The sequence below is a fragment of the Lysinibacillus sp. 2017 genome (assembly GCF_003073375.1).
In the GTDB taxonomy this organism is placed as follows: domain Bacteria; phylum Bacillota; class Bacilli; order Bacillales_A; family Planococcaceae; genus Solibacillus.
In genome coordinates this window covers 173015-288357 of the sequence record NZ_CP029002.1, presented here as the reverse complement: position 1 = coordinate 288357, position 115343 = coordinate 173015, and the positions used below count along the sequence as shown (strand labels likewise).

Sequence of the window (115343 nt, the reverse complement as noted above, 5' to 3'; positions counted from 1 at the left end):
TCGAACGTTTAGTTCGCTATGCAAAAATTGACACACAATCAGATTTCAATTCAAATACAACCCCTTCAACAATGAAGCAATTTGATCTTTTAAACGTATTAAAAGACGAATTAGCTGAAGTTGGTTTAACGGAGATTACGTTAGATGAAAACGGCTACCTTTTCGCAACACTTGAATCAAATACAGACAAGACCGTGCCAACAATCGGCTTTTTAGCACACGTTGATACAACAACAGATTACACAGGCACGAATGTTCAGCCACAACGTATCGATAACTATGACGGCGAAGCCATTACTCTTAAAAACGGCTTAATCATGGCACCAGACTACTTCCCGAACTTAAAAAATTATGTTGGCCAAACATTAATTACGACTGACGGTAATACACTACTTGGTGCAGACGACAAAGCGGGTATTGCAGAAATTATGACAGCAATGGAGTTCTTAGTGAATAATCCTTCGATTAAACACGGAAAAATCCGCGTAGCCTTCACACCAGATGAAGAAATCGGCCGTGGTCCACATAAATTCGACGTGGAAAAATTCGGTGCAGATTACGCCTACACAATGGATGGCGGTCCACTTGGTGAATTACAATTTGAAAGCTTCAATGCTGCCGGTGTTAAAGTCACAACTCGTGGCACAAACATCCACCCAGGTTCTGCAAAAGATAAAATGGTGAACTCAATTACAACGGCGATCGCGTTCCAAAACGAAATGCCTAAAGATGCTGTACCAGAAAAAACAGATGGCTACGAAGGCTTCATCCACTTAATGCATTTTGACGGTGGCATCGAAGAAACAACCATGTCATACATTATCCGTGACCATGACCGCGCAAAATTCGAAGAGAAAAAAGCATTCATGGCAAAAGTCGGAAAAGACATGCAAGCAAAATATGGTGAGGATGCGATTACTGTTCAAATCGATGACCAATATTACAACATGGGCGAAAAAATCCAACCCGTTATGGAAATCGTGGATATCGTAAAAGAGGCATTCACAAAATTCGATATTACACCAATTGTTGAACCAATCCGTGGTGGTACAGATGGTTCTCAACTTTCTTACATGGGCTTACCAACACCAAACATCTTCGCTGGTGGCGAAAACATGCATGGTAAATTCGAATTCGTATCAGGCGAAACGATGGAAAAAGCAACAGAAGTGATCATCGAGATGGTTCAACTTTTCGAACAACGTAACTAACATCAAAAGCGCTAAAATTATTTTTCCGGAGTGATTCCATTCACTCCGTTTTTTTATAAAATAATATCAGAATATTCTTTTAACTAAGGGGATGCGCAATGAAGGAGATTTGTATTGGTATTTTAGCCGCACTTTTTTTCGCGGTTACCTTCGTTTTAAATCATTCAATGGAATTAGAAGGTGGCAGCTGGCTTTGGAGTTCTTCTCTTCGTTACTTCTTTATGTTGCCCTTTTTGATCATCATCGTGGCAATGCGTGGAAAAGGCGGCTTTCGTAATATGGCAAATGAAATGAAGGCTAAACCTTATTTATGGTTACTTTGGAGCTTCGTTGGCTTCGTATTATTTTATGCACCGTTAACATTTGCAGCAGCATTTGGGCCGGGTTGGCTTGTTTCTGGCACTTGGCAATTTACGATTGTAGCAGGAGTACTCCTTGCGCCTTTATTCATAACAGTCATTGCAGGAAAACCGGTACGCGCGAAAGTCCCACTCATTTCACTCGCGATTTCAGGCATTATTTTAGTCGGTATTTTACTCATTCAAATTCCACAAGCGAAGAGCGTTTCTACAGGAAGTTTGTTGCTTGGTATTTTACCGGTTGCCGTTGCTGCATTTGCCTATCCACTTGGCAATCGAAAAATAATGGAAGTTTGCGGTGGGCGCGTCGATCCATTTCAACGTGTTCTTGGAATGACCATCGCCTCCCTACCTGTTTGGATACTACTTGCAATTTATGCCTTAGTGACTGTCGGACTACCATCAACAAACCAACTATTTCAGTCACTACTTGTTGCGGTGTCTTCCGGTGTTATCGCAACAACACTCTTTTTTATCGCAACTGACCGCGTACGAACAGATCAAGGTAAACTTGCAGCAGTCGAAGCAACACAGTCAACTGAAGTATTATTTGCGATGATCGGTGAAATGATTTTATTAAATGTCGCTTTACCACAACCAATGGCATTAGTCGGGCTAGGCATCATCATCATTGGCATGTTATTACATAGCCATCACACCAGTTTAATGAGTAAAAAACTAAAGGTTTCGTCTACATAATCATGAGACGAAACCTTTTCATAGCATAAAAACACCCGCATCTCAGTTAGATACGGGTAGCAGTCCTTCCAAAAAGGAAGAAAAACTTGGAAGAAAAATATAAAGGGTGAAAAACTTGTTGTCTGACCTACAAGTCAAATTTACATTCTAAATGAGGGGGTTTAGAACGCCGTGTGAGCTAACAAACTCCTGGAGAAAAGGTTGTTAAGCTCCCCTTACTTGTACTGAATTACAAATAAGCTCTTACTACGAATTAAATGATAATGATTATCGCTATCATTGTCAATAACTTTCCAAAAAATTTATGAATTTTTTAGTGCCCGTCGATACATGAATTGTTTCCATTGAAAATGAATAAAGCAGCCGACACAAAACCCTAATATCGCTACAAATGAAGCGACTGCGACCATAATTGTAAAGGGATAATAAATAGCTGGACTATCAAGGACGAATCCGATTAACCCACCAGCTAAGCAAATGCATGCTATGGTAGCATTAAATTTTTGTTGCTGTACATCTTCTGGAATATAAGCATTCATATCTTTTTTCAAAAATAATTTTGCAAAACGCATAATGGGATTAAAGCCAGTGAAAATTCCTAATAGATTTGCAACAAGTGGTATTGCTAAAATCCAGTAATGCCCTGTAATCCACGTTAAAGTGACGGAAATAAAAATCGTCCATTGATTCACACGTACAAGTGGACGCGGAACGGAAATCGGATTTGCCATACTAAAACCAACCTTTCTTATCTGTTTTGTTCATTTTAGCGTTTTTCCACTCGTTTGCATAGAGAAATGTTATAGTTAAGGTACACAATTATTTTTATAGAAAAGGTGATCGTAATGCCTGCACTTTCATATGATCAAGTTCGTCAATTAAATTCCTATAGTATTTTTACGGAAGAACCAGAGCGTCCATTATTTACGCTCGCGAATTTGCATAAAGATTTTTATTTAACCGATTTTCGCAATTTAATGATGGGTGTCACAAACGCTGCAACGGAAGCAGCGGCGATTTCCCATTTTGGTCGTCGTTACGGCATGTTCGTAGCGATGCAGTTTTATATGCTAACAACATACGATGAAATTTGGGATGGTAGACCGGAGGATATTCGTTTTGCCATTATTCAAGAGTTTGGAATCCACACGCTTGGCATGTATATTAATCCGAATGATTTCCGCTATGTAGAAGATGATGAACGCGAGCGAGTCATGACGGATATTTTATATAAAACGTCTGTCGTTATTACACAATTACGGAAAACGACGTCGATTTCTCCACTTACTCTATGGGAAAATATTTTCGGCTATATGCTATGGCATTATCATACATTGCTCGAAAATCCAGCATTTGCTGACCGCGCATTTGAAGATTTGGAGATGCTCGAAAATAAAAATGTGTGGCGCTATTTCTCGGATAAATCGTTGTTTTTAAATTATACGGGTGGGAAAAGTCCTTCTGCACTAATTAATCAACCTGTTCGTAAGAGTTGCTGTTTCTCGAAGGATATTCCAGGGTTAATGCCTTGTGGTTTTTGTCCGATTAAATAGCGTTTAATTGAATATAGGATTGATAAGGTGCTTACAGTAGTAGGCGCCTTTTTTATATGGAGAATCATTTTTATAAGGTTAGTAAAGCTACTGTCAGAATGCTTTATTCTTCTAATAAAGTTGAAATCGGTGTAGTCATTTGGCAGGCGGAGCACACATTCACAAAGCCTCTTTGCAAGAGTCTTTCGCAAATGTTCTTTGTGCTGTGTGTAAGGCCTGCCAATACAAGGTGTATCTCTTCAAATTTTTTTAAAAACGGAAAGGCGCTGTGCTAACGCAAGGCGCCTATCTTTTTATATGGAGAATTCCCTTTATAAGGTTAGTAAAGCTACTGTCAAAGTATTTCTTATGTCTAATATAGAGATTATTCGGTGTACCAGTTGAGCGGGCTAAGCACAAAGTCACCTAGATCCGTTGCACGTATCTATGCGACTTTTCTTCGTGCTTTGTGTAAGGCCCGCCCATATAAAGTGTGTCTTTTCATACTTTTTTAATACAGTAAGGCGCTGTGCTAACGCAAGGCGCTGGTTTTCTTATATCAGGATTCCTTTTATAAAAAGCTACTGTCTAAGTAATTCTTTTTTAATAAAGATACAATTTTGGTGTATCGTTTGAGCGGGCTAAGCACAAAGTCACCTAGATCCGTTGCACGTATCTATGCGACTTTTCTTCGTGCTTTGTGTAAGGCCCGCCCATATAAAGTGTGTCTTTTCATACTTTTTTAATACAGTAAGGCGCTATGCTAACGCAAGGCGCCGGTATTCCTAAAGGTGAATCATTTTTATACGGTTTGAAAAGATATTGTTGAGGTAATCCTTTCTTATAATAAAGTAGAAATCGGTGTAGTCATTTGGCAGGCGGAGCACACATTCACAAAGCCTCTTTGCAAGAGACTCTGTAAATGTTCTTTGTGCTGTGTGTAAAGCCCGCCCATACAAGGTGTATCTAAATTTTTTAAAGACGGAAAGGCGCTGTGCTAACGCAAGGCGCCTGTTTTCTCACCAAATCTAATGGATTCACTTTATTACAAGAATGGCGCCTTTGCTTGCAACAGCGCCTTACCTTTTTTAAAGACATTCAATGGACCATGCTGTGATTGGCAGGCCTAGTCCAAGGCGCAAAGAAGAGTCGTACAGATATGTGCAACATATCTTTGCGACTCTGGGCGCCCAGCCTGCCAAAACTCGATACACTTTCATAAACCCTATATTAAAAAACGACTAGCTCTGACAATCCCTTTTCTTCACCAAATGTAATGGATTGCTTTATTAAACAAACGGCGCCTTTGCTTGCAACAGCGCCTTACCTTTTTTTAAGACATTCAATGGACCATACTGTGATTGGCAGGCCTAGTCCAAGGCGCAAAGAAGAGTCGTACAGATATGTGCAACATATCTTTGCGACTCTGGGCGCCCAGCCCGCCAAAACTCGATACACTTTCATAAACCCTATATTAAAAAACGACTAACTCTGACAATCCCTTTTCTTCACCAAATGTAATGGATTGCTTTATTAAACAAACGGCGCCTTTGCTTGCAACAGCGCCTTACCTTTTTTAAAGACATTCAATGGACCATACTGTGATTGGCAGGCCTAGTCCAAGGCGCAAAGAAGAGTCGTACAGATATGTGCAACATATCTTTGCGACTCTGGGCGCCCAGCCTGCCAAAACTCAATACACTTTCATAAACCCTATATTAAAAACGACTAACTCTGACAATCCCTTTTCCCCACCTATAAAAACGTACACAACTAAAAAAACGATGCCACACTTATATGTGCAACATCGTTTGTATGTTATTTACTGGCCATATTCTTCAATGTCATGGCAACTACTTTGGCGCCGTCGATTAAAGCCTTTTGATCGAATGTCATTTTTGGATGATGTAAGCCAGGAGCTAAATTCGCCCCTACACCAATCATCGCTGCTTTTAGATTTGGATTTTTAATCGTATAGAAATGGAAGTCGTCACTACCTGCTGTCACAACAGCTGGTGCTAAATACGATTTGCCTAAAGATTCAACAATGGAACGTCCTGCGACTTGAAGTGCTTCTTTTGACACTTCTGCACCTGGTGTAATATCGACCCATTGCCAAGCAACCTCGATTTCAAACATATCTCCAATTTGCTTTAACCCTTTATCAATCACTTGTTGTACTTGCATAAGTACATCATTTTTTTGCGCACGTACATCAATTGAAAAGCTTGCATTACCTGGAATAATATTAACGCTCCCTCCATCTGCAACGATTTTCGTTAGTTTCGCTGAGTACACGTCAAATGGATTAATGTAAATATTTTTTAACATTTGTTGAATGGCTACAACAACATCAATTGCATTATTTCCTTGATGTGGACGCGCACCATGTGCATCAACACCAGTTAGGGTTCCCGATAAAAATGCGGCGGCACCATGGTATATGGCTGGTGCAATTTTGCCAAGTGGTAGTTCTTCGATAGGACGTAAATGTACGCCGTATAAGTGTGTTACTTCTTGCATAACCCCACGTTCAATCATTGAGAGCGCACCGCCACCCGTTTCTTCTGCCGGTTGGAAAATAAAGCGAATACGCTTATTTAATTCCTGATCTTTTAATGCAACAAGCGCTCCTAAAACCATGGACATGTTTGCGTCATGACCACATGAATGATTCGCTTGCATGACGCCGTCTACTTCTTGCCACAATGCATCTATATCCGCACGTACCGCAATGACTTCTTTCCCCTCGCCTATTTCCGCTACAAGCCCTGTTATTCCTTCAAAACGTGAATAACGAACTTGCAGACTATCTAAAATTTGAGCTAATTTTTCTGTTGTATTTACTTCTTTCCAGCTCACTTCTGGATTCGCATGAAAATGATGGAACCATTCATAAACCATTTCTTCCATTGATTTAACCACTAGCATGTAACGCACCTCGACTATTTTTTGATACTTATAGTATACAGTATAAATGAATCTTTCATCATAATAGTTGCCCAAAACAAAAGCGACATAAGCTCTAATGATTCGATTAGAGTTACGCCGCTTCCAACATTATACAATTCATCCTCATTCTCCTTATAAGCTTGAAAAGAAACCTTCTGGATATTGAGTACGCTGTTCTACTTCTTGCGTTTCCAATTGCTCCAACATTTCAAACTCTACCTCTTCATCCAATAAATACGTTGCCATCGTCGATTTTAAAATTGATGTCATTTGCATCCCTCCTTAATATTCAGAATTTTTAATTATTTTTATAATACAAGGATTTTAAATTAGATGCAATGTATATATATCACTTATGCATAAAAGATATATAACTCATCTCATTTTTAGAACAATATAAAAAGACGAAAAACGTTCCGTTAAGAAGTTTTCCGTCTTTTACATAATCAATTAAGAAATGGCCACTTTTGAGTCATTACTTTTGTCTTTTGTCATCAATTGGAATACGAACATCCCCGCAAATACGATTATACCAAGTGTATCTGAAAGTGACTCTGGGTAAATCATTGCTAAACCAGCACCAATTAATACTAAGCGCTCGATCCAGTTTACTCGACGGTACCAGAAGCCGATAACCCCTGCACCAATCGCAAGCATACCCAAAATTGCCGTAAAGACTACCCATATAATTTGCCCAATTGTTACGTCAATCATCAGTAACGCTGGCGAGAATACAATCATATAAGGAATAATGAATGCCGCAATCGCTAACTTCGCTGAGTTAACACCTGTCCGAATCGGGTCTCCGCCTGAAATACCAGAGGCAGCAAATGCAGCGAGCGCAACTGGTGGCGTTATATCTGCAATAATCCCGAAATAGAATACGAAGAAGTGTGCAGATAATACAACGATAATCGGTGCTGCACTTGCTGCTACATCTGGTGCAAGTAACGCTATAATCGCTGGTGCCGCAATTGTTGACGTAATAACATAGTTTGCTGTTGTCGGTGCGCCCATTCCTAAAATAAGCGATGCAATCATTACGAAGAATAATGTAATAATGATGCTACCACCTGCTAGTTTAACTAAGCTATTCGCTAATGATAAACCTAAACCAGTTTTAACAACTACCCCTACGATAATACCAGCACATGCAGTTGCTGCAGCTACCGCTAATGCTGAACGTGCGCCTTCTACCATCGAATCAATAATTTCTTTGAAACCAAATTTTACATCTGGATTGATAATCCCAACAATAATACACGCTAAAATACCATAAAGCGCTGAGTGAATAACCGGTACACCCATCATCATGATTACGATGATTAAAACAATTGGAATTAATAAATAAATCTTTTTAAATACCTGTGAACGATCTGGCATTTCTTCATCCGTTAAACCACGTAGGCCTAAACGTTTTGCTTCAAAATGCGTCATAATCCAAATTCCTGTAAAGTACAGTAAAGCTGGAATTGCAGCAGCTTTGGCGATATCCCAATATGTAATACCGCGTCCAATGAATTCTACCATTAAAAAGGCTGCCGCACCCATGATTGGTGGCATTAACTGACCACCTGTTGATGCTGCTGCTTCTACTGCCCCAGCGAAGTTTTTATTGTAACCAAGTCGTTTCATCATTGGTATCGTATAAGATCCTGAAGTAACTACATTCGCTACTGAACTTCCTGAGATTGTTCCTTGTAAGGCAGACGAGAAAATTGCTACTTTCGCAGGTCCACCGACTAACTTACCTGCGATTGAAATTGCTAAATCATTGAAATATTCCCCAACACCTGTTTTAACAAGGAATGCTCCAAATAATAGGAATGCAAAGATAAATGTTGACGATACTGCTAAAGGCGTTCCTAAAATACCATCCGTTGAGAAGTACATTAAATTCACAATACTATCTAAACTTTGACCACGGTGTGCCATAAAGTCTGGCATGTAAGGACCAAAGAATGCGTAAAGTAAAAATACCCCAGCAATAATCGCAATTGGTAAACCTACCGCACGACGCGCTGCTTCTAGAACTAGAATAATTGCGAGGAGTCCAACAAAAAAGTCTAATGTTTCTAATTTCCCTAAACTTTGAACTAAACGATCATAATTAAGTACCCAATAACTTCCTACAAAAATTGCAATAACCGCTAAAATATAATCATAAAATGGAATCGATCTTTTCGAAACTTTACGGGCTGCTGGGAATAATAAAAATACGAAAGTCAGAGCAAACCCTAAGTGGACTGTTCGTTGAATTTGAGCTGGAAATTGTCCAAAAATTGCTGTATACATTTGAAATAATGTAAATGCTAGTAACCCAAAGTAAATGACATATTTCATGAAGTTTTGCGGGTTACGTTGATTTGATTCAATATCAAATTTCTCTAAAAGTTCCTGTTGCTGTTCTTGTGTCAGAGTTTCATGCAATTCTTCCACATTCACTGTTTCCTTTTTTTCAGTCATCCAATTCGACCCCTTTCATTTTGTCGTAGAGCGACATTTTTTCTACCTTTACTACATACGATTTTCCTCGTATTAAATGCTCTTTTAACGGGAGGATTTTCCCCTTATGGTGAAGTTCCAATTTATAATCGACATCACCTATATGTAACACAAAATCTTTTAATTTCGCATTGTCATAACGCAACGTATATACACCATTTTCATAGTGTAGTGTTTGTCCTTCTTCCGCGTAACTAGGCATACCTATCGCCACGTCCGAATATTCCATTGCTAACAATTGAAATTCATTTGATGGAAGCACTTGATAACTCTCTTTTACATCCGTTAAATGAATCGAATGTGTAAAGATGATTTGAAAATTCGGCTCTTTTTTTAACGGTGAGAAATACAATGTTGGTTTTTCTACTCTCGTCTCCGTAAAGGTTATGCTACGTTCTAACGGAATAAAACAAACGAGAACACCTAATAACACAAGGATCACAACAAACCACTTTTTCATACGATCCCCCGTTTAAAATCAAACTTTTGGCTACCTATATGCTACCCTTCATATACAGAAAAGGCCTCTGAAGCATTTTGCAACAGAGGCCTTCGCTTTTTGTTACTACTTCACTTCGTCAAAGTACTTTTGTGCACCCGGGTGTACATCAATACCAATGCCATCTAAGCCTGTCTCAGCTTTAATGAATGCACCTTTTGCGTGGCCGATTTTGTCTGTGTTGTCATAGATTGCTTTTGTCATGGCATACACTAAATCTTCTGGAAGGTCTTTCTTAACTGCTAACATCGCACCTACTGATACTGCTGGAACATCTGATTCTAAACCATATGTGCCTGATGGAATTTTATCTACAGCATAGTAAGGATATTTCGCGATTAACTCAGCAGCTTTGTCTGCTTCAACCGGCACGATGTATACGCCATTTGTTGCATTTAAAGCTTCTACAGCACCAGTTGGATATCCAGCCGTAATGAAGGCTGCATCGATTTGACCTGATTGAATACCATCAGTAGATTCACCGAAGTCTAAATTTTGTGCTTTAATATCATCCATTGTTAAACCGTGAATTTCTAATAATTGTTCCGCGTTTGCGTAAGTACCAGAACCTGGTGCACCTACAGAAACTCTTTTACCTTTTAAATCAGCAAATGATTTAATACCTGAATCTGCTAATGTTACTAATTGAATTGTTTCTGGATATAACGCACCTAACGCTACAACAGAATCCATTTTTTGACCTTCAAACATTAACGTACCTTGTGTTGCATAATAGGCGATATCTGTTTGAACGAAGGCTACTTCCCCTTCACCTGCTGCTAATGCAGTCATATTGGCTGCAGAAGCTTGTGAAACTTCTGCTGTTGTTTTAACTCCAGTATCAGTTGTAATTAAATCTGCAAATGTTCCGCCTAATGGATAGTAAGTACCTTGAGTTCCCCCTGTTAAAATACTTAAGAACTTAACATCACCAAAATCAGCTGTTGCTTCAGAACCTGAATCTTTATCAGTCGTAGTCGTTGTACCTCCGTCAGAAGATGTTGATGAATCATCATCGCTACCACAAGCCGCTAAAACTAGCATTAATGCACTAATAAGTAATACAAAAAGCATATTCTTAGTTTTGAACATAAAATTTCCCCCTTTATACTTCAGTATGGATTTATTTTACATGTATAAATATTCTAAAGTCAATTAATATTATATTTTATATAAAATTAAAAAAGAATAATATTCTATTAAAATCAAAAATACACTATAAAAAACAACTAATATCTAGTTTACAATAAAAGGTAATTTAAATGAACTTTTACAATATATCTTATAATGCAAAGAAGTGTATGAAAATACTTTTTCGATATATTAATATCCTTTATTATTTTAAACAAAATAAAAAACTGCGTCGAAGTTACGACACAGTTTTATTTGATGACACCACACGCAATTCTCGCACCTGAATTTCCTGATGGATCTGTTTTATAATCATCTGCTTTTTCATGAATAATAACTGAACTGCCATCTTCATCGAAAATTGAATTTTCCTCACCTTTTTTCAAGGTGAAATCCGCCGTAATAAAATTCAGCTGTACTTCCCCTTCTTGGTCAACTGTAATATTCGGTAAATCTCCAGCATGTGGTCCTAAAGGATTTTCAATCCCATGCTGCTTATGTGTAGGATTAAAATGAGCCTTAGCCGATTCAAAACTCGGCGCTTCACATTTACCAACCTCATGGATATGAATACCATGTACACCAGGAGATAAACTATTGGCAATCATCGATAATTCCAAGCCTTTCTCCATTTCTTTAAATGTAACTTCCCCAATTAGTTCTTCATTCGTATCATATAAAAGTGCCTTAGCAGTTAACGCTTCCGGTGCATTGACTGGAACCGCCTCTTTTTGAAATAAACTGCATCCACTTAGCAATAAACCAAAAGCTATTACATAAATTATTCGCATTGTTTTCCTCCTCGTCATTAGTATTTCCAACGAGGGGGTGAAATTATTCAACAAAAAAACCGCCCAGTAAAAACTGAGCGGATGACCTAACTCGTATTAGTTTAAAATTTTAATCGTTACCGTGCGACGACCCCAATTGTTTGCACCTGCTTCGTCAGAAATAAAGACATCAATTCGATTTCCTTTAATCGCGCCTCCCGTATCTGCGGCAATTGCCTCACCATAGCCATCTACCCAAACTTTTGTACCTAGTGGAATAACACTTGGATCAACTGCGATCACTTTTGAATTAGGATTGGCACGTAAATTTGTGCCATTCGCTGTAACACCCGAACATCCGTTACAATTTGCTGTATAAGCTGTCGCTTCTACTGTCATCGTGCGTGCAACATTACTTGGCGCACTTTGAGCTTGTGTCGATTGTACTGGTGTAACTGACGCTACTGTTGGAGTGCTAGTTGCTTGTTGTTTTTGTGATGCAACTTGTGTTTTCGCTTGTGTTGCCACTGTTACTCCCTTTAATGGACCTGACACCGATAATTTCTCACCTGCATAAATCAAATCTGAATTCAATCCATTCCATGCCTGTAATTGCGCTACTGTTACACCATGTGCAGCGGCAATTTTAAATAATGAATCTCCTGATTCAATGATATAAACTTTACCATTTGAACTCACTTCTAATGTTTCGTTTGCATAGATTAAATCGCTTGTTAAATGGTTTACTTCCATTAAAGATTCTATTGTCGTATCAAATTGCTGACTAATTGTGTAAAGTGAATCCCCTGGTTGGATTGTATATTCCTCTGCTGATGCGCTATTTGTCGCAACAAATGCCCCTGCAGTTAATGATAATGCTGTTGTAAATGCTAAAATCTTTTTGTTTTTCAATTTCTATTTCCTCCGATTTCTACTAAATCAAATCTATTGGACGCAATCAAATCGACACCTTTTTAAACTCTGTTCCCACTTTACCGCACCTATATTGCAGTTTCGTGACAGCTCCATGTGGTATACATTACAAGCTCATTGCAAAATTTATGGATAATTATTGTATTTATCCAATTGATTTTATTAAAAAGCATCATTTTAAGCGGTAATATACCATTTCGAATTAAATATAATGGAAAATAGGTTTCGCATTCATTACAATAAGTCAAAATGCTGAATGAATATTAATATAAGCGGTCGATATAAAAGGAAAGGAGGCGATAATAATGGAAATTAATGCTATGATGTCCGCTCAACTTGCATCGCTTCAACAGACATTGCAAATGAGTATTTTAGACAGAGCAATGAATACTGGCGCAGCAGGAGTGGTTGAAATGATGGAACAATTACCTGAACAACAAGCCGCACCAGCCGCCCACCCTTACAAAGGACAAGTAATTGACATCCAAGCGTAAAACGAAAAGACGCTCACATGAAAATGTGAACGTCTTTTTCTAATGAGTTATAGGATTTTATGTCTTCTAATAAAGTGGTATTTAGCGAGTCCCTTTTAAAAGGTTAGTTAAGCTATTTTCAATCTGAATGGTTCTTCTAATTTAGAGTTGATTCAAGCGTAGTCATTTGGCGGGTTCTTCGCACGCAAGCCGCACAGCCATGTTGCACATGACTGTGCGACTCGCCTTTGTGCTTCGTGAAAGACCCGCCAATACTTGGTGTATCCATGTTCCCTTTACTTGTATTCACGTGTTGGCGCTATGCGGGGCAAGGCGCCAGTTGGTTTATTAGGCAAATCTTTTTATAAAATCAGGGAAATCACAGTGAATTCATCCTTTATTAAAGCGGTTATTCAGGCATAGTCATTTGGCAGGTTCTTCGCACGCAAGCCGCACAGCCATGTTGCACATGTCTGTACGACTCGCCTTTGTGCTTCGTGAAAGACCTGCCAATATAAGGTGTTCCATTTTCCTTTTACTTATATTCACGTACTGGCGCTTACAGTGGTAGGCGCCAGTCTTTTTATTAGGCGAATCCTTTTATAAGTAGGTATTAGCATAGTGAATCCATCCTTTGTTATAGGAGTATTCGGGTGTTTCGTTTGGGCGGGCGCAGCACACATTCACAAAGCCTCTTACGGTCTTCTAATGAAGAGGTTATTCAGGTGTAGTCATTTTTGGCAGGTTCTTCGCACGCAAGCCGCACAGCCATGTTGCACATGTCTGTACGACTCGCCTTTGTGCTTCGTGAAAGACCTGCCAATATAAGGTGTATCCATTTTCCTTTTACTTATATTCACGTGCTGGCGCTTACAGTGGTGGGCGCCAGTCTTTTTATTAGGCGAATCTTTTTATAAAATAAGTAAAATCACAGTGTATTTATTTAACATCTAAACACTGTGAACTCATTTATCTAGAGTTTTAGTAGATAAGGCGATCCTGCCATTATAGAAAATGAAGGCATTGACAACTATTGAACCCTATCCGTATATTCATCCCTTTATAAAAAGAGAATCTGTGGCAGTCCCTTTCTCACTTAATTCAACGGACTCCTTTAAAAGTAAACGGCGCCTTTGCTCGCCAACAGCGCCGCCCCTGAATACATGTAAAAGTAGAATGGATTACACTTTGATTTGGCTGGCCTAGCCCAAGGCGCAAAGAAGAGTCGTACAGATATGTGCAACATATCTTTGCGACTCTGGGCGCCCAGCCTGACAATACACGATACACTTTAATTACATCTCTATTAGAAAATGATTAAGCTCTGACAATCCCTTCGACCACCAAATTCAAAGACTCGCTTTAAAGAAAAACGGCGCCTTTGCTCGTCAATAGCGCCGCCCCTGAATATATGCAAAGGCATAATGGATTACACTTTGATTTGGCAGGCCTAGCATACCGCAACAGTATCAGTGGTAGGGACACGTACCACGTGACCCTGCTGCTGATATGCGGTCGCCTGCCAAAACCCGATACACTTTCATAACCTCTCTATTAGAAAATGATTAAGCTCTGACAATCCCTTCAACCCACAAAATTCAACGGACTCGCTTTATAGAAAAACGGCGCCTTTGCTCGTCAACAGCGCCGCCCCTGAATACATGCAAAAGTAGAATGGATTAGCCTATGATTTGGCAGGCCTAGCCCAAGACGCAAAGAAGAATCGTACAGATATGTGCAACATATCTTTGCGACTCTGGGCGCCCAGCACGCCATAACAAGAAAAACTTTCGTAACATCTTAATTAGAAGATGCCTAGCCCTGACTGTCACTCATAGTTTTACAGGTAATTTCCATGTAAAACTTTTATTAAATTTTTTAAAAGTCCAATTTTCGGGTATAACAATACGTACAATGAAGATAATCTAATAAAAGGAGTGATTTTTATCGGAATCCATACATTTTTTACAAGCTTAAATGACCTCGAACGGATCATCCGTTGCCCAGGACGCTTTAAATATGAGGAACATAACGTAGCCGCCCATTCATGGAAGGTTTCGCAATACGCCATGTTTTTCGCAACACTTGAAGAACATGCTGGTAGTACTATTGATTGGAAGTCTTTATATGAAAAAACCATCAACCATGACTTTGCAGAAGTATTTATCGGTGACATTAAAACACCTGTCAAACATGCTAGCGTTGAACTCAAGCAAATGCTTTCACATGTTGAAGAAAAAATGATGGAAAAGTTTATTATTGAAGAAATACCCGCTGATTTACAAGATGTCTTTTTTGACCGTATGAAGGAAGGTAAGGATGGCACATTGGAAGGCAGGCTCCTAGAATTTGCCGATAAGCTCGATCAATTTTATGAATCCTTTTCAGAACTAAAACGTGGGAATACCGATAAGGAATTTGTATATATGTATGAAACAGCACTTTCAAAGTTACTTTTGATCAACTTACCGGTCAGCGTTGATTATTTCCGTAACGAAATTTTATCCGATGTTGTCGCAGAAAAGACAGTCATCGATGTTGCCGAACTAACAGCACATATTTTACAACAACTAAAAGAATAAACGAAAAGGCTTCCTAATAATGAGGAAGGCTTTTTTATTTTGCGCTTTTCTGTAACGAAATCATTTTCCAAGGTACTATAAAGTAAAGGTCGAAATGGAGGAGGAGGTCAGTTGGACACTTTAGCTCAAATTTTTCGTGAAGTACAACCGAAATTATATACTTTCTTCTATATAAAAACGTCCAATTTCGCCATCGCCGAAGATTTGACGCAAGATGTCTTAAAGGTGAAAGTAAGGAAGCATTTCTACAAACCGTGAAGGAAATTCAAATACGATTAAACGCAGATAAATTGATCTATGACAATACATTTATAACAAGGGATGCTCAATTTGATAATCGAGACGGCAAAAAAGAGGGTTATGCACCGATTTATTATGAACGAAAATATACAGTACAATTTACACCCAACAAAGAAGTTACATTGGAGGATATTTATTAATTTCATTTCAAATTAGTTGACTTTTTTCTTCAAACAAGCTTTGTTGCACTTAGCAGAAAGTTGTTATATTATAACGATAAGGCTACGTTGTACGTACGAATATTAAGTTTTAACCTTTATACTTATATAGGGAGTTTTACATCGAATTTGGAATGACGGGCCCGAGCTCTTTTGACCTTGGGATAGGCAGGAAAAATTTTGCGAACACCCACTTTGAGGAGTGGTGGTTTAAAACTTACTATAATAACTACGGCAATGTGGCTTATTACATAAAGCGCATACCAGCAATGGTTTATGGGCACTCTCACAATTTTTGTGAGAGTGTTTTTTTGTGTCTGAAATCTTAGTTGGTGTTAAATTGGCAAAATTAGTTTTAATTTAAATTTATTTATGCCACAATTTGTAATAACAATTACATTGGAGGGATGATTTTTGCAGAAAGTTTTTTGTATTGGTGAATTATTAATTGATTTTTTTACAACAGCTCAACAGCAATCATTAATAGAAGCTATGACTTTCGAAAAACAGGCTGGAGGTGCGCCTGCAAATGTGGCTGCTACCATTGCAAAATTAGGCGGAGAAGCGTATTTTTGTGGAAAGGTTGGCGACGATGCATTTGGCCACTTTTTAAAGCAAACGTTACAACAAATGGGTGTACATACAGATCAGCTCATTTTCGATCTAACATCATCGACAACATTAGCATTCGTTTCAAGACAGGCTGACGGAGAACGCGATTTTATTTTTAATCGTGGCGCAGATAAACTACTTCGCCTGGAAGAAATTAATTTGCCGCAAATGAAGCAGATGGATATCATTCATTTTGGCTCAGCAACTGCTCTTTTAAGAGACCCATTTTGCACAACCTATGAACAGCTTTTACAAGAATCACTTCTTCAAAATCAATTTATTTCATTCGATCCAAATTACCGCGCAATCCTTTGGGAAAATAACGCTGAGGTGTTTGTTCAAAAATGCCAGCCGTTTATACAGGCTGCTCATTTTATTAAAATGAGCGATGAGGAATTGCTGTTATTTGCACAAACAGAGAATTTTGACGAGGCCATTCGATTCTTTTCAAAATTTCAGCAGAAAGTAATTGCCATTACACGTGGCGCTGCTGGTACTGTTTTAATTTACAACGGTCAGCCGACGTCGATTCCATCCGTTGTTGTCAATGCAATTGATACTACAGGTGCAGGTGATGCATTTGTTGGCGCTGTTTTATATCAGCTAGCTGCACTTCCTGAGAATATGATTTCATTCAATGAATGGGTCTCCATTATTGAATTTGCGAATCGAGTTGGCGCAAAAGTATGCGAAAAAGTAGGTGCAATCGAGTCACTCCCTACATTAGAGCAACTACAATAACTAAAAGGCGTGAACCATTGAGTCTATGTCAATAGTTCACGCCCGGTTTTTAACTTAATGATTTATTCTTATACCACTTTCACCGCCACTACATCATAATCCCGCCATCTACATGAAGCACGTGTCCTGTAATATAACTCGCTTCATCTGACGCTAAAAATAAGTAGGCATTTGCTACATCATCCGGACTGCCAATTCGCTGCATGCTTGTAATAGTTTGTACGAGTCCTGAAATTTCACTCGGCACAGATTCAACCATTTCTGTTGCTATGAACCCTGGTGCCACTGCATTGACCGTAATCCCTTTTCGTCCTAGCTCTTTTGCCCAAGTTTTTGTCATGCCAATAATAGCTGCTTTTGTTGCGGTATAGTTTGTCTGTCCAAAATTTCCACGTTCGGCACTGACCGAAGACGTACTAATAATTCTTCCGCACTTTTGCTCGATCAAATAGGGTGTCACTGCCTGCGTACAATAAAATACACCGTTCAAATTAATTTGTACGACTTTTTCAAAATCTTCCTCAGTCATCTTCAATAACGTCGCATCACGCGTAATGCCTGCATTATTAATTAAAATATCGATTTTACCGAACTTTTCAAAAACATCCGCGGCCATTTGTTTTACTTGCTGTAATTTCGATACATCCACTTCAAAAAAAGCGACATGCTCGCCAAAAGAGGCAGCCACTTTTCCCCCAGCTTCTTTGTCATAATCAACAATGGCAATTTTCGCCCCTTCAGCCACAAAACGTTTTACCGCAGCCAGTCCAATCCCACTCGCCCCACCTGTAATAATCGCTACCTTGTTTTCTAAACGCATTATTCTCTACTCCTTTACAGTTAAACCATCGATTTATATACAATATTTTAACATTAAATAGAAAATACTGGCATTCACTTTGAATTATAAGAACTCGGTGTACCCACATGCTTTTCGAATATAAATTAAAAGCCCTCTAATATCTCACTAAAATCATGCATAAAAACCTGTATAGAAACACTATCAAAAGGTTTCTTTCAAGTATTTTGCAAACGCAACCAATGGCTATAAACCCCATTATGAAGCGTTTTCATGAATTTTCATTCACTTTTTATTTAAGTTTAATTCTTTACTAAATTTTCTGACTATTGTATAATCATAAAAAGGAGCTGATACAAAATGATAAACTACACTTACTTAACAACGGATGAAAATGATGTATCTTACTTATACGAAGATGACAGTGATTTCTTCGATTTAGACAGTTTTGATGACAATGACATTTAGTTAAAGGAGTTTATAGGAAAAATGGAATCCAGTAAATCGATAAAGGATGTGGCAAAACGCTAAACACGATTGCCACATCCTTTTTTTGTGCCTATTTTACATATTGTACGAGCCAATCTTTATCGTCTTTTTTCATCGAAAGTCCTACAAAACCTTGTTTTAAAAGTTTTTGCTGTCCTTCTGTATCATTCATTGGGACGAATTTTTCCTCAGACCATTTTTTTACTTCTTGTTGTAATGACTTCATAAAGACATAGCGTAATTTCCCACCGTATTTTAACTTTAAATTTACGACATACATTCCTTGTGAAAACTTATCTTTTAAGCTGGCAATATTACCTGGCATGACCGTTGCACAAACAATAGAAAACATCGTTGAATCGATTTGCTGCATGATGATATCGGCCATAGTACGCTGCAGACCAAATCCACGGAAATCGGGATGCACATTTGAAATTTCTTGGTATAACACTTTTTTTAGCTCTTCTTCTGTTGTTAGTCCGATATCATAGCCTAAATGTTCCTCATTAATTTCCGGTTCTAACAAAGCACGGAATGCGATTAATTTTCCTTCGATAAAAACGCCAATCATCACACCATTACCGTTTAAAATAAAACTCAATTCTTCTTCATCAAGTGGCTGCAAGGTTGCTTTATTTTCTAATGCATTCACAACCTCCAGTTGCAATGTCTTGAGCTGAGGGATATGGGTTTCATTAAGTACGTAAACTTCATACGGCGTATTCCCTAAAAATCCAGAAGTAATCATTTAATGCACCACACATTGTTCACGTGTTAACTCAGCTAAAATTGCTTCGTCCACATCAACACCGAGGCCTGGGCGTTCTGTTAACTGAATAAATGGTACATCATAATGAAGGTTTCCGATGTCTTTAGAAAATTTAAGTGGTCCTGTTAGTTCTACACTTGTGAATGATTTGTTGGAGAATGCTACATGGAAACCAGCAGCTGAACCAACAGAAGATTCAACCATTGAACCGATTTGACATTCCATACCGGCCATTTCTGCCATATGTGCTAACTTCATTGCAGGGTAAATACCACCGCACTTCATCAGTTTAATATTCACTTTATCCGCTGCACGTTTTGCGATAATTTCACGCATTTCACGCACACCACGTAAGCCTTCATCAATCATGACAGGAATCGATGTTTTTGCTTTAATTTCTACCATCCCGTCAATATCATCTGCACGAACAGGTTGCTCTAGCCAATCAATGTTTAACTGTTCTAATGCACGTACTGCCTGCATCGTTGTTGAACTGTTTACCCAGCCTTGGTTTACATCTACGCGAATGGCGATTTTGTTTCCAACACGTTCGCGCACCGCTTGAATACGTGCCACATCACTTTGAACGTCACGACCGACCTTCATTTTAAATGAGTTATAGCCCATATCAACGCGCTCTGCTGCCTCATTGGCCATTTTTTCTGGCGTCCCTATACTTAATACATGGGTAATCGGGAATTTCTCGTGGTAGCGACCACCTGTTAATTGGTATGCAGGTACGCCTAATTTTTTTCCAACAACATCAAAGCATGCAATATCAATCGCGGCTTTTGCAGCAGGTGCGCTATAAATAAGTGCATCCATTTTTGAGTGGATTTTTTCAAAGTTCATTGGATTTTCACCAATCATCGCTGGTGCTAATGTATGTTTTAATACGGCATATGTGCCTTCTAATGTTTCTCCGGTTACATGCTCATCTGGAACTGCTTCACCCCAGCCAATAAGTCCGCACGCTGTCGTCATTTTCACGATAATCGACGGCATATTCGGATATGTCCCATAACTGACGATAAACGGTTCAATTAATGGTAATTCGATATTAAATAATTCAATGGATTTAATCTGTAGCATATTAGTTCCTCCTATTTTATAACGGACGTTCAATCGTAAAATGTTCCCCAATTTTTGCGTAATCATTACCTGCTAAACGACTGATTGGCGCTAACGCATTTGGATCAATTCGACCATCCTTATAAATACTTTCTTCTATATGATAATACTTTACTTTCGCAATGATAAGGTCACAACCTGGATTTTCATTATTTCCTCCAAGTTCAAGTACTGTTTCAAGTTCACATTCAAAACGCACTTTCGCTTCTTTCACACCTGGCACACCAATTTTCATACTTTCTACTAATGTTAAGCTAGCGCGTTCCACTTCGCTTTCCTCTGGAGGTAAATTTGCAGCTGTTTCATTTACTTTCTCAACATTTTCCGTATCGACAATATGCACAACAAATTGCTTGTTGGCCCGAATATTTCGCGCTGTATCTTTCATTTGCCCTTTCTTTCGCTGAATACTTACTGAAATCATCGGCGGATTGGATGACACAATATTAAAGAAGCTAAACGGCGCTGCATTGACATCACCCTCTTCGGACATCGATGTAATGAAAGCAATTGGTCTTGGAATAATCGACCCAATCAAAAATTTATAATTTTCTCGTTCAGATAACTGCTGTGGATCAATTTGTTGCATAAGTACCCCTCCTTTTTCTATCATTATTTTGACTTTATAGAATACTGAACACCCCGTCAAACAAAACTTCAATTTACCGTTTCGTTTATCCAAGCATATTTATTCACACAAAAAAACGGATGATTTCTCGTAAAAAACACACGGATCGCCCTAAAATTATTTGAATTTTATTCCTATTTAGAACAATCTAAACGAAAAAATATTTCTATGTTAATCATTATTTGCTATCGAAATTACAAAATAACCATTTTATTTAAACTGTTATAAACAGTTGCGTCTTTTTTACTGAGCTTCATAAATTCAGAACCGTTTTTTGCTTAATCCCCTTAAAAACATTGAATTCCCAATGCATAAAGCTTTTTAAGCATTAATCATCGTGTACTAATAACTGTTATATTATTGCTGAAATAGTATTAACACGATAATAGAAAAAGAGAAAAATAAAAAGATTTTACGTAAAAAATAGAATATTTTATTATTCAAGTAGAATATTTTATTGTTTTCACAATAAATTAAAATCCCTATCATTTTATTGTTATATACTAAAAATTTTCTCAGAAAAATCACAAAAAACCTTGCTGTGACAGCGTTTTCAACGGATTTATCTATGATAAAAATCAAACTTCAAGTAGGATTTTTTGTCTCAGAGAAAGAAATATATGTTTTTTCGACATAACTTATTTTCGAAATTTCACTTGCATAACATAATAAATTGATGTTAAGTTATTGTCATAGGCGTTCATAGTTTTGACACATCTACTTGAGAGAGAAAATTATCGTATCGTCGATAATTATACTGTGTGAGGGGGAAATATTATGAAAAAGAATCGTTGGCTAATCGCCGCATCCGCTATTGCTATCCACCTTTCAATCGGTGGTGCTTATGCATACAGCGTGTATAAAAATCCAATTGCAACAGAGCTTGGATGGGAAACTTCACAAATTACAATAGCCTTTACTATTATGATGGGCTTAGCAGGTTTTTCTGCAGCATTATTCGGCAGTACAGTTGAAAAGTTAGGACCTCGAAAAGCAGCAATGGTTGCAGCCGTATTATTCGGTTTAGGTCAAGGTGGCGCAGGGGTTGCCATCGCAATGGATTCAGTCGTTTTATATTGGTTAACATATGGATTACTCAGCGGTCTTGGGATGGGGATTGGTTATATCGCTCCTGTTTCAACACTTGTTAAATGGTTCCCAAATCGTCGTGGGTTAGCGACAGGGATGGCCGTTCTTGGCTTTGGTTCAGGGGCATTAATTACTGCACCTGTTGCCGCAAGATTAATGGAAAATGTCGGAATTGATAATACGTACTTTATTTTAGGAATTAGCTACTTCGTATTAATGATTCTTGGTGCACTTTATATCGCACCACCTAAACCAGGTGATGTGGAAGAAGCAGTCTCATCAAGCAAAGTAAAGACACAAGAAATCGCACAAATGTCAGCACGTGAAGCGGTTCGCACAAAACAATTTTGGATGCTTTGGGCTATACATCTTATTAATGTTACTTCTGGTTTAATGATGATTTCAGTTGCTTCACCAATGGCCCAAGAAGTTGTAGGTTTATCGGTTGCAGGTGCTGCAGCAATGGTCGGCTTAATGGGCCTATTTAATGGTGGTGGTCGTCTTATTTGGGCAGCTGCATCCGATTACATTGGACGCTCAAATGTATTCGTTATTTTCTTTACGATTCAATTAATTGCCTTTTTAACACTACCATTTACAACAAACGTCATCATCTTCCAACTATTTATTTTCTTAGTTGTTAGTTGCTATGGTGGAGGATTCTCAAACTTACCAGCGTTTGCGAGTGATTTATTCGGTACGAAACAACTTGGCGTAATTCACGGGTACTTATTAACAACTTGGTCACTTGGTGGTATTTTCGGTCCAATTATCGTTTCAACAATTCATGAAGCGACAAATAGCTACACTCCAGTGTTCTATGTATTCAGCTTCTTAATTGCGATTTCGTTCTGTATTTCATTATTACTTCGTTCAACAGTGAACAAAATGAAAAAACAAAACGTACACAATCAAGAAAAAACAAAGCAATCGGGAGATCATGCAACACCGGTTCATTCATAAGGGGTTCTTATAGAAAGCAAGCTATGTTAAAGGGGCATAGCTTGCTTTTTTGTTCGTGTCTATGGTGATTTTTCTATCCTATACAAAAATAAACTCTATTATTCTTATTTTCCATAATGATACAATCGGATGAAAGAGCGCTTTTTTTCAGGGGGAAAATAGATGAATCGACAACATGCTGGGGTTATTTTTGGTGGCATTTTCTTATTAGTAATTGCAATGGGCATTAGTCGCTTTGCATTTACGCCGATCTTACCATTTATGCGCATTGATGAAAACTTAAGCTTCACGCAAGGTGGCCTACTTGCCTCGAGTAACTATATTGGTTACTTTCTTGGTGCATTGGGCGCCGGTTTTATTTTTACTTCGAAAAAGGCATTTCTTCTTATTAATGTACTTATAAACATTACATCCATTTTTTTAATGGGTATCATTGATTCTTATAGCATTTGGATATTATTACGCTTTCTTGCAGGTTTAACAGGTGGCTTTATTTTCGTGTTAACGTCGAGTATTGTCATGGATTACTTAGCCGCGCATTTATTAACGCGTTTTGGTGGATACGTTTTTAGTGGCATCGGACTTGGTATCGCGATTTCTGGACTTGTCGTTCCTTATTTTGAACTGCGTTATGCGTGGCAAGGGACGTGGCTTGGACTTAGCCTTATCTCACTTTTTTTCTTTTTTACAACGCTTTTTCTTTGGCGTACTATTCAAGTACACAACAGTGACAAAATACCAAAAACTGCTGATACGACTATTTGGCGTGGCTTTATGCCGTGGCTCATCATTGCGTACGGTTTAGAAGGACTTGGCTATATCATAACTGGTACCTTTTTAGTCGATATTATTTACAATATTGAAGCATTGCGCGATTTTGCTGGATATAGTTGGGTGTTTGTCGGCTTGGCTGCCCTCCCTTCTGCACCTTTATGGATGAGACTCATGTCACGATTTTCGACGATTTCGATGATGACGCTCGCCTACACACTTCAAATTTTCGGTATTTTACTACCGGTATTCTCGCAAAGTATTTGGAGTGTCCTTTTATCCGCATGCTTGTTTGGCTTTACATTTGTTGGACTCGTTACGATGTCCACAAGCTATGGACGCCAGCTATTTCCGAAGCAAAGTGCCTCTATTGTCTCTATGCTGACAACATTTTATGCGCTTGGACAAATTATTGGGCCGATTATTGCCAGTCGCTTAGAAACACATTTTGCGTCATTTAAAGCCCCTCTTCTTTTTGCAGGAAGTACCGTTACCATAGCACTCGTTATTTTACTATTTGGCTATTCCTATAACAAAAGAAGCACTGCCCATGCAGTAAAAGAGGCTGTTCAATAATTTTAAAATCACGTCACCCTCAAAAAGTGGCGTGATTTTTTTATGTTACACATGCTTTAATGCTACGATAGTCATAACGATTCAGAGATAAAGGAGCTTACGGTTCTTATGGAAGAAAAATATTATTCTATTGGTGAGGTCGCAAAACTGACGAATATTTCAATTCAAACATTACGCTATTACGATCAAATAAGTCTATTCAAGCCTTCACATGTCGATCCAAAAACCAATTATCGCTATTATAAAGAATCTCAACTTTATTATTTAGATATTATTAAATCACTCAAATTCCTTGGTACCTCTTTAGATAAAATTAAAGCTGCGCAACAATTTACCCCTTCTGAGTTGCTCGACTTTTTACAGCAGCAAGAAGATGTCATCGAAGCGCGTATTAATCAGCTTTATCATATTCAACAAACTTTATTTAAAACGAAAAAACAAATGGAAGAACAACTTGCGATTAATGTGATGGACACGGTATACACTAAATATGAAGAAGAAGTTCGTATTTTATCGATTAAAACAAGGGAGCTTACCCCCTACTATATTCCAAATACATATTACAGCTCCTTAATGAAAACATTAGAAATTGAAAATAGCTTTTTAAGTAACCGTTATGGCTGCATTTATCCATTGAAAGAATACGCTACACTATACGATTTGAATTATAGTCATATTTTCACCCCACTTTTAACAGATCGCTATATTACGCACCTAACACCTGACATGGAAGTACAGACGATTCCTGCTGGACGCTACGTTTGCATTGCGTTTATTTTTGAGCGAGATTCATATTTTTTACAGTATCAAAAGCTTCAGCATTATATAGAAGAAAATCAGTTACATGCCGAGCCAGTCGTTTATGAAATTTTTATGCCACAAAATTATTCACCTAATGAAGACGATGAATTCATCGTAGAATTAAAGGTGCAACTACTTTAGCCACTTTATGACAATAATAATTTGGTAAATGCATTGACTCTATAGTTACTATAGGGTTTATGTTAGAGAGTACATGTATAATTTATTTTCTAACGTACAAGATTGAGGGGAAATTCAATAATGAGAGACTATAAAGTAACATTAAGCTTACTGTTACTAAACTTATTCATTGCATTTTTAGGCATCGGGTTAGTTATTCCCGTATTACCAACATTAATGAATGAATTACAAATTAATGGTAAAGTTGTTGGTTATTTGACCGCGGCATTTGCTATTGCACAATTAATCGTTTCACCAATTGCTGGTAAAGCTGTTGATAAATATGGACGAAAAATTATGATTGTCCTTGGATTATTCATATTCGGTTTTTCTGAACTATTATTTGGTTTGGGAAAAACGATTGAAGTGTTATTTATTTCTCGTATTCTAGGTGGGATTAGTGCCGCGTTTATTATGCCTGCTGTTACCGCATTTATCGCAGATATTACAACGATGGAAACTCGTCCAAAAGCACTTGGCTATATGAGTGCTGCCATTAGTACAGGGTTCATCATCGGACCTGGTATTGGTGGTTTCTTAGCGGAATTTGGTACACGTGTCCCCTTCTATTTTGCAGGGGCACTTGGTATTACAGCAGCAATTTTATCGATACTTTTACTACGTGAACCTGAGCGTAGCGAAGAAAATGCAGAAAATGCACCTAAACAACAATCTGGCTTTAAGCGAGTTTTTGAACCGATGTATTTCATTGCTTTTATTTTGATTTTTGTCGGATCATTCGGGTTAGCGGCATTCGAATCATTCTTTAGTTTATTTGTTGATCACAAATTCGGATTTACACCAAAAGATATTGCAATTGTCATTACAGGTAGTGCGATTATCGGTGCGCTTGCACAAGTTTTATTATTTGACCGTCTTGCACAAAAATGGGGCGAGATTAAATTGATTCGTTACTGTTTAGCCTTATCAGCCATTTTAGTATTTTTAATGACATATGTTAATGCCTATTTTTCAATTTTACTCGTGACTTGTCTCGTATTCATCGGCTTTGACCTATTCCGCCCTGCAGTTACAAGCTATCTATCAAAAATTGCGGGAAATGAACAAGGCTTTGTTGGTGGGATGAACTCAATGTTTACAAGTTTAGCGAATATTTTAGGTCCAATTATTGGCGGTATTCTATTTGATATCGATGTAAATTACCCCTATTATTTTGCTACTATTGTGTTAGTATTTGGTGTTCTGTTAACATTAATTTGGAAGAAGCCAGCGACGATTTAATTTTCGTTGTTCCTTCTTACTGTATTTTGATATTCCTGTTTTAAAAGTTACAAAGGGCTTTATTATAAGGAGGATTTCATCATGACAACAAAATCACAGCTGTTAATCGAACAAACGGAAAAATTCGGTGCGCATAATTATCATCCGCTGCCGATTGTTATCGAAAAAGCTGAAGGGGTATGGGTAACAGATCCTGAGGGAAATCGCTATATGGATATGCTTTCAGCGTATTCAGCGCTAAACCAAGGGCATCGTCATCCAAAAATTATTCAAGCATTAAAAGATCAAGCAGACTTAGTTACACTTACATCTCGTGCATTTCATAGCGCGACGTTAGGTGAATGGTATGAAAAATTAAGCAAGTTAACTGGGAAAAACATGGTGTTACCGATGAATACGGGTGCGGAAGCGGTTGAAACAGCCATTAAAACAGCTCGTCGTTGGGGCTATGAAGTAAAAGGCATTCCAGCAGATCAGGCGAAAATTATCGGCTGTAACGGCAATTTCCACGGTCGTACGATGGGCGCAGTTTCCCTATCGTCGGAAAGTGAATATAAGCGCGGATTTGGTCCTATGCTCCCCGGCTTCGAGTTAATTCCTTACGGGGATATTGACGCGTTAAAAGCAGCGATTACACCAAATACAGCCGCATTCATCGTTGAACCGATTCAAGGTGAAGCAGGTATCATTATCCCACCAGAGGGCTTTTTAAAAGCAGCGTATGCGCTTTGTAAGGAGAACAATGTATTATTTATGGCCGATGAGATTCAAACAGGTCTTTCACGTACAGGAAAGCTGTTTGCGTATGAATGGGAAGGTATTACACCGGACGTTTTAATCTTAGGGAAAGCACTTGGTGGCGGAGTATTCCCAATTTCTGCGGTTGTAGCCAATGACGATATTCTTGGCGTGTTCAACCCAGGTTCACACGGTTCAACATTTGGTGGTAACCCGATGGCATGTGCTGTGTCAATCGCTGCATTAGATGTATTAGAAGAAGAAAATTTAACAGCTCGTTCATTAGAGCTTGGGCAATATTTCAAAGAGCAACTCGCTTCTATCGATCACCCAGCCATTAAAGAAGTTCGCGGCCGCGGATTATTTATTGGACTTGAATTACATGAAGCCGCTCGTCCATATTGCGAAAAATTAGCTGAGCGTAAACTTTTATGTAAGGAAACACATGATACAGTTATTCGCTTTGCCCCACCTTTAATTATTTCACAAGAAGATTTAGACTGGGCTATTGAGCAAATTAAAGCTGTATTTGAAAACTAAAGAATGGTAAACTCACCTTTCGCCCTTTTAGCGAAGCGGTGAGTTTTTCTATTTCCTTTTGAAAGGACTGGTGGATATGAAATCACTATATATTACAGGCTACCGCGCACATGAGCTTGGAATTTTTAACGATACGCATCCTGGGGTAGCCATCATTAAAAAAGCACTTGAAAATCAACTGCGTGTGCTAATCGAGGACGGTTTAGAATGGATCGTCATTAGTGGACAGCAAGGCGTTGAAACATGGGCAGCACAAGTAGTCATTGAACTAAAAACCGACTACCCCGAAATAAAATATTCCATCATCACGCCATTTTTAGAACAAGAAAAAAATTGGAATGAGCATAAACAGGCAACGTACATGCATATAGTAAGTAATGCAGATTTCGTTACAAGTGTGACAAAACGTCCATACGAAGCACCTTGGCAATTTATCGAAAAAGATAAGTTCATCATTGATAATACAGATGGTACGCTACTCGTTTACGATGAAGAAAATGAAGGCTCACCAAAATATGTCCATCGCCTTATACAAAAATACCAGGAACAGCATGATGACTACTTACTTTTAACGATTAACGCCTATGATTTACAAACAATTGCAGAAGAAATGCAAAGAGGCGAAGATTGGTAATCTAATTATTTAATTTTCAGACTAATTTTTGATTTTTTGGTATAATAAATGCAGAAGCACTAAAATTTACATTAAATGGAGGACAATCTATGAATCAAATCACAATGATAGAAGAAGAGACACCAATAAACGTCGAGCATCATACGTATAAACGCGAATGTCGTTATACGCGCGGTATTCACATTCCATTTGCAGATATGGAAAAAATCTTAAACGGGATGAATGAAGACGCACTAGCTTATTTTGAATTCCACAATATTGCAAAAGAAATTAAACAAGGTACCCTTCTAAATGGCTATTCTGGCTTTGCTGCTATTATTGCAGATTACTATAAGCGCGAAAAAGACATTGAAATTTTAGAACTGACAAACGGTCGCGACTTTTATGTAAAAATCATTTAATACTAATAAGAGGTGACAAAACAATTGAATACCGACTCTAGCAACGTCTAATTCATCGTCAGGAACTCGATGGGTTAGACGTTGTTTATTTTTAGATGAATAAGAGCATAGAACTTTTGAAAAAAGTCATCATTTGGAGCAAAAAGTGTTTCCTTAATAAATTTTTAATTTTCTGTTGACTTATTAATTGATAAAGATTATCATTATCAATGTAAGTCAGTCATCTTAGTTATTAACAATCTTTCGAAACCGTTCCCCCCAGTTCTGGTTCGAGACTTAATTAATTACTTTATTCATATTAAAAAGACATATTTCGTGCAAAATAGGACGAGATGGTGTACTTTCTATGCAGAGATGGAAACTATCTTTTCCCTTCTGCTGAAAAAATGGCAAATCCACTCACACGGTTTGCCATTTTTTCATATCTATTTGGGTATACATATATATAGAAGGAGTGATTTAAATGGAATTTCGTATTGAAAAAGACACATTAGGTGAAGTACGCGTACCTGTAGATAAAATTTGGGGTGCTCAAACACAACGTAGTAAAGATAACTTTAAAATTGGGACGGAGCATATGCCAATTGAAGTAATTCGTGCACTGGCTACTTTGAAAAAATCTGCTGCTCTTGCCAACCAATCTTTAGGCAAGCTATCTGACGTAAAAACACAAGTAATCGTTCAAGCGGCAGATGAAATTATCGCAGGTAAATGGGACGACCACTTCCCTCTTGTCGTTTGGCAAACAGGTAGTGGTACGCAAACAAATATGAACGTCAATGAAACAATTGCTCATTTAGCAAACGACAAATTAAAAGCAATGGGCTCTGATGAAAAAGTGCATCCAAACGATGATGTTAACAAATCACAAAGTTCAAACGATACTTTCCCAACTGCCCTTCATATCGCAGCTGTAGAGAGCGTTGAAAATTACCTAATGCCTCGCTTAAAACTTTTACAAGCGACATTAAAAGAAAAAGCAATGGCCTTTAACGACATCATTAAAATCGGTCGTACACATTTACAAGATGCAACACCACTAACACTTGGTCAAGAAATTAGCGGCTGGCATCATATGCTTCTAAAATGTGAAAAAATAATTATGGTGAACACACAATTCATGAAAGAACTTGCGATTGGTGGTACAGCTGTAGGTACTGGTATTAATGCCCATCCCGAATTCGGTGCACGCACAGCTGCAGAAATAAGTAAATTTACAGGAAAAGATTTCACTACAGCTGAAAATAAATTCCATGCATTAACAAGCCATGACGAAATTGTAGCTGCGCATGGTGCATTAAAAGCATTAGCTGCTGACTTAATGAAAATTGCCAATGACGTTCGCTGGTTAGCAAGTGGTCCGCGCTCTGGTATTGGTGAAATTAGAATTCCAGAAAATGAACCAGGCTCATCAATCATGCCAGGAAAAGTCAACCCAACACAAAGTGAAGCGATGACAATGGTCGCAACACAAGTAATGGGGAACGACGCAACAATCGCATTCGCAGCATCACAAGGGAATTTCGAATTAAATGTATTCAAGCCTGTGATCATTTACAACTTCCTACAATCTGCTCGCTTACTTGCAGATGTTATGAAATCATTCAATGATAACTGCGCAGTTGGTATTGAGCCAAATATGGACGTATTAGATGCAAACTTAAAAAATTCACTAATGCTTGTCACTGCCCTAAACCCATATATCGGCTATGAAAATGCTGCGAAAATCGCAAAAACTGCACATAAACAAGGCACAACATTAAAAGAAGCAGCGATTCAATCGGGCCTATTAACAGAAGAAGAATTCGACCGTTATGTCGATCCAAAAACAATGATCTATCCAAACGCTGAATAAAATTAAAAACACAACCTCCTAAAGGTTTAGAGACTCCCCTATTTAAGGTAAGTTACTAAAAAGCAGGAAGGTTGTGTTTTTTTATGAAGAAAATCGAAATTATGAAAGATGGCTACGAAATCGTTGTAGCTATTCCTCAAAGTGAAACACCAACGGATTGGCCTTTTATTGAAGCGGATGCCTACTATAAGGATTTTGATGCGTATCGCGTTTTGATTTTAGCGGACTCAGAGGAAAAAGCGGTGGCGATGGCGACAAAGGAGTTATTGACGAATCACCCATTTGAGCAAGTCGTGAAGAAATATTAAGGTTTCCATAATTTTTATAAAGGCACGTCTCCTTTTCATCTGGAGGCGTCCTTTTCGTTACAAAAACAAACTTTTATATGCATCCATTAGTGAGTCACCATAAAAATATACCAAGATTGCTGCAATGGCGATGGAAGGTCCGAACGGCATCGGTGCTTTTCTCCCCCGCTTGCAAATTACTAACAAAATCCCACCGACTATCATTCCAATTACGGATGCGAAAAATAACGTCACTACTGTATGAACTGTGCCAAGGACAAATCCAATCAACAAAAATAATTTGATATCTCCCCCGCCCATTCCTCCTTTTGATATAATGCCAATTACTAATAATAGTGAAAACCCAATAATAGCCCCTAGTACACTATCCCACCAAGGGGTAAGTGGTGATAGAATTCTTCCAATCACGAGCAGTGGAAAGAAAAACAACAATATTCTATTCGGAATGAGCATGTACGCCATATCCGATACATTAATAATGACTAATAATGAAATGAAAAGGAGCGCTACAAGTAACTCCCATGAGTACCCGACTTTCCATGTTGCAAAGGCAAATAAAAAGGCTGTAACCAGCTCTATGAAAGGATACGCTATGGATATTTTCACACCGCATATCCGACATTTTCCACGCAGCATTATATAAGAAATGACAGGAATTAAATCAAGTGACGTTAAGCGACGATTACAGTTTATACAATGCGAAGGTGGTGTGATCAGTGATTGTCTTTGTGGAATTCTTAATCCAACGACATTATAAAAAGAGCCTAATATCAATCCAATGATTCCAGCAAAGACCACAATAACACTATCCATAAAACCTCCCCCTTCTACTGTAAACGTTCTCCAATTGATACGATTGTTCCTGCACCTCTCGAAAACTGCTATTTTGAACAAAAAAAATCGCCCATTTCAACAAAATGAATTGTTAAAATAGACGATTTATTATTTTTCCTACTCCACATGCATTGGATCTTTTCGTTTCGGTCCAATCATATTGAATAAAATATTTAAGACAATAGCCGTTACCGAACCAGCTACAATCCCATTTGACGTTAAAATAGAAATGGCTTCTGGCATGTTTTTGAATAAATCTGGAACTACCGCAACGCCGACACCTAAACCGACACCAATTGCTGCAACCATCGCGTTTTCCATTGATTTTGCAATTTCTGGTGCTAGCATGCGAATACCTTGCGTGATTACCATACCGAACATCGCTAACATCGCCGCACCAAGTACTGGTGTTGGGATGATTGTTGTAATGGCTGCTAATTTTGGTAAGAAGCCAAGTGAGACAAGCATACCACCTGTGATGAAGATGACTTTGCGGTCACGAACACCAGACATTTGGATAAGTCCTACGTTTTGCGAGAATGTTGTGTAAGGGAATGCGTTGAAAATACCACCAATAACTGAGGCTAAACCTTCCGCACGGTACCCTCTTGCTAAGTCTTTTGAAGTTAAATCTTTTTTACAAATATCACTTAATGCATAATATACACCTGTTGATTCTACTAGTGAAACCATTGCCACAAGCGTCATTGTTAAAATCGCTGAAGCGTTGAATGTTGGTGTTGCTAAGTAGAATGGTTGCATAATATGTAGCCAAGAAGCATCCATTACGGGCGTGAAATCTACTTTACCCATGAATACGCCGGCAATTGTACCAACGACCATACCTAGTAAAATCGCAATAGCACGAACGAAGCCAACTGTAAAACGGTAAATAACTAAAATAACAAGTAGTGTAAGGAATGCTAATGCTACATTTGAACCAGATGCAAAGTCTTCAGCACCTTGACCGCCACCCATGTTGTTAATCGCTACTGGGATTAAGCTAATTCCGATGATTGTTACAACCGAACCTGTGACAACAGGTGGGAAGAACGGAATTAATTTACCGAATAAACCGCCGATAATGACGATAATTAAACCTGATACAATAATCGAACCGTAAATGTCACCTAAACCGCCCTTTGTACCAATCGCAATAATTGGGCTTACGGCTGTGAATGTACACCCTAATACTACAGGTAAGCCGATTCCGATAGCTTTCCCCTTCCAAGCTTGGAACAGTGTTGCTAAACCACACATAAAAATATCAATGGCTACTAAATACGTCATTTGTGCAGAATCAAAACCAAGCGCACCACCAATAATTAATGGTACTAAAATAGCTCCTGCATACATCGCTAGTAGATGCTGAATACCAAGCATCGTCGCTTTTGTGTTATTCATAAAAAAGTTTTCCTCCAATTTATGTGCACTCTTAGATGAGTAAATTTACATGAGTTGAGCTTAACTACCTTTTTAATAGCGGAAAAATTTCTTACGTACTTTTGTAGCTTATTTTTAGTCGAAAAATTCTACTTTACCGTTTGCTAATGATTTAATATTTGCTAATGATTCAATGCGTAATCCTTGCTCACGTAAAATTTTCCCACCGTCTTGGAAACCTTTTTCAATGACAATTCCAGCACCTACGATTGTTGCACCAGCTTGTTTTGCAATATCCACCAAACCTTTTAATGCTTCCCCATTTGCTAAGAAATCGTCAATGATTACGATATTATCATCCGCTGATAGGAATTTATTTGAAACGGAAATTTCATTTGTTTCATTTTTTGTAAATGAATGAACGCTTGATGTATACAGATTATCTGTTAATGTTAGTGATTTGCGTTTACGTGCAAATACAACAGGCGCGCCAAGTGTTAACCCTAAAAATGTTGCTGGTGCGATACCAGATGATTCAATTGTTAATACTTTTGTAATGACTTCATCTGAAAAACGATTTGCAAATTCATCCCCAATTGCTTTCATTAACATAGGATCAATTTGATGATTTAAAAACGAATCTACTTTAAGTACTACGTCTGATAGTACTTGACCTTCTTGCTCAATTTTTTCTCTTAAAAGTTCCATAATTTAAGAGTCCTCCTTTTATTTAAATTAAAATGGTTTACTTCTCTATAAACAAAAAACCCGAAAGCCTAGTCTCCACCAACAATGAGTGGAGCAAGTCTTTCGAGTGTGAATTCAAAAGTAATAACAAATGGTCAGTTCAAATATAAAAATAATTGGACAAATCATTAGTTAAACTTGCTTCACTCATAGTCGATTTATTTACGGTAAATCGGTAGAAACTTGCAAGCCTTATTCCTGCTATTATACGAGTAAAGTTATTTGATTTAAGTCTGTGAATGTCACAATTATAATCATGTAAATCCCGAATTGCAATAACCACCGAATAATAAAATTATTCTTATTTTTCGGAAATTTGATCAAAATGGTTACTTTTTCTTCAATAATGTTCGGATTTTACATGTTTTTTAGTAAATTATCTTTAAATTTTTGGAAGATTAATCCGTCTTTTTAAAATAGCTCATGTTCGCTATTCACAAATAACTCATCTATTACTTGTACTAATTGCGGTAATAACCTTGCTTGTGGATGATATTTCATTGTCTCTTCTACTATACTTCTATAATACCATTCTTGCTTTTCCTTCGGTGCATTGAATTTTGTCCAAAGTGAATCGCCGAATTGGTTAATTTCTACAATAATCGATCTCAAATTATAAATTTTTTCTGCTAGTAAGATGGCCAGTTCATCTTCTGACTTTTCCCCGATACGCGCGATGACCTCTTCTTTTCGTAATTGCCATTCATACGTTTTCGGTAATTCTGTTGCAGATTTAACAAGTAGCAATACGTTCTGTCCAAATAATTCTTCGATCTCCTGTTCAGTCGCAATGCCGTCCTCTAATAGATCATGGAGTAATCCGGCTGTCACGATTGCTTCATGATAACCTTCACTTTTTAAAATTCGTGCAACACCAAATAAATGAGCTGCATATGGAATTTGCATGACAGTTCTGTGTTTACCTTCATATCTTTGCGCAATAAATTGTGTAGCTTGGTCTACTAAATTCATTTTCGATTCCCCTCTTTCATTATATCATTTTAGTGGTAGTTAATTGGAAAGCAATAGGCTAGAATATATGAAATTATTACGAAAAAAAAAGCAAAACCTCCATATTAGAGATTTTGCTTAAGTTCTTATTTATGTGTTAAATCACAATCGATCAATGGGACAATTTTCGTTTTATGTTTTAGCTTATAGCCAATCCATAACGCGGCGAATAATGGCAAGCCGATGTAGGAAACAACAACCCCGTACCAGTCGATTGTATCACCCGTAAAGGCCATGTAGTTTTGCCCTAACACGACAATCATACATAACGCAAAGGCGAATAACGGACCGAATGGGAAGAATTTCGATACATAGGGTAAATCACTTAATGAATTACCTTGTAATACATACGCACGACGGAATCGGTAGTGACTAATCGCAATTCCTAACCATGCGATGAAGCCTGACATACCAGATGCGTTTAATAACCAAATATAAACGACACCGTCTCCGAAAAATGAAGCTAAGAACGATAAACAACCAACTGCTAGCGTCGCAAGTAATGCATAAATTGGCACACCGCGCGTATTTATTTTTGAAAATAGTTTTGGCGCTTTTCCTTCAACTGCTAATTGGAATAACATACGGCTTGCCGCATAAAGTCCAGAGTTTCCTGCAGAAAGCATTGCTGTTAAAATAATCGCATTCATAACTGAAGCAGCAAAGGCCAAACCTAAGTTTTCAAACACTATTGTAAATGGACTTGTTGCAACACTCTCTGAAAGTAAGCGACTATCTGTATAAGGAATTAATAAACTAATCACACCAATTGCTAAAATATAAAATAAGATAATACGCCAGAACACTGATTTTACAGCTTTTGGAATACTTTTTGCTGGGTCATCTGTTTCACCAGCCGTAATCCCTAGCATTTCTGTACCTTGGAATGAGAATCCAGCTGCTAAGAAAATTCCGAACATCGCCATAAAGCCACCATTAAATGGAGCATCACCTTTGAAAAGGTTTGTGAATCCTACTGGCGCATTGCCTCCTAAAATACCAAAAATCATTAAGAAGCTGACAATGATGAAAATAATCACTGTTACCACTTTAATCATTGCAAACCAATATTCACTTTCACCATAAGCTTTTACAGAGAGCATATTAAAGGTTAATACAATGACGATAAAGACAATCGTCCAAATAAATGACGAACTATTTGGGAACCAATATTTCATAATTAATGAAACAGCGGCCATTTCTGCGGCAATCGTAATTGCCCAGTTATACCAGTAGTTCCAGCCAAGTGCAAAGCCTAAAGCAGGATCTACAAATTTTGTCGCATACGTACTAAACGAACCAGACGTTGGCATGAATGCAGCCATTTCTCCGAGAGACGTCATTAAGAAGTACACCATGATACCGATTAATGCATAAGCAAGAATCGCTCCACCAGGACCCGCTTGCGCAATCGCTCCTCCTGATGCTAAAAATAACCCTGTACCGATTGTTCCGCCTAGCGAAATCATCGTAACGTGACGACTTTTTAGCCCTCTTTTCAGTTGATTTTTATTTCCGAGCTGGTCTACTTTTATTTCACTCATGATAATTCTCCTTTGATTTTCCGTTGATGAGGTGTATAAATTGAAAAACCGTCACAAGTTTTGCGACGGTTATTTAAACACCCCATCAAACTCGAAAGATAGCTCAACACATGCTCACACATGTGACAGTTCTGTTCCTTATCGAAAACAGCCCCAGCATTATTTTAAGATGAGTAAAATAACACTTCGGCAACCATTCCTTTCATATAGCTTCACTGATGCTCTCCATCTCTGCTATATTACTTTTAATGTTTGCGACCTCTACCTCATTTAGCATGAGGTAATTACCTATTAAATTAAATAACGATTAAAATTCTAACATAACATTTTTTTGATAGCAACGACTCGAAACTATTCAGTTTTTTGAGACTATTCATTTAATTCCAGATATTTGATACAATGGAGTTACTTGATCAAAAGGAGAATAATGATGGATCCTGAACAACGTACTTACCAAAACAAAAAGTTATCATCGAACCAATCCATGTTATTATTTATCCTCGCGATTTTCTTATTCGCGACAACCCTTCGAACGCCCTTAACCGTCGTAGGACCAATTATTTCATTTATTCGTGAGGGACTAGGAATTTCGAATGTCCTAGCCGGCTTTTTAACAACGATTCCACTACTTGCCTTTGCGGTCGTTTCGCCATTTTCTGCGCGAATAGCTCGTAAATTTGGGATGGAATGGACACTTTTTTATTCAGTTATCTTACTTTGTATTGGCGTTATTTTACGTTCACTTGGGGCAACTTCCACACTCGTATTGGGGACGGTATTAATTGGCGTCGCGATTGCATTTGGTAACGTACTCATTCCAAGTTATTTTAAATTGAAGTTTCCTTTACATATTGGACTTTTAACTGGTATTTATACAGTATCGATGAATATCTCAGCTGGACTTGCTGCTGGATTTAGTCATCCAATTGCAACGAGCACCAATTGGCAAGTCGCACTCGGCTTTTCCATAATTTTAGGCTTGTTAACCTTACTTATTTGGGTTGTTATTTTACGTGATAAAAAAGTAGAGATGCAGTTTGCAAGTAAAAGTGCACCAAAAAAGAAAATGTGGAAATCCCCACTCGCTTGGGCGATTGCCGCAACGATGGGCTTACAATCCTTACTATTTTATTGTTCAAGTGCATGGCTACCCGATATTTTTATCGCACAAGGATTAGACGCACAATTGGCCGGATGGATGGGCTCAATTATGCAGCTTGCGCAAATTCCGATGACGTTTTTAATTCCGATACTTGCAGGTAAGCTCACTTCACAACGTCCGATTGTCGTGTTCTTTACAATTTTCTACATCCTCGGTTTTGTTGGTGTATTCATGGAATGGACAAGTCTAGCTGTTCTTTGGATGATTTGCTTAGGCTTTGCAGGTGGGGCTTCATTTGGACTTGTTCTGATGTTCTTTACACTTCGTACGGAAACGGCTTTTGAAGCAGCGGAGCTTTCTGGGTTTGCCCAATCGATCGGCTATTTAGTTGCTGCGATTGGCCCTGTATTATTTGGCTATTTACATGACGTTACGGGAAGTTGGAGCCTGCCCGCACTTCTATTTATTATCGTTTCGATTTTGTTATTTTTTGCGTCCTTCACAAGTGCAAAAAATCGCTACGTTTAATACAAACATATGTACCCTTTTATGTTATACTGGAGCTAGTAAATTAAAGGAGTACAGGAAAGTTGCGTAAAAAGAGAAGACGAAATAAGAAAAAACGACCGATTTTCACATTATGGATGATCATTCTAGCTGGAGCAGCTGGCTTTTATGTAAGTGAAACGCTTGAAGGTATCGGGATTGGCATTGTTCTATATTTCGTATTGTATATAGCATTTAAAATTTGGTTGAAATCTCGTAAAACCGCAAAGCTTCGTAAATCTGGGATTCGTGACGTCGATAAGATGACGGGCGAAGATTTCGAACGTTTTTTGGGAGAGCTATTTAAACACCGTGGATTTAAAGTAAGCTATACGGCGACTAGTGGCGATTACGGTGCAGATTTAATTTTAAAAGATGGTGAGGACGTAATTGCTGTGCAGGCAAAACGTTATTCAAGTACAGTCGGTGTAAAAGCAGTCCAAGAAATTATTGGTGCTGTTAAAATGTATGGTGCGACCGAAGCTTGGGTCGTGACGAATAGCCATTTTACCCGTCAAGCCGAAAAGCTCGCAGATATTAATGATGTGTACTTAATCGACCGCGAAGAATTAATTGATCTGATGTTAAATAAAAGATAGGGGCTATCTCGTAAGGATTTTGCTTACGAGGTACCCCTTTTTTAATACGGCTTCGGTTGATAAAAGTAATTTGGTTTTTCCGTTTTGTTTGGTATTTGCTTATGATAAATGCTCGTCGTTGCTGGCGACATTGGTGGAATGAGCCATGTCCAGTTGCCTGTTACTTGACGATCTTTTTGCTGTTCTTGTTGTTCAAATAACTGAAATTGCTGTGCTGCTGTATGATGATCGACAATGCTGACACCCGCTTCTTTATATGAATGTAAAACGGCAATATTCAGCTCGACAAGCGCGCGGTCCTTCCATAATGACGCATTCAGTGATGTATCTAGTCCAATGATTTCCGCCACTTTCGGTAAACAATTGTAACGATGCGTATCCGCTAAATTACGCGCACCAATTTCTGTTCCCATATACCACCCATTAAATGGCGTCGCTTGAAAATCGATACCCGCAATATTAAAACGCATACTCGAAATAATCGGCACCGCATACCACTGCATTTGCAAGCTAGAAAAGTCATAGATAGGATGTGTAATTTTCACTTCTAACACATCACATATTGGAATTTCAAAAAACTGTGGCGCTCGGTCATCTACTTGAATAACGAGCGGAAGCACATCAAAATTCGTATGAGCCCCCTGCCAACCAAGCTCCTCACAAACTTTCGTAAATGCAATGGAATCTGAATCTCCGATTACACCGCCTTCTGTTTCATAACCTGCATAACGAATAAGCTGGTGATTCCAAATACGAACACGCTCATGAGCAAACACCGAAATGACTGGACGAATTTTACCGCCATTTGTCGCATAGCGAATATGATCTAATAATCGTTCAAAAATCTCCTTTTCATCAAGCACTTGGCGAAAGTCCATCACATGCAGGCTATTCCAAAATAAGCGCCCAATGCATTTATTGCTGTTGCGCCATGCAACCCGCGCACCATGTACTAGCTCCTCTGTCGTTAGCGAAAATGATGGTTGTTCTGCTTCGACGAGCCTTTGTTCAAGCCATTGTTCTGTTTGGTTTGTTTCACATTTATATAAAATCAAAAATTCATGTAATTCTTGTTTATTCATCGATGTAGCCTCCCTACAAACTTCATTGTGGAGCGTTTTATAAAGAAACTCAACGAAACGGGGATCGATTAAAACATGTATTTTTCATATATGACTAAAAGTGTTCAAATTCATGATCGAGAAACCATAGTTTAAAAGAGCCACTGCTATATGTAGAAAGCTTCTCATACGTTTTGATAAATGCTTGTTGAAGCGTTTGCTGTGCTTGCATTTCATTTTGAACCATAGGTAAAATCTTGACGTACAGTGGATTTCTATGGCTTATGATTAACTGTAGAAATGCTTGTTTATCACCATTCAAACTACGAGAAATCAGTTGTTGTCTCCCATTTCAAATCCTCCTTTATGGAAAAACTGTTGTCTAGACTTTATACTAATAAAAAAATCTCAATCGAGGTGATTCGATGCTAGGTACTATACTGTTATTTGTCTTCATGCTTTCGCCGCTAATTGTTTCGATCATTTTAATGATAACAACACGAAAAGATAGTCAGAAAATGTTTTATATGAAATACATAGGATTAGGGATTGGCTTTTTTAATACGCTCCTACTTACTGTATCATTTAGTGACAATGAAAATGGAATGGCTATTTTTACATTTGCCTTTTATACATTTATTATTTTTCCTATTAACGCGATTCTATTTTTCATTTGCCTACTTGTTGATTTATCAGCAACCCGTAACGAAGCTGAAGAAAAGGAATTTTTAATCCAAACAGACAAAAAAGAGTAGCCAAAGAATTTTAACATCCTTGGCTACTCCTTTTTAACGTAAATGAACAAACCTCGAAACCATTGTCGTCATAAATACATACAAACCAGACTTCACCGTCTGCTGTCCGCGCGTATCACCAACCCTTTACTTTCATGTCCTCATGCTGGACACGATTCCACATAGTTGCTGGCGAAACTAAATGACCACTCACAGTAGGCTGCCACCTTTCACAACGACTTGACCGGCTTTAATGACCGTATCTGTATGATTCATGCCGTAAAAATATTGTAGTTGCTTGTAATTTGGCACGTTAAAAATTAACACATCGGCTTTTTTACCTTTTTCTAATGTACCGATTTCATTGCCACGATTAATCGCATATGCGGCGTTAATGGTCGTTGCACATAGTACTTCTTCCATCGTCATGCCCATATTCATACAGGCTAAATTTTGTACGAATGGTAAGCTGATGGTTGGGGAAGAGCCAGGGTTAAAGTCTGTTGAAATGGCAACCGGTACGCCGCTATCAACCATTAAACGACCTCTTGCATAAGGTGCACGTAAGAAGAAGGCTGTTCCTGGTAAAAGCACTGCGATCGTTCCCGCTTTTGCCATCGCTTGAATCCCCTCATCAGAAGCTACTAGTAAATGCTCCGCTGAAATTGCACCCACTTCCGCTGCTAATTCCGCGCCTTCATATGGTTCAATTTCATCAGCATGAATTTTCGGTGTTAGACCGTGAGCTTTACCCGCTTCTAAAATAAGGCGTGATTGCGCTGGTGTGAAGACACCTTTTTCACAAAATACATCGTTAAATTCAGCAAGACCGAGTTCTGCAACTTTTGGAATCATTTCTTCAATTAAGATTTTAACGAACGCATCTTCATCGCCTTTATAATCTTTCGGAACCGCATGGGCACCCATGAATGTTGAAACAATGTCCACCATGTGCGTCTGTTGTAGTTTTTTTGCCACTTCAAGCTGCTTTAATTCCGTCTCTAAGTCCAAACCGTAGCCAGATTTTGCCTCGACCGTTGTAATACCGTAACGCAGGAAATCATTTAAATGGTTAAAGGTTTTATCATATAATTCATCAAAACTCGCTTCTCGCGTTTTTGTCGTCGTATAATGAATGCCACCACCAGCATTCATGATTTCCATATACGATTTGCCAGCTAGTCGCATGTTTAATTCATGCTCCCGCGTACCCCCGTGCACTAAATGCGTATGGCAATCCACTAAACCTGGCATGACAATTTTACCAGTCGCATCAATCACTTCTGCATCTTTAACTAAGTGCGGAAACGCTGCTTCTATTTCTTCAAATGGTGCAATCATTACGATGCGCTCATTTTCTACTAACACACTTACCCCAGTCATAACGCCAAGCTCGCTCATTTGCTCACGGCGACGAGGCCCCTTTTTGTCACTTGCTAAAGTTATTACTTCGTTTGCATGATTAATTAAAATAGCCAGAGTTCATCATCCTTTTAGCATCGGCATATTAACGCCTTTTTCTTTTGCTGTACGAATTGCGATATCATATCCTGCATCTGCGTGGCGAACAACACCCATTCCTGGATCTGCTATTAATACGCGGTTAATTTTATCTGCAGCAAGTTGTGTACCATCTGCAACTAATACTTGACCAGCGTGTTGCGAGTAGCCCATTCCTACACCACCACCGTGATGAATACTTACCCAACTCGCGCCACCTGCAGTGTTTACTAATGCATTTAGTAATGGCCAGTCTGAAACTGCATCCGAACCATCCATCATAGCTTCTGTTTCACGGTTTGGTGAAGCAACTGAACCTGAATCTAAATGATCACGTCCGAATACGATTGGTGCTTTTAACTCACCACTTGCGACCATTTCATTTACGCGTAGTGCGAAGCGGTGACGGTCCCCGTAACCTAACCAGCAAATACGCGCTGGTAAGCCTTGCCACTTCACCATTTTTTGTGCCATGTCGATCCAGTTTACTAAACCAGCGTCTTCTGCGAACATTTCTTTTGCGAGTGCATCTGTTTTGTAAATATCTTCTGGATCACCAGATAGTGCTGCCCAGCGGAATGGTCCTTTCCCTTCACAGAATAATGGACGGATATATGCTGGTACGAAACCCGGGAAGTCAAAGGAATTTTCTACACCCATTTCCTTTGCAAAAGCGCGGATGTTATTCCCGTAATCAAACGTTTCTGCTCCCGCTTCTTGGAATTCAAGCATTGTACGTACGTGGTCTGCCATCGTTTCTTTTGCACGACGCTCATATGTTTTCACGTCTGTTTTACGTAAATTTAATGCCTCTTCTAATGACATCCCATTTGGTACATATCCGTTAATTGGATCATGTGCTGACGTTTGGTCTGTTACAAAATCAGGTGTAATTCCGCGGTTTAAAAGCTCGCGATTCACATCTGCGCAGTTACCTACTAAACCAATAGAAGCAGGTGTTTTCTCTGCCGTTAATTTGTTTACGAGCGCCACTGCTTCATCCACTGTTTCTACAAGGTAATCGCAGTATCCTTCTTTGATTTTACGTTCAATACGTGTACGATCCACTTCAACAACTAAGATAACGGCACCTGCCATTTTTCCTGCTAACGGTTGAGCGCCACTCATTCCACCCATACCACCCGTTAAAATCCAACGACCGCGTAAGTCAGGTGAACCAAATTTCTTTTTCCCTGCTTCCACAAAACTTAAATAGGTCCCTTGTAAAATACCTTGTGCGCCTATATAAATCCATGAACCCGCTGTCATTTGACCGTACATCATTAAGTTGCGTTCTTCTAATTCATAGAAGTGATCCCAGTTCGCCCAGCCTGGTACTAAGTTTGAGTTGGCAATGAGTACGCGCGGTGCGTTTTCATGCGTTTTGAATACGGCTACAGGTTTCCCTGATTGCACAAGCATCGTTTCATCGTTTTCTAATACCTTTAATGTTTCAATTAGTTTGTCATAACTTTCCCAGTTACGTGCTGCTTTCCCGATGCCGCCGTAAACAACTAACTCATCTGGATTTTCTGCTACTTCTGGATCTAAATTGTTCATCAACATACGCATTGCTGCCTCTTGCGTCCACCCTTTGCACGTTAGTTCCGAACCTCGTGGTGCACGAATATTTGTTTTGAATACCATAAAAAACTGCTCCTTTTTATTTAAAAGTTTTATTTAAAATCGTTTGACGAATTGTTAACGGTATCTGTTAACACTTTATTATTCTTCCAATTCAGAATATATAGAAAAAAATCTCAAATTTTAGTATTATTTAAATAAAATAAATGAAATTTAAACATTTAATATGTTTTTTATACGAATTAGCAATTTCATAAGGTGGTAGTTGTTATGCGGATACTAATAATCGAACGGGATAGCGAAGAAATTAAAGGGATTGAGTGGTTTTTGAAAAACTACATTTCGAGTCGTGTAGAAATCCAAAGTGCGACAAATAGCTTGGAATTAGAGGCATTATTTTCTCAGTTTCAACCGCAAATTTTATTAATCGAAACAGAGTTCTTATCTTTATCTGTACAACATTTTTTACAAAAACAAGACGTACATATTATTGCACTAACCGCACAGCCCATTTTTCAGCAGGCCTTAAAGGCAATCCAAGTAAAAGCGGTCCAATTATTTATAAAGCCAGTTCCATTAGACGAGTTGAAATCGACTATTTTGGCATTACCGATTAAAAATCAGGATGTTGCAACAATTGCTCCGATTCCTGTAGAAGCACAACTTTACTTGGATCTTTACTTAAATACGCCGAAAAAAATTGATTTGCAGCAGTATGCCTTTTTCTTGCTTGAGCCCGCGCAATTCAAGGACAATTTAGCACTGTATCATTGGATAATCCAATCACCTATTCTTGAAAAATTGACGGCTTTTCCCCTACAAAATCGGATTTTATGTATTATTCAAGTGAAAGATTTTACACAAAACACGAAGACATTGCGCTTAATCATTCAAGAGTGGATGAAATTTAGCGAAGAGGAAATGAATATCGCTTTTTATGACGGGGAAGATGCAACCCTTCGAGATATGTATAATGATTGCAAAAAAGCACTGGCTCAGCGATTTTATAAAGGGTATGGTCACATTTTCAATAGTACGCAATCTCTTATTGTGACGAGACTGGACCCACTGTTAACTCCTGAAACACAGCAATTATGGATTTCCAGTTTAGAAAAGGGCGATTTAAAAGCCATTAAAGAATTTTTATATAAACTATCGAATGCATCGACCTTTTATCACCATGAGGATGTACGTATTCATTTAACGAGTATTCTGGCACAAATTCGCCGCTTTATGATGAAGTATCACCTGCAACAACAAGCAAAAATAGAAGCACAGTACCGGGAACTATTTCACCTTATTTTAGAGCACCCCATTTTATACGCGATTGTGCAGGAGTTTATTTTATTTACACAAATGCTTATGGAAACTGTGAAGGCGGCTCAGCTATCCCTCCATGTCGATTATGCTGAATTAGCCGTTTCCATTATTGAACAGCATTATAAGGATTCGGCATTATCCTTGCAAATGGTTGCAAAGGAACTCAATATTAGTGCCAATTATTTAAGTAATCTATTTTCGAAAAAAAGAGGGATTCCATTTAAACGATTTTTACAGCAATACCGTGTGCAGCAAGCTGAAAAGTTATTAATACAATCGGACATCGCCATTGCAACGATTGCCGAAATGGTCGGATTTATTGATGGCAATTATTTTACGAAGGTTTTCCGCGATTATTATAATGTGACACCTTATCGCTATCGGATGCAAGCGAAAAATAACTATCAATAGAGAAAAAACACCTAAGAATGAAACACATTTTCATATGCTTCATTCAAAGATGTTTTACATTTAAAATGGAAACAGTAAAGGAACCGCAATCATCATGACAATAAACATGATGATTTGTAGTGGAACGCCGACTTTAACGAAATCCATAAATTTATAGCCACCTGCTGTTAACACAAGTGAATTTGTTGGAGAAGCAATGGGCGTTGCAAAGGCCATGCTTGCTGCTGTAGCCACACCAATCATAAATGTATACGGATTGGCATCCATCGCAATGGCCGCTGTTATAGCGATTGGCGAAAACAACACAGCTGTTGCCGTATTACTAACAAACTGTCCAAACACAACCGTTAGGATATAAATGCCCATTAACACGCCATAAGGTCCGAAGTCACCAAGCAGTTTAATAATCCCATCTGCTAAAATCGTCATTCCCCCTGTTTTTTCAAGAGCCGTCGCCATGGGAAGCATTGCCGCAACAAGCACGATACTTTCGAAGTTCATCTTATTATACGCATCATCCATATTCCGCAAGCAGCCCGTGATAATCATCAGCACCGCACCAATTAACACTGCAATCACGGCATCAAACACTTCAAATACCATTAAACCAATCATTAGAAGCATGATCATACCAGCTAATGGCGCTTTTCCACTTGCTGCTGCAGTTCCCGCATGTTCACGAGGTTGGCCGACTACAACAACATCTTGTGTTTCGCGGGATAACAGCTCAATTTCATCCCATGTACCCTGAACTAAAATTGCATCCCCGAATCGTAGTTTCTGCTCAGCCATATTTTTTAATAAATAATCCCCTTTGCGATTAATGCCGAGGATATTTAAATTGTACTTTTCACGGAATCCGATTTTACTAACGGTTTCCCCGATTAATTGAGATTGCGGGGTTAATAATACTTCGGCCACACCAATTTTTTTCGAAATAAGTTCTTCAATATTATTTTCAAATGGCACTATCTGTAGCGTGAAATCTTTAGCAAAGCGCTCAACATCTGTAGCAATTCCTTGTATGTAAAGCTCATCCCCTGCATAAATTACACTTGTAGGACCTGCCAGCTCTTGGTAGGTCATCGGGCGTAAATTTAGTCCTTCTTGTGCAGCACCCCGTTTAATTTTCATGATGTAAATATGATATGTTGCAGGCAATTTTAAATTGGCTAGCTTTTGATCGAGTATTGTCGATTCTGCACCAACAACAAGACGGAATAATTTGTCTTGTAAATCGTATTCTTTGGCAATTCTTTTCGGTGATAATTTATAGCCTGCACTTGATTGCGAGCGGTTTTCTTCTTTTGGAAGTAGCTTGTTACGTACTAAAACTAAATAAATAATAACGGTAAGCGTCGCTATAATACCAATTGGAGTAATTGTGAAAAATCCCAACTTTTCGAAGCCATGATCGACTAATGTTTGTGAGGCAATTAAGTTTGTTGGCGATGCGATTAACGTCATCAAACCAGACATACTTGCAATATAAGACAACGGCATTAAAAATTTTGATGGACTTACTTTAATACTAAGAGCAATCGACACAACGATTGGTAGCATCAGTGCAACTGTACCTGTGTTACTCATAAACGCACCTACAATCGCTACAATAATGAGCAATAAAATAAACAGACGGAGCTCACTATCAGCCGACCACTTTAACAATAAATTTCCAGCCATTCCTGCAAGACCAGTTCGTAAAATCCCTGCACCTACAACGAACAGACCCGCGATCATAATGACGACTGAATTTGAAAACCCAGCCAACGCTTCAACAGGTGTTAAAATATCTAAAATTACAAAAAACAATAATGCCATTACAGCCACTAAATCTGCACGAAGACGATTCGTCGTAAACAAAATGATCGTGAGCGCTAAAATAATAAATGTTAACGTTAATTGCATAATATTTCCCTTTCTCCTTATACTTGCCACCTATTATATAAGATAAAGCTCTAAAACTGTTGTGCTTCTCTCAATTGTCACAAAAAGGTGCTCATTTTATTAACAATCTCACAAACGATTTTCAATTAGCTATCACTATTTTCATTATCATTATCATTATAGTAATAAACAATCTTTTTTATAACTTTTCATTCTAATTTTATTCAAGTTGAAGTTTTCTATTTGCTAGTATGTTTACTATAATAAACGTTACTGTTTACGCTATTTATATAACGGGTATATAGATTATTTTAAAATTATTAGCCTTCATCAATGGCAAATAATTATCATATTATATAATTAATATTTTAATATAAGAGTTCCTTAAAAAGAATTATTATAATCTAGTAGAAATTATGATTTGGATTTGTTATAGTTATTTTATAAGAGCATTACTATTCCATTTATAGGGGGAACTTACACATGACAAATGAACGTTTAACAACAATCACTGGTGCGCCAGTCGTAAGTAATGACGATTCACAAACAGCTGGTCGCCGTGGTCCAATTTTATTACAAGACGTATTTTTAATCGAAAAATTAGCCAACTTTAACCGTGAAGTAATTCCTGAGCGTCGTATGCACGCGAAGGGTTCAGGTGCTTTTGGTACTTTCACAGTAACTCAAGACATCACAAAATATTCTAAAGCAGCCATCTTCTCTGAAATCGGCAAAAAGACAGAAATGTTCGCACGTTTCTCTACAGTAGCTGGTGAACGTGGGGCTGCTGATGCAGAGCGCGATATCCGTGGTTTTGCATTAAAATTCTACACTGAAGAAGGAAACTGGGATATGGTTGGTAACAACACGCCTGTATTCTTCTTCCGTGATCCATTACACTTCCCAGACTTAAACCACGTTGTAAAGCGTGACCCAAAAACGAATATGCACAATGCCAATTCAAACTGGGATTTCTGGAGCTCATTACCTGAAGCATTACACCAAGTAACGATTGTTATGTCTGACCGTGGTATTCCAAAAGGCTTCCGTCAAATGCACGGATTCGGTTCTCACACTTACTCAATGATCAACGCTGCAAATGAGCGTGTATACGTAAAGTTCCATTTCCGTACACAACAAGGGATCGAAAATTTCACGGGTGCTGAAGCTTCTGAAGTAATCGGCAATGACCGCGAATCTTCTCAACGCGACTTATTCGAATCAATCGAAAAAGGCGAGTTTCCGATATGGAAAATGTACATCCAAGTAATGACTGAAGAACAAGCACGTAATCATAAAGATAACCCATTCGATTTAACAAAAGTTTGGTTCAAATCAGAGTACCCATTAATCGAAGTTGGTGAATTCGAGTTAAACCGTAACCCAGAAAACTACTTCGCTGATGTTGAGCAAGCTGCATTCGCTCCTTCTAACGTAGTGCCTGGCATTAGCTTCTCACCAGACCGCATGTTACAAGCGCGCTTGTTCGCTTACCAAGATGCAACACGTTACCGTTTAGGCGTGAATCATCACCAAATTCCAGTAAACACACCAAAATGCCCGTTCATGGTATATCACCGTGATGGTCAAGGTCGTGCTGATGGTAACCGCGGTTCAGCAGTTACGTACTATCCAAATAGCTATGGTGCCTTACAAGGACAACCACAATACAAAGACCCTGCACTAGCTCTTGATGGACCTGCTGATATCTATGATTTCAATGAAGATGACAACAACTACTTCGAGCAGCCAGGTAAACTATTTAACTTAATGAATGACGATCAAAAACAACAATTATTCCAAAACACAGCCAACGATATGGCGCCTGTTGAAGAATTCATCAAACGTCGTCACATCTTACACTGCTACTTAGCAGATCCAGCTTATGGTGAAGGTGTAGCAAAAGCGATGGGTCTTTCTTTAGAAGGAATGGACCTTTCAAACCCATACCTTACGTTAAATAATCAAATTTAATAAAGCGTCATTGATATCCACTTTGTACGCAATTAAGCCGCAAGCAAACACTACGTTTGTTTGCGGTTTTTCATAATACTTATCCACTTTTACCTATATTTTATGTATGATAAAACTATTAGAGTGATTCTGGAGGGAACCGTTTTGCAAGCGAAACAAATCAAACGACAACAAATGCTAAATGCCGCAAGAATGTTATTTACGGATAATGGTTTTGAGCGAACGACGATGCAAAAAATTGCCGACAATGCCAATGTTGGAGTTGCAACGTTATTTCGCTACTTTCCGAAAAAAGAGTTGCTTATAATTGAAGTAGTCAAAGAAGTTATCGAGGAAATGGTACCGCAATTTGAAGCCATCGCTCATGCTAGTAAATCTGGTTACGATAAAATAGAAGCGATATTAGATGCTTATATACAATATATTTTTTCAGCAAATCTACAAGCCGTCACGTTACTTGAAAGCTTTGAATACTACATGGCTTATAATCCAGTAGAAGAAAAGTTGCTTGATGAAATACGTCAATCTTATACAAAAATTGGGCGTCTTATCACACATTCCCTGCAACAAGGAAGCTCAGATGGCTCGATTACTTCACAAAAAGCAACGCACCTTACCATTCAAACCATTATGAATGTTTTTGGTACAGCTATTAAAAAACACGCATTTATAAGTCTTTTACCGGATACCATTGTGCCTATCCCTTCCAAGGAAGAACTTAATGAATTGAAATTTCTTATTTTATCTTATTTAAAAAATAAGGGAGATACCATGTAAATACAACATACACGTTATCTCCCTTTTAGCTTAATTAGATTCGATTAATTTGTTTATTTCAATTAACTTCGCAACAATTGCATCTGTTAAGTCTTGTGCAGTTTGTGGCACGAATTTCATTAAAATTTGATTGATCATTGGTCCCATCATACCGCCAGCTGTGATGTCAAGGTTTCCTGTCATAATCGTTTCAATGTCATTGACAGCTTCTGCCTTGAAATAGCCGCCACCTTTAAAATTATCCGACATCCCTGTTAAGTCGAAAATAACCCCTGATGGCTCGTTCCATTCTTTTACATCTATTTTTAATTTAACCGTTTTCTTCATGAAACCTAAGTCACCTTTAAATGCCCAAGTAGACTCATTTTCATTAATAATTTCATGATCGATATAGCCTGGGACAAGTGGTGCCCAGTTGTTCATATCTTTTACGAAATCCCAAATTTTGTTGATATTTAAAGGTACTGATACTGAATGTGTTCCTGCTGGCATGATAGTCACCTCTTAGTTTGATTTTGCTGCGTGTTCTCCTGCTAAATAACCGAATACCATACCTGGTCCGATTGTTCCGCCTGCACTTGGATAAATTGGGCCAAGTGGGTTTGCAGATGCATTGCCCGCTGCATATAAACCTTTAATTGGTTCACTGGCAAAGTTTAATACTTGCCCGTTTTCATCAATTTTTGGTCCGCCGTTTGTCCCTAATGCACCTAAATAGATTGGTAGTGCGTAGAATGGCCCTTTTTCGATTTTACCTAAGTTTGCTTCTGGGCTCGCGCCGCCGCCTGTTAAGTTTTCAAATTGTGTTGTACCACGACGAAAATCTGGATCTTTCTTTTGTTCGCAGTAGCTATTCCATTTTGCTACTTCATCTTCTAAGTTGACTGCGTTAACACCAATCTTTTCTGCTAATTCACTTAATGTTGGAGCTTGGTCTACCCACTCAGGAGCTGGATCACCAGGTGTCATCGTAATGATTAATTGACTATCTTTTAACTGTTGATCGAAAACCATCCATACTGGTGCTTCGTTCGGGAATTCGAACTCCACTGGATCGAAGTTGAAGAACGCACGTGGCATATCATTGTAAGTTGTCCCTTCATTTGTGAAACGACGACCATGCTTGTTAACAACGATTGAGTTCGGGCCGTTACGTCCGCCACCTAATTGCGCCATAACGTGATCTTCATATTCGAATGTTGGATCTACCATCGCTGGGTACCACCATGCTTCACTCATATTATCTAACGCCGCGCCAGCTTTCATCGCCATCATTAGCGCATCCCCTTCATTACCTGGAGGAGAAACTGGGTGCGTAATGTCCATTTTTAAGAATGCTTTTGTTAATTGTTTATTCCATTCAAAGCCACCTGAAGCTAAAATGACCCCTTTGTTTGCTTTGAAATATTTTGTCTCGCCATCAGAAGTTTCGGCGATGACACCGATAATTTCTTTGTCGTCACCTAAGACTAGCTCTTTACCCGCTGTATGTAATAACGTTTCCACACCACGGTCTAAACAGCCTTTAAATAATGCGGCGATTAATGCACGTCCCATCGTTACGATGTTGTTTTGCATACGCTCTGCAATCATTTGGAAGTCAATACCACCAACTGCCCCTCCTTCTGCTAATGTTAATGGTGGGAAGATTGGATTTTGACGTAAATGCATGCCCCACTCACCAATTTCGTCTAAATTAAATGGTGATGGATCTAATGAACGTGTCCCATTTTGTAATGCTTCTGGTAAGTTTTTATAGTACTCCGGATAGCCTTTTGGTGTTTCGAAGCGTAATGGTGTTTTGTCATGAAGTGCTTTAAATACTTCATGTCCTTTATCAACAAAGCGCTCAATCATATGATCTTCTGCGCGACCTAATGCTACGCGTTTAATAAAATTAACCGCTGAATCACGATCATCTTCAAAACCTGCTTCTTTCATATAATGATTTAACGGAACCCAAGGAACCCCGCCTGAATAAGCAGTCGTCCCACCGATTTGATGTGTTTTTTCCAACACTAAAACCGATGCGCCATTATCTGCTGCTGCTACTGCTGCTGATAAAGCAGCTCCCCCTGTACCTAGAACGATCACATCAACTTCTTTTTCCCATTGAATGTTTTGCATTTATATTCGCTCCCTTCGCGAAATGATAGTGTCACTATCAATTTAATTATGTTACATATACTAGTTTTTTTCAACTAATTAGAGAATATTTATGTATTTTAAAAGAAAAACGAAACTTTAATATTAGGCAAGCTTATTAAATGTTGTGTAGTTATAAATTTTTGTAGGTATAAATCAAAAAAATATCACAAAACAAAGAAAAGCCATAAAAAGGCGTAAACCTTTTCACAGCTTTTGTTTTGTTATACAAATAAAATATTCGAAATGTAAATCACGACTGTCACGGTTAAACAGCTAATAATCGTTGAAAATAGTACTGTTTGCGCAGCTGTTGCCGATTCAATGTCATATTCTAACGCTAAGCTTGAACTATTACGTGATGTTGGGAAAGCACTCGCGATAAATAATGATTGGGCCACAACCCCGTCTAAACCTAAAGCAAAGATGATAAGTAAGGCAATTGCTGGCCCAACAATTAAACGTGTAAAGCAGCTAACAAATACGGTCTTATTGAACAGCGTACGCATTTCAATGGTTGATAATTGTGCCCCTAATGTAATGAGTGCCACTGCCACAAACCCGTCCGCGATATGTTCAATCGGAATACTAAATGTTTCAGGAATCGGTATATCGAAAAAGTTTAAGATGGCCCCTAAAATGAGCGCATGCACAATCGGCATTTTTAAAAAATCTCGAATGATCGCTAACCCTGACTTCGTTGATGAAATGAGATTATAAAGTCCATATGTATACGTCGTCATATTTTGAAAAATGACGAGCATCACTTGAATCGCTACGCCAATTGGTTGCGTGGCGAAAATCATCTGAGCCACAGGGATCCCGTAGTTGCCTGAGTTTATGAGAACAACGCTATTTTTAAAAACAGCAGCCTCTTTCTTTTCAAGCTTCATGAATTTCGCTAAAAGCTGGCTTAATAACATTTGTGAGCCAATAAATAGCACGATGAATATCGTAATTTGCCCGATAACGCTCATTTCGACGGACGTTTCATAAATATTAATAAATACCGCTGCAGGCATGAAGCAATACGTAATTAATTGCGATAAAGCTTTTAAATTAAAATGTATTTTTCGCTGTAAAATCGCACCGATCACAAGTAGTACAAGTATGGGTGCAACGATTTTGAAGAAGATCATGGATAAATAGATCATGCGCTAAAACTCCTTTTTGTGCATGTTTCTTACTTTTTAATTATAGCGCATCCCTGTAGATGAAAAAAGACGCACCCAATGTTGGATGCGTCTTAACCGATTATAGGAAATCGATGGCTGTTAATGATTTATAAAGGAGCTCTGCGAATTGACCACGTGTTAGGGGTTCATTCGGGTTAAATTTACCATTGCCATCCAATACACCAAATAGCTCTAAAATCGCAATGCTTTGTTGTGCTTCAAACGTTACATTCGATACGTCTGTATAGTTTGTTTTTAACTCATTATATGCTTTTGATAAATCTTGATCTAAATAACGGTACATATTGGCAATAATAATCGCTGCTTCTTGTTTAGTGACCGTTGTATTAATACCGAAACGGCTTGAAGTAACACCGCTCATAATGCCCGCATCTTGTAAGGCTTGAGCACGACTAGCTGAAATAGCTGAACTTAAGTCTTGGTATTTCGTTTTCGTAGAACTTGAAAGGTCTAATGCCTTCGCAATTAAAGTTGCCACGTCCGCACGTGTTACTTGTTTTGTCATTTGAACTGAACGACCTGTCGTGCTGTACGTAATGCCGCGCTTCGCAAATTCACGCACCGCATTTCCTGCAGAAGAGGTACCTAAATCATTGTAAGTCACATTACTTGTTGCACCTTGGAAAATACCACTTGTTTTCGTACGGATCACAAAGTCCGCGCCATCTACTTTAAATGATGCTGCTGTTCCACTATTTGAAACGACACGCTCAATCATTTGATATTTACTGCTATTTAAAGCACTCTTCGGTACACGAATCTCCACGTATTCAGAGAACGTTTTCGCATTGTCGTTCTCTGTGAATTGAATAGTTAATCGGTTATTTGATAGCCCAACCGATACCCCCACTGTGCCTGAAGTACCTTTTAAATCGACCGTTGGTAAGACAATTTCTATCTCATCCGCTTTTAATGTCAACGTACGGTCACTTAAATTTTTCACTTGAGAAGACGTAATGCTCGCCATATAACGACCACTGCGATACGTCATTTCCTCATAGCTCGACCAAGTTGCCTCCGTTGGCAGATAGTTCGCTACATTTTTTTCCTCTGAATCATCTGGAATATAAAGAGAATCATAATTTGGCTTCGTGATTTCAATACCACCTGGCTTAATCGCATGAATATAGTCTGGGTAGTACGTGTGCACAAGCTCAATATACTCAGGGTCCTTCCACATCGTCTCTAAGCGCACTAATTTATCAAATGTTAGCACATGCTTTTTCGCCTCGTAGGATAAACGGTTGTAAAGAGCACGAGCTGCTGCAATTTGGGCTGTTGTAGAGTTACGATCAAGTTTATCCATATGCTCATCGAACGCTCCGGCTTCTAGTTTAGCTTGTTTGACGACGGTGTTTTGGTTTTTAACATGGTCCAGTGCATTCATAAGCTCTTTATAAGCACCTGACTTCATAACAACGTCTTTCGCAAGTAAGCTAAGTGAACCATATGCATTATAAATACTCGTAATTTGAGCTTCTGTGTATTTGTTTAAGTCGATTTTTTTGATGCGGTCGATCACCGGTTGAGCTTCTTTAGTTGCTGCTTCTAGTTGGGCTTCCATTTGTTTTTCGAAGGTTTCTAATAGCTTTAAAACATTTGCAGGAATTAATGCTTTTAACTCTTCTGGTAATGCATCATATTCTTCACGTAACGCCTGTATTTCTAAAGGTGTTGCATCATCACTTAATTCTTTAATTTTTTTGATGAGTTGTTCTACGGATTCCCCAGCTTTTTTGGTTTTAATGTCACTTAAATAGTCTTCAACTTTATCAATATTGACAATCTGATCTTTTATCTCTTGTGATAAGACACTATACTCATCTAAAATTTTCTGTAAATCTTCCTCTGAAGTTTTTTCATTAGCGGCTGCAATTTTTGCATTTAACGCGTCGATGAGTGCTTTACTTCCAGATACTTTTTCCCATAACTTTATCAATCTAGAATAGTTGTCTACATACACTTTTGCTTGACTACTTAAAGAGTCGTATAACTTCACAATTTCATGAACAGTCTCATAAGAGGCATTGTCCAGTAAATCGGTTATTTTAGTTTGTACATTTAATGCCGCAGTTCTGTCTTTTGCTTCTTTAACTATGGTTTCTAAGCCTTTAATTATTTGTAATTTTTGCGGATCAATAAATTGACTCTTACCATAAATTGAATCTGATTCTAGAAGTTCGTTATATAATCTCGACACCTCATTAATTTCAGAGTCAGTTGGAGGATCACTTAAAGCATCTACTGCACTTTCCAACGTAGTTATCTTATTATTTGATTTACTTAACTCACTATAGATTGTTTCGTATCTTGTCCACTTATTTTGAACATCTGCTGACAATACCGATAGGAAAACGGTTATGCCAGCATTACCTGCCAAATCTATTAAGTCTAAATGAACTTTATCTATGGCAGATTTAAATTCAGCATTACTTACAAATGACTCTCCAATATTTTTAATTAATTGTTCCGCTTCTCCAACATTTGAATTCAAATCACCTTCTACAATTTGTAGCTTATTAATAACGGATGACAATTTATCTCCAATTTCATTTCTCTTCTCAAGGCTGTTATTTGCTCCTAAAATTGAGGCCCACTGTGATGGCTTTAATGTAGAATAAACATTATTTGCCTTTTTCATATCTGCAATTAATTGTGTGGTAAATGATATATTTTCGATATTTGTAATTCCATTTAAAGTAGTTAGAAAACCATTAAACTCTGTAATAGTTGCCTTCATTTGTTCAGCTAAAGGTATTGCAGTAGTAATTGTATTTTTTTGTTGTTCCGTTAAGAATGATGTTAAATGTGGTTTATCTTTAATTTTCTCATACTCATTTTTAAGCGTTTCAACCATCGTTAAGTAATTTTCTGACTCAATATTTAATATGCCTAACGTATTTAGTATAGTTTGAATGCTAGTATCATCTGTTGATTCAATCGTATATGCATTGATAATGCTGATTGAAGTACTATCTATACCTTTTTTCATTAATGGACTTAAACTAGCATATCTTTTTTGAAGAATTTTTAAGTCTTCATAAAATGCCTTATTACGATTTGTTACCACTGTAGCTCTCGCAATAAATGCACTAATATCGTCATCCAATAGATCCATTTCTATTTTTTGTGCATTAGCATTTTTCAAAACTGAATAGTTAAAAACTAAATTCTTATTCGTCGAATTATTATAAGCCGCATTAGCAGTGTTTAAAGAATTTAAGAAAGTAATCAGGTTCGCTGAGCTATCTATAATCGTAGAATCTATTGTTTCAATCCTTTCAATAGCATCTTTCAAGTTTGAATCGTAAATTCCAATTAAATTAATTAATTCTGCCCATCCATTATTACTTTTATTTACATTCAGTTTTTCATTTTCTGTTAGTTGCGAGTATGCCTCTATTAACTTTTTAATGTTTCGTTGATATACTGCAATTCCATCATCATCTAAATCATTTTGATTAACTACAATTAATTTTTGTAAACTAGTGATTACTTCGTTCAATTTATCTACAGTACCCAAAGTAATCTGTTTTCTACCGCCTTCTGATAGATATGTTAAAAGATCACCTGATATAGTAAATGATTGAACTGGTTCTTTAACCATGAGTTCTAAATTTGTTAAATCATATTTATATAAATACTTTCTATCGCTATCATTGATAAAATATAAAGTTGAGTTATGTTCCTTGATTTTACCAATCCCTGATGTCGCGGAAGAAATAATTTGAGTTTCGGTTGGAACAGCACCTAAAGTTAATTTGATAATTTTACCATTACTAGTTTCCTTTGAATAATATAAAGCTGATTCGATTTCAACAGGATTTACAATATTTTTAAATACATTATTTTGATATGAAGAAAATGTTGAAACTCCTGTATTACCAAAGTAAATATCTCTTCCACCTAAATCCGTTAAAAAATTTTGGTAAATTAAATCATTACTTTGAGAATTTGTATTATCATCTGCTGCAACATCTAAATGGTACCAGTCAGATTCAACTTTCACTGCATTCCATGAGTGAAGTTCACCGTTAGACATTCCATAAACATAACGTACGTCTACTCCCATCTCTTTAAGGAATATATACGTCCACATTGCATATGCATGTGATGATAACCCACCATTGTTTACTTTAATTTGCATTAAACTATGGTTATTTCGGTTAATGAAAGTTTGGTTTACTAAATGATCATGAACAAATTTTATTTTTTCAATAGTACTCATGGTATTACTGATAACAGACCAATTAATTTTTGTTAATTCCGATTGTAGATAAACATCAATAACCTTTTCATTTATTGGATCTTCTAAATAGTTAAAATCAAACTCTAATTTTACTGAATCCTCTGTAGCTGAAGTTACTTTTGTGGCTTTCACTTTAACTTTATTCATATTTCCATATAGTCTCGTATAATCAAACTCTGAATTTGGTGTATTTAATAAATCTTTCTTTAATGCTTCAAAAATCTCTTCGACAGATTTTTGAGAAGTTGTGATGTCTGGTGCATTATATGTAACCGTAAGCTTACCAGTTACTCCCTTCATTGCATTAAAAATTTCAGTTTGTAATGCCTCTTTATTTGTAATTACTACTTCATTTGCAACTGATGTTGGACTATATCCAGCCGAATCATTTACAAACTCATTTTTTATCTCAAATGTTATAGAATCCTCCGCAGCCGACACTTCCCCCGCCACAATAACACTCGCTGGAATCGCAACCAAAGCTGCTAATATTTTTTTCGATTGGTTCATGTATAAAACATCTCCTTCTCGGTTTCTTATGTACAAAAAATTCGTTACCCTTTATATCGGTTTCTATCCAAATTTTAGAATAAAAATTGCACAATAACTATGAAAAAAGAGCCTATTCTTTTGAATAGACCCTCCATTTTCTAAATTTCATCATTTTAGCGCATGTATCTTTTTCGTCAGTTTTAGAAATTTCGTATAGTCTGATTCTGAATGATTAACCATTCGCTACTATTTGCAGGCACCTAAAGAACATGTTACTGTAAATTTAATTCCAAAGAAAAGGAGCCATACCGATGAAGCGATTTAGTGTGATTTTTCTTAGCACCGTACTCTTCTTATCTTTCTTACCATTTACTAACACCACCTATGCTGCAAAACAGCTATTCAAAGATGTTCCCAATAACCATTACGCATATACAGCTATTAAGTGGGCCTATGATTTCGATATTATAAGCGGCTATCCAGATGGCACTTTCCGTCCAAATCAGCCTATAACCGAGCAACAATTCGCTCATATTTTAGTTAATTATTTTGATCTTGAGCCTACTAACAACGCACTTCAAAAATATACGAAAAAACCACTTTCATCCGACCCAAACTACAATACATTAGCAGCTTATCAAGTGCCATTGAACGGCTATTTCGATAATACCATTCGCGAGCAACCCATTAAACGTGGCGTTGTTGCCCAAGCGATTGCGTATGTAGCAGAAGGGAAAGCTAATTTAAACCAGTCCATTCGCTTTTTAGTAGACCACGGGATCTCGTCCGGCCAGTATCCACAGTATGAATATACAAATTTAGCGAAGTTTTACGGTGCAACGAATAATTTAACACGCGCACAAGTCGTAGCACTATTCTTCAATTTACAATCGAAAACCTACTTTTATATCTCAGATCCAGCTGAAAACAGTTATAGTAATCCCAATGGCGTTGCTCTAAATACAAGAGCAAACAACGCACGAAACGCAGTTGACTCATCATTACGTAAAGGAAAAAACTGGTCCCTAACCCCAGATAAAAATCCAAGCAAAACATGGAACGGGGATTATTCATACGAGTCAGATGCTACCGATTCAAAAGGTCGTTTCTTAACGATTACAAATAGCACAAAAAATAGTTTCTCTGTTGCATACAATACGTTTGACGGTTGGGCTTCTGGTTCTGCAGAAGGAACAGCAACGATTGTATCCGATACAAAGGCACGCATGTCAAAGACCAGCAATGGTGACCGTTGTATTATTGAATTCCAAAAACAAGGTACTGGCATAAAAACTACTGAGTTTAACTGTGAAAATGCACGTGACAAAGGTACAAATTTCAATGGCATATTAAAACGTTAATTAAACTAAAATAACAGGCTACTTCAATTTGTACAATTGAAGTAGCCTGTTATTGCTTATCTTATTCACATTTCCTTAGAAATTTATACTTTCTTATCCACTAGAACAAAAAAGCACACCGCAAATGCGATGTGCTTCTTTATATATATGACCCGTACGAGAATCGAACTCGTGTTACCGCCGTGAAAGGGCGGTGTCTTAACCGCTTGACCAACGGGCCAATGGCTCCGAAGGTAGGACTCGAACCTACGACCTGCCGGTTAACAGCCGGATGCTCTACCAACTGAGCTACTTCGGAACAATTTATATGGTGGGCCTAAATGGACTCGAACCATCGACCTCACGCTTATCAGGCGTGCGCTCTAACCAGCTGAGCTATAGGCCCATATAAAAAATATGGTGGGTTTGGACGGAATCGAACCGCCGACACTTAGAGCTTCAATCTAATGCTCTACCAACTGAGCTACAAACCCACTATAAAATTTCATAAAAAAATGGCGGTCCCGACCGGGATCGAACCGGCGATCTCCTGCGTGACAGGCAGGCATGTTAACCGCTACACCACGGGACCAACATTAAGTAAATTATGAAAATGGAGGAGGTAGAGGGATTCGAACCCCCGCGCGGTTTAACCCGCCTGTTAGTTTTCAAGACTAATCCCTTCAGCCAGACTTGGGTATACCTCCGAAGAAAAAAATAAATATATGGTGGAGCCTAGCGGGATCGAACCGCTGACCTCCTGCGTGCAAGGCAGGCGCTCTCCCAGCTGAGCTAAGGCCCCATTATAATGGTCGGAATGACAGGATTCGAACCTACGACCCCTTGGTCCCAAACCAAGTGCTCTACCAAGCTGAGCTACATTCCGAATTTGTCATTTCATTTAAAAATATATGGTGCGCTCGACAGGACTTGAACCTACAACCTTCTGATTCGTAGTCAGATGCTCTATCCAATTGAGCTACGAGCGCTAAATTTTTTGTTTAAAGTAAAAATGGTGCCGAGGGCCGGAATCGAACCGGCACGGTGATCACTCACCGCAGGATTTTAAGTCCTGTGCGTCTGCCAGTTCCGCCACCCCGGCATTTTTTTGGAGCGGAAGACGAGGTTCGAACTCGCGACCCCCACCTTGGCAAGGTGGTGTTCTACCACTGAACTACTTCCGCAAAATGCATAAGATATTTTTATTCTGACAGTTATGAAATTAAAAACTGGTGTGCCATGAAGGACTCGAACCTTCGACCCTCTGATTAAAAGTCAGATGCTCTACCAACTGAGCTAATGGCACTCTATAGTGGTGCCGGCGAAAGGAGTCGAACCCTCGACCTACTGATTACAAGTCAGTTGCTCTACCAACTGAGCTACACCGGCACTATAGAAATGGTGGAGGATGACGGGCTCGAACCGCCGACCCCCTGCTTGTAAGGCAGGTGCTCTCCCAGCTGAGCTAATCCTCCATATATTCTAGCGAAGCGACGTCCTACTCTCACAGGGGGAAACCCCCAACTACCATCGGCGCTAAAGAGCTTAACTTCTGTGTTCGGTATGGGAACAGGTGTGACCTCTTTGCCATCATCACTTCACTATGACATGGATGTCATGTTAAAGAACATCCGTGTATATGTAGAAAGAATTGTTCTTTCAAAACTGGATAAACGTTTCATTGAGTTGTGCAATAAAATGTGGTTAAGTCCTCGACCGATTAGTATTCGTCAGCTCCATGTGTCACCACACTTCCACCTCGAACCTATCTACCTGATCGTCTTTCAGGGGTCTTACTTACTTGCGTAATGGGAAATCTCATCTTGAGGGGGGCTTCATGCTTAGATGCTTTCAGCACTTATCCCGTCCACACATAGCTACCCAGCGATGCTCTTGGCAGAACAACTGGTACACCAGCGGTGTGTCCATCCCGGTCCTCTCGTACTAAGGACAGCTCCTCTCAAATTTCCTACGCCCACGACGGATAGGGACCGAACTGTCTCACGACGTTCTGAACCCAGCTCGCGTACCGCTTTAATGGGCGAACAGCCCAACCCTTGGGACCGACTACAGCCCCAGGATGCGATGAGCCGACATCGAGGTGCCAAACCTCCCCGTCGATGTGGACTCTTGGGGGAGATAAGCCTGTTATCCCCGGGGTAGCTTTTATCCGTTGAGCGATGGCCCTTCCATGCGGAACCACCGGATCACTAAGCCCGTCTTTCGACCCTGCTCGACTTGTAGGTCTCGCAGTCAAGCTCCCTTATGCCTTTACACTCTTCGAATGATTTCCAACCATTCTGAGGGAACCTTTGGGCGCCTCCGTTACTCTTTAGGAGGCGACCGCCCCAGTCAAACTGTCCGCCTGACACTGTCTCCTACCCCGCTAAGGGGTATGGGTTAGAAGTTCAATACAACCAGGGTAGTATCCCACTGACGCCTCCTCCGAAGCTGGCGCTCCGGAATCTCTGGCTCCTACCTATTCTGTACAAGTTGTACCAAAATTCAATATCAGGCTACAGTAAAGCTCCACGGGGTCTTTCCGTCCTGTCGCGGGTAACCTGCATCTTCACAGGTACTATAATTTCACCGAGTCTCTCGTTGAGACAGTGCCCAGATCGTTACGCCTTTCGTGCGGGTCGGAACTTACCCGACAAGGAATTTCGCTACCTTAGGACCGTTATAGTTACGGCCGCCGTTTACTGGGGCTTCAATTCGCAGCTTCGCTTGCGCTAACCACTCCTCTTAACCTTCCAGCACCGGGCAGGCGTCAGCCCCTATACGTCACCTTACGGTTTTGCAGAGACCTGTGTTTTTGCTAAACAGTCGCCTGGGCCTATTCACTGCGGCTCTTCATGGCTATTCACCTTAAAGAGCACCCCTTCTCCCGAAGTTACGGGGTCATTTTGCCGAGTTCCTTAACGAGAGTTCTCTCGCACACCTTAGGATTCTCTCCTCGACTACCTGTGTCGGTTTGCGGTACGGGCACCTCTCACCTCGATAGAGGCTTTTCTTGGCAGCGTGAAATCAGGAACTTCGCTCATACGAGCTCGTCATCACAGCTCAACGTTAAAGTATGCGGATTTGCCTACATACACGCCTTACTGCTTGAACAGAGACAACCAACGCTCTGCTTACCCTATCCTACTGCGTCCCCCCATTTCTCAAACGGTGAGGAGGTGGTACAGGAATATCAACCTGTTGTCCATCGCCTACGCCTATCGGCCTCGGCTTAGGTCCCGACTAACCCTGAGCGGACGAGCCTTCCTCAGGAAACCTTAGTCATACGGTGCATGGGATTCTCACCCATGTTTCGCTACTCATACCGGCATTCTCACTTCTAAGCGCTCCACCAGTCCTTCCGGTCTGACTTCAACGCCCTTAGAACGCTCTCCTACCACGCATCCATACGGATGCATCCACAGCTTCGGTGAATCGTTTAGCCCCGATACATTTTCGGCGCAGTGTCACTCGACCAGTGAGCTATTACGCACTCTTTAAATGATGGCTGCTTCTAAGCCAACATCCTGGTTGTCTAAGCAACGCCACATCCTTTTCCACTTAACGATTACTTTGGGACCTTAGCTGGTGGTCTGGGCTGTTTCCCTTTTGACTACGGATCTTATCACTCGCAGTCTGACTCCCGTGTATAAATATCTGGCATTCGGAGTTTGTCTGAATTCGGTAACCCGAGATGGGCCCCTAGTCCAAACAGTGCTCTACCTCCAGTATTCTCAATCACGAGGCTAGCCCTAAAGCTATTTCGGAGAGAACCAGCTATCTCCAGGTTCGATTGGAATTTCTCCGCTACCCACACCTCATCCCCGCATTTTTCAACATGCGTGGGTTCGGGCCTCCAGTAAGTGTTACCTCACCTTCACCCTGGACATGGGTAGATCACCTGGTTTCGGGTCTACGACCACGTACTAATTCGCCCTATTCAGACTCGCTTTCGCTGCGGCTCCGTCTTCTCAACTTAACCTCGCACGTAATCGTAACTCGCCGGTTCATTCTACAAAAGGCACGCTATCACCCATTAACGGGCTCTAACTACTTGTAGGCACACGGTTTCAGGATCTATTTCACTCCCCTTCCGGGGTGCTTTTCACCTTTCCCTCACGGTACTGGTTCACTATCGGTCACTAGGTAGTATTTAGCCTTGGGAGATGGTCCTCCCAGATTCCGACGGAATTTCACGTGTTCCGCCGTACTCAGGATACACTCTGGAGGGAATGAACTTTTGACTACAGGGCTTTTACCTTGTTTCGCGGACCTTTCCAAGTCGCTTCGTCTAGCTCATTCTTTTGTAACTCCGTATAGAATGTCCTACAACCCCAAAGAGCAAGCTCTTTGGTTTGGGCTCTTCCCGTTTCGCTCGCCGCTACTCAGGGAATCGAATTTTCTTTCTGTTCCTGCAGGTACTTAGATGTTTCAGTTCTCTGCGTCTGTCCTCATCACGCTATGAATTCACGTGTAGATACTATCCGATTAAAGATAGTGGGTTCCCCCATTCGGAAATCCCCGGATCAAAGCTTACTTACAGCTCCCCGAGGCATATCGGTGTTAGTGCCGTCCTTCATCGACTCCTAGTGCCAAGGCATCCACCGTGCGCCCTTATTAACTTAACCAAAAGTTTAGTTAAACTTGAACAAGTTCAAGATTTAAGTTTGCACGTCAATTACTTGACGTTTGTGATCTATTATTACTAATAGAAAATTTGTTTATTGCTTTCAATGTCGTTTTATCCAGTTTTCAAAGAACAAAGCAGCTGACTTCAATCACATCGTGAATAAGCTTCGCTGAATTTGCTTCATGCAGCTTTGCGACAATAGCGCTAGCGTAAGGAGCAAATATTTTTTTGAAGTTTTTCATCTTTCGATGAACCTTCAAAACTGAACAGCAAACGTTAATGTTTCATTCCCCGAAGGAATGATTCCGAAAAATCCTTAGAAAGGAGGTGATCCAGCCGCACCTTCCGATACGGCTACCTTGTTACGACTTCACCCCAATCATCTATCCCACCTTCGGCGGCTGGCTCCACAAGGGTTACCTCACCGACTTCGGGTGTTACAAACTCTCGTGGTGTGACGGGCGGTGTGTACAAGGCCCGGGAACGTATTCACCGTGGCATGCTGATCCACGATTACTAGCGATTCCGGCTTCATGTAGGCGAGTTGCAGCCTACAATCCGAACTGAGAACGATTTTATCGGATTAGCTCCCCCTCGCGAGTTGGCAACCGTTTGTATCGTCCATTGTAGCACGTGTGTAGCCCAGGTCATAAGGGGCATGATGATTTGACGTCATCCCCACCTTCCTCCGGTTTATCACCGGCAGTCTCCTTAGAGTGCCCAACTAAATGATGGCAACTAAGAACAAGGGTTGCGCTCGTTGCGGGACTTAACCCAACATCTCACGACACGAGCTGACGACAACCATGCACCACCTGTCACCGTTGTCCCCGAAGGGAAAACTGTATCTCTACAGTGGTCAATGGGATGTCAAGACCTGGTAAGGTTCTTCGCGTTGCTTCGAATTAAACCACATGCTCCACCGCTTGTGCGGGCCCCCGTCAATTCCTTTGAGTTTCAGTCTTGCGACCGTACTCCCCAGGCGGAGTGCTTAATGCGTTAGCTGCAGCACTGAGGGGCGGAAACCCCCCAACACTTAGCACTCATCGTTTACGGCGTGGACTACCAGGGTATCTAATCCTGTTTGCTCCCCACGCTTTCGCGCCTCAGTGTCAGTTACAGACCAGATAGTCGCCTTCGCCACTGGTGTTCCTCCAAATCTCTACGCATTTCACCGCTACACTTGGAATTCCACTATCCTCTTCTGCACTCAAGTTCCCCAGTTTCCAATGACCCTCCACGGTTGAGCCGTGGGCTTTCACATCAGACTTAAGGAACCACCTGCGCGCGCTTTACGCCCAATAATTCCGGACAACGCTTGCCACCTACGTATTACCGCGGCTGCTGGCACGTAGTTAGCCGTGGCTTTCTAACAAGGTACCGTCAAGGTAGCGCCAGTTACTACGCTACTTGTTCTTCCCTTGCAACAGAGTTTTACGAACCGAAATCCTTCTTCACTCACGCGGCATTGCTCCATCAGGCTTTCGCCCATTGTGGAAGATTCCCTACTGCTGCCTCCCGTAGGAGTCTGGGCCGTGTCTCAGTCCCAGTGTGGCCGATCACCCTCTCAGGTCGGCTACGCATCGTTGCCTTGGTGAGCCGTTACCTCACCAACTAGCTAATGCGCCGCGGGCCCATCTTACAGTGACAGCCGAAACCGTCTTTCAATAACTCTCCATGAGGAGAAAAATATTATTCGGTATTAGCTCCGGTTTCCCGAAGTTATCCCAATCTGTAAGGTAGGTTACCCACGTGTTACTCACCCGTCCGCCGCTAAATCAGAAGAAGCAAGCTTCTTCGTCATTCGCTCGACTTGCATGTATTAGGCATGCCGCCAGCGTTCGTCCTGAGCCAGGATCAAACTCTCCATAATAGTTAGTTTGAAAGCTCATTTGCTTTGCTAGCGTATCAACTAAAAGTTGATATCTATTTTTGCTTCATTTAAGAAGCTTTGTTTCATTAACGTTGCTTGTTCAGTTTTCAAGGTTCATGTTGTCGTCGTGTTGACGACCTTTAATATATTAACATGTTAACTTCTCAATGTCAACATTTTTTAATATTTTTTATTTTATTTCGTTCGTTGTAAGCGTTTGTTGCGCTTCAACGTTTATTAATATACACCTGTTGTTGTTAGTAATGCAACACTTTATTAAAAGAAAAAATTTTCAAATTATTATACCAGTAAAATAATTATAGTTCTTTCCTATTTAATTATCATTAAAAAAATCTCAACTTCCTTTGCCTTCATTTTTTAAAAACCCCCTTTCAATATAAAAAAACTCGAAAAGGCAAATTCACTTTTTCGAGTTTTTTAATAAGTAAGCCTGATTTTTGATTAATTTGTCGCTTTTACATTTTGAAATACGTTAACTAAAAATATTAAAATAGCAACTGCGAAGCCGATTCCTCCACCAGATACGCAAACTTCCATCAACGCATGAGGGAAATCAGTATGAATTAACATCATTCCAGCGAATAAAAATGGTAAAGAAATGTTTTGCACCCAAAAATGTATAACTCCTAAATTACTATTCCCTGCTCTAGGGTACAAGGTATATATAACACCAATTAATCCTGTGGATAGCCATCCTACTACGTTAATATGTGCATGTGTTGCTCCCCACTGTAAATCAATCGTATAGTGCATGAAAAGGCCAAATAGAATCCCAATAATTAAGTAACAAACCGAAACTTTAATCCATTTCGCTCCCATTATTAATCCTCGTTTCTTCTTACTTATTTTCATTTCCCTATTTCCTACTCACAGTTACTAAATTTACAAATTTACCTTTAATCCGATAGTTTCACTTTCAAAGTTTCAATTTTTAAATTAGTCACACAATACTAATTCGCATATAATTCATATAGAAAGGAGTGTTTTTATGAAAGAAACATTTATCGACTATGTGAAAAAAATGCAGAATTATTCTGAGGCGCTTGCGGTTATATTCTGGGATATGCGTACAGGTGCACCGAAGAAAGGTTTACCGCAGCGTGCAGAGGTTATTGGCACATTATCTTCTGAGTTATTCGCACTGCAAACAAGCGACGAGCTTGGGGCAATGCTTACACAACTTGAAAACGAAGAGCTAGACTACGTAACGCGTCGTCTTTATGAAGAAGTCAAAAAATCCTATGATGAATCGAAGAAAATTCCTGCAGATGAATACAAAGCCTATACCATTTTAAAAGCAAAATCAGAAGCAGCGTGGGAAGAAGCAAAGGCAAAATCAGATTTTCAAATTTTCCTTCCTTACCTTAAAGAAGTCATCGTGTATCAAAAGAAATTTGTACACTATTTGGGCATCAAAAACGGCTCGGCTTACAACACGCTATTAGATCAATATGAGCCTAACATGACAACGGATATGCTCGATCGATTATTTGGCGAGTTGAAAGAAACAATCGTTCCTCTTGTAAAAGCGATTCAAGCTTCACCAAACAAACCAGATACATCGGTGTTATTTAAGCATTTCCCGAAAGCTGGTCAACACACCGCCTCACTTGAACTACTAACGCAGCTTGGTTATGACTTCGACGCAGGTCGCTTAGATGAAACGGTACACCCATTTATGATTGGTTTAAATAGCGGTGACATTCGCGTTACAACAAAATATGATGAAATGGACTTCCGCTCAGCTATTTTTGGCACAATTCACGAATGTGGTCATGCTTTATATGAACAAAACATCGACCCTAAGTTAAACGGCTTACCGCTATCTACTGGAGCATCCATGGGTATTCATGAGTCACAATCATTATTTTACGAAAACATCCTTGGACGTAACGAGAACTTTTGGAAGCATAACTTTGCTGTATTACAAAAACACTCACCAGAACAATTTGGGCAAGTACCTGTAGAAGAGTTTCTAAGAGCTATTAATTTTTCAGAGCCATCATTTATTCGTATTGAAGCAGATGAGTTAACCTACCCACTACATATTATGATTCGCTACGAAATTGAGCGTGAAATTTTCAATGGTGACTTACAAGCAGAGGACTTACCACGTGTTTGGAATGATAAATATGAGGAATATCTTGGCATTCGTCCAGAAAATGATGCTCAGGGTGTACTACAAGATATGCATTGGAGTGACGGAAGTTTCGGCTACTTCCCAAGTTATGCACTTGGCTTCATGTATGCTGCACAATGGAAGCATGCGATGGATCAAGATATCCAAAACTTCGACGAGCTATTAGAACAAGGCAATCTTACGCCAATTTTACAGTGGTTAACTGAAAATGTTCATCAACATGGGGCATTAAAAAAACCAAATGAATTGATTGTTGAAGGTACTGGTGAAGCATTATCTGCTCACTATCTTGCAGATTACTTACAGCAAAAGTACACAAAACTTTATCAACTTTAGTCATCGAGCCACGTTTCTTCATTGAAACGTGGCTTTTTACTGAACAAAAGTGCTAAAGCATCCCGTTAAGCCCCGACAAGCTTAGGAGGGGTCGAAAAGCTCGAGGGGCTGGGGCTTTAGCCTAGACGTGAAATATACTTTATTTAAAAGTTATCTACAATACGATACATTTATAATTTCCTTATCAATAAAAAGACCCCTTACTCATTAAAAGTAAAGGGCAAATCAAGTAGGAGAATTTATGAGAAAAACGGATTCACTGTAAAAAAGAGCCTTTCTACAATTATCTAGACATAAAAAGAGAAAGGCAAAAAGTGGAGAAACCTTTAGTATATCCAAATCTTCTTGGATTACTAAATACAGTTATACCTTTCAAAGGTTAAAATTAGGTTAAAAAAAAGAAATTTTTTTAAAATAGAAAAAAAGACCTATTTTTGAAATACTTTTTTAAATTCCAAACAATAAAATGCCCGCTTATGTCAAATTTCTACTCGTTTTATTCTCGTTAAACTTATTTGAATAGTTAATATGCTAAATTTAAAAAGAAAATTTTTACTTTTTTCTATTATTATGAGGAGGTTTAAAATGATTAAATTTAAAACAATTCGAAAAAGAATACTTTTTGCATTCACTAGTGTCATCGCTATAATAGCTGCATTTATAATTTATAACTATATTCAGACATCAAACAGCGTCGATAACACGAAAAAAATCGTGGATGAAGAGCTACAACTTTTAACGGTTGACTATGATTTGGCGCAAACAATGGCAATACGTATTGCAGCAGCGCGTGGTTATGTTTTATCAGGCAGTTCTACATATAAAGACATTTATACAGAAAACGTAGCGATTGCACAGCAAAAAGAAGAACAGCTACGTGTACTTATTCAATCAGATGAATTTGAAAAATATGCAAAAATGGCAGCAGAGTGGAGTAATTACGTTCAAACTTCAGTACTCGATGTGTATGATGCTGGAAATGAAAAACTTGCTACAGCCAATTTAATAAAAATGGATAACACCGCTACCGAAATTCGCAAAGGTTTTGAAAGCTTAGCTGTAAGTCGTAGCGAAAAAATGAATACGTATGGTCAAGAGGTTATTACTTCGGGCACAACTACAAAAACAATGAGCCTTGTTACCGGCCTACTCATCATTATCCTCTCTATCGTTATCGCAAGTATTAGTGCGCGTAGGATTTCACGTCCAATCATTACCGTAACAAAACGTATGGAAAGCATCGCGAATGGTAATTTCAGTGAACCTCTTCTCGAAAAAACGACAGCCGATGAAATTGGGCAATTAACGGATGCAACGAACGAAATGGTTCAGACGTTAAATCGTATGTTAAAAACGATTCAACAAGTTTCAAACGAAGTTGCAGCACAAAGTGAAGAGTTAACTCAATCTGCTAGTGAAGTAAAAGTCGGAACAGAGCAAATCTCTACGACGGTTTCCGAAATTGCAAATGGTACAGAAATACAAGCAAGCAACGCAGCCGATGTAGCAGCAACCATGTCGGATTTCACGATGAAAATGTCAAATGTCAATGACCGTAATGTCGAAATTAATCGCTACTCTCATGAGGTCATGACATTAACAAAACAAGGTCAAAACTTAATGGATGCATCAACGAATCAAATGGTAACCATTGATCATATCGTAAAAGATGCTGTTACTAAAGTTGATGAATTAAGCACACAAACACAGGAAATCTCAAAAATTGTTCAGGTTATCCATGCAATTGCAGACCAAACAAATTTACTTTCACTTAATGCTGCGATTGAAGCTGCACGTGCGGGTGAACACGGTAAAGGTTTCGCTGTCGTAGCGGATGAGGTTCGAAAATTAGCCGATCAAGTAACAAATTCTGTTGGTGATATTACAACAATTGTCGATAAAATTATAACTGGATCACACCTTGTCACTTCATCACTTGAAGCAGGTTATGAAGAAGTCGAACGTGGTTCAGCACAAATTACAACAACAGGTGAAACCTTCTCGGAAATTTCGAACATGCTTTCAAATATGTCCGACCATATTACAAATATGTCTTCTCAGTTAAATGAAGTTGTACAAAATACTGCAACGATTAATCGTTCAATTGATGAAATTGCAGCAGTTTCTCAACAATCTGCTGCTAGTATCGAAGAAACTTCGGCTACTGTAGAACAAGCCTCTAGTGCCATGGACGAAATTTCAAATAGTTCTTCAACACTTGCTGGAATGGCCGAGACTTTAAATGAAAATGTACGTCAATTTAAATTACATGGTTAAGAATTAGTCAAAATAATTAATGCAAAAGGTTCTGTCCGGAAAAACTTTCTGGACAGAACCTTTTTTCTTAAACTATCTTTTGTAATAACTGATAACCCAAACCTTTAAACATAATATCTAACATCGCTGCGATAATAATAACAACGACCACGGCTACATATAACCTTTTTTTACCCTTCATTTAAAAATCCTCCAAGTGATTTGTTCTTTTCATCATAGTCTATTTTATAGTGAAAACCTAGCATCCGTAATAGGAATTCACAAAAAAACAATCGATTAAAAGTGAAAATAATTACCTATTTTATACAAATTCGGGTTTTTGTCAAATATACAACCCCCTAATTATTTACAATAAACTATAATGAAAGTAGATACATAAAAAGCACTACACTAAAGAAATTTTTGGAGGAGAAACGGCATGGGGAAATCGAAAAAACCGAAAGTAACATCGATTAATTACAAATTAGGCTTTGCCTTTTTAATTGCACTACTTATCCCGACATTATTAATTGCATTTACGTCTTATTCTCAGATAAACAAATGTTTGTTGCAACCAATGAATTAACCGGTTGGAAAATTGGAGGCACTCTGTTTGTCAGTGAAATTCATGAGGCCACGAATCCTATTTTAAAAACAACGCTTTATGTTGTCATTACTTCACTTGTTATTTTAGGAGTATTCCTAATCATCATTATTCGTTCAATTACAAAACCATTAAAAGAAATTTCAGATGCAGCAGTTGTGATGAGCTCTGGCGATTTACGTACAACCTTAACTATTAATAAGAAGGATGAAATTGGGTTGTTAAGCCGTTCATTCCGTAAGATGAGTGATATGCTTTCATCGATTATTAAGCATATTCATGAACAATCTTCAGTCATTTCAGCTTCGTCTGAAGAGCTTGCAGCAACATTAGCAGAAAGTCGTAAAGCATCAGAGCAAATTGCACTTGCGATGAATGATGTACAAGACGGCTTTGAACAACAATCAAGTAAACTAACAAAAAGCTTTAAATCATTGCAAAAAGTCTCAGAAAACATCCATTCTATTTCGGATAATAGCGTACAAGTAACAGCGAGCGCGCAAAATGCAGTAAGCGCTGCAGACATTGGTCATGATATTGTTATTTCTACTCAGCAGCAAATGTCGAATATCGAAGGCACATTCAATCGTCTATCTTCTGATATTGCTACGGTAAATACATATGCCAATGAAATTAATGAAATTGTTAACGTGATTACATCGATTGCAGACCAAACGAACTTACTTGCATTGAACGCTTCCATTGAAGCAGCACGTGCTGGTGAACACGGAAAAGGCTTCGCAGTTGTTGCAGAGGAAGTTCGAAAACTGGCTGAACAAACGAATAATTCATCGATTCAAGTAAAAGAGATTATTACAGCCATTCAACGTGAATCGTCAAAATCTGTAACCTCTATGCATGATAGTTTAGGTGAGGTTTCAAAAGGTTTAGAAATGTTCTCTCAAACAGAAACGAATTTCTTACAAGTAAAAACATATATCGAAAACTTAACCGAGCAGCTTGTTGAAATTCAGGACCGCGCGCTACAAATTGCGAAAGATAGTGACTTCGTTGTTGGTGATATTCAAGTGGTTGAAGATATTTCAGCGAACTCGAAAAAATTATTACAAACGGTTTCTACTTCTACAGAAGCACAACTTTGCTCGCTAGAAGAAATTTCAGCTACCGCCGAATCATTAGAATCAATCGTCGACGACCTATTAACAGAAGTAAGTATATTTAAAACGAATTAATAACAAAAGCGCTAAAGCACAGAATACGATAGATTTATATTTTCCCTATAAAAAACAGAGGCGATTTCTCCCATTCACGAGAGAAATCGCCTCTTTTATTATTTTTAAAACGCTATTACTTCTTGTATGGAATGTTCTTGGACTAAAATTTACATTCTTCTTAGTGAATTTTATAATGAATAAAAGGAGCGTGAATGTTTTGATCCGATATACGATCATAGTCACAACGCATAACGATCAACGGTTATTTTACCGAACGAATAATAGCAAACTTATTCTCTTCATGCATGAATGTGCAACAAGAGCCTTGAATATCCAAACCGCGAATACCCTTTCACTTGACGAACTATTCATTGTAGATGCTTATTTAGATCATCCAAAAAGCTGTGAAGTCATTGATAGTCAGTTAAAACAATCCGTGTTTCTTCCTGTTTAAACGTATTAACCGCTATTTCATCTTCTCCACAAAATGCTTTAATAAGCGTGCCGTTAAGCCCCAAATTGTGTGATTTTCATACTCATAAAACCATTCTTCCATCCGGGTTTGTCGCCATTGGTAGTCTTGTCCATTCGCAATTTTATCGTACGGAAAATCAATTGAAGGTTTTGGTTCAAATGCTACGTAATGGACGTATGGTTCATGCGTTAGTAACCATTGAAGCGGTACTGTAAACACTGCTTCCACTTCATCTTTGTTAAATGTATGTAGCTGTGCGACATCAATGACCCCGATAAATGGATAGACGACAAATGTAGGCGAAGTTACAAAAGGACTTAAATGCCCAAGTACTTCAATCGATTGCGGATCTACCCCTAGCTCTTCATACGTTTCACGTAACGCAGCAGCCAGTGGTGACGCATCTGTTTCATCGATTTTACCCCCTGGAAAGCTAATATCCCCTGGTTGTTTACGCATCGTAAAAGCGCGCACCTCAAATAACACATGCCACTCGCCGTCTTTTTCCACTAGTGGGATGAGCACAGCTGAACGAAAGGCCTTCTCTTCCCCTAAAAATAACGGTTGGGGTTTATTTAGTTGTCCCTTCAATTGATTTAAAAACATATATTTCTCCACCTTATGACAATTAGTCTCCTTATCGTATCATGAACCAGTTATTTGAGCGAAATGAGAAGTAAACCTAAACACCCCTCGCATGGGTACCGCATACTATAGGACATATTCAAAAGAGAGAAGGATGGCAACATGAAATGGATTCGTTATGCCTTGATTGGCGGGCTATTATTCGTTTTAGCTGGCTGTGGAGAGAAGGTATTGCACGAGGTAAAGATTGGCGAAGTAACACGATCGATTTTCTATGCCCCACTCTATGCTGCGATTGAGGAAGGCTTTTTTGAAGAGGAAGGCTTAGATATTCAACTAACGACGATCCCTGGTGGCGATAAAACGATGACCGCGCTTCTATCTGATGGCATCGACATCGCCCTAATTGGAGCGGAAACGTCGATTTATGTAGCAGGACAAAACCCAAATGATCCGGTCGTAAACTTCGCACAGCTTACACAAACAGATGGTACGTTTTTAGTCGCACGTGAAGACGTCTCAAATTTTGATTGGGAAATGTTAAAAGGCACTACATTTTTAGGGCAACGTGTTGGTGGAATGCCGCAAATGGCTGGGGAATTTGTGTTGAAAAAGCACAGTATTGATCCACACAACGATTTAACGCTTATTCAGAACATTGATTTTGCCAATATCGCCAATGCCTTTGCGTAAGAGTACAAAAAACACTACTATATATTGAGTGGAGATGTTACAGAATGGGTAGCCCCTTTCGTAACGCATCACAATATGCGGTAGAGGATTTAATGTCAAATGGGGTGTCTGCATCTGCATTCCTCATTCCTCATGTAAGGAAGGCTAAGCTTGTAAACGCTCATAATACAGACTTGACACCCACTCCTTACGTCATATACATACGTCACTTATAGCAGATTATGGACCGGCTCCATTCAGATGATCAAATCATTAAAAACATCTACCTCCATATCACAAAAAAATAAAAAAAAGCCTCCCACAAGTTTGCTCAACTCATGAGAAGCTTCGATTCATTGTAACTATGTTAGCATGTGTACATAAGAGATGTTAGTGGGTTTTAGTAATTGACTAGGTCCTACCATAGTAGAACTTAGCATTATTTATTCCCATTAAACTCAATCACCTTTGTACATAATTACACAATTTATAGTTCTAGGCTAGGCCACCATTTGTAAATATAACTTGCCTATTTATCCAATACCCTAAAATCGCCAAATATGATACTATGTCGACGATGTCTTCTGGTGTACCTAGATCAACAAGCTACGCCCCTTCTTTTTCCATCTAAAAATAGTTGAGTTGCAGTATTGTGTTTGAAGATGAATTAAAAAGGTGCCATAAACATATTTGTCATATTTTATGGTGTCTCAAAGCGTAAAATAAAACTTTTCAAGTTCATCATCTAAAATCATTTTTGAAATTACTATAAAATCATCTTTGAAATTTTGTTTAAACTCCCCAGCAATATTAACGTATTTAAGTAAATATTCTTCAGTGACTGTTCTATATCTCCTGTTAACGCGACTATTTAAAGCAGAAATTATATCTTTTCCATTTATGCCACTTAAATCACCATAAGCATTTCTTAAAAACTTATTAGACACCTCTTGTATTTCTAAATTATCATCTTTTCTATTTTGCAGATAAGTTACATATAAAAATGATTTATACAAAACATTATTTACTATACTTGTAGATTTTTCAATACAATAAGCCTTCTCTAACCCATAATAACGATTTAACTCTATTGCCAATGGATAAATTATGTCGTCTAACTTAACAAGATTACCGGATTCCTTATAACAAATTCCATTGAGATATTGTAATACGGTAGTATCTAACATATTTTGAGAACTAATCAAAACTTCACTATTTTGTATATAGGTTTTATTATGCCAATTTGAAAAAGTATGATAAATAGTTCTAAAATCATCATAATATCGGTTTAACCCATATGTGATTATTGCTTCTTCATTATAATAATTTAATACATATGAATGCAGCTTTTCAAACCCTAAAATAATGTCTGTTGACACGGGCATTATTTTCTTAGGAATTTGTAACCCTAATCTATTATTCGAACTATTAATATAAGGGATCACAAATTCATCGAGTATTGAATACCAATCACTGTCTTTTTCAATATTTATATCATTCTTTTGAAGCATTGCATTGTTTGAAACTTTATACTGTAATTTATACATTTTTTTCCTTTTTGTATCAGATAAATAAGAATCCCCTAATTTTTCTAACAATCGAGTCATTGAATAATTTGAATCATACTCTACTGATGTACTATTTCCTTGAGCAACACTATAATAGTTTTTGTTAGTTGAAACAATTTGTTTTTTTAATTCATTAATAGCTTCATTTTCTTCATTTTCATCAAAGGCAGAGGATCTATCAATTTTCGTGACTACTAATTTTGTATTATTAGCACTAACAGTCATTACATTTTTAAACAACTCAAGATGTTCATTACTAATTAAGTTTCCAGAAGTACTAGCCGGTATAAATAATATTTTATTAGGTGATGTTATATCTACAGAAATTGAATTTTGTTCTTTAGAAATATGTCCTTGTGAATCTCTAAAAATTATTCCATCTTTAAAATTAAAATTATATTTTTTCTTGAAATTTGAATTTAATTCAAATAACAATGTACATTCTGTAAAAAGAAAATGTAATGAATAATAATTGCCGTTTTCTTCAAATTCTTCATCTATTTTTTTAGTAGATTGTATTGTTGCCTTTATAACTTCCTCAGTCATAGGCAGTTCTAGATAGTCATCTAAAATATAGTTACTTTGAATATCTAATTCCTTAAATATAATATTTGTTACTACAGATCTGATAAATGCATCCACTAAAAACTCTTGGTTACTTCTGTCTTCTTCTCTTATTTTTTCTAAAAAAATCTTAAATTCATCATAAACTTTATCATTTCTAATAAAATTGTAAATATGCTCAAAAACAGGATTTAAGTAGAACTCATTATCGTAATCAATGAACAATTCAGGTGAAAATGACTTTAAATGTGAATGTTCGTTAGAAATATTATAATTATTAGTGAATTTTATAAAATCATCAATAATTACACTGGCTTTTTTAGTTTTTAAAAATAAGCGCTCCTTACTAACTTTGGAGAGTAACACGATGTTTGTTTGAATTATTGTACTATTAGCTGAGGCTGTTATAGTTGCATCTATATAATCTTGACTATTTATATTTATAAATTGTTTTACAAAAGTTGTTTTACCAGCCCCTGTTACACCTACTAAATCAATTTTCAGAGGATTATCTATACCCAACTTTTCCTTTAGAAATGTATCATAGCCTGTATCTTTATATAATCTTTGTAGACTGATGATAGCTTTAGGAAATTTCTTTTCCAGTTCTTTTTTACTTTTTAGATATGAGTAATAGTTCAGTTCTGAGGAAGAAAACTTTGTGAAAATACCGTACTCTGGGTTATCAATCAAAAAATCAATTAGTTTCTCGAATTCATTTAAAATATCCAAATCATTTTCGATTTCTTCAAATTTCAAATACAATTTTGGTTCATTAATAGCAGAATAAATTCTTTTCTGTTCGTCTTTAAAACATCCACTTAACGCACTTAACACCAAATCACCCCATTTTTCCAATATATTTACATTATATTATATTTCACTTAATTAGAAACGATAATTTTAAGTAAAATAAACTTTTTTTAGAAGAAAAAAGCCAAATCAATAAAAAATTAATATAGTCTTTTATTTTGAAGGTGAACCGTATAGCAAAAATGTTGAATGAAATTTGAGTCGTATATACCACACCACATTTTATGGTGAATTTTATCCCTCTTTTTAGGGCTATGGTTAAGCTCGAACGGCTTGCAACCGAGCCTCTGCGGGCTGAGCCAGAGAACCATGCTGGCTCTGCCAAACGAGGCTATCACGCCCGCTGATTGATATAAAGCCTGGCTTCGATCAAGCATAACTAAATTTCTGCTATTCCTTAGTCCCCAACGAATTTGAGTTACTGGCTCTCCAGTCCGCACTTGGTGACTCATTTGTCCGCATTGAGTTTTTTAATTTAATTCATCGCTGGTCTTTTGCCCTCGACTTCTTGGACTCTTTCAAATGCCTAAATCAATTATTTCTCAATTTTCTATAAAGGTAGTATTTTTATGAAATCCTGGTCATCTTGTAACTCATTAAGAGTTCTTTGAAGATCTGCTTCTTTTTCTTTGATTAATACCGGTTCAACAAATTATCCAAATTTATTAAATAATGGTTATAACTGTTCTAAGTATTCCTTATCAATCACTCTGTTCATTATTTTGTATGTTCCTTCAGATTGGAGCTAAATTTTATATTTAAATGTAGCTTTTCCATAAATCCTATAAGTTAATTATCTCCTAAACCGCGAACCTAAAAACAATAATATACAAATATAAGGTATTTAATGTAAAATTATTTATAAATTCTAGTTTGGGGGAAATAATAATGTTGCAAGTTCAAGGGATAGATATATTTGGCATTAATGGTATAAATGATTTAAAAATAGTATTTAAACCTGGAATTAATATAATTTGTGGAAGGAATGGGGGAGGGAAAACAACAATATTAGAATGTATTGCAGCAGGTATTACTAATAAAAAGACTAATAAACTCAGAAAAAATTTAAGTTCTCCTAAAGGTTACTACCATATTTACGGAACTAACTATTATGACAATTTTTCACAAGAAAAATATCTTGACACTAAAGATACCTTTTGGCATACAAGAAAGATATCTAATAATCTTTTATATTTCACAATACATAGAACACAATATAATTCATTTAAAATGCACTCTATCCAAAATTGGTTTGGTGAAATATATCAAAAAAGGGAATTAGATATTCATGAATACGATGATTTACAGTTGGCCATTGAGTGTTTTCAGAAATTAGATCCTAATGTTAGGTTTAGTAGAGTTAGAACAAATCCTAGCTATAAAAATAACCATTTAAATAGATATAATCAAAATTCAGATATGAAGGCTGAAATTTTAGTTTCAACTGGTGAAGGAGAAATTCCATTAAGTTATTTATCTGCTGGGTATTTATCCTGTTTATGCATATTTTTAGAAATTATTAAAAAAGCAAAAACTGAAGTTGATTTTAGTAGACCTATTCAAGAATTTGACGGCCTTATTTTAATTGATGAAATAGATTTACATCTCCATCCAGAATGGCAGAAAAAAATACTTGAAATTTTAAGATGGATGATACCTTATGCTCAAATAATTGCGACCACACATAGTCCTCACATAGTTCAAGTCGCCAAAGCGAGTGAAGTAATTACAATTAAAAATAATTACGGTCTTTGTTTTGCATATCGAAGTAATTCAAACCTTAAATACGGTTATCAAGGGTGGTCAATTGAAGAAATATTAGAAGATGTAATGGGGCTGGAAAATACTCATTCAGATTTATATAACAGTTTATTAAAATCGATTGAATACTCAATAAAAAGTTCAAATATTGATGAGGCACAACTTAATTTAGAGGAATTTAAACAGTTATTACATCCTAACAATCCTCTTGGCAAAATTTTATCAATTCAAATTGCTAGTATGAGAGGTGGCTTATGATAAAAATAAACAAGGTACCCTGTCCAAGTGAACTAACATTGCAAAATAAAGCTGCGCTCACTCAAGAATATAAAGATAATGGCACTTCTGTTTGGAGGAAAAAATATATAAAAGAGGGGCTTTTATTAAGTTCCCATCACAAATGTGTATATTGTGAGTGCTTATTAAATATTGAATCCAACTATTTAGAAGTAGAACATTTTCATCATAAAGATAAGTATCCTAATGAAGTTGTAGACTGGGATAATTTGCTACCTAGTTGTAAAAGATGTAATGCTACTAAGGGACAATATGATACTTATCTCAACCCTTTCGTAAATCCTGCTACTATGTCGCCTAAGAGTCATATTGTTCTCGATACATTTCTTTTACGTCCTATAACATTGGCTGGTGAGAATACTATTGAGGAACTTAACTTGAATGACTTGGATAAACTATTACCTACTAGATATGCCTTAAGCCAAGTCACAACTAAGTGTTTAGAAAACATTTATCAACTTATTCTAAATTACAGAGATGATCAATCTAATAGAAAATTAATTAAAATTGTTAGTTCGACAAAGTCTATCTTAAATGAAAGCGTTGAAACATCTGCTTATTCAGCAATTATTAGCACCTTTATAACAAATAGCACGACGTTTATGCTAATTAAAGCATTTTTAATTAGCGTAGGAAAATGGGATAACGAGCTTCATACAAAATTAACTGATACTGAAAATAATGCATTATCCACAGATAGCGCATTATTTCAAAACTACTTATTAGGTAATTTTCAATAGTATTTACCTATTATTAAAATTAATTCAACTGTATATTTTATGGGCTTATATTATTATTTACAACTTGTGTAATTTTAAGCGTCAAATAATGCCATTAGTAATATTCAATAGTTCTATTTGATGCTTACACACAATTTCTCCACTATTAGAATTATCTACTATTCCATGACCTTCCAAATAATTCTTTACCGTCTATTGATAATTCCAATACTTTAGTTTCTTTTAATATTTTTTGGCTCTTTAGACTATAAGCTGATATTTTATCGAAGGAAATAAATACTTGCTTCCCAAAATTTTTATATATTGAAAGTATTTTTTCGATTGCTTCATCTGATATTTGTTTTAACACCACCGAATCATGTATTAATATTGGTAACTGAGTTAGCTCCATAATACTTAAATCGTATACCACCATACTTTTATATGAAGTGCCGGTACCTGTATCATCTATAGTTTCAAAAGTATATTGGTTCTTATCAAAAGTTATAGTGGCCGGTTTTTTACTGCCTGAGTATATGTAATCATTGATTTCCAACATTTTAGCATTAATTGTATTTTGCAACTGATGTAATTGTTCAAGCTTGATATTATCTCTTCGCTCTTTAGCATCTTCTTTTGAAGCCGTCAGAGTATTTAACAGATTAAAAGAATTATTTTCATTCTCTAAAGTTTCAATTTTTTTTTGTAAATTAGAGTATTTTATTAGTATTGCTTTCGATAAATTAGGAACTGTAGTAATCTCTATAATTTGTTTTTCTATTTCATCTATTTCAATTTGTGCAATAGGAATTAATTTACTCAACTTTACTTTCTCTTGCTTTAATTCACTTTTTAATACATTCCTAATTTCTTTATGAAATTCTTCAATTTCTGATAACTTTCTTATATCAGCACTAGGGAAAAACTCCAGTAAGTCATCAAAACTTTCTTGTTTGAGAATTCCTGTTTCATGAATGTTTCTATTAATGATATATATCTGTGAATTAAGTTTACTACGGTGCCTTTTAGCAATTGACAAGCTATTTTTTAGATTTAATAATTCTTCTGTTTTGACAGAATCCAAATCTAAGAGATTTCCATCTAAATCTTTGGAAATCTTCTCTCTCTCACTATTAAGATTGGCTAACTCTTTTAAATTGGCATCATATTTCCTTTTTCCAATAGAATATATATAATTGTATTTTTGAGCATTTTTAAATGATTTTAATTCAGAATCTTTTTCTTTAAAATTGATGTCTAAATCAGAAATAACGCTGTATAAATCAAACAGTTTTAATAACGTATTAATTGGTTCACCAGCCTTTTCATTATTTACTATATTTAACGGACGTTTCTCATCTAAATTATCTTTCCCATATATTCTAGAGAAGCGACCAACTATATTTCTAAAGCTAATATCTTTAAGTGATATTTGATACATATCTTTTAAGAAGTTGCAATAACTATCAAGTGGCATACTAGATAGTATATTATAGTTCTCATCACATTTATTTACACTTTCTAGATCATTGGTGTATCTTGAAAAATTATACTTTCTTTCATTAAAAACAAAACAAAATTTTATTTCATGATTTCCTATATTCCTTTGAATATCAGAAGAATTCATAACATAGTCTTTACCACCAAATGCAAAATCAACAATCATTAAGAAGGTTGATTTACCTATCGAATTACTCCCTCTATTATCACCAAGTACAGTGTTTAGTCCTCCATGAAATTCTACCCTGGTTTGATTAAATTTCTCACAAATAATTTCAAATAGCATAGATAACTCTCCTTAATTTAAAATCGTAGTCAATTTTTCCGAGGACGTATAAACACTCTATTGATTCTAAAAATTCTGTGATGCCATCAAATTTACTGCTTACATTTAAATACAACTGGTAAATAGTTATATATTCTTTTTCAACCAACTCATTTAAAATAATTGGAAATTTACTTATAGTACTTTCTTTATAAGAAAATAATTTATTTGGTAATTTCATTGAATACCTCACAGTTCTGAACAAAATATGACACTACTACCTCACACGCTTCATAAGATGAATTACCTAGCTGTGAGTTCATCCAGTTAACCATAGAATTAAATATGTCCCCCTTATTTAATAATTCTTTCTCGCACTTTAGAAAGCTAGTTTTTATTTCAGATGCAATAATATTAAAATTAAGTTGTCCCGATGCTTCCAAGTTACGGAATGTCTCTTTAATAAAATTAAAGTAAGTACAAACATATGATTCAATTTTATTTTTTAATATCACATATGATTCATCAATTTTATTTGAAATTTTTAATGCATTGTATTCTAATTTCATTTTCTCTAATGACCGCATATTAACGTGGGAAAGGGCATTTATTACTAAAATAATTTCGTCTTCTAAATCTTGGTGGGAAACAGCTACTCGAGCATTTGCTATATTCAACAATTTCTTTTTAATCTTTACTAAATTTAAGTATTCTTCTTTCGTTTTGCCATCATCATAAATGCCATGGCAATCTTTACATAAGGAAATTTTATTTTTGAAATCCTCACAATTGATACCTAAACGTTCTAATCCATCAAGTTCTTTTGTTTCTTTTGGTAGAGGACTATTGGGATAGATGTGAGCAATCTGGTAGAGTTTACTTTTACTATTTCCTTTGGCTGCTAATAAATTTTTCCCACATAAAGGGCAAAGTCCCCCTACTTCTAATAAGTATGCATGATCCATGTTTTTTGTTATAGGAATTCGTTCAACTAGATATGAATCTACTTTTATAACTTCCTCCAAATAAATCATCCCTCTCCAAAACTTAATACTACCAAATATCAAAGTTAATATATACCATTTATTATACAATAAATCCCACTTTAAATCATTTCTAAAAATAGTTCTTTTCAGCTATAAGAATCTTAAAATCTTAAGAGTAATATGATTAACGCTTGAGGCCAATAGCAACCAATTCTATAAACTACTTTTACTAGAAAGGTACTCCGCCAATGGAGAACAAACGTTATTCCACAACTCCAAAATGGTATCAGCAATGTCTTGAACATTGTGAAGCCTTTGGTATTTCGAAGTCTATCATCCAACTGTTCATCCACTTACAGGAACAAAAATATGAAGAAAATAATAACGAAACTTAAAATTCCCGGTTACGAAACAAACACCGTTATTACACCAAGGGAAAACTACGAATTGAAAGAAATTAAAGATGTTCAAATGTCACTTGATTTTGAAGAAATGAACTCTACTAATACAAGAAAAAGAAATTAAGTATAAAAAGTTCCCCCCCAGTCAAAGATGATGGAAAAAGACTGGAGGGGAACTAAATGAAGGATCAATTTCGTGTTATAAAAGTAAGTTATTCTGAAGAACTATCATCTGAATCTGAATTATGGTTTAGAAGGTTTATTGAAAAAATACTTCTTGATCATATTGTAAAAGATGATTACAGACTACGAGCTTTACTAATCAGTAAAAAATAAAATAACAAAAGGAGCATTCCTGTTAGGAACATTTTCGGGACTTGAAATAAAAAAAGCCCTCTTGTATGATGCTTGAGTGTCAACGCCTAAATTGACCCATTCATCTACAGAGAGGACTCCATTCCATGAATTTTAATATGAATGAAAAAATTAATCAAGTTACTGAAAATACCTTAGTTATCGGAATCGACATCGCCAAGAAGAAACACTTTGCTTGTGCAGTTGATGAACGAGGACGTGTACTCCAAAAATCATTTCCCTTTATGCAAACGCGTGATGGATTTGAATGGCTATTTGAACGTTTAATTGCGTTACGTGAAATGCATCAAAAATCCGAAGTCCTCGTTGGTTTCGAGCCAACAGGTCATTACTGGATGAACCTTGCGGCGTTCCTAACACAATACGGCATTCCATTTGTGATGGTCAATCCAATGCACGTGAATCGTACAAAAGAATTGGATGATAACCTGCAAACGAAAAATGACCAAAAAGATGCACTTGTCATTGCCCGACTTATGCGTGATGGTCGATTTAGTTACCCACGTATTCTAGAAGGTATTGAAGCAGAACTTCGGAACGGCGCTACATTACGTTCTAAAATGCAAGAAGATTTAAATGCGATTCAAAACCGAATCATTCGTTGGATAGATCGCTTTTTCCCTGAGTTCCCCCAAGTATTTAAGGACTTTGGTAAAATGGCTTACGCAGCTTTAGAAATGACTCCATTTCCTTCGGATATTCAAGGGAAATCGCCAGAAGAGTTACTGTTTCTTTACCGCCAGGTGGATGGCATGAAATCACCACAGCTACCAAAGGCAAAACAATTAGTCGCTATTGCAGAACAATCAATTGGGTTAACAGAAGGCATGAAAATGGCGCGTTTTGAAATCGCCACACTTCTTCGTCAACGTAAGTTAATTCAAACGGATTTAGATAATGTAACTGCGCAGTTAGAGGAACTAGCGAAACAAATGACGGACTACGGCTATTTAGCATCGGTTCCAGGAATCGGAGACGCAACTATTGTAGAGCTGCTTTCAGAAATCGGTTCTCTAACGCAATATGAGCATCCACGCCAACTTATTAAACTAGCGGGACTTACATTACGTGAAAACTCTTCTGGACAGCACAAAGGTCAAAAACGTATCTCTAAACGAGGAAGAAGAAAGCTACGAGCCGTTCTATTCCGTGTCATGATGCCGTTAATTCGCCATAACCGAGCGTTTAAAGCGCTCCATCAGTATTACACAACCCGCCTACACAATCCGCTTCGTAAGAAGCAATCCATTGTCGTATTGTGCGGGAAGTTATTAAAGATATTACATGCTTTATGCCATAAAAAAATGATGTTTAATGAAGACGCCATGATAAAAGATCTGTACTGTCTCCAAGACGCAGCTTAATATTCTTTCGCGTTTTACTCTAGAGGATGACACGGAGAAGCCGGCACCATTTTTCACTAAAGACCATGAGTCCCTAAAGGAGCATCGCCAGCCTCTGCCTTATGAATAGACCGAACGAAGGAATGTACGCGCTAGACGCCTAGAGAAATGGGAGGGTCCGTCATCATAAGCTTTCGCAGAGATCCAATGTGCATCAAATATTGCATAGGATAAGGAGATATTCTTTCCAAAAATTGTATTCTCCTTTAGCGAAGCGTACTTGTCTTCTGTAAATAAAATGTAAAAATAGAAAATGATGATGGCTATATGTGTTAAAAAAATTTTTTTGGCACTCAAAAAATGGCGTAAGCCATTGATATATCAACATTTATAGAGGGAGTATTCTATGAAGGAAAAATATTTGATTATTTACCAACGTGTAAGTTCTGCTGCCCAAAGCCTTGAATTACAAGACGCTGCAGCTAAACGGTATCTTGAGTCAATCGGACTTAATGGTGAGGAAAATTTTATTATCAATCTAAATGATCATGATGTTTCAGCTACGAAACTTAAAATGAATCACAGACCCAACTTAATGCAACTAATTGCTTTAATTAAAGAAGGTAAAGTTAAAACAGTAGTTGTCTATAAACGGGACCGATTGGCAAGGAACTTTTATGAATTCGTCGATATAACAAAGATTTTTATTAAATATAATGTGGAAGTCATCTATACCGCTAGTAATGAACCTCCTTTTAAGAATAAACTTGCCCTTGAAGCGTTTTTTGGCATGTTCGCTCAAATGGAAGGTCAAAATATCAGTACACGTACTGCGGATGCACGTAAGCAATATCCATCAAGTATTTTTGGATATAAACGAATTATTGATGAGACAAGCAAACGACGTTACATTATTAATGAGGAAAAGAAATGTTTAATCGAATCATTATTTACAGATTTTAGTAAGGTTATTAATGAAGAACAGTTCGTTGATTTTTTAATGCTTCGAAGAAAAGGATTAAAGGATCCAGATAAAATTATTAAAACCTTAACTAACCCGTTTTATGCGGGGCATTACGAAACGAAAAATAGTTATCACTACTGCCTCATGTAGAGCCTATGATTTCGTTGAACCTTTTTCTTGAAGTAAAAACAAAAATTGATGAGTTTATAACTTATTATCTTGAAAAATTAGTAGATGTTAATAAGCAACTTTTGTTTACGCCACTTTGTGGTGAATGCGGAAATTCAATGAAGCATCGGAAAGAGGATGCATTAAAACAAGGTTATTTTGTTTGTAGTGCTAATCACAAACGGATTCATATTGCCGTTGAAGAAATTAATAATTTAGTAACAAAAACTGTTTTGAATTATGTACAATCGCTCTCGATTCCCCTTGTAAAAAACGTGATTCCAAAACAGGTTAGTGCAGCACAAAAAAAGTTACAAAATGCCTTAGAAAGTACAGCATCCAAATATTTGGATGCTTCTCTGAAACTTTGCACATCTGATGGAAAGGCAAAATCTCTTATCTCCTCCTATTTAGAAGGAATTCAAGTCCTCAAAGACAAATACAATGACTTAGAGAAGGATTTGCTATTTTTACAACAATTAAGTGGTGAAGTTAAGGACATAACACAGCTCTTGTCACAGCTAAATTTTGATTTTACTGAACAGGAAATTCAACGACTCATTGAATTATTTGTTGCTAATATTTCTGTTTATAAAACTCATCTTCATATTGATCTGTTCCTATCGTCGTTTGTAAAGGATTTTGATGCTTCATGAATAATACTGAAACATCTAAATTAATAAACGCGTCGGCATATCTTCGCTATTCTGACAAAAAACAAGATGGCAATAACTCTTTAGAAATTCAAAAGAGCCAAATCTAAGTATTAGCTGAAAGAGAAAATCTGCACATCGCTAATTGGCGAGAAGATAAAGCGACCAGTGCATTTCGTAATAACATTAGTAAATGAGAAGGTATTAAACTTATTCTTGAAGATATTGCAAATGGAGCGGAAGCAATCTGCTTTTACGAGGAATCAAGGGTCACTCGAAGTATCACGGATTTCTATAATGAAATTTACACCCCTATCCAGCAGCAGTATCCTCGTGTGAAATTTTATAGTACGCAAGGTGATGGTGAATGGAATCCAAACGACCCAATGGTTCAGGCTAAACTTGTCTTTGCTGCAGAAGAATCAGAAATTAAGTCTGTCCGCACATTCGACGCTCACATAACTCTATTACAACTAGAAAAACCAAAACGTCCTGGGGCGCGTCCCCCAGTAGGTTATGATATGGAATATGGTGTTTTGTACCCAAATGAAGATGCTGAAATAGTAGAGTTAATCTATTATCTCGCTACTTGGGTACATTCACAGAGCATTATTGCTCAATTCTTAAACCAATGTGCTATTACAACTAAGAAAATGAAGTATTGGAATAGCAGTACAATCGGTTATATCCTTTCCAATCATCACACTTATTCCGGTAACCTAACATGGAATGTAAGAACAAGCTATGAAATTAGTAAACCAAAACCTGACAGCGATATTGAGTTATTTAAAAATGTTCATTCCCCAATTATCAGTACAACTGTTATTCATTTAGTGAATCAAATAAACGATTTAAAAGGCCGACTTGGAGCTATGAATACTCCATTTTATCTTCGTTCGATTATTAAATGTAAAAGTTGTAATGCTTATTTAATGGCTAAAGACCAATCGCCTAAAGGCAAACCTGGAGCATATAGAATCTACAAGTGCGCAGAATGTAATAGCAGTGTTCCAATAATATCCGTACATGAAACTGTTTTAAACGATCTACTGAAAAAGTGGAGTACCCAATTCGATACTATTAGTACTACATTTAGGAAGCAGCTTAAACAGTGGTCTACTAAACTTAAAAAGACTAAGGATAGTCTGAAGCAACAACGCGAATTAGTATTCCTTAACGAAAAAATGTTAGCAGATGATATAACAAATTCATCACTATTACTTGAAGCGTTCCTGACTGCAAAGCAACACCTGGAAGAAGAAATAACTTATATCTGTGAGACGATGGAAGAAATTGATTTACTTCTCAACGATGATTTTCTAATAGTCACTTTAAAGGAAATGTTAAATCATAGTTTTAATGATTTTTCAGATACAGAACTAAGGGTTTTCTTCTTATTATTTTTAGATGAAGTACAAATTAACTTTGAGAAAAATAATGAAATCCAAATTAGTTATCGTCTCTCCCCATTTGTTTCGTTAGAAAATTCAACTGGTTAGGGAACCGAACAAATGGAATAAGTAACATTTTTGACTGGTTGTAAAACCGAAAGTTAAGGGACTAAATTTGCTTTCATAAAATTAACATTCTTAGAATCCCTTGTAATCATGGCTTTTAGAGCTTGTTGATTCGGTTTTCCAACCATCTCGGAATACCGCGATGATTAGAAAACCGAAAGCTATAATTCATTTATGGTCAAAAAACCGAAATTCTAAACTTAAAATATAATTATTTTTTGAAGACTTATAATATACGAATTCAAAGATATAATGTTTTAGGAACTACCAAATCAAGTATTGTAACCCAGTACGCGAAAACCTGAGCAGTTACATAGTCAAACTTGTTGGCTATGTAATTCTGCTGTACGGAATAACGGGCAAAATTTAAAAATGAACAATTAAATAATTAACAAGGGAAACCCCCATAGAAGATTTACACAAATGTGTAGATCTTTCTATGGGGGTTTTCTTTTTTTAAAAAAGGTGTTGATTTAGGTGTTAGTATAAGACATTTTTGATGTAGAAAAATGACTAATATTATCGATTCAAGGCGAATACACTTTAACACCCCATAACATCGGAGTGATTTATTATGAAGGAACTAAGTCATCAATCGTTGGGTGAAATTAACATAGGCGGAGTAAAGTATCTACACAAACCAGATGATCAATTTGATTATTTAAAGGATATTTCAGAAAACGAAGTGAAAATACATCTGAAATTTACCAAAGATCAAGAAAAAAGAAAAGAAGCTAAAAATGCATTAAAAACATTTTTCTTAGAGATATTATAAATATCTCTTTAATAAAGGCGAATGAAACGGGTGTGTGGAAATGAAACGAGTTTGGTGTCTTTTTCGAGTATCTAAGAAACAACAAGTAAGTACAGATGATGATATACCGATGCAAAAAAATTCTTGTCATGAATTCGTTAAAAACAAACCTAATTGGATAATAACAAATGAGTTATACGAAAAAGGAGTATCCGGTTGGAAAAAAACAGTAAATGAACGAGATGAAATGGCAATATTAAAAGAAGGCGCATTAAATAAAGACTTTGACGTATTATTGGTTTTCATGTTCGATCGTTTAGGTCGACGAGAAGATGAAACACCATTAATGGTAAACTTCTTAATTCAGAATGATATTGAGGTCTGGTCTGTAAAAGAGGGCCAAAGAAAAATTGAGTCTCATATTGATAAGCTTCTAAATTATATAAGTTTTTGGCAATCGGATGGTGAAAGTCAAAAAACTTCGATTAGGGTAAAAGAGGCAAAAAAGCAGCTAAGTGAACAAGGTTATTTTCAAGGTGGCTCGGCACCAATTGGTTACAAAATTGTCGAAACTGATGAACCGCATTGGAAAAATAAAGACCGACTAATTAATGAAATAGTGCCTGATGAAGATGAATCAGAAATGATTAAGTTAATTTATAACTTATATGTAAACAAACATATGGGTTATAGAAAAATTGTTGATTATTTAAATGAAAATGGATATCGAAATAGAGACGGGAAAGTTTTTGTTGTGAGTACCATACAGAGAATATTATCAAATTCAATTTACATTGGATTAAAGAGATATAAAAATGCTGTGGGTGGAATGCAGCCATTTAACGAAAAGTTAAGAATTATTCCAGATGAGTTATTTAGTCAAGCTGAACAAATAAGAAATAAGAGGATTAGTAATATTAAAGAACAAGACAAATCAGATATACCAAGAACAGGTAAATTGTTGTTTTCAGGTTTGGCATATTGCAAATATTGTGGTTCAAAGCTAACCCCTAATTATCTATATAGGAAGTCAAAATATCATAATAAAGACGGCTACTACAAAAACACCATTTACCGATATAAATGCCCTCTAAATAAAGGTAAATTACATGGTGATCATCAACAAAATATCTGGGGTGGAAAAAAATTCGATACACTAATTATTAATAAGATAAAAGTTATCTTATCACAATTTGAATTGAGATCCTTTCTTGATACAAGTAAAAATATGAAAGCTGAATTGCTAAAGCTAAAGGAACGGAATGTCCATAATTTAAAAAAAGAGTATTTAGATTTAACAAAGCAACATGAAAAATTAAACCTTGAAATCGGGAAAACTTTAATTGGTGAGAGTTCTTTTACTCCTGAACAGTTATCTAGAGCCATTAATGCAGTAGAAGAAAAAATAGAAGTAAAGTTATCACAAATAAATTCTTTGAATGAAGAATTAGAAAAAGAGAGAGAGAACTATTCGGATGTAAATTATCTAGCAAATGAATTAGAAAATTGGGAGCAAAAGTTCAATGAAGCAGACGATGATCTAAAAAAAGCAATGCTCTCAAGAATACTTGATAAGGTGTATTTAGGGAAAAATGAAATAGAAATTGAACTGAATATATGGTTATCCGATTACTTTGAAGGGAAATTTGATTAGAATATTTTAGTACAAATATTGTTTATAAATTCACCAAAAGATAAATGGATAAAAAATGCTTAATCTAGAACATACTTTTCACTCGTAGCCTACCTAGTTTGCTTTATGTGGCTTTCCGATGTTATTTAGGCTTCTTTAAATAACCTCTGTTTATTTTTTAAATGCGCAGCTAGGCTTTATTTGGATAGACTTCATATAAAGCTTATCGGTAAACTTGCTTCCTAGACTATCTTGTCCACCAGAATGTTCTAATATTTCGGTTGCGATATGGCTCACATTTCAATTTGAAATACAGTTGTCGATTTAATACAAAGATACAATTACATCGTCATTACGCTCATAAATTGAAAATAGCTTTATGATTTTACACCTTCTTCTTCCAAAATCCAATTTAATTAATATGTTTATCTTTTGTGAATCCAGTGAAAATCACTTCTTAGTAAGTTGAAATATTTTCAATTATGAAATTATCGAAGTTTTCAATTCCTAAAAACCCTCCTTAAAGCTGAATAAATCGTAAGTATACTATTATCCATTGTACGTATTACTATTTTCTCCGGCTTAACTTGTGGCATAAAACATGAATTTTTAAATATTTCTCTAGATATAGAGAATTGTATTTGCCATCTGTAAATAGACTGTAGGAGAGGGATCCTCTTTTATTTCTTCAAATTCTGCACCCGAATAAATTTACAAACTTTTACAAAATATGATATAATAGTATTAAATAGTAACAACTTTAAATGAATCTCATTTAAATTTTATATTAAGCTATATAAATTGAACTTTAGAATCTAACACAAAGGCCGTCAATTATATCTTGTCTATTTTCATTCTGGCGACTGATAAATTGACGAACAGCGAGTTTGATTTGCGGCGTACTCGAGAAAAAAACATTATTAATCACACTGTCTTTCAACCATTTCCATACCCCTTCAATTACATTCAATTGTTGGCTGTATGGTGGTTAAAAGACAATGTATAAACCCGTAATGCCCTTTTGTTTGTACTCTTTAATGTACTCACCAACAGTCGCTCGATTGCGTTTAATGATTGCTGCAATCTTAACATTATTTTCCCCTTAAAGATGCAAAAATACAGCTTAGTAACGTTCAAATAGTCGCTTATCTTTTGTATGTCGCATGCCTAATCGAAGTTCTTCTAGTTGTTAATTGCGCATCATGTTGGATTATCCTTTCAAAAATCGGTTCGTATCGTTTACCCATTTTGAAAGAGGTAGAAGCTTTAATTCAATTTAATTAATATTGTGTAATAAGTGAACCAATAATTACTACCAAAGATTCCGTACCAATAATATAAATTACAGCAATTGAACATAATCCTTTTATTTTTTTCATAATTTATCCCTCATTCCTTTTTTTATTATTATAAGACAGTTTAATCAATAATTTGTATTTTTGTAATATATGATAAAGGTGGTTTGTATGAAAAATTTAGGTAATACCTTCCGCAAGTTACGGTTACATAAGGGTTATAACCTTAGTAATACAGCAAGAGACATAATATCTGTTTCTCATTTATCTAAATTTGAAAGAGATGAAACTGACATAACTGTCTCTAAGTTATTGTTGTTACTTAATCGAATCAATATAAGTTTCAAAGAATTTATCTACATAAATAATGAATTTAAAGTAGACCACTTCGAGGAATTAATTGTAAACATGAGGAAATCCTATTTAAGTGGAGATTTAAAGTTTTTAAATAAGTTGAGAAAGGACGAAATTTCCAAATTTGAACTAACTAATTTATTATCATATAAATTAAACAGTATAATGATTGAAGCAATTACTTCGGACCTTACTCACAACAAAATTGAACAAGCCAATTTAAAAACACTTATTGATTATTTATGGCAGGTAGAAATCTGGGGAGAATATGAAATAATTCTTTACGGAAACACGTTACATATATTAGATATAGACGCTGTAATTATGCTATCCTCAGAAGTAATTAAAAAGAGTATTTATTTCAAAAACATGCTAAGTTACAAGCGTGATTTATTTGGTATCTATTTTAATACAATTAGAATATGTCTTGAGCATAATAAGTTAAAAGAAGCGGAAGCATACTTATATGAATTAAAAAATCAAAATATACCTGAAACATTTATCCTAGAAAAAATAATTCTAAATTTTTATTTTGGTATATTCAAAATGCACACCCAATATAAACAGGGTCTTGAACTTGCTCAAGAATCGATATACATATTACATAAGGTTGAATCCTTGAATCATGCTCTAAATTATGAAGAATATTTACAATCATATATAAAAAAGCTTGAAAACGAATAAAAATATAATAGCCAGCTATCAATAAAAATCAGATAGCTGGTTTTTTTTAAGAATACCTTTCTTCCACGCTTTCCTTTTCATCTCGTAAAGAAGGTAAGTAGAACATCGTTACTACAGCAATTAATATTAAATATGCTGCAATAATATAGCCTGTATTAATTACGCCGATTCGATCAATAAAGTATCCGAAAAGTAGATATCCCGGCAAGCTTACTCCAGTGTAAACGAAATGGTATAAACTGTATATTCGGGAAAGATATTTTTCCTCTACATTACTTTGTAAATACGTGTTTATAAATATTAAAAATAAACCTTGTGCAAATCCACCGATAACTAACCCTATTAATAAGACCGCTAGTGGTAACTTTAATGAGAATAAAGCGATAATAATACCAAAAAATAGGCTTGAAGCATAAAGTCCTATTTTAGGATTAATTCGTTTGTATAAGTAAGGCGATATTAAAGATCCTAAACCAATTCCAATCAAACTATATGTGGTAATTATATATAAATCTTCATGTGGTCGTTCCAATATTTCCACTAAATAAGATATTAAATAAAGATCCACTGATGAACCAACTAACCATGCAGCACCAAATATTAGAAACAGCTTACTATATAGTTTATTTAATTTAATATAAGCCAACCCAGCTTTTACCTCTTGTATTATAGTTTCCGGCTCGTTGTTTGATAAATTCTTGTGATACGGCTTAACTGCTAAGATCATGATCATTGAAATAATATAAAATGAGCCTATGATAAGTAGCAAACTAGAATAACTCAATCCACTTTTAATCAACCATGCCCCCGCGCTATAAGAACCTATTTTTGCAAAGAGCATTGTGATTTGGATATAACTATTTGCATTCGCTAAGTATTCCTTCTCAACAATTTTAGGTAATAGAGACGAATTGGCTGGGACATAAAATACATTACAAAGGATGATTGCAAATATAAATATATAAATTATAGTAGGTGTTAAATGAATAGTGTTAATTAATGCCAGACATACAATTAAAACAAATCGTATTATGTCAGTTACACTCATAACCTTTTGAAGATATTTTCTTTCAACAATTGCCCCTGCTGGCAAAGAAAATATAATTGCTGGAATTGTAGAAAATACAAAGAAAAATGAAAGTCCCATAGAGCCAACACCAAAATTACCTAACATAGATAATAGAATTATAAATAACATAGCATCAGCAAATACACTAAAAAAACGAGAAAAAAACAGTAAAACAAAATTATGATTTTTAAACATAGTAGACCCCCTCTAGTCGAATAATCATTGGTTTGGCATCTTTTCTTTTTTTAATAATCTGTTGTTAATTAATCTAATTTATATACATTTCCTGTAGTTAAATCTAATCCTAATCCATTATTACTTCGCCAATCAATCGAGGGACTATTTGTCATTGAATTTTCTATTTCCGTCCAACTATTCACATATAGATGATGCCTATACCAAAATCTCCACAATTCGGGATGATTAGTTAATGTGTTTCTAAAAATGCTGTAAATTTCATTTACAGATTGCTCAAAGTTCTCTTTCGTAATGTACCTTAGATTCTCAGCTTTCAAACAAGGTTCTCCATCCGAATTTAAATCTGCCATTACAAGACATAATGGTTTTTTAGTTAACTGCAGCAATCGAAAAATACCGCTTCTTAAACTTATTAATGATGTAATGTGTTGAACTTCAATTGGTTTTGAATCTTCACCCGCTCCTGTATTTCCATCTAAATATAATAGAAATGAGCCTCCTTCTTTAAGTAAGCGAAGCAACTTTAACCCGCTTATATTTTCCTCCGCTATTATGTAACTTACATTACGCTCTTGCTTAATTTCATTCCATTTTGTTAATTCTAATTCACTATTGTAAGACTCTCTGTCCACTACAATATCCAAGGAAAAGTTTTTACCGCTATTCAAAGAATTTGATAACTCAAAAGGCACATGACGGTAATGGCCAAAATGAAAAGTAGCAAAAACTCCCCCTTTTTCAAAGCAAGAAATAATATTTTCCATCCCTATTATTTCCTTGAATCCCGAAAAAGCATATGGCTCCTGTCTTAAGTAGTTTTGTACTTCATTATTAAAGCGATATTTTTCCCATACTCGCTTTATTTTTGATTTATCATATTGTAATAAAGGTTGCAGTTCTTTTGATAAATTCACAAATGCTATAAAATTTTCAAAATCTGAACCATTCATCGACTCCTTACTTAATTTCAGCGTTAAATCATGTTGAATTTGATTTTCACTTTTTATCATGGTTACTTTTCATCTCCTTTTTTCTAGTTAACCCTTCTAGTAAATATAATAAAATGTGAAGAACTGAATCATATTGTTCAGGCTCACCTCCTGATTGTCCTTCGACTATATCCACTGCTTTTATGGAGGGTACAATTGCAAAAATTTCCTGTATCATGTTGATAACTTCTTTCAACTTCGGTCCTTCAATTTTAGGGAAATCTACTAAGGGGAAATCTTTAGGTTCTAATACATCAACATCGAATGAAACATACCCAATTATTTCTTCTCCTTTATTTAATAATTCAGATACAATTGAATGAAGTTTATCTAAATCAGAAAAATTCAGTTGAAAAAGTTTAGGATGATTATAATGCTGACCCAATGACCTCAGCCCTCTAACTCCTATTTGAATGATTCCAGCAACCATTTCCTCTTGTAATAAAAAACGAACAAAATTACTATGACAAATCTCTTTATCCATTTTTAAAATATCCGACCCACAGTCATGGTGAGCATCAAATTGAATAATAAGTATTCTTTTCGATAATATCTTTGTTAGATTTCTTACAAGAGTATATGTGATTGAATGATCTCCGCCTACTACACAAAATTTTGATTTTTGAGGTTCTATGTAGTTCAACGCTTGAAATATTTGATGATTAGCTTCTTCTAAACTACTTTCAACTATTGTTAAATCACCATGATCAACTAACAAACAATTTTTCATCAAATATTTATCTCTTAAATAATCATAAATACCTGATGTTTGTTCATTATATTCATCTAAATATATCGGAAGTCGTAGGCTCGATTTCCTTAAAGCAGAGGCAAAATTTTTGACTTTTGAATTACTTTTATTAGACCCTTTACTAAAGGGGATTCCGAATAAATGAACATTCCCTTGTTTCTTTAATGGGTAGGAAAAAAAGGCTTTATTCACGGAGGTAAAGAAATTCATTTCTACTTTATCTATATTTTCTACAAGGGGAATTTCTTCCATTTCCCAAAATAGCGAACAATTTTCATTGGTCAAAAGAATTTCGGAATTACCATACCTCACTTTATATTTTTTATCCGTTGTTTTCATATTCAATACTCCTATACCTACTTATTTTTCTGAACAGTTTATATAGTAATAGCACGGGTAACATCATAATAATTAATGAATTAATAAATGAACTATCAAATAACACAAACAAATATTTCCATGTGGAGTATATTGATATAAGGATAGATGAGATAAATAGCGAATAAAAAAAAATAATAATAGGACCTTTTAAATTTTTAAATAGTGGCAATAGATAATATCCGTCTAATGGTTTTAAGGGCAAAATATTAATTAAAATTGACGGTAGGTGAATAGCAGCAATTATTTTTATAAATAAGCTATAGTCTTGTAACACAATCAGTATTGAAAGCGTTAGTTGAAATATGACTCCAGAGAGCGTTATAATCCAATTTTCTAAATTGCTCATTTTCCTTCCAAAACTGAAAGTGGTACTAGGATTTACATTTTTAATATTTAGTATAATTCTTGTTTGCTTTGCTCCTAAGAGTTTTGCAGAAATAAAATGTCCAAATTCATGAACATATAGACTTAAATACGTATATAAATTAAATACTATAAAGAATAAAAACAGATAAAATAATATCATTTTCCCCAACCTTCAAAGAAAATCATTTGTAATTTAATTTTTCTATGAGAACTCAAACGTAAAGTAAAACACAAAGAGCGAAAAAAATTCGCCCTCTGTGTCTTAAAACTAGCATCGAATAACAGTAATCTTGTCACCGTTACGAACTTCTTCAAACTTTGCTAATTCTTCAGAAGAAATAGGTTGTAATTTGCTCATCTCTATATCCCTCCCCTCGTTTGATAATTTGAGTTTATAATATTCGACTGGATTATTGTGAAAATTCTAATATTTGAAAACTATATATTAAAATGAAAAAAGGGATAGCAACCCCTAAATGCAGATAAATAAATACTAAGCTCTTATTAATCATTCAATTTCATTATTGAAAATACTTATTTAATAAAATAAATAAAGCAAAAAGGAATACATTCACATTTTTAGTTTCCCATTTATTAAAAGCTTAGAAACAATAAATAGAGGTGATTTTTATAAAACTAACACCGCATATGTAGGTAGGCCTTCATGATTGCCATATTAAACTTTTTAATTAAATATATAATTTCCTTTAGATTTATAATAAGTAGTGTTTTTTGTAACCTTTAGCCTTTGCGTCGGGAACAGGTGATTATGTGCAATTATTCGAGCCTACTGCGAGTATTTTCGAAGCACAAGGTGTCGGGAAAATTGTAGCATCGTTCGGTGAGGAACTTGGTGAAATTCCGTATACAGGATTTATGACAAAGGAAAGTAATTTAAAAGATAAAGAGATGATTGATAGCTTCACGAAAGCCCTATATAAAGCACAGAAATGGGTGTATGAATCAGATGCAGCAGACGTTGCCAAATCGATTACCCCTTATTTTGAGGATACTGAAGTGGCATTAATCGAAAAAGTTGTACTACGTTATCGTGATCAAGAGTCCTATGCAAAAAATCCAATTATTGATGAAGCAGAGTTTCAAAATTTACTCGATGTCATGCGTGAAGCTGGTGTACTTGAAACCGATGTAAAATACGAAGATCTTGTGAATCGGTCGTTTGCCGATGCGGTTGTGAAGTAAATGACTATCGTTGAAGCACACCAAATCGAGCATCACTTTTTCACCGACCAGGGTGTGACTACCGCGCTTACGGATGTGTCTTTTAGCGCAAATGAAGGAGAATTTATCTCGTTTATCGGACCGAGTGGCTGCGGTAAATCAACGCTCCTTTCCATCGTTGCTGGACTCATCACACCAACTAGCGGAACACTCACTTTTTCTTCATCAACTACAGAAATTGGCTATATGCTGCAGCAAGATTTTTTGTTCCCCTGGAAAACGATTGAGGAAAATGTAGCGCTTGGACTTACGCTATTAAAACAAGAAAATAGGCAAATCATCGATGAACTGCTTCAACAATTTGAGCTAAGTCATACGAAGGAACTTTATCCTCCTCAGCTTTCAGGTGGGATGCGCCAACGAATTGCACTGGCACGAACACTTGCTGTGAATCCTAATTTACTTCTACTTGATGAGCCATTTTCCGCTCTGGATTTCCGCTCGAAACTAGCGTTGGAAAATTTCGTATCAGAGACGTTAAAGGCGTTTTCTAAAACCGCGATTCTTGTCACACATGATATTGAAGAGGCCATTGCGATGAGCGATAAAATTTACTTGTTTAGCGATCGTCCTGGCACGATTACAAAAACCTTTATCGTGCCTGAAGAAATTCGTAAGCTGATTCCCTTTGATGCGCGTAATGACCCACTATTTCAGCCGTTATTCAAGACGATTTGGAAGGAGCTCGATAACAATGGACATCGAAGCCCTACAGAAACAATATAAACGACAAAAACTGCTTGAAACGCGTAAAATTCGAGCACTTCAATTATTGCTTCTTTTCGCGCTCTTTCTATTTTGGGAACTGGCAACACGTTACCGACTTCTTGACCCACTCATTTTTAGTAGCCCAAGTGCCGTAGCACAGTTATTTGTTAAGAAAATCCTCGATGGCTCCTTACTGCCACATGTTGTGGTCACCTTACTTGAAACCGTCGTTGGCTTTTTACTTGGCACACTTTTAGGCACACTAATTGCGATTTTTCTTTGGTCATCTAATACCGTTGCCAGGGTAATGGACCCCTATTTAGTTGTACTTAATGCGATGCCGAAAGTAGCAATTGGCCCAATGATCCTCGTTATTTTTGGACCAAATGTTTTGGCCGTACTTGTTATGGGGATTTTAATTTCTGTGATTATCTCGACCATCGTAATTTTTTCAGCGTTCCAGCAAGTGAATGAAAATTATTTAAAGATCATGCAGCTATTTCATGCGACAAAACGACAAACCTTTATGCACGCAGTCCTCCCTGCTTCGACACCAACGATTATTTCGACATTGAAGGTCAATGTTGGGCTTTCTTGGGTTGGTGTCATTGTTGGAGAATTCCTTGTATCCTCCAAAGGACTCGGCTATTTAATTATCTCAGGATTTCAGGTGTTTAATTTTAACCTCGTGTTTCTCGCGCTGTTAATGATTGTGCTATTGGCAACGCTCATGTATAAAGCGGTAGAAATCGTCGAGCGCTGGATGTTGCGACGGTTTAATTTTTAAATGAAACGACTATCAATTTAAAAACCTACTCATTTTCTCGATGAAATGAGTAGGTTTTATTTGCATAGGATAGCGAACTTTCCTACAGCACTTCTATAATCTTCTTCAACCCGGTATCTATATACGGAATTCCCTCTTCACGACCTTCTAATAAAAGAGAAAAAATATAAGGTTTGCCACTGTCCCCTGTTAAATAGCCCGACAACGTATGTACTTCATGAATATAGCCGGTTTTGGCAATGATGCGATTTTTTAGTTTGGGTTCAATAAAGCGTTCTTTTAACGTACCGCCAATAAGACGATCTGAATTACCGGCAACTGGTAAGGAATCATAAAAGAGTTCAAAATACGGTTCTTTTTGTAGCTCGAATAACAATTTCGTTAATCCATTGGAATTTAAGCGAATCCCGTGAGATAACCCCGAACCGTCAACGAAATGCCAGTCATCCATTTGGACATGCTTTGATGTTACATAATCTTTTAATACACGAGTTCCTGCCTCGTAATCGCCTACATCATACTGTTTTTTACCCATTAGCTTCGTGAAAATATCGGCAATGCTATTATTGCTTAGCTTCATAAAAATTGAGAATATGTCGCCTACTGTATTAGATTCATATGTATACAGTAACTGTGCATTGGCAGGTACAACTGCTATATCAATCGTGTCCTCAGCTAAAAATTCAATGCCTGCTTGTTCACACTTCACTTTTAATAAATACAATGTGTTTTTCGTCGGATGTTGGAGCGATACCCACACCTTCGCACTGTCATTTTGTGGTAAATTTCCTGTAATGACGATTTGGTCTGTATTGTTAATACGGCGGATTTCTAACGTGTTTTCCTGATCTGCTGCGACCGTCTTCGCCTCATTCGAAATTTGCATCCCGCATAAATGTGGAATGACGTTAAATGTCGGCTTTTCTCCTAAATTTTTAGGTGTGGCCATCACAACAATCGTACTTGCGTCATAATCACTGTTTGGTGACATCGAAATAGCAGACACACGCGCACCGTAATAATGCGTTTCACCCTCGTCATCCACACCTGGCGGTAACGTGTCGCCTGTAAAAAGCGTATCATCTCCGAGTAGCTGCCCCGTAATTTTATGAATGCCCTTTTGTAAGAGAACTTGTGCAAAATGCGTAAAAGTCGCTTCTCCCAGTGTTGGGTCACCACTTCCTTTTATGTAGACATTGCCGTTTAATACCCCTTCTGAGATAGGACCATCTGTATAAATGTCCGTCGTAAATGGATATTCTGCACCTAGTACTTCTAATGCGGCTGCCCCTGAAATGATTTTCATATTCGAAGCCGAACGCATTAAATGATCGCCACGATATGTAAACAAAAGTTCGCCTGTTATGCGGTCACGAAGCGTCAATGTTGCTTTATCTTTTCCTAAAATCGTTTCGACCACTTCATCAATTGCTGCTTTGCTTTTTTCCTCTAATTGTGCGACTGGATTGTAGTTCACCCAAAAACCTCCAAATAGTTAGAATTTACTGTTAATTTATTGTAACAGAAACTATCCACTTGTTATATTGTTTATATACTTGGTTTAGGTACTTGAGTATTGCGGTGTGATTGAGCCACCACTGCGGACGTTTGAGCCACTGGTTGCGGAGCCGAGAGCCACTTCTATTTAAAGAGAAAGGAAAACAATCGTTAATTACTCAAACGGTTGTTTTCCTTTTCTTTTGGGGGTCTCGTCAGAAAAGCGCTTTTATCTTAACTTGGATGTGAGGACTATTGGAATATCAATAGTTCTCATATCATTTACATATATTCAATGTAGATGTTGATTTACAAGATATGATCATTTTTTATGTCTTGTTAAGTAATGTGGATATTTAAGCCACTAAGGCTATCGGTTACGCTCAGATGGCTTGACATCGAGCCTCTGCGGGCATGAAACTTGCGCCAGAGAACCAGCTTAATGCAGCTGGCTCTGCCAAACGAGGCTATCATGCCCGCTGCTCAATATAAAGCCTAACTTCGATGGCGTATACCTCAGCACTCTCATTGTAAGTAGGATTCTAACGTAATTCGAGTAGCGATAAGAGTTCGTATTTTATACACAATTTTATTCATTAAAGCCGATAATGCAGCAGTGTCCCAAATGCCCCTAAACCGTTGCTATGACTGGATTTTAACAAACGTGCATAAAACAGCGCATAAACAATGTGCATAAAGAAAGCCACAAAACGTTGATTTAACAGCGTTTGTCGCTTTTTGATGGGTTCCCAAACTTGGATTTGGGAACGTTATTTGTATATATTTATGTTTGTATATTAAAGTTGTTGATATAAGATGAAAAATCATTAGAGCATCCAGATATTAGTGATACTAATTTCGATAATGACTTATTCAACTAAATCACCCAATTTCACTCAGAATTAGGGCATGGAAAGAACTGTTGGGCGTTGGCCATATGGTAGTACATGGGTAATTGAAACCTATGTACCTCATAGTACACCGGAAGAGGGCACTGAAAAAGTCCCGCAGTCGCTTTTTTTCATAGTATAATAAAATTAATTAATTACAGGCGGTGTGACCATGATTCCTAAACAAGAAACCCTAAATTTAAGCCCTTATATGGCTCTTTATGATTTAATCATTCCAAAAGATAATATGCTTCGCCAAATCAATGAACTTGTTGATTTTTCATTTATTTTGGATGAGCTAAAAAATAAATATTGTTTAGATAATGGTCGAAATGCCATCCCACCGATTCGTATGTTTAAATATCTACTTTTAAAAGTGATACATGATCTATCGGATGTAGATTTAGTTGAACGTTCAAAATATGATATGTCATTCAAATATTTCTTAGATATGGCGCCAGAAGATGAAGTCATTAATCCAAGTTCTCTCACAAAATTCCGTCGTCTTCGACTTCAAGATGTGAATCTCTTAGATTTATTAATTCAAAAGACCGTTGAAGTTGCTTTAGAAAAAGACATTCTTACGAGTAAAATGCTTATAGTCGACGCAACACATACAAAAGCACGTTTTAATCAGAAATCTCCTAAAGAATTTTTACAAGAAAAAGCGAAAAATGTGCGTAAAGCTGTTTATCAAATTGATGAACAAATGAAAGAAAAATTTCCTGTCAAGCCAACAACAAATGAGCTAGAAGATGAATTAGCTTACTGCCATCAAGTGGTACAAGTCGTTGAAACACAATCAAAAATGGCACAAGTTCCAGCTGTACAAGAAAAGTTAAATGTTTTAAAAGAAGTGATTGAAGATACAAACTTTCATCTTAGTTACTCAAGTGACCCAGATGCACGTGTTGGTCATAAAACAGCGGACTCCTCTTTCTTTGGATTCAAAACCCATATTGCGATGAGTGATGAACGAATTATTACAGCGGCAGTGGTAACGACGGGCGAAGCAAGCGACGGGCACTACTTGAAAGAGTTAATTGAAAAAAGTAAAAGCACAGGCATGGCATTCGATACCCTATTAGCAGACACAGCGTATTCAAGTAAAGAGAATTTAACCTATGTCAAAGATGAAAAAATTCAACTCGTATCAAAACTACACCCATTAATTACGAATGGACATAAAAAAAATGACTTATTTACTTTCAATAAAGACGCTGACTTATACGTATGTCCAGCAGGGCATTTAGCAAAAAGAAAAGCGATTGTGAAAAGACCTGACGAATCCAAAAGAAACGATCAATTGAAATATTACTTCGATATTAAAAAATGTAAGGTTTGCCCTATCAAAGAAAATTGTTATAAAGAAGGTGCTAGAACAAAAACCTATAACGTAACAATTAAATCAACAGAGCATGTAGAACAGGAAGAATTTCAAAATACGGAGGAATTCAAAAAACTTTCTAAAGAACGTTATAAAATTGAGGCAAAAAATAGTGAATTAAAGAATGGGCACGGCTATCATACGGCAAATAGCACGGGTCTATTTGGCATGGAAATACAAAGTGCCACAACCATCTTTGCGGTCAATTTAAAACGGATATTAAAACTAATAAACTTAAAAGAATAAGGAATAGACAAAGTAATAAGACATTTTCTGTTGAAATTGAACCGAACATGCCTTATTTTTTTATGTCAAAAGGGATTCAATCTAAAAAACGATAGTTTTTCAGTGCCCTCACACCGGAATGGTGGGAGGATAAGAATCGAAATGGCCTTTAGTTCTATAAATTCATCTTTTTTAAGAGCTTAGACTTCCTTTAATATAAAATATAATATAAAGATTAATAAAGATACTATGCCAATTTCATATACTATTCTCATAATATCAAGTTCATAAGTTGGATAATAATCATCAACTTGGAATTCTTTCGTGTGTAATTGCCATATAGGAGCATACCTTTTATCATAAAATTCAAGATGAGGCCCCCACTTTAATGACACAGGTACGAACAATATACCGATGCAAAAAATTATTATGAAATAGCCAGAGAGTAAAATTTTCTTCAATAACACAACCTCCAATAAATGTAATTTTTTATATAATTTACAATAAAAGTATTAATATGTATATTATAATATGAGTAGAATATAAAAAGGAGCATTCCTGTTAGGAACATTTTCGGGACTTGAAATAAAAAAAGCCCTCTTGTATGATGCTTGAGTGTCAACGCCTAAATTGACCCATTCATCTACAGAGAGGACTCCATTCCATGAATTTTAATATGAATGAAAAAATTAATCAAGTTACTGAAAATACCTTAGTTATCGGAATCGACATCGCCAAGAAGAAACACTTTGCTTGTGCAGTTGATGAACGAGGACGTGTACTCCAAAAATCATTTCCCTTTATGCAAACGCGTGATGGATTTGAATGGCTATTTGAACGTTTAATTGCGTTACGTGAAATGCATCAAAAATCCGAAGTCCTCGTTGGTTTCGAGCCAACAGGTCATTACTGGATGAACCTTGCGGCGTTCCTAACACAATACGGCATTCCATTTGTGATGGTCAATCCAATGCACGTGAATCGTACAAAAGAATTGGATGATAACCTGCAAACGAAAAATGACCAAAAAGATGCACTTGTCATTGCCCGACTTATGCGTGATGGTCGATTTAGTTACCCACGTATTCTAGAAGGTATTGAAGCAGAACTTCGGAACGGCGCTACATTACGTTCTAAAATGCAAGAAGATTTAAATGCGATTCAAAACCGAATCATTCGTTGGATAGATCGCTTTTTCCCTGAGTTCCCCCAAGTATTTAAGGACTTTGGTAAAATGGCTTACGCAGCTTTAGAAATGACGCCATTTCCTTCGGATATTCAAGGGAAATCGCCAGAAGAGTTACTGTTTCTTTACCGCCAGGTGGATGGCATGAAATCACCACAGCTACCAAAGGCAAAACAATTAGTCGCTATTGCAGAACAATCAATTGGGTTAACAGAAGGCATGAAAATGGCGCGTTTTGAAATCGCCACACTTCTTCGTCAACGTAAGTTAATTCAAACGGATTTAGATAATGTAACTGCGCAGTTAGAGGAACTAGCGAAACAAATGACGGACTACGGCTATTTAGCATCGGTTCCAGGAATAGGAGACGCAACTATTGTAGAGCTGCTTTCAGAAATCGGTTCTCTAACGCAATATGAGCATCCACGCCAACTTATTAAACTAGCGGGACTTACATTACGTGAAAACTCTTCTGGACAGCACAAAGGTCAAAAACGTATCTCTAAACGAGGAAGAAGAAAGCTACGAGCCGTTCTATTCCGTGTCATGATGCCGTTAATTCGCCATAACCGAGCGTTTAAAGCGCTCCATCAGTATTACACAACCCGCCTACACAATCCGCTTCGTAAGAAGCAATCCATTGTCGTATTGTGCGGGAAGTTATTAAAGATATTACATGCTTTATGCCATAAAAAAATGATGTTTAATGAAGACGCCATGATAAAAGATCTGTACTGTCTCCAAGACGCAGCTTAATATTCTTTCGCGTTTTACTCTAGAGGATGACACGGAGAAGCCGGCACCATTTTTCACTAAAGACCATGAGTCCCTAAAGGAGCATCGCCAGCCTCTGCCTTATGAATAGACCGAACGAAGGAATGTACGCGCTAGACGCCTAGAGAAATGGGAGGGTCCGTCATCATAAGCTTTCGCAGAGATCCAATGTGCATCAAATATTGCATAGGATAAGGAGATATTCTTTACAAAAATTGTATTCTCCTTTAGCGAAGCGTACTTGTCTTCTGTAAATAAAATGTAAAAATAGAAAATGATGATGGCTATATGTGTTGAAAAAATTTTTTTGGCACTCAAAAAATGGCGTAAGCCATTGATATATCAACATTTATAGAGGGAGGTAATAAAATGTTTAAAAAAGCTTTTGGTTCATTATTTTTAGCATCTATTCTTTGTTTTTCAATAGTCCCAACATCTTTTGCAAGTACCTCTTCATCCCATTGTAAGTTAGATGGGATAAAGATTGAAAGTAAAGATACTATGACTTCTAAAGTACCTACTAGCCTAGAGATGCAAACGCAGTTACAATTCTCTGAAGGTGCATCTGTAAATATTACAGATAAGTCAGAATTGGAAAAAATTGCAGTAGAACAAGGTTTAGAAAAAGTTCCTATTAGAATTGAATATGAATATATACCTTCAGAAACAGACTTTAGTAAACCAGACCAAGTAGTTACTCCGTATGCGAAGGGCGACATATGTTATGTGAATGACTTAGGGTCTGGCTGGTATAACGAAAACTACCCATATAAAACCTTCTTTATAGATGGTCCTGATAAGTTTGAATACTCGGAAACTAAAAAATTTAAATCAAGTTATGACGGATCTTTTGGTGCCTCTAAAGCCGGTCTCGAAGCTAAAATCGGATTTAAGTTGGAAGAGGATTACTCTGTTCAGTTCAAAAGTAACACACCAATCGCAGCAAATGAAAGCATCAACTTCGAACTTTTCACAACTCACCACAAAGTTAGGTATGCTGTAGATACTGGTCCTACATGTAATTTCGGACATGCTTATAAACCAAATGGTACTTACATTAAAAAAACTGTTTATGCCAAATAAGATTATCCACCATACAATACAAAATTCCACAGAAAAGCAGATTAAGAGACATCATAGCGTATTCGCTATGATGTTTTATTTTGTCTTTTTTTATGCCCTAAACCTTCCCAAAGCGACGTTTGGTAACTTTTCAATGAGATTTTTTTATACGTTGCAGAGCGTTATTTTCTATAAAAAACAGCGACAAACACTGATTTAACAGTGTCTTTCGCTGTTTGGAATGTTCCCAAGCTTTCATTTGGAAACATTATTTGAATACAACTTGTATAAATTGTATTTGTTATTCGTTAGACGATTCGACTCTAGAGATTACCCCGCTATACATAGCTTTCCAGCTATCGCCCTCCTTTTCGGCTCGATATAATTTTAGAGTACCTTTATACAAATGCCCTTCAACATCTTTTGTAAATTCGAAGAAATCGGGTTGTTGTTGTAATTCATCGAAATCGGTATAAAATACTTCAGTTTTATAAATAGGTAATCCAGAAGGTGTGTGTAAATATTCTTTCGTAGTTAAGTAGGAAACACCTTGAAAATCTAAAACTGTTTCTGTTTGAAACTCCTTGGGAATTATCTCTAATAAATTCTTTACTGCTAATTCTGGTTTCAAAGATTCTGTAAAATCTAGTATATCCGTTTTAGAATAAGGGACGGCATCAATATCATCATGAAGGTTATAAGTTTGAACAATTACTGTATACTTTTCATGATCAATTATAATTTCCGAAACAGCTATAATGTATTTATTTTCTTCCATGTTACTATGCGTTTTAGAGTCTGGAATGAGATTCCATTCCCCAACTTTTTCTACTACCTTATGGTTGTCTTCAAGGTTAATTTCACCTTTAAAAATTTGTGTGAAGTAAGAATTTTGTTGACTTTGAAAACTTAAAGCTAAAGTGATTTGCTCTGAAGAATAGGGATCTTTGTGTTCACCGCTTTTTGACCAGTAATTAAAACCAGCTTTTCTAAGTTTATACTTTTCTGGATTGTTAATTATTGATAGTTGTAAATTGTTTGTTACTTCATTTGAAAACATTTTCTGACTTCTTTTAATAGCATTTCCATTAACTATATTATCTAATGAAGCATTTATATGTTCATTGTCCTCAGTTTCCTTTTCTTCCACTACAGAGTATTCGGATTGGGAGTTACTATTAAAGTTTAGAGTATCAAATAACGGTATGCATAGAATGGTAATTAAAACAATTGTTGAAGCCAATACGGTATAATAAACTCCGTGAAACTTTATTGTTGAACTTTTATTTATTGTTTTACTGCGAATTTTTTGACTTTCTTCTTGAGAAAAATGTACATGTTTATTCAAGTATCCCTGTACATCTTCTTTCACATGTTTATCGAACTTGTCCACTAGTATCACTCCTTTCCAATCTGTTTTGAAGGATTTTCTTTCCACGAAGTAATCTTGATTTAATCGTATTAATATTTACGTTGAGGATTTCACTTATTTCAGCCATAGTCATTTGCTGATAATAATATAGGATGATTATCTCTTTATATTTGGTTGGTAGTTTGGCTATTTGTTCTATCATACTTTTTGAAGTCTGATCATTAATAAATTGCTCTTCTGCAGAGGGTGCAGTGAAAACAGATGAAATAATCGGTTTATACATCAGCTTTTTTATATTCCAACGTTTCTTATAATCCTTACATTTATTAATAGTAATTCGAATTAACCAAGTCTTATAGCTACATTCATGTCGGAAGTCAGATAACTTTTGATAACAGGATATAAAGACTTCTTGAATAATATCCTCACATTCAGCCATATCATTTACATATAAGAAAGCTATTCTTTTTAAATCGGTTGCATAGTCCTCCATCAGTTGACTTAGTATTTCATCTGATGAAACTTCTGAATAATCTGCTTCAAGATCTATCACTCATTGCACCTCCTTTTATTAATTAGACGAGCCTCGAATAGATATTGACTCAAAAAGTTTTTAATTTCTATTTCTTACTATTAAACTAACCTGCTGCGTTAAATTTATTTGTCCAATTTTTTAAAAACGTTATTCAATTAAATGGTCCGATGTTGAATAATGAAAATGTCCCCAAAGCGTCGTTTGGTAACATTTTTTCTTAACGTTGTAATCGCATAAACCTGACGAGACTTCTAACCAAACATTTGCATCGTGTCGTTCAATTAAGTAATGCCTAGGGGATTCGCTCGCTGAATGACTTCGGAAACAGTATTTCGGGCGTGTCCCGTGCTGGAAATTAATCGTTCTTTGACTAATGCCATCAAAATAAAGTGATAAAATCTTTCGACAATCAATCACAAAAAATCTCCTGTCTCAAAGTGTCATACGTTATCGAATTCCTCTTCATTATACAGAAGGTTTTAGGTGATTTATGTAAGTGGCTCAAAAAGCTCGCACTCGGTGGCTCATTTATCCGCAAAGGGTGGCATAATTGAGCGCACTGGTGGCTCATTTGAGATGCAATACTCAGGTACTGTTTATGATAAATAAATTCAAAAATAAAAAAGCTGCTTGAAAGTTGGATTTCTCCAGACTCTTAAAGCAGCTTTTGAAGTAATTATAGATAATTGTCTCTATTATTTGTGCACCTGAATATGCCACAAGACAATGCCCAAATGAGGTGAATACAATTAAATCGATTTTGGGCTTAATTCAAGACTAAATGATTGCGCATTTGATGTTGCGCCACCATCGATTGATAGCGTTGTACCTGTCACAAATGAAGATTTATGAGAAGCTAACCAAAGTACTGAATCTGCAACCTCTTCCGGTTGACCAAAACGGTTCATTGGCTGAGGCTCAATTAAAACTTGGCGTTCTTCTTCAGGTAAGTCCATTACCATAGGTGTTGCAATTGCACCTGGGGCAATTGCATTAATACGAATATTCATGTTCGCATATTCACCCGCTGCTGTTTTTGTTAGGCCGATGACACCGTGCTTCGCTGCAACATATGCGCTAGCTGCGGGAGTACCGACTAATCCAGCTTCAGAAGCTGTATTCACAATAACGCCACCATTATTTTTCATATGTAATAATTCATATTTCATTGATAGCCAAACACCTTTTAAGTCTACAGCGATCATTAAATCGAAATCTTCTTCAGCTGTTTCAGTTAAGAACCCTGTACGTAAAACGCCCGCGTTATTGAATGCCACATCTAATCCACCGAATGTATCTACAGCAAATTTAACCATAGCTTCTGTATCTTTCGCTTTCGTAACATCTGTTTTAATAAATGCTGCTTCTGCGCCAGTTTGTTTAATTAGTTCAACTGTTTCTTCAGCGCGTGCATCCACGTCTGCAACAACAACTTTGGCACCTTGCTCAGCAAATTTAATTGCTGTTGCGCGACCAATACCTGTCGCACCCCCTGTAATTAGAACAACTTTACCCTCAAAATCTCTCATTCTATATACCCCCAATGTATAATTATATATAAAAGAGGAATCGGAATTCCGCTTCATCTTTATACTAATATAATAAACTTTAATTGTCAAAATAAAAAAGCAATGAACATAAAATCTCAGTTCATTGCTTTTTATTTAGATTCATTTTCTAATTAATATCCCATTTAAAGCAAGGTCTGTTAATAAATCTGCCGTATGCGTTAATGGCATGATTTTCGAAAGATCGTTCACTACTTTTGGCGTGACAATATTTTCTAAAAATATATGATAAATACGTAAATCGCCTTCTCTAAAAATGCCTTGTTTTTGACCTAATTTTATAATATCGGTAAATATATTACTTAAGCTCTTTAAAAACATGCTACTAAATTCGTCTTGGCCATCTTCAGCTACCAAAATATCGACAATCATTTGATGTATTTTCCCGTATTTAATACTAATATTTGCATAGCAACCGAATAGCTTTCTAATTTTTTCATCTGCAGATATATCAGCTACTTTTATAATTTCTTGTTCTTCATATACTTCATGAATAATGATTGTTGCTACCGCTTTGGCAAGCTGTTCTTTACTGATAAATCTTCTATACACCGTTCCAACGCCAACCCCAGCTAGCTTTGCAATTTCGTCAATAGACCCATCATTGCCTTGTTCACTAAAGACCTGAATGGCTGCCTTTAAAATTTTTGAGGAATTTTTATTAGCATCTTTTCGAAAGGAAGATACAATAAATTCATTTTCCATTTTAAACAACTCCTGATTCAATTAACTTACTTATAACAGTACCTTTGTATGTGATAAAAATCCATTCAATTTTACGTACCTAGATTTTCATAGGAGATATGAAGAATTTTTTAACGGGTTGGGCTACGATTGGTCAGCGAAGCGAATTACTTGTCCACCCGGTACATGAAAATTAAAAGTATTGATCGATTTTAAAAATTATAATGGATTAATACGATTCGATTACAAAACAAAAAGCTGCTCGAAAATCGGAGTTTTCCCGACTCTCGAAGCAGCTTTTTTTGTTTGTGGATCTAGGAACTTAGGAAAATCTCCAAAAGTATAATTCTTCTGTTTCTTTATATATGTTTGCTCCTGCTTTTTCTAATACCCTATGAGAAGCAATATTATCCTTTTCTGTATCGGCAATAACGAACCTAACATTAGGCTGACTTAATAACCAGCCTTTTAAATTACTTACAGCTTCAGTCATATAGCCATTCCCCTGATATTCAGTAAGCGTATAATAGCCAATCACTACTTCACCATCTTTATTTGGAAGACCTTTTAACATTATTCCACCTATATGATGATTTTTATCTTTCGAAACAATTATCCAATTGGTATACCATATATAGTTTAGTTCATCAACTAATGCCCTAGAGCGTCTTACTTCCATCGCATTTTTAAGTTCAGAACTAAGGTCACTAAAGGATTCGATTAAAGCTAGTTTCAATTCCAATTCCCTAGGATTATTAATTAGTAATTTCAAGTGTTCTATAGTCAACGGGATTATTGTTAATCTCTTTGTATTTATTTCAATCATTGTTGAGAATTTTTTGTATGCCTGGTGCATGAAATTCTATGTAGTTGCGAAACTTATGTTGTCAAAGAAGGATTAGGATTTGAGCTATCTGCAACTATTATGTTTATATTGGAAAAACCATTTTTCTTTGCTTTCTCCATAAATCCCTTAATTATTGGCTCATCTTTTAGATAAACTGAGACATAACCTGTATCCAAAATTATAATAGCCAATTGACAAGAACTATTCTCAAAATCTTGATAATCCAATATTTTCACTATATCTTCTTTTGTAGGAAAGGCTTTGAAATCTGCCGTTATTACATAATGCTTCGTAGTAGTTATACGTTCAATGAATTTTTCACCAGTAAGTACCACTTCCTCATCATTAAATAACGGAGTTAAAATTTTGTTATAATCTTCCCCCTCTACTTGATAATTCTCTCCACCACCACGAACCCAATACCACGATAGATCAATCATATTTAATAAAATATCTGATAACAAAAAATCTGTATGGATGGTATCATTAACAAAAAAATTTATTCCTATTTTTTTCATTTTTATATCCCCCTTTTCAACTACCAAATATGCTACTGCATTTAGTTTACTCTAAACTAATAATGGAATATTAGAAATTCACAAAATAATAAACATATATTTCCAAATGAAGTTTAAAACTCATAATAGATTAATACGGATCGATTAAAAATCAAAAGCTGCTCGAAAATCGGGGTTTTCCCAACTCTCGAAGCAGTTTTTTTTGTTTGTGGACCTAGGATAAATAGAGCAACCCCACCCTTGCGTAGCCGAAGCTTTGAAGAGTTGGGGTCGGATTGTAGTTAATTGTCTGAATTGTTTGTGCACCCGGTGCATGAAATTGAGCTGTTCTCAATTATTTGTTTATGAACGATTCTGACTGTTCATATTTGCGGCATTCAAAAAGAAAAGATATTTAAGATATTAAAAATAAATAATAGCGCATTTGAGAAATGCGACCATATGCCTTTTATTTTCTCCTCCAAGACCGAGGCAACCCTTTCACAAAATTTTTTTCGAATGTCCCCTTTTTATAATCTATTTGTTATTACTAAGTTAAGAACCACCTTAGGAGGAAATGCAATGAATCGATGCTGTTAGGGATTTGTTATTTGTGCACTTGCTATATAGGTCATTTTGCAAGCAACATTCAAAACAAAAAGCCGCTTGAAAATCGATTTTTCCGACTTTCGAGCAGCTTTTGAATTGTAGTGAATTATCCGAATTATTTATGCACCAGTGCAGGTCACTTAATTTGTTACAGTACTATATTTTTGTGTTGTATTATTTTCATTCATTACCCAGTTGATATTACCATATCTATCTAATGTGATCATGTAAATTTTTTGACCAGTTCTGAATACGTTAGAAGTTCCATTTGCCAATAATGTCATTTCAGAACTTGTATCTGCAGCTTTTTCAATTAATTTTTTACCATAAAGGTTAATTGTAACAGTGGCTGGCTGGATTCCTTTTCTAACCATATTAAGGATATCAATTGCTGTAGGAGAATACGTAACCCCATTATTGACAACAACATAGTACACTTCTTTAACATCAGTTGCACTTAATTGTGGTGTAATAATAATTTCCTTAGAGTTATTTGGATCTGCAGTTTTAGTTCCCAGCTTAGCATCTGACATAATGTTTGTAGTATTTGTTGGGTATACATACTTACCAATTTTAGAAATATCGAATGTATGTTTACCATAGTAATCATAAGCATTAGTTAGGTCATCTATAAGTGTTACAGTAATTGATTTATCGGGATTTGTTGGTGCCGTCGGTTTAATTACTAATGTCGATTCATTATTAGTCTCAGTACCTACAGAATAACTATCAAAATTATATTGACTTGTAACATCAGTACCCGCATCATTTCTAATTACCATTATCGATGACAAGTTTAATGAATTTGTTAATGAAATATCAGATTTATTGTAATTTGTTAAATTTGTATCATTTTGACGTAATATTGCTTCATTAAATGTAATTTCAAATTTAGAATCTGGCGTTCTATAAATTATTGCGTCAGTAGTACTCAGTCCATATGGATTTTCACTAGTAGTTTTAATATACGGCTTCGTTCCATCAGTATAGAACTTCGCCTTCATCTGCGGTCCTTTAGGTTCATCAGCTGAAAGCTCAGAATCTGAACTACGTTGTAAAATCGTAAAGTTTCCAATTGAATCAACCGCTCCAATGTACATTCCATATTCTTCATGTGCTGTTAACATTGGCGAATTAAAGCTGAATGTTCCTTTACCTGTTGAGGCACCTACATCAGTTGCTCCTATAGCCTTGTACTTATTAAATAAATCTGGAGCTGTTGCGGTAGTTCCTAGTACATCCGTAATATCCTTTAAATTCCCTGAAGCATCAAAGTATTCGCTATTCAGCTCGTAACTTCCATCTGCCTTTTTATTATATTTTTTTACAGGAAGCACAAAGAAGTTCGCTTTTTCATCGACACTTACTGTCACCTTCACTTTAGTGTCATTTTCAGGAATACTTTCAACAGAAACTCCCGACACTAGTGGTGGCTTCGAGTCGTTAATTAAAAGTTCATCCATTATTTTTGACAATTGGCCCGAACGATCCTTCAATACCATATAGATTTTATACTTTAAAAATGGATTAGTTATTGGCTTAGAAACATTAAATTTAAATGTCCCTAACGGTGCTGGATTTTGTCCGTTTGAAAGATAGTCATTCTTTGTTTCTGTTTGAAATTTACCTGTAATGACTTTAGGGTCTGTTGAAAATTCATCAACAAAATCACGATTTAAAATATTTCTTTCTGTAATAATACTGTCATACGTATCTGGTAAAATCATGTAGTAGTATGTACCAGCTTTATTTGTTTCTACTTCTATTTCATATTTATCTACTCCTGTAACAACATTTTTAATAGTTAATGTTGGCGAAAGAGCATCCGTGTGATTATATTGTGCGTAGTTACGCGGTTGGAATTCTACTGCCACTGTATCTTTATTTTCAAATTCATTTTCTGCTAAGTCTTTTACACCTTTTAGTATCGTTGCAACAATTGTATCTCCATTTACTAAAGAAGTTAATGAAGGGATTGTTAATCGAATTCTCTTATTAGAATATTGTACATCAATAGGTTTCATTTCCTTGTGACCTGAAATATTGACAATCCCCGTACCTGACAATAAATAGTTATCAGAGTTTTCAGCTGTTTCTTTGTCTAGTTCTTCACTTACATTGATATAAAAGTAGCCCTTATCCTTATCTGCTAACACTAATTCTTGTGGATCAAGAATATACGGATGGGTCGTATCCACCTTCTCCGTAGTAATAGAAATTTCTTCCACATAACGCATTTTATTATTGGATTTATCAACCATTACCGCAAAAATTTGATACTTAGTGCTTGGCTGAATATCCTCTAATAAAGGTTTTTTACCATGCTTATATTCTGTAATCGGAATAACTCCAGAATCTTTTGCTTCTTTCGTGCCGGTAGGATTGCTAATAATATCGTCAATCGTTGGCTTCGCTGCTGATGTATCTGGACGAATGTAGTAGTAAATTGTCCCTTCTTCACTTGGTGTCACTTTAAATTGGACGCGTTTACCACCATACATCTTATCGCCTTTATCTAGAGTCAACGTCGG

Annotated in this window: 90 protein-coding genes, 14 tRNA genes, 3 rRNA genes, 1 other RNA gene, 3 pseudogenes and 2 riboswitches (2 of these 113 running past the window's edge); of the genes and pseudogenes, 48 read left to right on the top strand and 63 right to left on the bottom strand. The window is 36.7% G+C overall.

Features of this window, described 5'->3' with window-relative positions:
• Window positions 1–1211, top strand: partial view of a peptidase T gene (gene pepT / locus DCE79_RS01315; protein WP_108711346.1) — the 3' portion only. The gene continues 16 nt to the left of window position 1, outside the view; 1211 of the gene's 1227 nt are visible here — the last part of the coding sequence; the start codon falls outside the window, past its left edge; it ends in the stop codon at window positions 1209–1211.
• Window positions 1212–1309: 98 nt separating this feature from the next.
• Entirely contained in the window at window positions 1310–2269 is a 960-nt protein-coding gene (locus DCE79_RS01310) for a DMT family transporter (protein WP_108711345.1), read from the top strand.
• 302 nt (window positions 2270–2571) lie between these two features.
• On the opposite strand, the gene DCE79_RS01305 is transcribed toward DCE79_RS01310, so the two are convergent.
• The gene (locus tag DCE79_RS01305) at window positions 2572–3000 is read right to left on the bottom strand and encodes a DUF4395 domain-containing protein (RefSeq protein ID WP_108711344.1); all 429 of its coding nucleotides are present in this window, start codon (window positions 2998–3000) and stop codon (window positions 2572–2574) included.
• 114 nt (window positions 3001–3114) lie between these two features.
• On the opposite strand from DCE79_RS01305, the gene DCE79_RS01300 reads away from it, so the two are divergent.
• The gene (locus DCE79_RS01300; RefSeq protein WP_108711343.1) at window positions 3115–3822 is read left to right on the top strand and encodes a Fe-S oxidoreductase; all 708 of its coding nucleotides are present in this window, start codon (window positions 3115–3117) and stop codon (window positions 3820–3822) included.
• 1797 nt (window positions 3823–5619) lie between these two features.
• On the opposite strand, the gene DCE79_RS01295 is transcribed toward DCE79_RS01300, so the two are convergent.
• The 7 genes from DCE79_RS01295 to DCE79_RS18890 form a co-directional block, all read right to left on the bottom strand.
• A complete protein-coding gene (locus DCE79_RS01295; protein WP_108711342.1) occupies window positions 5620–6732 on the bottom strand; it encodes an amidohydrolase in 1113 nt (370 codons plus the stop codon).
• Between the two features lie 153 nt (window positions 6733–6885).
• Complete coding sequence (locus DCE79_RS18580; protein ID WP_168214725.1) at window positions 6886–7023, bottom strand: hypothetical protein; 138 nt, start codon at window positions 7021–7023, stop codon at window positions 6886–6888.
• A 180-nt stretch (window positions 7024–7203) separates the two neighbouring features.
• Window positions 7204–9219: a TRAP transporter permease gene (locus DCE79_RS01290; protein ID WP_108711341.1), complete on the bottom strand. Its 2016-nt coding sequence runs from the start codon at window positions 9217–9219 to the stop codon at window positions 7204–7206.
• Entirely contained in the window at window positions 9212–9718 is a 507-nt protein-coding gene (locus DCE79_RS01285; RefSeq protein ID WP_108711340.1) for a DUF1850 domain-containing protein, read from the bottom strand. The genes DCE79_RS01290 and DCE79_RS01285 overlap by 8 nt, the downstream gene beginning before the upstream one ends.
• A gap of 105 nt (window positions 9719–9823) precedes the next feature.
• On the bottom strand, window positions 9824–10849 hold the full coding sequence (locus DCE79_RS01280; RefSeq protein WP_108711339.1) for a TAXI family TRAP transporter solute-binding subunit: 1026 nt from the start codon (window positions 10847–10849) through the stop codon (window positions 9824–9826).
• Between the two features lie 290 nt (window positions 10850–11139).
• Window positions 11140–11679, bottom strand: a complete 540-nt coding sequence (locus tag DCE79_RS01275; RefSeq protein WP_108711338.1) for a superoxide dismutase family protein — start codon at window positions 11677–11679, stop codon at window positions 11140–11142.
• 96 nt (window positions 11680–11775) lie between these two features.
• Window positions 11776–12570, bottom strand: coding sequence for a LysM peptidoglycan-binding and 3D domain-containing protein (locus DCE79_RS18890; RefSeq protein ID WP_108711337.1), 795 nt, complete (start codon window positions 12568–12570; stop codon window positions 11776–11778).
• A 326-nt stretch (window positions 12571–12896) separates the two neighbouring features.
• On the opposite strand from DCE79_RS18890, the gene DCE79_RS01265 reads away from it, so the two are divergent.
• The 6 genes from DCE79_RS01265 to DCE79_RS01245 all read left to right on the top strand — a co-directional run bounded on the left by DCE79_RS01265 (window position 12897) and on the right by DCE79_RS01245 (window position 17457).
• Window positions 12897–13085 (top strand): putative motility protein, encoded by a 189-nt coding sequence (locus DCE79_RS01265; RefSeq protein WP_108711336.1) that lies wholly within the window; start codon window positions 12897–12899, stop codon window positions 13083–13085.
• A 1916-nt stretch (window positions 13086–15001) separates the two neighbouring features.
• Window positions 15002–15646, top strand: coding sequence for a YfbR-like 5'-deoxynucleotidase (locus tag DCE79_RS01260; RefSeq protein WP_199912294.1), 645 nt, complete (start codon window positions 15002–15004; stop codon window positions 15644–15646).
• A gap of 111 nt (window positions 15647–15757) precedes the next feature.
• Window positions 15758–15904: a hypothetical protein gene (locus DCE79_RS18425; RefSeq protein WP_159083032.1), complete on the top strand. Its 147-nt coding sequence runs from the start codon at window positions 15758–15760 to the stop codon at window positions 15902–15904.
• Entirely contained in the window at window positions 15901–16086 is a 186-nt protein-coding gene (locus tag DCE79_RS01255) for a hypothetical protein (RefSeq protein ID WP_108711335.1), read from the top strand. Before DCE79_RS18425 ends, DCE79_RS01255 begins: the two co-directional genes overlap by 4 nt.
• 76 nt (window positions 16087–16162) lie before the next feature.
• Window positions 16163–16354, top strand: a non-coding RNA gene (gene ssrS, locus DCE79_RS01250) — 6S RNA.
• Window positions 16355–16518: 164 nt separating this feature from the next.
• Entirely contained in the window at window positions 16519–17457 is a 939-nt protein-coding gene (locus tag DCE79_RS01245) for a carbohydrate kinase family protein (protein ID WP_108711334.1), read from the top strand.
• Window positions 17458–17545: 88 nt separating this feature from the next.
• On the opposite strand, the gene DCE79_RS01240 is transcribed toward DCE79_RS01245, so the two are convergent.
• From DCE79_RS01240 to DCE79_RS01225, 4 genes are all read right to left on the bottom strand, one after another.
• Window positions 17546–18277, bottom strand: coding sequence for an SDR family NAD(P)-dependent oxidoreductase (locus DCE79_RS01240; protein ID WP_108711333.1), 732 nt, complete (start codon window positions 18275–18277; stop codon window positions 17546–17548).
• 538 nt (window positions 18278–18815) lie between these two features.
• Window positions 18816–19493 (bottom strand): N-acetyltransferase, encoded by a 678-nt coding sequence (locus tag DCE79_RS01235; RefSeq protein ID WP_108711332.1) that lies wholly within the window; start codon window positions 19491–19493, stop codon window positions 18816–18818.
• Window positions 19494–20606 (bottom strand): mandelate racemase/muconate lactonizing enzyme family protein, encoded by a 1113-nt coding sequence (locus DCE79_RS01230; RefSeq protein ID WP_108711331.1) that lies wholly within the window; start codon window positions 20604–20606, stop codon window positions 19494–19496.
• Between the two features lie 16 nt (window positions 20607–20622).
• Complete coding sequence (locus DCE79_RS01225; protein WP_108711330.1) at window positions 20623–21234, bottom strand: flavin reductase family protein; 612 nt, start codon at window positions 21232–21234, stop codon at window positions 20623–20625.
• Window positions 21235–22050: 816 nt separating this feature from the next.
• On the opposite strand from DCE79_RS01225, the gene DCE79_RS01220 reads away from it, so the two are divergent.
• The 9 genes from DCE79_RS01220 (at window position 22051) to DCE79_RS01180 (ending at window position 31371) form a co-directional block, all read left to right on the top strand.
• On the top strand, window positions 22051–23325 hold the full coding sequence (locus tag DCE79_RS01220; RefSeq protein ID WP_108711329.1) for an L-lactate MFS transporter: 1275 nt from the start codon (window positions 22051–22053) through the stop codon (window positions 23323–23325).
• A gap of 162 nt (window positions 23326–23487) precedes the next feature.
• Window positions 23488–24672 carry a YbfB/YjiJ family MFS transporter gene (locus DCE79_RS01215; protein ID WP_108711328.1) on the top strand — a complete coding sequence of 395 codons (1185 nt, stop codon included), beginning with the start codon at window positions 23488–23490 and terminating at the stop codon, window positions 24670–24672.
• A 108-nt stretch (window positions 24673–24780) separates the two neighbouring features.
• Window positions 24781–25614 (top strand): MerR family transcriptional regulator, encoded by an 834-nt coding sequence (locus tag DCE79_RS01210; protein ID WP_108711327.1) that lies wholly within the window; start codon window positions 24781–24783, stop codon window positions 25612–25614.
• Window positions 25615–25734: 120 nt separating this feature from the next.
• Window positions 25735–26895, top strand: a complete 1161-nt coding sequence (gene norA, locus DCE79_RS01205) for a multidrug efflux MFS transporter NorA (RefSeq protein ID WP_108711326.1) — start codon at window positions 25735–25737, stop codon at window positions 26893–26895.
• Between the two features lie 81 nt (window positions 26896–26976).
• Window positions 26977–28173: an ornithine--oxo-acid transaminase gene (locus DCE79_RS01200; RefSeq protein WP_108711325.1), complete on the top strand. Its 1197-nt coding sequence runs from the start codon at window positions 26977–26979 to the stop codon at window positions 28171–28173.
• 76 nt (window positions 28174–28249) lie between these two features.
• Window positions 28250–28807 carry an SLOG family protein gene (locus DCE79_RS01195; RefSeq protein WP_108711324.1) on the top strand — a complete coding sequence of 186 codons (558 nt, stop codon included), beginning with the start codon at window positions 28250–28252 and terminating at the stop codon, window positions 28805–28807.
• Between the two features lie 89 nt (window positions 28808–28896).
• Window positions 28897–29208 (top strand): hypothetical protein, encoded by a 312-nt coding sequence (locus DCE79_RS01190; protein ID WP_108711323.1) that lies wholly within the window; start codon window positions 28897–28899, stop codon window positions 29206–29208.
• Between the two features lie 463 nt (window positions 29209–29671).
• Entirely contained in the window at window positions 29672–31063 is a 1392-nt protein-coding gene (fumC, locus tag DCE79_RS01185) for a class II fumarate hydratase (protein WP_108711322.1), read from the top strand.
• Between the two features lie 83 nt (window positions 31064–31146).
• Window positions 31147–31371: a hypothetical protein gene (locus DCE79_RS01180; protein ID WP_108711321.1), complete on the top strand. Its 225-nt coding sequence runs from the start codon at window positions 31147–31149 to the stop codon at window positions 31369–31371.
• Window positions 31372–31428: 57 nt separating this feature from the next.
• Here DCE79_RS01180 and DCE79_RS01175 read toward each other — a convergent pair whose 3' ends face one another.
• The 5 genes from DCE79_RS01175 to DCE79_RS01155 all read right to left on the bottom strand — a co-directional run bounded on the left by DCE79_RS01175 (window position 31429) and on the right by DCE79_RS01155 (window position 36890).
• A complete protein-coding gene (locus DCE79_RS01175; RefSeq protein WP_108711320.1) occupies window positions 31429–32184 on the bottom strand; it encodes a prepilin peptidase in 756 nt (251 codons plus the stop codon).
• A 138-nt stretch (window positions 32185–32322) separates the two neighbouring features.
• Window positions 32323–33609, bottom strand: a complete 1287-nt coding sequence (locus DCE79_RS01170; protein WP_108711319.1) for a nucleobase:cation symporter-2 family protein — start codon at window positions 33607–33609, stop codon at window positions 32323–32325.
• Between the two features lie 114 nt (window positions 33610–33723).
• A complete protein-coding gene (locus tag DCE79_RS01165) occupies window positions 33724–34296 on the bottom strand; it encodes a xanthine phosphoribosyltransferase (RefSeq protein ID WP_108711318.1) in 573 nt (190 codons plus the stop codon).
• Between the two features lie 169 nt (window positions 34297–34465).
• Window positions 34466–34567, bottom strand: a riboswitch (purine riboswitch).
• Between the two features lie 179 nt (window positions 34568–34746).
• Window positions 34747–35307 (bottom strand): HD domain-containing protein, encoded by a 561-nt coding sequence (locus DCE79_RS01160; RefSeq protein ID WP_108711317.1) that lies wholly within the window; start codon window positions 35305–35307, stop codon window positions 34747–34749.
• 125 nt (window positions 35308–35432) lie between these two features.
• Window positions 35433–36890 (bottom strand): amino acid permease, encoded by a 1458-nt coding sequence (locus tag DCE79_RS01155; RefSeq protein ID WP_108711316.1) that lies wholly within the window; start codon window positions 36888–36890, stop codon window positions 35433–35435.
• A 91-nt stretch (window positions 36891–36981) separates the two neighbouring features.
• Window positions 36982–37162, bottom strand: a riboswitch (Lysine riboswitch).
• 158 nt (window positions 37163–37320) lie between these two features.
• Between DCE79_RS01155 and DCE79_RS01150 the strand changes: the two genes are divergently transcribed.
• Both DCE79_RS01150 and DCE79_RS01145 read left to right on the top strand, forming a co-directional pair.
• Window positions 37321–38520 (top strand): CynX/NimT family MFS transporter, encoded by a 1200-nt coding sequence (locus tag DCE79_RS01150; protein WP_108711315.1) that lies wholly within the window; start codon window positions 37321–37323, stop codon window positions 38518–38520.
• Between the two features lie 62 nt (window positions 38521–38582).
• Window positions 38583–39137, top strand: coding sequence for a restriction endonuclease (locus DCE79_RS01145; RefSeq protein ID WP_108711314.1), 555 nt, complete (start codon window positions 38583–38585; stop codon window positions 39135–39137).
• A 41-nt stretch (window positions 39138–39178) separates the two neighbouring features.
• Here the strand turns inward: DCE79_RS01145 and DCE79_RS01140 are convergent, their stop codons facing one another.
• Both DCE79_RS01140 and DCE79_RS18830 read right to left on the bottom strand, forming a co-directional pair.
• Window positions 39179–40219, bottom strand: coding sequence for a nitric oxide synthase oxygenase (locus tag DCE79_RS01140; protein WP_108711313.1), 1041 nt, complete (start codon window positions 40217–40219; stop codon window positions 39179–39181).
• A 94-nt stretch (window positions 40220–40313) separates the two neighbouring features.
• Entirely contained in the window at window positions 40314–40445 is a 132-nt protein-coding gene (locus tag DCE79_RS18830) for a hypothetical protein (RefSeq protein ID WP_255417962.1), read from the bottom strand.
• 178 nt (window positions 40446–40623) lie between these two features.
• On the opposite strand from DCE79_RS18830, the gene DCE79_RS01130 reads away from it, so the two are divergent.
• Window positions 40624–40953 carry a hypothetical protein gene (locus DCE79_RS01130; protein ID WP_108711311.1) on the top strand — a complete coding sequence of 110 codons (330 nt, stop codon included), beginning with the start codon at window positions 40624–40626 and terminating at the stop codon, window positions 40951–40953.
• A gap of 189 nt (window positions 40954–41142) precedes the next feature.
• Here the strand turns inward: DCE79_RS01130 and hutI are convergent, their stop codons facing one another.
• Both hutI and hutU read right to left on the bottom strand, forming a co-directional pair.
• Entirely contained in the window at window positions 41143–42411 is a 1269-nt protein-coding gene (gene hutI / locus DCE79_RS01125) for an imidazolonepropionase (protein ID WP_108711310.1), read from the bottom strand.
• A gap of 6 nt (window positions 42412–42417) precedes the next feature.
• Entirely contained in the window at window positions 42418–44079 is a 1662-nt protein-coding gene (gene hutU, locus DCE79_RS01120) for a urocanate hydratase (RefSeq protein ID WP_108711309.1), read from the bottom strand.
• Window positions 44080–44286: 207 nt separating this feature from the next.
• Here hutU and DCE79_RS01115 point away from each other — a divergent pair, with 207 nt between their 5' ends.
• Window positions 44287–45747: a helix-turn-helix domain-containing protein gene (locus DCE79_RS01115; protein ID WP_108711308.1), complete on the top strand. Its 1461-nt coding sequence runs from the start codon at window positions 44287–44289 to the stop codon at window positions 45745–45747.
• 60 nt (window positions 45748–45807) lie between these two features.
• Here DCE79_RS01115 and DCE79_RS01110 read toward each other — a convergent pair whose 3' ends face one another.
• Window positions 45808–47655: an SLC13 family permease gene (locus tag DCE79_RS01110; RefSeq protein ID WP_108711307.1), complete on the bottom strand. Its 1848-nt coding sequence runs from the start codon at window positions 47653–47655 to the stop codon at window positions 45808–45810.
• Window positions 47656–48117: 462 nt separating this feature from the next.
• Between DCE79_RS01110 and DCE79_RS01105 the strand changes: the two genes are divergently transcribed.
• Window positions 48118–49608 carry a catalase gene (locus DCE79_RS01105; protein WP_108711306.1) on the top strand — a complete coding sequence of 497 codons (1491 nt, stop codon included), beginning with the start codon at window positions 48118–48120 and terminating at the stop codon, window positions 49606–49608.
• A 144-nt stretch (window positions 49609–49752) separates the two neighbouring features.
• Window positions 49753–50385 (top strand): TetR/AcrR family transcriptional regulator, encoded by a 633-nt coding sequence (locus DCE79_RS01100; RefSeq protein ID WP_159083031.1) that lies wholly within the window; start codon window positions 49753–49755, stop codon window positions 50383–50385.
• 30 nt (window positions 50386–50415) lie between these two features.
• Here the strand turns inward: DCE79_RS01100 and DCE79_RS01095 are convergent, their stop codons facing one another.
• From DCE79_RS01095 to DCE79_RS18680, 4 genes are all read right to left on the bottom strand, one after another.
• Entirely contained in the window at window positions 50416–50877 is a 462-nt protein-coding gene (locus DCE79_RS01095) for an SRPBCC family protein (protein ID WP_108711304.1), read from the bottom strand.
• A gap of 12 nt (window positions 50878–50889) precedes the next feature.
• Window positions 50890–52512, bottom strand: coding sequence for an FAD-dependent oxidoreductase (locus tag DCE79_RS01090; protein ID WP_108711303.1), 1623 nt, complete (start codon window positions 52510–52512; stop codon window positions 50890–50892).
• 242 nt (window positions 52513–52754) lie between these two features.
• A complete protein-coding gene (locus DCE79_RS01085; protein ID WP_108711302.1) occupies window positions 52755–53684 on the bottom strand; it encodes an AEC family transporter in 930 nt (309 codons plus the stop codon).
• A gap of 100 nt (window positions 53685–53784) precedes the next feature.
• Complete coding sequence (locus tag DCE79_RS18680) at window positions 53785–58485, bottom strand: S-layer homology domain-containing protein (protein WP_234417303.1); 4701 nt, start codon at window positions 58483–58485, stop codon at window positions 53785–53787.
• 293 nt (window positions 58486–58778) lie between these two features.
• Between DCE79_RS18680 and DCE79_RS01075 the strand changes: the two genes are divergently transcribed.
• Window positions 58779–59828, top strand: a complete 1050-nt coding sequence (locus DCE79_RS01075; RefSeq protein ID WP_108711301.1) for an S-layer homology domain-containing protein — start codon at window positions 58779–58781, stop codon at window positions 59826–59828.
• A 148-nt stretch (window positions 59829–59976) separates the two neighbouring features.
• Here DCE79_RS01075 and DCE79_RS01070 read toward each other — a convergent pair.
• The 18 genes from DCE79_RS01070 to DCE79_RS00985 form a co-directional block, all read right to left on the bottom strand.
• Window positions 59977–60048: transfer RNA gene (locus tag DCE79_RS01070), tRNA-Glu, on the bottom strand.
• 2 nt (window positions 60049–60050) lie between these two features.
• Window positions 60051–60126 (bottom strand) — tRNA-Asn (locus DCE79_RS01065).
• Between the two features lie 10 nt (window positions 60127–60136).
• Window positions 60137–60213, bottom strand: a tRNA-Ile gene (locus DCE79_RS01060).
• 12 nt (window positions 60214–60225) lie between these two features.
• A tRNA-Phe gene (locus tag DCE79_RS01055) sits at window positions 60226–60301 on the bottom strand.
• Window positions 60302–60323: 22 nt separating this feature from the next.
• Window positions 60324–60399, bottom strand: a tRNA-Asp gene (locus DCE79_RS01050).
• A gap of 22 nt (window positions 60400–60421) precedes the next feature.
• Window positions 60422–60514, bottom strand: a tRNA-Ser gene (locus DCE79_RS01045).
• Between the two features lie 19 nt (window positions 60515–60533).
• Window positions 60534–60609, bottom strand: a tRNA-Ala gene (locus DCE79_RS01040).
• Window positions 60610–60616: 7 nt separating this feature from the next.
• Window positions 60617–60693: transfer RNA gene (locus tag DCE79_RS01035), tRNA-Pro, on the bottom strand.
• Between the two features lie 26 nt (window positions 60694–60719).
• Window positions 60720–60796 (bottom strand) — tRNA-Arg (locus DCE79_RS01030).
• Between the two features lie 24 nt (window positions 60797–60820).
• A tRNA-Leu gene (locus tag DCE79_RS01025) sits at window positions 60821–60909 on the bottom strand.
• A gap of 7 nt (window positions 60910–60916) precedes the next feature.
• Window positions 60917–60991 (bottom strand) — tRNA-Gly (locus DCE79_RS01020).
• Between the two features lie 46 nt (window positions 60992–61037).
• Window positions 61038–61113 (bottom strand) — tRNA-Lys (locus DCE79_RS01015).
• A gap of 7 nt (window positions 61114–61120) precedes the next feature.
• A tRNA-Thr gene (locus DCE79_RS01010) sits at window positions 61121–61196 on the bottom strand.
• 10 nt (window positions 61197–61206) lie between these two features.
• Window positions 61207–61282: transfer RNA gene (locus DCE79_RS01005), tRNA-Val, on the bottom strand.
• Window positions 61283–61292: 10 nt separating this feature from the next.
• Window positions 61293–61408 (bottom strand): 5S ribosomal RNA (gene rrf / locus DCE79_RS01000).
• A 99-nt stretch (window positions 61409–61507) separates the two neighbouring features.
• Window positions 61508–64435 (bottom strand): 23S ribosomal RNA (locus tag DCE79_RS00995).
• Between the two features lie 322 nt (window positions 64436–64757).
• Window positions 64758–66310 (bottom strand): 16S ribosomal RNA (locus DCE79_RS00990).
• The 16S, 23S and 5S rRNA genes sit together here with 14 tRNA genes alongside, the layout of an rRNA operon.
• Window positions 66311–66772: 462 nt before the next feature.
• Entirely contained in the window at window positions 66773–67150 is a 378-nt protein-coding gene (locus DCE79_RS00985) for a hypothetical protein (protein ID WP_108711300.1), read from the bottom strand.
• A 169-nt stretch (window positions 67151–67319) separates the two neighbouring features.
• Here DCE79_RS00985 and DCE79_RS00980 point away from each other — a divergent pair, with 169 nt between their 5' ends.
• From DCE79_RS00980 to DCE79_RS18415, 5 genes are all read left to right on the top strand, one after another.
• Window positions 67320–68807 carry a carboxypeptidase M32 gene (locus DCE79_RS00980; RefSeq protein WP_108711299.1) on the top strand — a complete coding sequence of 496 codons (1488 nt, stop codon included), beginning with the start codon at window positions 67320–67322 and terminating at the stop codon, window positions 68805–68807.
• 585 nt (window positions 68808–69392) lie between these two features.
• Window positions 69393–71084 (top strand): methyl-accepting chemotaxis protein, encoded by a 1692-nt coding sequence (locus tag DCE79_RS00975; RefSeq protein ID WP_234417302.1) that lies wholly within the window; start codon window positions 69393–69395, stop codon window positions 71082–71084.
• A gap of 418 nt (window positions 71085–71502) precedes the next feature.
• A complete protein-coding gene (locus tag DCE79_RS18420; RefSeq protein WP_159083030.1) occupies window positions 71503–71649 on the top strand; it encodes a hypothetical protein in 147 nt (48 codons plus the stop codon).
• Window positions 71625–72860 (top strand): methyl-accepting chemotaxis protein, encoded by a 1236-nt coding sequence (locus DCE79_RS00970; RefSeq protein WP_108711298.1) that lies wholly within the window; start codon window positions 71625–71627, stop codon window positions 72858–72860. Before DCE79_RS18420 ends, DCE79_RS00970 begins: the two co-directional genes overlap by 25 nt.
• A 199-nt stretch (window positions 72861–73059) precedes the next feature.
• Window positions 73060–73296, top strand: a complete 237-nt coding sequence (locus DCE79_RS18415; RefSeq protein ID WP_135841973.1) for a hypothetical protein — start codon at window positions 73060–73062, stop codon at window positions 73294–73296.
• A 12-nt stretch (window positions 73297–73308) separates the two neighbouring features.
• Here the strand turns inward: DCE79_RS18415 and DCE79_RS00965 are convergent, their stop codons facing one another.
• A complete protein-coding gene (locus DCE79_RS00965) occupies window positions 73309–73923 on the bottom strand; it encodes an NUDIX hydrolase (RefSeq protein WP_108711297.1) in 615 nt (204 codons plus the stop codon).
• Window positions 73924–74064: 141 nt separating this feature from the next.
• Between DCE79_RS00965 and DCE79_RS00960 the strand changes: the two are divergent.
• A pseudogene (locus tag DCE79_RS00960) lies at window positions 74065–74592 on the top strand (ABC transporter substrate-binding protein); the annotation flags it as partial.
• A 477-nt stretch (window positions 74593–75069) separates the two neighbouring features.
• Here DCE79_RS00960 and DCE79_RS18920 read toward each other — a convergent pair.
• Window positions 75070–75171 (bottom strand): annotated as a pseudogene (locus DCE79_RS18920) (3-ketoacyl-ACP reductase); the annotation flags it as partial.
• A 113-nt stretch (window positions 75172–75284) separates the two neighbouring features.
• Complete coding sequence (locus tag DCE79_RS00950) at window positions 75285–77564, bottom strand: hypothetical protein (RefSeq protein ID WP_135841972.1); 2280 nt, start codon at window positions 77562–77564, stop codon at window positions 75285–75287.
• Between the two features lie 843 nt (window positions 77565–78407).
• On the opposite strand from DCE79_RS00950, the gene DCE79_RS00945 reads away from it, so the two are divergent.
• Together DCE79_RS00945 and DCE79_RS00940 are read left to right on the top strand one after the other, a co-directional pair.
• A complete protein-coding gene (locus DCE79_RS00945) occupies window positions 78408–79538 on the top strand; it encodes an AAA family ATPase (protein ID WP_108711294.1) in 1131 nt (376 codons plus the stop codon).
• Window positions 79535–80317, top strand: coding sequence for an HNH endonuclease (locus DCE79_RS00940; RefSeq protein WP_108711293.1), 783 nt, complete (start codon window positions 79535–79537; stop codon window positions 80315–80317). Before DCE79_RS00945 ends, DCE79_RS00940 begins: the two co-directional genes overlap by 4 nt.
• 151 nt (window positions 80318–80468) lie before the next feature.
• Here DCE79_RS00940 and DCE79_RS00935 read toward each other — a convergent pair whose 3' ends face one another.
• Genes DCE79_RS00935 through DCE79_RS00925 form a run of 3 tightly spaced genes read right to left on the bottom strand, consistent with a single transcriptional unit; the run spans window position 80469 to window position 83086 of the window.
• Window positions 80469–82082, bottom strand: coding sequence for a DUF2326 domain-containing protein (locus DCE79_RS00935; RefSeq protein WP_108711292.1), 1614 nt, complete (start codon window positions 82080–82082; stop codon window positions 80469–80471).
• Window positions 82072–82302 carry an ABC-three component system middle component 7 gene (locus tag DCE79_RS00930; protein WP_108711291.1) on the bottom strand — a complete coding sequence of 77 codons (231 nt, stop codon included), beginning with the start codon at window positions 82300–82302 and terminating at the stop codon, window positions 82072–82074. Before DCE79_RS00930 ends, DCE79_RS00935 begins: the two co-directional genes overlap by 11 nt.
• Window positions 82286–83086: an ABC-three component system protein gene (locus DCE79_RS00925; RefSeq protein ID WP_135841971.1), complete on the bottom strand. Its 801-nt coding sequence runs from the start codon at window positions 83084–83086 to the stop codon at window positions 82286–82288. Before DCE79_RS00925 ends, DCE79_RS00930 begins: the two co-directional genes overlap by 17 nt.
• Before the next feature lie 209 nt (window positions 83087–83295).
• On the opposite strand from DCE79_RS00925, the gene DCE79_RS18410 reads away from it, so the two are divergent.
• The 8 genes from DCE79_RS18410 (at window position 83296) to DCE79_RS00895 (ending at window position 90876) form a co-directional block, all read left to right on the top strand.
• On the top strand, window positions 83296–83442 hold the full coding sequence (locus DCE79_RS18410) for a hypothetical protein (protein ID WP_159083029.1): 147 nt from the start codon (window positions 83296–83298) through the stop codon (window positions 83440–83442).
• 186 nt (window positions 83443–83628) lie between these two features.
• Window positions 83629–83784 carry a hypothetical protein gene (locus DCE79_RS18405; RefSeq protein ID WP_159083028.1) on the top strand — a complete coding sequence of 52 codons (156 nt, stop codon included), beginning with the start codon at window positions 83629–83631 and terminating at the stop codon, window positions 83782–83784.
• A 125-nt stretch (window positions 83785–83909) separates the two neighbouring features.
• Window positions 83910–85187 carry an IS110 family RNA-guided transposase gene (locus tag DCE79_RS00920; protein WP_108711274.1) on the top strand — a complete coding sequence of 426 codons (1278 nt, stop codon included), beginning with the start codon at window positions 83910–83912 and terminating at the stop codon, window positions 85185–85187.
• A gap of 400 nt (window positions 85188–85587) precedes the next feature.
• A complete protein-coding gene (locus DCE79_RS00915; RefSeq protein WP_159083027.1) occupies window positions 85588–86280 on the top strand; it encodes a recombinase family protein in 693 nt (230 codons plus the stop codon).
• Between the two features lie 5 nt (window positions 86281–86285).
• Complete coding sequence (locus DCE79_RS00910) at window positions 86286–86954, top strand: recombinase zinc ribbon domain-containing protein (protein ID WP_135841976.1); 669 nt, start codon at window positions 86286–86288, stop codon at window positions 86952–86954.
• A gap of 332 nt (window positions 86955–87286) precedes the next feature.
• Window positions 87287–88450, top strand: coding sequence for a recombinase family protein (locus tag DCE79_RS00905; protein WP_108711287.1), 1164 nt, complete (start codon window positions 87287–87289; stop codon window positions 88448–88450).
• A gap of 592 nt (window positions 88451–89042) precedes the next feature.
• Window positions 89043–89243, top strand: a complete 201-nt coding sequence (locus DCE79_RS00900) for a hypothetical protein (protein ID WP_108711286.1) — start codon at window positions 89043–89045, stop codon at window positions 89241–89243.
• A gap of 40 nt (window positions 89244–89283) precedes the next feature.
• The gene (locus DCE79_RS00895) at window positions 89284–90876 is read left to right on the top strand and encodes a recombinase family protein (RefSeq protein WP_108711285.1); all 1593 of its coding nucleotides are present in this window, start codon (window positions 89284–89286) and stop codon (window positions 90874–90876) included.
• A 787-nt stretch (window positions 90877–91663) separates the two neighbouring features.
• On the opposite strand, the pseudogene DCE79_RS18915 reads toward DCE79_RS00895, so the two are convergent.
• A pseudogene (locus DCE79_RS18915) lies at window positions 91664–91831 on the bottom strand (IS630 family transposase); the annotation flags it as partial.
• 490 nt (window positions 91832–92321) lie between these two features.
• Here DCE79_RS18915 and DCE79_RS00890 point away from each other — a divergent pair.
• Complete coding sequence (locus DCE79_RS00890) at window positions 92322–93188, top strand: helix-turn-helix domain-containing protein (protein WP_159083026.1); 867 nt, start codon at window positions 92322–92324, stop codon at window positions 93186–93188.
• Window positions 93189–93234: 46 nt separating this feature from the next.
• Here the strand turns inward: DCE79_RS00890 and DCE79_RS00885 are convergent, their stop codons facing one another.
• The 3 genes from DCE79_RS00885 to DCE79_RS00875 form a co-directional block, all read right to left on the bottom strand.
• Window positions 93235–94452: an MFS transporter gene (locus DCE79_RS00885; protein WP_108711283.1), complete on the bottom strand. Its 1218-nt coding sequence runs from the start codon at window positions 94450–94452 to the stop codon at window positions 93235–93237.
• A gap of 68 nt (window positions 94453–94520) precedes the next feature.
• Window positions 94521–95465, bottom strand: a complete 945-nt coding sequence (locus tag DCE79_RS00880; protein ID WP_108711282.1) for a hypothetical protein — start codon at window positions 95463–95465, stop codon at window positions 94521–94523.
• On the bottom strand, window positions 95452–96534 hold the full coding sequence (locus DCE79_RS00875; RefSeq protein ID WP_108711281.1) for an arginase family protein: 1083 nt from the start codon (window positions 96532–96534) through the stop codon (window positions 95452–95454). The genes DCE79_RS00880 and DCE79_RS00875 overlap by 14 nt, the downstream gene beginning before the upstream one ends.
• A gap of 1179 nt (window positions 96535–97713) precedes the next feature.
• Between DCE79_RS00875 and DCE79_RS00865 the strand changes: the two genes are divergently transcribed.
• The 3 genes from DCE79_RS00865 to DCE79_RS00855 are packed head-to-tail and all read left to right on the top strand — an operon-like array spanning window position 97714 to window position 99679.
• Window positions 97714–98145 carry an ABC transporter substrate-binding protein gene (locus tag DCE79_RS00865; RefSeq protein WP_199912293.1) on the top strand — a complete coding sequence of 144 codons (432 nt, stop codon included), beginning with the start codon at window positions 97714–97716 and terminating at the stop codon, window positions 98143–98145.
• Window positions 98146–98910: an ABC transporter ATP-binding protein gene (locus tag DCE79_RS00860; RefSeq protein WP_108711279.1), complete on the top strand. Its 765-nt coding sequence runs from the start codon at window positions 98146–98148 to the stop codon at window positions 98908–98910.
• Window positions 98879–99679 carry an ABC transporter permease gene (locus tag DCE79_RS00855; protein ID WP_108711278.1) on the top strand — a complete coding sequence of 267 codons (801 nt, stop codon included), beginning with the start codon at window positions 98879–98881 and terminating at the stop codon, window positions 99677–99679. Before DCE79_RS00860 ends, DCE79_RS00855 begins: the two co-directional genes overlap by 32 nt.
• Before the next feature lie 82 nt (window positions 99680–99761).
• Here DCE79_RS00855 and dacB read toward each other — a convergent pair whose 3' ends face one another.
• Window positions 99762–101156: a D-alanyl-D-alanine carboxypeptidase/D-alanyl-D-alanine endopeptidase gene (dacB, locus tag DCE79_RS00850; RefSeq protein WP_108711277.1), complete on the bottom strand. Its 1395-nt coding sequence runs from the start codon at window positions 101154–101156 to the stop codon at window positions 99762–99764.
• A 1082-nt stretch (window positions 101157–102238) separates the two neighbouring features.
• Here dacB and DCE79_RS00845 point away from each other — a divergent pair.
• Window positions 102239–103699 carry an IS1182 family transposase gene (locus tag DCE79_RS00845; RefSeq protein ID WP_108711276.1) on the top strand — a complete coding sequence of 487 codons (1461 nt, stop codon included), beginning with the start codon at window positions 102239–102241 and terminating at the stop codon, window positions 103697–103699.
• Between the two features lie 179 nt (window positions 103700–103878).
• Here the strand turns inward: DCE79_RS00845 and DCE79_RS00840 are convergent, their stop codons facing one another.
• Window positions 103879–104139, bottom strand: coding sequence for a hypothetical protein (locus tag DCE79_RS00840; RefSeq protein ID WP_108711275.1), 261 nt, complete (start codon window positions 104137–104139; stop codon window positions 103879–103881).
• 203 nt (window positions 104140–104342) lie between these two features.
• On the opposite strand from DCE79_RS00840, the gene DCE79_RS00835 reads away from it, so the two are divergent.
• Window positions 104343–105620, top strand: a complete 1278-nt coding sequence (locus tag DCE79_RS00835) for an IS110 family RNA-guided transposase (protein ID WP_108711274.1) — start codon at window positions 104343–104345, stop codon at window positions 105618–105620.
• A gap of 387 nt (window positions 105621–106007) precedes the next feature.
• The gene (locus DCE79_RS00830; RefSeq protein ID WP_108711273.1) at window positions 106008–106721 is read left to right on the top strand and encodes a hypothetical protein; all 714 of its coding nucleotides are present in this window, start codon (window positions 106008–106010) and stop codon (window positions 106719–106721) included.
• Between the two features lie 280 nt (window positions 106722–107001).
• On the opposite strand, the gene DCE79_RS00825 is transcribed toward DCE79_RS00830, so the two are convergent.
• From DCE79_RS00825 to DCE79_RS00795, 7 genes are all read right to left on the bottom strand, one after another.
• Window positions 107002–108093, bottom strand: coding sequence for a hypothetical protein (locus DCE79_RS00825; protein ID WP_108711272.1), 1092 nt, complete (start codon window positions 108091–108093; stop codon window positions 107002–107004).
• Window positions 108077–108625: a sigma-70 family RNA polymerase sigma factor gene (locus DCE79_RS00820; RefSeq protein WP_108711271.1), complete on the bottom strand. Its 549-nt coding sequence runs from the start codon at window positions 108623–108625 to the stop codon at window positions 108077–108079. The genes DCE79_RS00825 and DCE79_RS00820 overlap by 17 nt, the downstream gene beginning before the upstream one ends.
• Window positions 108626–109356: 731 nt before the next feature.
• A complete protein-coding gene (locus DCE79_RS00815; RefSeq protein ID WP_108711270.1) occupies window positions 109357–110136 on the bottom strand; it encodes an SDR family NAD(P)-dependent oxidoreductase in 780 nt (259 codons plus the stop codon).
• Window positions 110137–110277: 141 nt separating this feature from the next.
• A complete protein-coding gene (locus DCE79_RS00810; RefSeq protein WP_108711269.1) occupies window positions 110278–110880 on the bottom strand; it encodes a TetR/AcrR family transcriptional regulator in 603 nt (200 codons plus the stop codon).
• A 301-nt stretch (window positions 110881–111181) separates the two neighbouring features.
• Window positions 111182–111685, bottom strand: coding sequence for a GNAT family N-acetyltransferase (locus tag DCE79_RS00805; RefSeq protein WP_108711268.1), 504 nt, complete (start codon window positions 111683–111685; stop codon window positions 111182–111184).
• A gap of 53 nt (window positions 111686–111738) precedes the next feature.
• On the bottom strand, window positions 111739–112224 hold the full coding sequence (locus tag DCE79_RS00800; RefSeq protein WP_108711267.1) for a DUF2691 family protein: 486 nt from the start codon (window positions 112222–112224) through the stop codon (window positions 111739–111741).
• A gap of 728 nt (window positions 112225–112952) precedes the next feature.
• Window positions 112953–115343, bottom strand: the 3' portion of a protein-coding gene (locus tag DCE79_RS00795) for an S-layer homology domain-containing protein (protein ID WP_108711266.1). Its footprint extends 1935 nt past the window's final position; the window shows 2391 of its 4326 coding nt (coding positions 1936–4326); the start codon falls outside the window, past its right edge; the stop codon is at window positions 112953–112955.

Bases quoted from the DNA above. Each gene is read 5' to 3' on its own strand.
- DCE79_RS01310 (WP_108711345.1), top strand. From the start codon at position 1,310: ATGAAGGAGATTTGTATTGGTATTTTAGCCGCACTTTTTTTCGCGGTT.
- DCE79_RS01305 (WP_108711344.1), bottom strand. From the start codon at position 3,000: ATGGCAAATCCGATTTCCGTTCCGCGTCCACTTGTACGTGTGAATCAA.
- DCE79_RS01300 (WP_108711343.1), top strand. From the start codon at position 3,115: ATGCCTGCACTTTCATATGATCAAGTTCGTCAATTAAATTCCTATAGT.
- DCE79_RS01295 (WP_108711342.1), bottom strand. From the start codon at position 6,732: ATGCTAGTGGTTAAATCAATGGAAGAAATGGTTTATGAATGGTTCCAT.
- DCE79_RS18580 (WP_168214725.1), bottom strand. From the start codon at position 7,023: ATGACATCAATTTTAAAATCGACGATGGCAACGTATTTATTGGATGAA.
- DCE79_RS01290 (WP_108711341.1), bottom strand. From the start codon at position 9,219: ATGACTGAAAAAAAGGAAACAGTGAATGTGGAAGAATTGCATGAAACT.
- DCE79_RS01285 (WP_108711340.1), bottom strand. From the start codon at position 9,718: ATGAAAAAGTGGTTTGTTGTGATCCTTGTGTTATTAGGTGTTCTCGTT.
- DCE79_RS01280 (WP_108711339.1), bottom strand. From the start codon at position 10,849: ATGTTCAAAACTAAGAATATGCTTTTTGTATTACTTATTAGTGCATTA.
- DCE79_RS01275 (WP_108711338.1), bottom strand. From the start codon at position 11,679: ATGCGAATAATTTATGTAATAGCTTTTGGTTTATTGCTAAGTGGATGC.
- DCE79_RS01265 (WP_108711336.1), top strand. From the start codon at position 12,897: ATGGAAATTAATGCTATGATGTCCGCTCAACTTGCATCGCTTCAACAG.
- DCE79_RS01240 (WP_108711333.1), bottom strand. From the start codon at position 18,277: ATGCGTTTAGAAAACAAGGTAGCGATTATTACAGGTGGGGCGAGTGGG.
- DCE79_RS01235 (WP_108711332.1), bottom strand. From the start codon at position 19,493: ATGATTACTTCTGGATTTTTAGGGAATACGCCGTATGAAGTTTACGTA.
- DCE79_RS01230 (WP_108711331.1), bottom strand. From the start codon at position 20,606: ATGCTACAGATTAAATCCATTGAATTATTTAATATCGAATTACCATTA.
- DCE79_RS01225 (WP_108711330.1), bottom strand. From the start codon at position 21,234: ATGCAACAAATTGATCCACAGCAGTTATCTGAACGAGAAAATTATAAA.
- DCE79_RS01220 (WP_108711329.1), top strand. From the start codon at position 22,051: ATGAAAAAGAATCGTTGGCTAATCGCCGCATCCGCTATTGCTATCCAC.
- DCE79_RS01215 (WP_108711328.1), top strand. From the start codon at position 23,488: ATGAATCGACAACATGCTGGGGTTATTTTTGGTGGCATTTTCTTATTA.
- DCE79_RS01210 (WP_108711327.1), top strand. From the start codon at position 24,781: ATGGAAGAAAAATATTATTCTATTGGTGAGGTCGCAAAACTGACGAAT.
- norA (WP_108711326.1), top strand. From the start codon at position 25,735: ATGAGAGACTATAAAGTAACATTAAGCTTACTGTTACTAAACTTATTC.
- DCE79_RS01200 (WP_108711325.1), top strand. From the start codon at position 26,977: ATGACAACAAAATCACAGCTGTTAATCGAACAAACGGAAAAATTCGGT.
- DCE79_RS01195 (WP_108711324.1), top strand. From the start codon at position 28,250: ATGAAATCACTATATATTACAGGCTACCGCGCACATGAGCTTGGAATT.
- DCE79_RS01190 (WP_108711323.1), top strand. From the start codon at position 28,897: ATGAATCAAATCACAATGATAGAAGAAGAGACACCAATAAACGTCGAG.
- fumC (WP_108711322.1), top strand. From the start codon at position 29,672: ATGGAATTTCGTATTGAAAAAGACACATTAGGTGAAGTACGCGTACCT.
- DCE79_RS01180 (WP_108711321.1), top strand. From the start codon at position 31,147: ATGAAGAAAATCGAAATTATGAAAGATGGCTACGAAATCGTTGTAGCT.
- DCE79_RS01175 (WP_108711320.1), bottom strand. From the start codon at position 32,184: ATGGATAGTGTTATTGTGGTCTTTGCTGGAATCATTGGATTGATATTA.
- DCE79_RS01170 (WP_108711319.1), bottom strand. From the start codon at position 33,609: ATGAATAACACAAAAGCGACGATGCTTGGTATTCAGCATCTACTAGCG.
- DCE79_RS01165 (WP_108711318.1), bottom strand. From the start codon at position 34,296: ATGGAACTTTTAAGAGAAAAAATTGAGCAAGAAGGTCAAGTACTATCA.
- DCE79_RS01160 (WP_108711317.1), bottom strand. From the start codon at position 35,307: ATGAATTTAGTAGACCAAGCTACACAATTTATTGCGCAAAGATATGAA.
- DCE79_RS01155 (WP_108711316.1), bottom strand. From the start codon at position 36,890: ATGAGTGAAATAAAAGTAGACCAGCTCGGAAATAAAAATCAACTGAAA.
- DCE79_RS01150 (WP_108711315.1), top strand. From the start codon at position 37,321: ATGGATCCTGAACAACGTACTTACCAAAACAAAAAGTTATCATCGAAC.
- DCE79_RS01140 (WP_108711313.1), bottom strand. From the start codon at position 40,219: ATGAATAAACAAGAATTACATGAATTTTTGATTTTATATAAATGTGAA.
- DCE79_RS18830 (WP_255417962.1), bottom strand. From the start codon at position 40,445: ATGGTTCAAAATGAAATGCAAGCACAGCAAACGCTTCAACAAGCATTT.
- DCE79_RS01130 (WP_108711311.1), top strand. From the start codon at position 40,624: ATGCTAGGTACTATACTGTTATTTGTCTTCATGCTTTCGCCGCTAATT.
- hutU (WP_108711309.1), bottom strand. From the start codon at position 44,079: ATGGTATTCAAAACAAATATTCGTGCACCACGAGGTTCGGAACTAACG.
- DCE79_RS01115 (WP_108711308.1), top strand. From the start codon at position 44,287: ATGCGGATACTAATAATCGAACGGGATAGCGAAGAAATTAAAGGGATT.
- DCE79_RS01110 (WP_108711307.1), bottom strand. From the start codon at position 47,655: ATGCAATTAACGTTAACATTTATTATTTTAGCGCTCACGATCATTTTG.
- DCE79_RS01105 (WP_108711306.1), top strand. From the start codon at position 48,118: ATGACAAATGAACGTTTAACAACAATCACTGGTGCGCCAGTCGTAAGT.
- DCE79_RS01095 (WP_108711304.1), bottom strand. From the start codon at position 50,877: ATGCCAGCAGGAACACATTCAGTATCAGTACCTTTAAATATCAACAAA.
- DCE79_RS01090 (WP_108711303.1), bottom strand. From the start codon at position 52,512: ATGCAAAACATTCAATGGGAAAAAGAAGTTGATGTGATCGTTCTAGGT.
- DCE79_RS01085 (WP_108711302.1), bottom strand. From the start codon at position 53,684: ATGATCTATTTATCCATGATCTTCTTCAAAATCGTTGCACCCATACTT.
- DCE79_RS18680 (WP_234417303.1), bottom strand. From the start codon at position 58,485: ATGAACCAATCGAAAAAAATATTAGCAGCTTTGGTTGCGATTCCAGCG.
- DCE79_RS01075 (WP_108711301.1), top strand. From the start codon at position 58,779: ATGAAGCGATTTAGTGTGATTTTTCTTAGCACCGTACTCTTCTTATCT.
- DCE79_RS00985 (WP_108711300.1), bottom strand. From the start codon at position 67,150: ATGGGAGCGAAATGGATTAAAGTTTCGGTTTGTTACTTAATTATTGGG.
- DCE79_RS00980 (WP_108711299.1), top strand. From the start codon at position 67,320: ATGAAAGAAACATTTATCGACTATGTGAAAAAAATGCAGAATTATTCT.
- DCE79_RS00975 (WP_234417302.1), top strand. From the start codon at position 69,393: ATGATTAAATTTAAAACAATTCGAAAAAGAATACTTTTTGCATTCACT.
- DCE79_RS18420 (WP_159083030.1), top strand. From the start codon at position 71,503: ATGGGGAAATCGAAAAAACCGAAAGTAACATCGATTAATTACAAATTA.
- DCE79_RS00970 (WP_108711298.1), top strand. From the start codon at position 71,625: ATGTTTGTTGCAACCAATGAATTAACCGGTTGGAAAATTGGAGGCACT.
- DCE79_RS00965 (WP_108711297.1), bottom strand. From the start codon at position 73,923: ATGTTTTTAAATCAATTGAAGGGACAACTAAATAAACCCCAACCGTTA.
- DCE79_RS00945 (WP_108711294.1), top strand. From the start codon at position 78,408: ATGTTGCAAGTTCAAGGGATAGATATATTTGGCATTAATGGTATAAAT.
- DCE79_RS00940 (WP_108711293.1), top strand. From the start codon at position 79,535: ATGATAAAAATAAACAAGGTACCCTGTCCAAGTGAACTAACATTGCAA.
- DCE79_RS00935 (WP_108711292.1), bottom strand. From the start codon at position 82,082: ATGCTATTTGAAATTATTTGTGAGAAATTTAATCAAACCAGGGTAGAA.
- DCE79_RS00930 (WP_108711291.1), bottom strand. From the start codon at position 82,302: ATGAAATTACCAAATAAATTATTTTCTTATAAAGAAAGTACTATAAGT.
- DCE79_RS18410 (WP_159083029.1), top strand. From the start codon at position 83,296: ATGGAGAACAAACGTTATTCCACAACTCCAAAATGGTATCAGCAATGT.
- DCE79_RS18405 (WP_159083028.1), top strand. From the start codon at position 83,629: ATGAAGGATCAATTTCGTGTTATAAAAGTAAGTTATTCTGAAGAACTA.
- DCE79_RS00920 (WP_108711274.1), top strand. From the start codon at position 83,910: ATGAATTTTAATATGAATGAAAAAATTAATCAAGTTACTGAAAATACC.
- DCE79_RS00910 (WP_135841976.1), top strand. From the start codon at position 86,286: ATGATTTCGTTGAACCTTTTTCTTGAAGTAAAAACAAAAATTGATGAG.
- DCE79_RS00900 (WP_108711286.1), top strand. From the start codon at position 89,043: ATGAAGGAACTAAGTCATCAATCGTTGGGTGAAATTAACATAGGCGGA.
- DCE79_RS00895 (WP_108711285.1), top strand. From the start codon at position 89,284: ATGAAACGAGTTTGGTGTCTTTTTCGAGTATCTAAGAAACAACAAGTA.
- DCE79_RS00890 (WP_159083026.1), top strand. From the start codon at position 92,322: ATGAAAAATTTAGGTAATACCTTCCGCAAGTTACGGTTACATAAGGGT.
- DCE79_RS00885 (WP_108711283.1), bottom strand. From the start codon at position 94,452: ATGTTTAAAAATCATAATTTTGTTTTACTGTTTTTTTCTCGTTTTTTT.
- DCE79_RS00880 (WP_108711282.1), bottom strand. From the start codon at position 95,465: ATGATAAAAAGTGAAAATCAAATTCAACATGATTTAACGCTGAAATTA.
- DCE79_RS00875 (WP_108711281.1), bottom strand. From the start codon at position 96,534: ATGAAAACAACGGATAAAAAATATAAAGTGAGGTATGGTAATTCCGAA.
- DCE79_RS00860 (WP_108711279.1), top strand. From the start codon at position 98,146: ATGACTATCGTTGAAGCACACCAAATCGAGCATCACTTTTTCACCGAC.
- DCE79_RS00855 (WP_108711278.1), top strand. From the start codon at position 98,879: ATGGACATCGAAGCCCTACAGAAACAATATAAACGACAAAAACTGCTT.
- DCE79_RS00845 (WP_108711276.1), top strand. From the start codon at position 102,239: ATGATTCCTAAACAAGAAACCCTAAATTTAAGCCCTTATATGGCTCTT.
- DCE79_RS00835 (WP_108711274.1), top strand. From the start codon at position 104,343: ATGAATTTTAATATGAATGAAAAAATTAATCAAGTTACTGAAAATACC.
- DCE79_RS00830 (WP_108711273.1), top strand. From the start codon at position 106,008: ATGTTTAAAAAAGCTTTTGGTTCATTATTTTTAGCATCTATTCTTTGT.
- DCE79_RS00815 (WP_108711270.1), bottom strand. From the start codon at position 110,136: ATGAGAGATTTTGAGGGTAAAGTTGTTCTAATTACAGGGGGTGCGACA.
- DCE79_RS00810 (WP_108711269.1), bottom strand. From the start codon at position 110,880: ATGGAAAATGAATTTATTGTATCTTCCTTTCGAAAAGATGCTAATAAA.
- DCE79_RS00805 (WP_108711268.1), bottom strand. From the start codon at position 111,685: ATGATTGAAATAAATACAAAGAGATTAACAATAATCCCGTTGACTATA.
- DCE79_RS00800 (WP_108711267.1), bottom strand. From the start codon at position 112,224: ATGAAAAAAATAGGAATAAATTTTTTTGTTAATGATACCATCCATACA.